The sequence below is a fragment of the Humitalea rosea genome (assembly GCF_003253705.1).
GTDB classification, from domain to species: domain Bacteria; phylum Pseudomonadota; class Alphaproteobacteria; order Acetobacterales; family Acetobacteraceae; genus Humitalea; species Humitalea rosea.
In genome coordinates, this window is the sequence record NZ_QKYU01000001.1 from 55,087 (window position 1) to 167,928 (window position 112,842).

Here is a 112,842-nt window from a genome sequence, read left to right on the forward strand (position 1 = left end):
CCGAGATAGGTCGAGACCGCCGGCATCACCGCCGCATTCAGCACCGCGGCCATGCTGCGCTCATACTCGCGCACGACGGGCAGCACCTCGGTCGAGGCGGTGACGGCCAGGTCGGGCAGGGACGCGCGCAGCAGCGCCAGGGCGCGCTGTTCGTGGCCCGGGTTGGCGAAGGCGTGGAGGAAGCAGATCGCCACCGCCTCGGCGCCCATGGCGCGAATGCGGGCGGCGATGGCGGGGATCGCGGCCTCGTCGAGCGGGGTCAACTCGCTGCCATCGGCGGCGATGCGGCCGGCGACTTCGAAGACGTGCTCGGGCGGCACCGGGCGCTTCGGCTTGATCCAGGCCCAGAGGTTGTCGCGGCGGGGCAGATCGGCGCGGCCGATTTCCAGCACATGCCGGAAGCCCGTGGTGGTGACGAGGGCGGTGCGGGCGGTGCGGCCCTCGAGGATCAGATTGGTCGCCACGGTGGTGCCATGCAGCACCCGGCCAATGCCGCTGGCTCCGCGCCCCGCGCCTTCCAGGGCCAGGAGCACGCCGGCCAAAAAAGCCTCGGACGGGTCATGCGGGGTGGAGGGCGTCTTGGCCATCCAGGCCTGGCCGGTCGCGGTATCCTGCAAGGTCACATCGGTAAAGGTGCCGCCGATATCGACCGCGACCAGCAACGGCCGTGGTTCAGTCGAGGACATCGGCATAGGCTCTCCGGTGGAAGGCGCCGGCGGCGGGCCGCGTCGCGCGCAAGGCAGTGGTGGCGGCGGCATCCAGCGTGTTGTTGGTGATGGCGACGCCATAATCGCGCGCCGCCGCCTTGGCGCTGACGAAGCCGCCCTGCACATCGGCGAGCACCGTCGCGGCCGGGCGGTCATGCGGATGGCCCCAGCCGCCGCCGCCGCCGGTCGCAAGCCGCAGCACATCGCCACGGTTCAGCACCGTGCCATCGGACAGCGAGGCGAGGCGGCGTTCGCCCGCCGTGCCGGGATTGACGATGGCGCTGCCGGTGCCGCCGCCCATGCCATCGGCGACGCCCCAGGGCGGGTTCACCACCGTATCCAGCCGCACCGCGAGCATCGCGCCATCGACCAGCACCTCATAATCGCGGACCACGCCGCAGCCACCGCGATAGCGCCCGGCGCCGCCGGAATCCTCGTGCAGCGCATAGCGCAGCAAGCGCACCGGATAGGAGAGTTCCATGAACTCGACGGGATAGTTCTCCTGCGCGACGAAATAGACGGCATCGGTGCCATCGGCGAAGGGCCGCGCGCCATAGCCGACGCCGACGCCATCGCTCATCAGGAAGGATTTTTGGGCCACCATCCCGCGCAAGGCGACGACGACATAGGCCGAATGCGCGGCGGGTGCCTCGCCGGGGCGGGCGGTCGCGACCAGCCCATGCAGGGCCGCCAGCAGCCGCATCATGGTGATGCCGCGCAGGCCGAGCGGCGCGGGGGCGCGGGGGGCGAGCAGCGAGCCCTGCCGCAGGATCACCTCATCCAGCGCGCGCGGCCCGCCGGCATTGAGCACCTGGCCGTCCTCGCCCTGGAGGAAATACAGGCCGAGCGCCATGCCCGGCACATCCGGATGCATCAGCAGGTTGACCGGGCCGATCGCCTGGTCGTCGGTCTCGGAGGTATCGAGGATGAAGCGGTCATCCTCCGTCCGCGTCAGCGCCAGGCGCAGGCGGAAGGGGCCATTGCCATGCCCGTCGGAATCGATCGCATCGGTGAAACGCGTGGTGCCGACCGGGAAAGTCGCGCGCAGTTTCTGGCGCACAATGGTCTCGGTGCGGGAGAGAAGCTGGGCGAAGGCATCGGCCAGCACGTCCGGGGCAAAACGGCGGGCGATCTCCTCCAACCGCTTCTCGCCGAGGCGGACCGCGGCCATCAGCGCGCGGGTATCGCCCTGGGATTGCGTCGGGAAGCGGCTGTTGCGCCAGAAGACCTCCAGCAGCGCCTCATTCGTCTCGCCTGCGCGCATCAGCCGCACGGGGGGGATGATGATGCCTTCCTGGAAATGATCGGTGGCATCGGGGCTGATCGAGCCTGGCCGCAGCCCGCCGATATCGGAGAAATGCGCCCAGCCCATGACGAAGCCGACCCGCGCGCCATCGACGAAGGCGGGTGCGAGGAAGACCTGGTCGTTGGAATGCGAGACCGCGCCACGGCTGCCGTAGCAGTCATTGTACCAGTAGAGGTCCCCCGGCCGCATCGTCTCCAGCGGGAATTTTGCCGCGACCGGGCCGACGATGTCGCCGAAGATCGGCAGATCGCTGCCGACCACCATCGCGCCCTCGGCGTCGAACAGCGCGGTGTAGAAATCCTTCTTCTCGCGGATGAAGGCGGACATGGCGGTGCGTTCCAGCAACGCCTCCATCTCCGCCTGCGCGGCGCGCGCGGCGCCGCGAATGATTTCCAGGCTGACGGGATCGCAGATCATGCTCAGGCGGCCTCGCGCCAATGGTGGCAGGCGACGGCATGCGCGGGGCCGACAGCCTCGACCGCCGGCTCGCGCGCCGCGCATACGGCGGTGGCGAGGCCGCAGCGCGGATGGAAGCGGCAGCCGGTGGGGATGCGGCTCAGCGAGGGCGGCTCGCCGGGCAAGGACGGGCCGGCGGCGCGCCCGTCCAGATGCGGCGCGGCGGCGAGCAGCGCGCGGGTATAGGGATGGCGCGGGGCGGCGAAAAGCTGCGCGGCCGGCGCCTCCTCGACGATGCGGCCGAGGTACATCACCGCCACGCGGTCGCAGACGCGGCGGACCACGGTGAGGTCATGCGAGATGAACAAATAGGTGAGCCCGAAGCGCTCGCGCAGATCGCGCAGCAGTCGCAGCACCGAGGCCTGCACGGACAGATCCAGCCCCGCCGTCGGCTCGTCCAGGATCACGAGGCGCGGCCGCAGCAGCAGGATGCGCGCGAGCCCGATGCGCCGCTGCTGCCCGCCGGAAAGCTCATGCGGGTAGCGTTCGGCCATCGCGGGGTCGAGCCCGACCGCGGCGAGGATTTCGGCGATGCGCGTGGTCCTTTCGGCGGCATCGCCGACACCGTGGATGATGAGCCCCTCGGCCAAGGTCGCGCCCACGCGCCACCACGGGTCGAGTGCCGCGCCCGGGTCCTGGTGGACGTATTGGATGGCGCTGCGCCGTTTCCGTGCGCGGGCGGGGGGCAGGGCGGAGACATCCTGTCCCTCCAGCCGGATCTGCCCGGCCGCCTCGCGTTGCAGCCCGAGCAAGGTGCGGGCGAGGGTGGTCTTGCCGCAGCCGCTTTCGCCGACGACGCCATAGGCCTCGCCGGCCGCGATCGAAAGGGTGACGCCATCGACCGCGTGCAGCGGTGCCGCGCGGCGAAACAGCCCCGCCTTCTGCCCCAGATCGGTGACGAGGCCGGTGGCGCCCAGCAGTTCAGACCCCAGCAGTTCAGACAAGGGCCAACTCCGGCAGCGCTTCGGCATGGAAGGGGCAGGCGACGGCGCGCCCGCCAGGGATCGGTTGCAGCACGGGCACCTCACGCGCGCAGCTTTCGCGCGCCAGCGGGCAGCGCGGATGGAAGCGGCAGCCGGAGGGCTGCGCGGTCGCCGGCGGCACCGCGCCCGGAATGCCGGCAAGGTCCGCCGCGCGATCCGGGTGGCAGGCCAGCAGCATCCGCGTATAGGGATGCGCCGGCGCATCCAGCACCGCCCGCGTCGGCCCCGTCTCCGCGACGCGCCCGGCGTAAAGCACCGCGACATCGTCGCACAGGCTGGCCAGCACGCCGAAGTCATGCGTGACGAAGAGCATGGACAGGCCGCGCGCGCGGGTGAGTTCGCGCAGCAGGCCCAGGATCTCGCGCTGCGTCGTCACATCCAGGGCCGTGGTCGGCTCATCGGCGACGACGAGGCGTGGCTCGCAGCTCAAGGCCGCGGCGATCAACAGGCGCTGGCGCTGGCCGCCCGAAAATTCATGCGGGTATTTCCGCAAGGCCGCTTCGGGATCGGGCAGTTGGACAGCGCGGAACAGCTCGACCAGCCGTGCCTTGTGTTCGGCGCGGCTGCCCTTGGCGTGGCGGCGCATGATTTCCAGGATCTGGTCGCCGGCGCGGAACAGCGGGTTCAGCGAGAGGTAGGGGTCCTGCGGCACGAAGCCGATGCGGCCGCGCACGCCGGCGGCACGATCGGGCAGGATGTCGTGCCCTTCGAAGAAGATGCCGCCGCGCGGCGTCTGCGCATGGCGCGGCAGGATGCCGAGGATGGCGCGCAGCAAGGTGGATTTGCCGCAGCCGCTTTCGCCGACGACGCCGGTGATGCAGCCGGCCGGCACCTTCAAGGTCACATCATCCAGGATCTCGGCCAGCGCGCCGCCACCGGGCAGCGTCACGGCGAGTTGGGAGATCTCCAGCAGCGGCGGCATCATCGGCGCGAGCGGCGCAGGCGCGGATCGGCGGCATCCCGCAGCCCGTCGCCGAGAAGGTTGAAGCCCAGCACAAGCAACATGATGGCAAGGCCCGGGAAGGTCGCGAACCACCAGGCCTCGGGCAGATGCTGCCGCGCCTCGGCCACGGCCAGGCCCCAGTCGGGCTCCGGCGGCGCCGCGCCGACGCCGAGGAAGCCCAGGATCGCCGCGGTCAGGATGGTGAAGCCCATGCCGATGGTCGCCCGCACCAGCACCGCCGGGGCGGCATTGGGCAGCACATGCAACAGCAGGATGCGGACCGGATGCGCGCCGATCCCGGCCAGCGCATCGACGAAGAGCGAGGTTCGCAGCCGCCGCGTCTCCGCGAAGACGGTGCGTGCGAAGAAGGGCCAGTAGGTGAGGGTCAGCGCCACCATCGCCGCCCCGATGCCGGGCGCGAGCAACTGCCCGAGTGCCAGCGCCAGGATCAGCTGCGGCACAGCGAGGAAGATGTCGGTGACCCGCATCAGCGTCTCCGACAGCCAGCCGTCGCGCCAGCCCGCGGCGAGCCCGACCGGCACGCCGATGACGATGGCGGCGAAGACCACCGAGACCGCGACGAAGAGCGCGCTGCGCGTGCCGAGGATCACGCGGGAGAACATGTCGCGGCCGAGGTTGTCGGTGCCGAACAGGAACTCGGCCGAGGGCGGCCGCAGCCGCTGCATGATGTGGCTCTCGAAGGCATCGTCGGGGTAGGGTGCCAAGAACGGCGCGAAGATCGCGACCAGCACGGCGAAAAGCACGATGGCGAGCCCGAGTGCCGCCACCGGGTCGCGCAGCAGTTGCCGCAGCGCGCTCATCGGGCGCGCTGCGCGACGCGCGGGTCGATCAGCGCCTGCGCCACATCGACCAGCACATTCACCACCGCATAGACCACGCCGACGACGAGGGTGACGGCCAGCAGCGCCTTGTAATCCGCCGACAGGATCGCCTGCACCGCATAGGTGCCGAGGCCCGGCCAATCGAACACCGCCTCGATCGCGACCGCGCCCGAGATCAGCGCGCCGAACAGCAGCCCGATCTGCGTCACCGTCACCGTGATCGCATTGCGCAGCACATAGATCGCGGCGAGGCGGAAGCGGCCATAGCCGGCGGCGCGGGCATAGAGCACGTAATCCTTCTGCAAGGCCTCCAGCACGCCGCTGCGGGTGAAGCGGGCGATGGTGGCAAGCCCGGGCAAGGCGAGGGTGATCGCCGGCAGCACCATATGCCGCAGCGCATCGAGGAACATGTCGGGCCGCCCGGCCAGCAGCGTGTCGATCAGCAGGAAGCCCGTCACCCGATGCGGCATCCCGTAGATGACGTCGATGCGCCCGCGCAGCGGCAGGATGTTCCACTCCATCGAGAATTGCAGTTGCAGCATGATGGCGAGCCAGAAGGAGGCGATGGCCAGCCCGCCGACCGAGACGATCCGCACCAGATGGTCGATCGGCCCGTTGTGGTCGAGGGCCGCGACCAGCCCGAGTGCGACGCCGAGGATCGTCGCGAAGACCAATGCGACGAAGGTCAATTCCAAGGTTGCAGGCAGGCGCTGCATGATCTCCAGCGACACCGGCCGGCCGGAGAACAGCGAATTGCCGAGATCGCCCGAGACGACCTGCCGCACATGCACCAGCGCCTGTTCCAGCAAGGGACGATCCAGCCCGTAGCGCGCGCGGATATCGGCGATCTGCGCCGGGGTGGCGGCATCCCCCGCAAGGGTTGCCGCCGGATCGCCCGGCACCACGCGCGACAGGATGAAGGTCAGCACCACCAGCCCGAACAGCGCCGGCAGCGCCAGCGCGATCCGGCGCAGGATGTAGAGGAGCATCAGGGCGCCCTCAGTTCTCCAGCGACATCAGCCGCATCTCACCACCCGACCCCACGGGCGAGAAGCTGTAGCCCTGCACCCGGCGCGACAGCCCGCGCAGGTTGACGGTGTTGTAGACCCAGATGTCGGGGCTGTCGGCGACCACGATGCGCGTCGCCTCGCTGTAGAGCCGGGCGCGCTCGGCCTGGTCCAGGCTGGTGCGCGCGGCGCGGAGCAGGCGGTCGACCTCGGGGTTGGTGTACCAGGAAGAGGCCTTCCAGGTGCCCTGGAACTGGCTGTCGTACATCTGCCCGATCCAGTTCTCCGGATCGACGAAGTAGGTGGAGACCCAGTGGATCCACATGTCGGGCGTGGTCGCGGCACTGCCGGTGGCGCCGGTGATGCCGGGCCAGGTGTTCGGCACGATCCGCAGGGTGATGCCGACACGGCGCAGATCGGCCTGGTACATCTGGGCGGCCTGCACCGTCTGCTCCAGCTCGTTCTGGACATGGATTTCCAGCGGCCGGGACAGGTCCACACCCGCCGCCCGCGCGAGATCGCAATGCTCCTTCGCCTTGGCCAGATCGAAGCTATAGGGCGCGAGGTCCGGCGGATTGCCCCAGAGGTTGTTGGGGTTGGGCCCCGCGTTGCGCAGCACGAAGCCGCGCAGGATGACGTTGTTGAAGCCCTCGTAGTTGAAGGCATGCGCGAGGCAGAGCCGGGCATCCTTGTTGTCGAAGGGCGCGCGGGAGTTGTTCATGCGGATGACGAAGACGCGCATGCTTTCATCGCGCGCGACGCGGGTGCGCGGGTTGCGCTCCACGCGCTCCACCTGGTCCGGCGGCAGATAGGAATCCGTCGCGTCGATATCGCCGCGCAGCAGCGCGAGGACCCGCGTCGAGGTCTCCATCACCGGGCGCGAGCGCACGGAAGCGATCGGATGGGCATTGCCCGCCCAGCCCATGAAATGCTCGGGGAAGCGCTCAAGGTCCATGGCGACGCGCGCCTGGTAGGTCTCGGGGTTGAGGCGATAGGCGCCCGAACCCGCGTCATGCGCGGCGAGCCAGGCATTGCCCCAATCATCATTCTCCACATGCTGCGACAGCACGCGCGGATTGACGATGGCCACGAGCGGCATGGCGGAGAGGAAGGGCGCGTAGGGCGTGCTCAGCACGAAGCGGACCGTATGCGCGGCCGGCGCGGTCACGTTCTCGGCCGTCAGCACCGGCGTGAAGGCGGCGGCCGGCGCGCGGCGCAGCGTCAGCAGGCGGCGGAAGGAATAGGCCACATCCTCGGCGGTGATCTCGCTGCCATCATGGAACCTGGCGCCGCTCCGCAGCGTGAAATCCCAGGTCAGCCCATCGGCCGACACCGTATGCGACGTCGCGAGCCAGGGTTCGAGCTGCGGCGGATTGCTCTGATAGCGGTAGAGCCCGTCATAGACGTTCAGCAGGATGAACTGGCTCGGCACGTCGAAGATCGCATGCGGGTCCAGCGTCGCCGGGAGGGTGTCGCCCCAGACCAGCGGTCTCTGCTGTGCCGATGCGGCCAAAGGTGCCGCAACGACGAGAGAGAGGGCGATGGCGGATGCGCGCAACAGGCGATTGATCATGACGCTGACCCCGTGACATTCCCGCCATCAGAAGGTGCCAGGGTAGGACGCGCAACCACCTGCCACGCCTCAATTCACCGGATGCCGCCGCGCCTGCCGCGTGCTTGGGCGGTACTGCCGAAGAAGGGGGCAGACCCTCAGCTGGCGTAGTCGGGCTCCTCACGATCCAGCACCCGCCGCCAGGCATCCAGATGCAGCCGCGCATCCAGCTTCTCGCCCCAGGCGCCGGCGTGGTGGCGGCGCAGGCTGTCAGGCAAGCTATGCAGTTTTTGCCCGGTCTGCATCGCCGTCATCTGGTACATGCATGTCCGCTCGGCGATATAGCATTCGTCGAAGGCGTCATGGATCGTCGGTCCCACCACGGTGACGCCATGGCCCCGCATCACCATGATGGTCTTGTCGCCCATCAGCCGCGCGATGCGATCGCCCTCGGCATTGTTGTGGACCGGCTCATCGCCTTGGGGATCATAGACCGTGCGGTCGTTCAGCAGCAGGTTGTTGTGGTGCGACAGGGAAAATTCGGCGCCCTCGATCATCGACAGCGCGGTCAGGTATTGCGGATGCACATGAACGACGCAGGCCGCCCCCGGATTGAGCATGTGGATGCGCGCATGGATATGGAAGGCGACCTTGCGCAATTCGCCGGTGCCGCGCAGCACCTTTCCCTCCAGGTCGCAGACGATGAGGTCGCTGGCCTTCAACTCCCGGAACAGATAGCCGCGCGGGTTGATGAGGAAGCGCGGCTCCGCCTCATCCGGCAGCATCAGGCTGTTGTGGTTGCCGATGTGCTCGTTCCAGCCGAGCCGCGAGGCGATGCGGAAGACCGCGGCCATATCGCAGCGCAGCATCCATTCATGCTCCTCCGCCTTGCCGCTGGTGAGGGTGCGGACGACGTTGGCCATGGAAGTCTCCGGCGAGGAATTTCGGTGCAGCGCCGAGCTTCGCATGACATTTTCCTGTTGGCCACTCCGTTGACGCGGCCGCGTCCTGCGGCAAGCATTCGCGCTTCTACCCGTCAAGGACGTGCGCCATGCCTCCCGAGCCGTCTGCCGCGGAACTGCCGATCACCGGCTACCTCGATCGTTTCTCCCGCCGGCCGGGGGAACGGGTCGCCGCGCATGTGAGCGTGCCGGGCGGGGAGAGCTTCCGCGCCCGCCTGGTCCGGGTGATCTCCGGCGATCCGAACCCCGCCGGGCCGGGATTGCGGTTCGAGGATCTGTCCGCCCGCTTCGACGCGAATTTTCCCGGCCGCCACCAGCCGATCCACCTCGGTTCCCATGCGCTGGTGCCGCGGCCGCCGGGGCGCGGGCAGGGGGCCTGCTGCTGGACCGCGCTGGTCTGGCTCGCCGCCCCGCCCCCGGCCGAGGCGGCCGTGATGAGCGAGGAGCAGGGGCCCTGCATCGTGACCCTGGCGATCGGCCCCGGCGGTGCGATGGCCCGCATCGCCGCACCGGGGCTGGAGGCGCGCCTGGCCATCGCCGAGCCGCTGCGGCTCGGCTGCTGGTACCGGCTCTGGCTCAGCGCCGATCCCGCCACCGGGGCGCTGCTGCTGGGGCAGCAGGCGCTTGAGGCGTACCCCGCGCATATCGCTGAGACGAGCGTGGCCGGGCTGGTGCTGCCGGATGGCGGCGGCGGGCTGCTGATCGGCGCACGGGGGCTTGCGGCCCCGCAGGCGCATATCACCGCGAAGATCGAGGCGCCGGCGCTGCTCGCCGGCTTCCGCACCGGCTGGCCGCAGCCCGACACCGGCCTCGCCGCCGCGGACCCGGCGATCCTGGCCGCCTGGGACTTTTCCCTCGGCATGTCCAGCCAGGACATCACCGACCTCGGCCCCCAGGCCTGCCACGGCACGCTCGTGAACCTGCCGACGCGGGCGATGGTGGGGGCGCGCTGGAGCGGCACCGAGATGTGCTGGCGCCATGCGCCGGCCGATTACGCCGCCATCCATTTCCATGCCGATGACCTCGGCGATTGCGGCTGGGCCGCGGATTTCCACTTCGAGGTGCCGGCCGACCTGCCGAGCGGGGCCTATGCCCTGCGCCTCACCTGCGCCGCCGGCGAGGATATGCTGCCCTTCTACGTGCTGCCGCCGCGGGGCGTGGCGCGGGCGCCGGTCGCCTTCCTCGCCTCGACCTTCACCTACCAGGCCTATGCGAACCATTCGCGCGGCAATGCCGATGCCGAGTACAAGGCCCGCGCCGCCGCCTGGGGCGCCTCGGCGTACAATCCGGACGATTACCCGGGCTATGGCCGCTCCACCTACAACCGCCATCCGGACAACAGCGGGATCGCCTTCTCCTCCCGCCTGCGGCCGATCCTGACGATGCGGCCAGGGTTCCTGACCTTCAACGACGCGCGCGGCTCGGGGCTGCGGCACTACCCGGCCGACACGCATATCCTCGCCTGGCTGGAGGCCAAGGGCATCGCCTTCGACGTGCTGACCGACGAGGATCTGCACGAGGAGGGCCAGGCGCTGCTCGCGCCCTATCGCGTGGTGATGACCGGATCGCATCCCGAATACCACACGCTGCATACGCTGGATGCGCTGCAGGGCTACACCCGCGACGGCGGGCGGCTGATGTATATGGGCGGCAACGGCTTCTACTGGCGTGTCGCCTGCGTGGCCGAGCTGCCCGGGGTGATCGAGCTGCGCCGCGCCGAGGGCGGCATCCGCGCCTGGGCCGCCGAGCCCGGCGAATACTACCACGCGCTCGATGGCCAGTATGGCGGGCTGTGGCGGCGCAACCGCCGCCCGCCGCAGATGCTCGCCGGCGTCGGCTTCTCCGGCCAGGGCGCGTTCGAGAGCACCTATTACCGCCGCACCGAAGCCTCGCATGATCCGCGCCACGCCTGGATTTTCGCCGGCGTCGAGGGCGAGATCCTCGGCGACTACGGTCTTTCGGGCGGCGGGGCCGCGGGGTTCGAACTCGATCGCGCCGACCCGGCGCTGGGCACGCCGGACCAGACCGTGATCCTCGCCTGTTCCGAGGACCCGCCGTCTTCCTTCGTCACCGTGCCCGAGGAAATCCTCTCCCGCTTCACCACCATCAGCGGCGAGGAGCAGGATGCGTTGAAGCGTGGTGAGATCGTGTATTTCGAGACGCCGGGCGGTGGCGCGGTCTTCTCGGTGGGCTCCATCACCTATTGCGGCAGCCTGTGGCAGGATGGCTTTGCCGGCCCCATCAGCCGGCTGACCGAAAACGTGCTGCGGCGGTTTTCCGCGTGATACTAACGTGAGTCTGGGCGGCAAAAATGCATTGACGCATCCTGCGTCGCATCGGAATGTTTGGGGCCGTCATGCGGCCGTGCATCTGCGGGGTATCCATCCATGAAGCGCTCTTTTCTCGCCTCCTCGTTGATCGCCGCGGCTTTTGCCTTGCCCGCGGCACCGGCGATGGCGACGCCCTTCCAATGCCCGACGCGGGGCGGGGATCTGGTGTTCGGCCAGGAAGCCAACGTCAATTCGCTGGATCAGATGACCTCCAGCACGATCTCCACGCGCAACATCGCGATGAACATCTTCGAAACGCTGATGACGCGCGACGAGAACAACAACCCGATCCTGGAGCTGGCCGAGGCGATGGAGGAGGGGGCCGACGGGCTCTCCTACACCTTCAAGCTGCGGCACGGGATCGTGTTCCACAATGGCAAGCCGATGACCTCGGCCGATGTCGCCGCCTCCTTCGACCGCTACAAGCGGATCGGGTTGCAGCGCAGCACGCTCGACAATGTCGCGGGCTGGGACACGCCCGACCCCTTCACCTTCATCATCCGCATGTCGCGGGTGCAGCCGACCTTCATCGAGGCGCTGAGCTCCTTCTCCGTGCCCATCGTGATCGTGCCGGCCGAGATGAAGGATGATGAGCGGCAGCAGCTGCGCACCATCGGCACCGGCCCGTTCAAGCTGCTGGAATTCGTGCCCGGCAGCCATGCCAAGCTCGGGCGCTATGACGGCTACCAGCCCAACACCGCCTTCGAGCAGCGCACGGGCTTCGGCGGCTATCGCGTCGCCTGCCTCGACACCGTGACCTTCCGCATCGTGACCGAGGCCAGCGCCCGCGTCGCCGGGCTCGAGACCGGCGAGTTGCAGGGGGTGGAGGATGTGCCGACCCGCTCGCTCGCCTCGCTGCGCAGCAACAGCAACATCACCATCCTGCCGCTGCAGAACTGGTGGATCCAGATCGCGCTGCCGAACACCGCCACCCCGCCGACCAGCAACCTCGCCTTCCGCCGCGCGGTCCAGGCCGCCCTGGGGATGGAGGACATCATGGATGCGGCGACGGACGGCAATTACCGCCTGAACGTCGGCTTCCAGTATCCGAACCAGCCGACCTACACGGATGCGGGCAAGGAGACCTACAACATCAACAACGCGGCGCGGGCGCGGACCCTGCTGCGGGAATCCGGCTACCGTGGCGAGCCCATCGTCATCCTGACCAACCGCGACTATCCGGCGATGTACAATGCGGCGCTGGTGATGCAGCAGCAGATGCAGGCGGTGGGGATCAACGCCTCGCTGCGGGTGGTGGACTGGCCGACCTCGGTGCAGATGTCGCAGCAGGTCAATTCCACCGAATGGCATTTCTTCCATTCCGGCTGGGGCACGCAGCCCGCCCTCGGCGCGCTGGCGACGATGCAGTTCCTGGTATCCCCGGGTGCCAACTATCGCCCGCGCGATGACAAGGACGACCCGGATGTGCTGGCCGCCTGGAACGACATGAACAATTTGCGGAGCGAGGCCGAACGCAACGCCGCCTATGCCCGGATGCAGACTCTGGTGCTGGAACGGGCCTATGCCTATCCCTTCGGCGCGCTGACCAAGGTGCAGGCGACGCGCGCGACGGTGCAGAACTTCGTCCCCTTCCGCATCCCGCGCTTCTCCAACGTCTCGATGACCCGATGACGGCGGCGGCGTGGTGACAACAGGCGCGTTGCAGCAGACGGCGCAGTGATCCGGGTTGCCATCGGGCGTCTGCTCAGCGCGCTGCCCGTCTTGCTCATCGTCAGCCTCATCAGCTTCGGGCTGATGCGGCTGATCCCCGGGGATCCGGCGGCGGCCATCGCGGGGATCTCCGCGACACCCGCCCAGCTCGCGCAGCTTCGCGTGGATCTCGGGCTGGACCAGCCCTTGCTGGTGCAGCTGTTGCGATATTACGAGGGGCTGGTGCAGGGCGACCTCGGGCGGTCCCTGCTGCTCGGCAAGGGCGTCTTCGCCGCCACCATGGAACGGCTGCCCGTCACCATCGGGCTTTCGCTCTATGCGCTGGTGATCACGCTGCTGATCGGGCTGGCCGCCGGCATCATCGCGGCGCTGCGGCAGAACAGCATCGTGGACCAGGCAGCGATGATGTTCGCGATGATCGGCATCTCGGTGCCGAGCTTCTTCCTCGGCCTGGTCATGATCATCGTCTTCGGGGTGCATCTGGGCTGGCTGCCGACCGGCGGCTACATCCCCTTCTCGCAAGACCCGCTCGGCTGGCTCAGCAGCAGCACCATGCCGGCGATTTCCCTGGCCTTGCTGCAAGCGGGGCTGCTCGCCCGCATCACCCGCTCAAGCATGCTCGAAGTGCTGCGCCAGGACTACATCCGCACCGCGCGGGCCAAGGGGCTGCCGATGCGGCAGGTGATCCTGAAGCACGCCCTGGCCAATGCGCTGATCCCCATCGTCACCGTGGTCGGCATCATCGTGACCCTGCTCGTCTCGGGGGCTGTGGTGACGGAGGCGCTGTTCTCGCTGCCCGGCATGGGCCAGTTGCTGACCCAGGCGGTGCTGAACCGGGATTACCCGATGGTGCAGGGCGGGTTGCTGCTGGTGACGACCTTTCTCGTGATGGTGAACATATTGGTCGATGTGCTCTACGCCGCGCTCGATCCGCGGGTGCGCTATGAGTGAGCTCGCGGCGGAGGATTTCGCGCCCCAACGCGTCCATCCGGCGCGGGCGACGCTGAAACGGCTGTTCCACCATCGGCTGTTCGTGACCGGCCTCGCGCTGTTCGGCGTCATCGCGATCATCGCGGCCCTCGCGCCCTGGATCACCGATGTGGACCCGAACCGCCTGTCCATGCGCAACAAGTTCCTTTCCCCCAACGGGGATTGGGTCTTCGGCACCGACAACTTCGGCCGCAGCCTCTGGTCGCGCACGGTCTGGGGGGCGCAGCTTTCGATGATCATCGGCGCCTCGGTCGTCGCGCTGAATGCGGTGTTCGGCACGCTGATCGGTGCCGCGGCGGGCTACTTCCGCCGGCTGGACAACATGCTGATGCGGGTGAATGACGCGCTGATGGCCTTCCCCGCGATCCTGCTCGCGATCGCCGTCACCTCGGTGCTCGGCCCGTCCACGCTGAACGTCATCCTCGCCTTGGGCATCGTCTATATCCCGCGCACCGCGCGCATCGTGCGCTCCTCGGTGATCGTGCTGCGGGAGATGGAATATGTGCAGGCCGCGGTCGCGGCCGGCGCCGGGCATTGGCGCATCCTGCGCCACCACATCCTGCCGAACGCCATGGCGCCGATGATCGTGCAGCTTTCCTTCCTCTTCGCCTATGCGGTGCTGTCGGAGGCCACACTCTCCTTCCTCGGCGTCGGTGCCGTGCCGCCCACACCCACCTGGGGCAACATCATGGCCGAGGGCCGCGACTACATGCGTGATGCGCCATGGATCATCACCATTCCAGGTATCGCGCTGATGATCACCGTCATGGGGCTGAACCTGCTCGGCGACGGGTTGCGCGACGTGCTCGACCCACGGCTCAGGATCCAGCAGTGAGCCTGCTGGAGGTTCGCGGCCTCACCACCGGTTTCATGACCGGCAGCGGCGAGATCACCGCCATCGAGGATGTCAGCTTCTCGCTGAACGCGGGCGAGATCCTCGGCATCGTGGGTGAATCCGGCAGCGGCAAGAGCGTGACCGCGCTCAGCATCATGGGGCTGCTGCCCTCGCCGCCGGCGCGGCTGATCTCCGGCGAGGTGATCTTCGAGGGCCAGACGCTCACAAACATGTCCGACCGCCAGATGCAGACCATCCGCGGCCCCGGCATCTCGATGATCTTCCAGGAGCCGATGACCTCGCTGAACCCGGTCTTCTCGATCGGCGAGCAGATCATGGAGACCATCCGCGCGCATGAACGCCTCTCCCCCGCCAAACTGCGGGAGCGGGCGATCGAGATGCTCGACAAGGTCGGCATCCCCTCCGCCGCGCGGCGCATGGACGACTACCCGCACCAGATGTCGGGCGGGCAGCGGCAGCGGGTGATGATCGCGATGGCGCTCGCCTGCCGCCCGCGCCTGCTGATCGCGGACGAACCCACCACCGCGCTGGATGTCACCATCCAGGCGCAGATCCTCGACCTGCTGATGGATCTGCGCGACGAGTTCGGCATGGCGATCATCATCATCACCCACAACATGGGGGTGATCGCCGAGACCGCCGACCGCGTGCTGGTGATGTATGCCGGCCGCGTCATCGAGGAAGCCCCGGTCGCCACCGTCTTCGACCGCCCGCTGCATCCCTATACGCGGGGCCTGCTGGAATGCGTGCCCTCGCTGACCGAGGATCGCGCGCGGCTCGTCGCCATCCCCGGCACCCTGCCGGAGCCGACCCGCCGCCCGCCCGGCTGCCGCTTCAGCGTGCGCTGCAGCCACGCCATCCCGGCCTGCAGCGCCGCATTGCCGCCGCTGGAACTGCTGGAACCCGACCACAGCGCCGCCTGCATCCGCGCGTTGGACCTCGCGCCCATCCGCACCGCGGACCTCGCGCCATGACCGAGCCGCTGGTGGAAGTCGCAGCGCTGTCCAAGCACTTCCCGCTTGGCGGCAAGAATTTCTTCGGCCGCCGCCATGGCGCGGTGCTGCGCGCGGTGGATGAGGTCTCGCTGCGGATCATGCCCGGCGAAACCCTTGGCCTGGTCGGGGAATCCGGCTGCGGCAAATCGACGCTGGGGCGGCTGCTGCTGCGGCTGATCGAGCCGACCGACGGCAACCTCATCTTCAACGGGGCGGAGATCACCCGCCTCAAGGGGGCCGCGCTGCGCGAGGTGCGGCGGTCGATGCAGATCGTGTTCCAGGACCCCTATGGCGCGCTGAACCCGCGCATGGCGGTCGAGGACATCATCGCCGAGCCGCTCATCATCCACGGCGCCAGGCAAGGCCCCGGGACCCGCAAGCAGGTCGCGTCGATGCTCGACCGGGTCGGCCTGCCGGCGCGCGCGCTGGACCGCTTCCCGCATGAGTTCTCCGGCGGCCAGCGCCAGCGCATCGGCATCGCCCGCGCGCTGATCCTGAGCCCGCGCTTCGTGGTGTGTGATGAGGCGGTCTCGGCGCTGGATGTCTCGGTGCAGGCGCAGATCGTGAACCTGTTGCAGGATCTGCAACGGGAGATGGGGCTGACCTACCTCTTCATCGCGCATGACCTGTCGGTGGTGCGCCACATCTCGGACCGCGTGGCGGTGATGTATCTCGGCAAGGTCGTCGAGGTCGCCCAGAAGCATGCGATCTACGCCGCCCCGCTGCATCCCTATACCCAGGCGCTGATCGCGGCCGTGCCCGCCTCCCACCCCGCCGACCGTTCGCGCGGCAAGCGCGTGCGTATCGCGGGCGATATCCCGAGCGCCTTCAACCCGCCCTCCGGCTGCCGCTTCCACACCCGCTGCCCCTATGTGATGCCGGTATGCCGCGAGGTGGTGCCGCCACTCGTCGAGCCGGTGCCGGGGCATCACGTCGCCTGCCATCTGATCGACGCGTCTCCGGCTGGAGCCCCCACATGACATCACGCCTGATCCCCGAAGTGGATTTTGCCCGCGACGGCAAGCAGACCGGCTTCATCCGGCTGTTCCACTCCACCCATGCCTCGGCCTATGGCTACATCCCGATCCCGATCGTGGTGGTGAAGAACGGCGAGGGGCCGACGGCCTTCTTCTCGGCCGGCAACCACGGCGACGAATACGAGGGTCAGATCGCGCTGACCAACCTCGTCAAATGGCTGACGCCGGAGAAGATCAAGGGCCGCGTCATCATCCTGCCGATGGCGAATTTCCCGGCGGCGATGGCCGGGCGCCGCGTCTCGCCGATCGACGACGTGAACATGAACCGCATCTTCCCCGGCGATCCCGATGGCACGGTGACGCGGCAGATCGCGCATTACATCGACAGCGAATTGCTGCCGCTGGCCGATCTGGTGATCGACCTGCATTCGGGCGGCTCATCGCTGATGTATGTGCCCTGCGCCTTGGCGCGGCAGTCCGACGACCCGGCGCTGTACCAGAAGCAGCTTGCGGCGCTGCGGGCCTTCGGCGCGCCCTTCACCTATATCCAGGGCGGCGCGCAGGGGCAGGGCGGCGACCAGACCCTCGGCAGCGGTGCCGCGCGGCGCGGCAAGATCGCGCTCGGCACCGAATTGGGCGGCTCCGGCACGCTGACCCCGGCCGGGCTCGCCATCGCCGAGCGTGGCTTGCGAAACCTGTTGGTGCATCTCGGCATTCTCGGCCAGGAAGAATGGGTCGAGCCGCCGGTGCCGACCCGTTTCCTCGATGTCCGCGGCCAGGACTACTACATCTACGCGCCCGAGAACGGGCTGTTCGAGCCGCTGGTGGAGCTGGGTGAGGAGGTCCAGCCGGGCCAGCCCGCAGCCCGCATCCATTTCCCCGAAACACCCTGGCTGCCGCCGGTGGAGATCGCCTTCAAGGCCGGCGGCCTCGTGATGTGCAAACGCATCCCGGCGCGCACGATGCGGGGCGATTGCCTGTTCCATCTGGCGAGCGACCTCGCCGGGGTCTGATCAGCGGCGGCGCCGGGCCGGGTCAGCGGCGGCGCCGGGCCGGGTCAGCGGCGGCGCCGGGCCGGGTCAGCGACGGCGCCGGGCCAGGAAGGTCGCGCGTTCGGCGGCATCGTCGATGTGTTTGGCAAGCCGCTCCCAGACGGCATCGATCCCGGCGCCATCCGCGGCGGCGCGCTTCACCAGCACCCCGGCGATCGGGCCGATATGCGGCAGCAGCGCCTGGCGCACCGCGTCCAGCTCCGCGGCACCGGCCTGTGCCGTGGCGGGTGCCACGGCCGGCTCCTCCGCCGCGCCGCCGCCCAGGCTGCGGGAGGCATCGCTGAGGAAGCGGCTGCGATCTTCCGGCCGCTCGATCGATCCCGCCAGCGCCGCGAGCAGCGCCTCGCGCGTCGTCGCCTGGCGCAGCGCGCTGCGCAGCATCACCCCCGCGATCGGGCCGACATAGGCGGCGAGGTTGCGCTCGATGGTGCCGACCATCCCGGCCTCCAGCAGCACCGGCGCGCGGGCGGGGGCCTGCACGAAGGTCGCATCGGCCGCGCGGTTCCCCACCAGCGCATCGCGCAGCGCCCGCGCCATCGCGGCGGCGGAGGCGAAGCGCGCCTCGGGCTGCTTGGCCAGTGCCCGCGCCAGCACCGCCGGCAGCGCGGGGAAGGCCGCGCCCACCGCCTCGGGCAGCGGCGGCGGGCTGCCATCGACCACGCGGCGCACCACCTCGATCATGCTGCCGCCGGCAAAGGCGCGCGCGCCCGAGAGCAGCTCATGCAGCACGGTGCCGGTGGAGAAGAGGTCGGTGCGCGCGTCGATCGTGGTGCCCAGGCATTGCTCGGGCGACATGTAGCTCGGCGTGCCGATCATATCCCCGACCCGGGTGAGGTCGGAGTTGCCGACCCGGGCGATGCCGAAATCGGCGAGCTTGGCGCGCAGATCGGACAGCAGCAGCAGGTTCGCGGGCTTGATGTCGCGATGCACGATCCCGGCGGCATGCGCGCAGTCCAGCGCATCCAGCATCTGTGCGACGACATGGACGGCCTCCGGTACCGTGAAGCGGCGCCCGGCCTCCAGCGCCGCCTGCAGGCTGACGCCGTCCACGAACTCCATGGCGAGGTAGGGCTGGCCCTCATGCAGGCCGAAGTCATGCACGGCGACGATATTGGGATGGGCGCAGCGGCTGGAGGCGCGGGCCTCGCGCTGGAAGCGGGCGATGTATTCGGCGCCATCCGCCCCCTCCAGCAGATCGCGCGCGATCAGCTTGATGGCCAGGATGCGGTCCAGCTCCGGGTCATGCGCGCGCAGGATCACGCCCATCGCGCCGCGGCCGATGACGCCTTCCACCACGTAGCGGCCGATCAGCCGCGGGGCCTCCTCCGCCATACGCGCCGCCGTCAGCTGTCCAGCAGCCGCATCGCATTGGCGAGGCTGCGGCGCATCAGGTTGAAGGAGCGGCCGAGGGAGGCGATCTCATCCTTGCCGCGGACCACGAACTCCGCCTCCTCCATGCCCCCCGCCGCGACGCGCTCGGCCGAGGCGGTCATGCGCTGGATCGGCCGGATGACGACCAGATCCAGCAGGATGTTCAGCAGCACCAGCATCACCAGGAACACCGTACCCAGGCTCAGCAGCAGCGACAGCAACTGCGTGTTCGCCCGGTCGAGCGGCACCTGCATCGGCACCGAGACGATCTGCGCCCCGATCACCTCGCCCATCTGCCAGCCGAAGCCATTGCCGGGGCCGTAAAGCTCGATCATCGGCGCGGGGGCGGCGGAGGGCGTGGAATGGCAGGTCAGGCAGCCGCGATCGGTGATGCGGAAGGGGCGGGCGAAGGTCAGCACCGGCCCCGCCGGCGTCATCCGCTCGCCGACATGCTCCACCAGCGCCGGGTCGCGGCGGAAGATGCCGATGATGTCGGTCTCCCAATCCGTCGCGCGGTCGGAGGGGTTGGTCGGGTTGAGGGCGGCTTCCTTGTAGGCATAGGCGGGGAAGCTGCGCTCGATCGTCCGCGCCACGGTCTGCGCCGCCCAGGAGGGGACGGTATGGGGCAGGAAGCGGGTGGCACTCTGCTCGGCGAGGAGGGGGGCGACCTCGCTTGCGGTATAGGCGCGGACGGCGGTCGCCTGCTGCATCAGCAGCGAGGCTTCCTGCAGCACCTGGCTGCGCGCGGTGCCCTCGGCGATGTCGCGCGCGAACAGCGCCGCGATGGTGAGCCCCACCAGGAACGCTCCGACCATGACCAGGTTGAACTTGAGCCGGAGGCGCATGAGGGAAGCTCCATCGCCACGCCCTGCCGGAGGCAAGGCCATGCGTCAATTTTTGTGACTCTACCCCGGATTTGGGCCGGGCGCCATGCGGGGTCAGCGCCGTCCGAGCAGGCGGGTGGCCTCGGGCACGGTCAGGGTGCCGGTCATCTCGGTGCCCATCTCGAACTGGAAGCGGCGGATGGCGGCGCGGCTATTGGGCCCAAACCGGCCATCCGGCTGCCCGAGGTAATAGCCCATGCGCGCAAGCGCTGCCTGGACCCGGCGCCGGTCGGCGTCCTCCATGGCGTCCTCGGCCAAGGCGGGCGGGGCCGCCGGGGCCGCGGCGGGGGCCGCCACAGCGGCGCGCGGCGGCGGGGGCGGCGGCGATGCGCCGGCCAGCAGCACGGCCGTCGTGGGCTCGCCCAAGGCCACCACCATGCCGGGCGGCAACCGCGCCCGCAGCCCGGCGAGCACCGCCGCGAGCCGCACCTGTGGCCCGGCCAGTTCGGTGCCGAGCGTCGCCGGCAGCGGCGTCGGCGCGGGGCCCGGTGCCGCCAGGGTCGCGACCAGACCGATGCCGCCCGCCGCGGCCGTGGCGGCCAGGGTGGCGAGGCCGGCGGTCACCGGGGCCGGTGCCATATTGGGCGGCAGGAAGCCGTCCAGCACGACCAGCCCGCCCGCGGCCTGGGCGCGCAGCATGGCATCCACCACGAGACGCGCCAGCACACCCTGGGTCAGCAGATCAGAGTCGCGCTGCAGCGTCGCCGTGACGGGGAGCAGGAAGGGGCGGGCGTTGAAGGCGGCGAGATGCCCGCAGATATAGGCGACACCGATCGCCCCCGGCGCCTCACGCAGCAGGCGCGCGAAGCGCGCGACGGCCGCATCGGCCTCACCCCGCCCCAGATTCGAGCCTTCGGCCACCTCGAAGCCGATGCCCCGCAGCGCCACCGCGACATCCCGCGCGGCGCCGATGCAGCCGGGCAGGGCCGGGACCTCGGCCGAGCCCGCATAGGCGCCATTGCCGACCACCAGCGCCAGATGCCGGGTCTCGGCCATGGCGGGCGCCGTCGCGGCGAGCAGCAGCGGCAGCAGCAGCGCGGCATACCGGCTCCCGCGGCCCTGCGATCCCTGGGCGCTGCGGCCCGGCCCCGTCACACGCATGCCATTCTCCCGCGGGGCGCGGCGCCCCCAGCGAAATGGCTTAGCCGCCGAACAGCGCATCCGCCAGCAGCTTGAGGTTGAGCCCGACCATGATCGCCGCGATCGACCAGCCGCACACAAGCTGCCAGCGCGGCGCGCGGAAGGTGCCGAGTTGCAGCCGGTCGCCCGCGAACATCATCAGCGGGATGACGGCGAAGGGCAGCTGCAAGGACAGCACGACCTGGGACAGGATCAGCAGCTCCGCCGTGCCCGAACTGCCGTAGATCCAGGTGACCGCCACGGCCGGGACGATGGCGATCAGGCGGGTGACCAGCCGCCGCAGTACCGGGGAGAGCTTGAAGCGCAGGAAGCCCTCCATCACCACCTGCCCGGCCAAGGTGGTGGTGACGGTCGCATTCAGCCCGCAGAACAGCAGCGCGATGGCGAAGAGGCTCGCCGCCAGCCCGCTGCCCAGCAAGGGCGACATCAGCTGGTAGGCATCGCCGATCTCGGCGACCTCGGTATTGCCGCTGGCGTGGAAGGTCGCGGCGGCCAGGATCAGGATCGAGGAGTTGATGAACAGCGCCAGCACCAGCGCGATGCTGCTGTCGATGGTCGCGAAGCGGATGGCCTCGCGCTTGCCTGGCTCATCCCTGGTCCAGGCGCGGGACTGCACGATGGCGGTGTGCAGGTACAGGTTGTGCGGCATCACCGTGGCACCCAGGATACCCATGGCGATGTAGAGCTGCGTCTGGTTCGTCACGATCGAGACGGCGGGGATATAGCCGTTCAGCACCGCCGCCCAATCCGGCTGCGACAGCACGATCTGCACGCCGAAGCAGCCGACGATCAGCACGATCAGCCCGAAGACCAGGGCCTCCAGCCAGCGCACGCCCTTGCTCTGCAACCACAGGATCAGGATCGCGTCGAAGGCGGTGAGCATGACGCCATAGAGCAGCGGGATGCCGAACAGCAGTTCCAGCGCGATGGCGGTGCCGATCAGCTCGGCGAGGTCGGTGGCGCAGATCGCGATCTCGGCCAGGAACCAGAGCGGGTAGGAGACGAATTTCGGAAAGCGTTCCCGGCAGAGCTGCGCGAGATCCCGCCCGGTGGCGACGCCGATCCGCACGCAAAGCGCCTGCAACAGGATCGCCATCACCGAGGAGGTGAGGGCGACGGAGAGCAGCGTGTAGCCAAAGGCCGAACCGCCCGCGAGCGAGGTCGCCCAGTTGCCGGGGTCCATGTAGCCGACCGCGACGAGGTAGCCGGGCCCCATGAAGGCAAAGAGCTTGCGCAGGAAACCGCCCGCATTGGGGACGGCCACGCTGCGGTGCACCTCGGGCAGACTCGCTGTGCCAACCGGCGGAATGACGGCGTCGGATGGTGACATCAAGCGAACCCTCCAAAACTTAGTCTAGGCTATGACATGGTGGGCAAGCTATCGATCCTGTCAAGATCTGGCTACACCCTTCGCCATGCGAGTCCCCGCCCACCGAGCCCTGCCCCCCGCCGAGGAACACGCCGCCCGCTTCGCGCAACAGCGCGAGGCGGATCGCACGGCCGTGGCGGAGGATTACGTCGAATTGATCGCGGCCCTGCTGGCGCAGGAGGGCGAGGCGCGGGCGGTCGAGATCGCGCGCCGCATGGGGGTCACCCAGGCGACCGTGGCCGCCACGGTCGCCCGGCTGCAACGCGACGGGCTGGTGGAGACCAAGCCCTATCGCGGGCTGTTCCTGACCGAGGGCGGCCAGGCGATGGCGGCCGCGGCACGGGAGCGGCACGATCTGGTGGTGCGCTTCCTGCTGGCCCTGGGCCTGGACCACGCCTCGGCGGAGGCCGATGCGGAGGGGGTGGAGCATCACGTCAGCCCCGCGACCCTGGCGGCCTTCGCCCGCCACCTTGCCCAGCGCGAGGGCCAGTAGCCGGCGGCAGGGTCTAGCCCCGGCGGAACCACACCCCCCTGGCGATGGCGACCGCGACCGTGGTGCCATAGGCGACCAGGGCGAGGCCGAGGGCGGCGAAGACCCAGGTCAGCGACCCCGTCAGCGACAGCGCGATCCACCCGCCGCCCACCGCCAGCAGGAAGCGCAGCAGCCCCGCCAGCAGCGGCCAGAGCAGCCGCCCCGCCCCCTGCGAGGCGAAATACAGGCACAGGCCGAGACCGAAGAAGCCATAGGTCGGGCCGACGAGGCGCAGATAGGCGGCCCCGGTCTCCAGCATATGCGGGTCGTGGTCGAAAAGGGTCAGCCAGGCCATCGGCCAGATCGCCGCGGCGATCCCCACCGCCTCGGCCATGGCGAAGGCGAGCGCGCCCCCGATCAGCGTGACCCGCAGCGCCCGTTCCGGCTGATGCGCCCCGATGTTGGTGGCGACCAGCGCGACCAGCGGCGCCCCAAGCCCGAAGACCAGCGGGATCAGCAGATATTCGAGCCGCGCGGCCGTGCCATAGCCCGCGACCGCATCCGGCCCGGCCGCGACGCCGACCAGCGCCGTGGTCAGCGCCACGGTCAAGGTGGTCTGCAAGGTGCTGACCGAGCCGACCGCCCCGATTCGCAGGATATCGACGAAGAACCGCCCCTGGAGCCGCGCCAGCGTCGGGCGCAGCAGGCTGCGGCGGGAAAAGATGTAGAGGGCCAGCATCGTCGCGGTCATCGCCGTGGTCAGCACCACCGCCAAGCCACCGCCGGCGATGCCCATGGCCGGGATCGGCCCCAGGCCGAAGATCAGCAGCGGCGACAGCGGCACCAGCAGCACCACCCCGCCGCAGACCGCGAGCGAGGGCACCAGCATGTTGCCCGAACCCCGGATGCAGCTTGCCAGCGCATTCAGCAGCCAGACCAGGATGTTCCCGGCGAAGACCACGTTGGAATAGCGCAGCGCCGCCTCCAGCGAGCCACCGCTGCCGCCCATGGCGCGGTAGAGGCTCGGCCCGAAGACCAGGAACAGCGCCGAGAAGCAGATCCCGAGCCCGAGGTTGATCAGGATCGCATGCAGCACCAGCGCATTGGCATCCGCCTGGCGGTTGCCGCCGAGGGCGCGGGCGACGGCCGAGGAAATCCCGCCGCCGATCGCCCCGGCCGAAAGCATCTGCATCATCATGAAGCCGGGGAAGACCAGCGCCATCCCCGCCAGCGCATCGGTCCCGAGGTGGGAGACCCACCAGGTCTCGATCAGCCCGGTCGAGGCCTGGGCCAGCATCACCAGAATGTTCGGCCAGGCCATGCGCAGCAGGGTCGGCAGGATCGGGGCCTGGAGCAGCCGCAGCGTGCGCGGGTCCATCGCCGGGCGGGAGATGGCGGCGGGGGCGGGGGCGACAGGAGTAAGGATGGTCATCGCACGCCTCCCGTAAAGTCGAGGCTGCGGTCCTCCGCCAGCCTTTGGCGCAGCCGTTCATTGGCGGCGGGCCCGGCGGTGACGACGTAATCCGGCCCGACCAGGGGGCGGAGGGTCTTGCGATCCACCAGCACCGGATCGGCGCGTTCCCGGGTCTTGCGATCGACGATCATGATGCTCTCGCCCTCGGGGGCGAAGTGGCGATTGCCCCAGGCCATCAGCGCCAGCAGCACCGGGCGGAAATCCTCCCCGCGCGCGGTCAGGCGGTATTCGTGGCGCGGGGGGCGCTCGCTATAGGCGTGGCGCTCCAGCAGCCCGGCCTCGACCAGCCCCTTCAGCCGCCGGGTCAGCATGGCGGGGGCGATGCCGAGGCTTTTCTGAAACTCGTCGAAGCGCGTCACGCCGGCGAAGGCATCGCGCAGGATCAGCATGCTCCACCACTCCCCGATCCGCTCCAGGCTGCGGGCGATGGGGCAGGACATGCCCTCGAAGCTGGTGTGCTGCATGGTCGGGGTCCGATGATAACTATCATAATGATAGTCACTACGGCGGCACCCGGCTGTCAATCGCGCCCGGCGCATGGCGAGACGATGCGGCCATGGCCCAGGCGCGGGGCTCCGCGCCTGGGCGTTTGGGTCAGCGCCCGGCGGCGTAGCCCTGCATGCCGCGCGGATTGGCGCCGGCGAACATCTGCCCGTCCGGCTCGCGCCGCGCGCCGGTCAGGCGCCCCTCGCTCCAGTCGCCGCCGACCGTCACGCGATGCCCGCGCGCCGCAAGCGCCGTGGCGACGTCGGGCGCATAGCGGCCCTCGATGACCACCTTCCCAGGCCGCGCCACGCGGGGCCAGAAGGAGGAGGGCCAGTGCTCGGAATGGAAGGAGGGCGCGTCGATCGCCTCCTGGATGCCCATGGCGTGGTCGATCATCCGTGTCAGCATCATGATCTGCCACTGGTCCTGCTGCTCGCCGCCGGGGGTGCCGAAGCTCATCCAGCCCTTGCCGTCGCGCAGCACCATCCCCGGCGACAGCGTCGTGCGCGGGCGCTTGCCCGGCTTCAGCCCGTTCGGCAGCGTCTCATCCAGCCAGAACATCTGCCCGCGAGTGCCGAGGCAGAAGCCCAATTCCGGGATCGCCGGCGAGGATTGCAACCAGCCGCCCGAGGGCGTCGCGCTGACCATGTTGCCCCAGCGGTCGATGACATCGATGTGGCAGGTGTCGCCGCCCGAGGCGCCGAGCCGCGCCACCGTCGGCTCCCCGGCGCCGGGGATGGCGGTCAGGATCGCCGCACGGGCCTCGGCGCCGTGATCCACCCAAGGCGTGACGCGGCCCGGCAGCGTGCCGGGGCGGAGGGTGAGGGAGGCCTCCTCCGTCACCAGCTTGCGCCGCTCGGCGGCATAGGTCTCCGACAGCAGCGCCTCCAGCGGCACATCGCAGAAATCGGGGTCGCCATAGAAGGCCTCGCGGTCGGCATAGGCGAGCTTCATGCATTCCACGATGGTGTGGATATAGCGCTCGCCGAGCGGGTCCATGCCCGCGAGGTCGAAGCCCGAAAGCAGCGACAGCGTCTGCAGATAGGCCGGCGCCTGGCCCCAGGGGCCGACCTTCAGCACGGTATGGCCGCGATAGGTGTAGGAGGCTGGGGCCTCGACCGGCGCGCGCCAGTTCGCGAGGTCATCGGCGGTGATCACGCCGCGATGGCGCTTGCCGGAGGCATCGAGGCTCACGGTGCTGGTGGAGAAGCGGCCGATCGCCTCGGCGACGAAGCCGCGATACCAGACGTTGCGGGCGGCCTCGATCTCTTCCTCACGGTCGGCGCGCCTGGCCTCGGCCAGCACCCGGTTCCAGGTCGCGGCCAGGGTCGGGTTGCGCCACAGCCCCCCCGCCTTCGGCCCGCCATCGCGCAGCCAGAGTGCCGCGGAGGTCGGCCATTCCGCCTCGAACAGCGGCCGCACGGTCTCCAGGGTCGCCACCACGCGCGGGACCATATGGGCGCCATTGGTGGCATAGCCGATGGCGTAGTCCATCACCTCGCCGAGCCGCATGGTGCCATGGTCGCGCAGCAGGGTCGCCCAGGCGTCGAAGGCGCCCGGCACCATCGCCGGCAGCAGCCCGGTGCCGGGGATCAGATCCAGGCCCAGCTCACCCTTCACATGCGCGACCGTCAGCCCGGCCGGCGCCACGCCCTGGCCGCAGATGACCGATTGCGTGTTCTTGCCCGCGTCATGGACGATGATCGGGCAGTCCCCGCCGGGGCCGTTCAGATGCGGCTCCACGATCTGCAAGGTGAAGCCGGCGGCGACGGCGGCATCGGCGGCATTGCCGCCGCGCTCCAGCACCGCCATCGCGACGGCGGTCGCGATCCAATGGGTTGAGGCGGCGACGCCGAAGGTTCCGGCGATCTCGGGGCGGGTAAGGAACATGCGGCGCGGCTTCCATGTCATCTGACGCGGCTTCCGCTCGGACGCCGTCAGGGGCAGAAGGTGCCCGTGTCACGGGTGGCGTCAAGGCAGGGGGGGCGGCAGTGCTGATCGCGGTGGTGGGCGCCTCGGGCGCGGGCAAGGATACGCTGCTGGATAAGGCCCGCGTGGCGCTGGCGGATGAGCCGCGCGTGGTCTGGGTCCGGCGCGTGATCACCCGGCCGATAGAGGCCGGCGGCGAGGCGCATTTCCCCGCGACGGAGGAGGAATTTACGGCACTGGCCGCGGCCGGTGCCTTCTGCCTGCACTGGCCCGCGCATGGCCTGCGCTACGGCATCCCGGCCGAGGCGGGGGCGGCGGCGCTGGCGGGGGACTGCGTCATCGCCAATCTGTCGCGCGCGATTCTGTCCGAGGCTGCCGCACGATTCCCGCTGCGGGTGCTGCACGTCACCGTGCCGGATGCGATCCGCGCCGCACGGCTCGCGGCGCGCGGGCGGGAGGATGCGGCGAGCGTGATGGCGCGGCTGTCGCGCGTGGCGCCGCTGCCGCCGGGGCTGGATGTGGTCGAGATCGTCAACGACGGCACCCCGGAAGAGGGTGCCGCGCGGATGCTGGCCGCGATCCGCCGCAGCCTTTAGCCGCCGAGCGTCGCCAACTGCTCCGGCGTCAGCACCAGCTCCGTCGCCTTGGCCGCATCGTCGATCTGCTCCAGCTTCGTCACCCCGACCACGGGTGCGGCCAGCCCGTTCTGGTGCAGCAGCCAGGACAGCGCGACCTGGCTGGGTTTTAACTACGATAGCTCTTTGAGCAAAAGCTGGGCGCGGTGCTCGTCACTCTTTGCGCCTTCCCACATCGAAATCAGAACAGCATGGGCGCTGACTGATATTGGAATTGGCACAGCAAGGTCATGCTCAGCATTAATAGGGGTAATTTGGTGGTCGCTTTTTTGTGCAAGGCTCAGAACCGCCGCGCTAAAATTCTCTCGTGTTAGCTCTCCAAGTTGCTGCTTTAATGCCTGTGCCGTTGAGGCTGCCACCCAAATTTGAATTGTATCTGGGCTAATAGGCTCACTCTGGACGCGGAAATAATATAAATTTGGATCAGAGGGGGCTGGAACATCAAAATACGGCTGGATTTTAATACCAGCGCTTGTGGTCACAGAATATCTCTTTTGATTCGTGGATTTATCAAATATCCAAAGGCTTTTGCTCGATTTTCTGGCGCCTCTCGCGCCAGTCTCGTTCCATTCAGCATAATAAAGGCTTGGATCTGGCGGAGTCATCGCTTCTTCAAAATACAAAAACTCTGTGAGATTGTCCTCCCACAAAAGCCAGCCTACGCGCATATCTGGCGCGTTCCCCTGAGACTTCGAGAGAACGGCGGCTGTTCGCGTTCTAATTAGGGCGGAGTATTGCTGAAAAACATCTTGCATGACTAAGTTTGCGGGCGCGCTTGTATTGTCAATACGGATGGAGCGTGTGGCCGCCGGGTGCATAAGCGTCGTGCCGCACACCGACTTAATGGGGCGACCGTTAAGCTGGCTGCATCTAAGCAATTTATGCTCAACGCCAAGACCCAGGTAATTCACATCAATATGGAGATTGCTCCATCCCGAATCTGGAATTCCCTTCGCCGCGCAATATACGTTGCCCCAATCACCCTCTTCAAGCTTCCGGCCCATCATCATTGCTACTTTTGTGGCAAGAAGGATTTTTGCTCTTTTCGATTCGTCAAAACTTAGGGCGGGCAGTGTTGTCATTCGTGATCTCATTGTGATTTATTATCCAGATATCTAGATACCAAAATTCGGAAGGCAGAGAAATTGCAGACACGCCCATTGCCGAGCAGGCCGGTAGCGAGCCATTCGCTGTACAGCGTCCGAAAATCCAGTTCTTCTTGTCGGGTGACATGCAGATAAGGAAGCGTCGGAAGGTGGCCTACGCGCTGCCGTAAAAACTGAGCAACGGCCTCTTCGTCCGATCCAGATGCGCAGTCTGCGGCTTGAGAGACAGGACCATCCTCTTTTCGGCAATGTAGGATGAGATCAGCGCCAGCCGTGTTCTCACTTACGAACTGTTTGAAAGTGCCGTGCTGCTTGTCGAAAATATCCATTTTCTCAAGAGTGAACCTGGCTCCCGCGATAGCGCGGCGGAGTTGTTCCCAAATTTCCTGAGACGAATTCATGAATACGAGCAACATCCAATGCCCAGGGCGCAAAACTCTGTGGCATTCTTCTAAGCTTTGCTGCATCAAGTCGCCGTATGCTTGGGCATTCTTTCCTTGGTGCTTGTTTACGATAGCTTCGGACTGGTTGTCTGTAAAAGATCCCAGCCACGATTCCCATAGTATGTTCATTTCGCTATAGTTTATGTTCGCCCCGAACGGGGGGTCGGTAAAAACTAGATCAATGGATGAGTCTGGGATGAATTTTAGATCTGTTGCGCTTCCCGTGTGAACAACACATCTGCCATCATATCGAGCGGCTGTAGTTTCCAAATGATCTTGAATGGTTTTCGCTTTTCTTTCGAATGTCGCAAAAACATTAGCTTCATTCGATATATACGGAACATTAAAGTTGGCGGTGTTTCCGCTCCCGCCCCAAAACCTAAATTCGGACAATCGAGTCACCCTCTGATAGAGGGAGGTAAAGATGAACCCAAGATAGCCCGCAAGTTCAGGGTCGGCCACATGATGGATGGCTTGCCAGATGTGACTCATGGCTGACAAATTGCGCGGAGTATAAAACAGATCTACGGAGGTTAGTCCGTGTCGCTTTGGCTGGCCTAGATTCATACCATCAGGAAGCGGAAGGGTAGGATAGAAGCCATCCGCCAGTGGAGGGCTTAGCTCAATACGCTTTATGTTTTCTAGATCCTGCGGACTGGGTGGATGTTCAACTTGAACCTTCCGGCAGCATTTATAGCCGACTAGAACCGGAACGGGTACCGTCCTTGCCAACCGAGACTTTTTGACCACGGTTTTGCAGCAAGGACACGGAAACTCCGAAAGGATTTTGTGCTCCCTAACCGTGCGTCCGTAGCTGCGGCAATGATCCCAAAGCACAAACTCTTCAGCGCAAGAGGGGCATTTTACCCGGTATGACCATACAGTGTATTGTAGCTCGGCGGCCTTGCCGCACTCCCTGCAATGCGTACCATATAAATCGCGTCGTACCGATTCGGTAGCTTCGCAGACTGCTCGGACGCCCGCCGCAAATAGCTTTGGATCGATGCGACGCGTGAATCGGTCGGCGATGAAGCTGGCTGCCGGGGACAGCTCGTTCAGTATTACATCGTAACCGAGTGCCCGAGCGGCAACGCCTGTCATGCCGCTTCCCGCGAAGGGATCGAGAACAATGCCGCCTTCTGGTAAGTACTGTTTGACGACCTCAGCAATACCCTGAGGTGGCACCTTGGTATGATATGTGTGAGCATCGTAGGTATAAGTATTTTTCCCCGCAGAGATACTCCCATGCGAAGGGGTTTCTAATGTAGCGGATGCTGACGTGTGGTCGGCAAAGATATTCGCTAGAGCCGTAGCACCATTCCCCCAGAGGGATGATGATTTCAGTCGCTCGATGAGCGGAAGCTGCCGTTCTGTAGTCAGCACCGTCTTTGTCATCGCGGCATCATCGAACAGCGGCAGCGCCCTGGCGCGGCTCCTCGCTCCTCGTGATGCAAATGTATGGGAAGCAACCGCCTGGCTGAGCTCAGGGCGTCTACCCGCAATGGCTTCCGCGTACAGGCGCTCTATTTTTGCAACTGTTTCGGTGCTGGGTTCGCTATCGCCGCGCTCCCATCGAGCGACAGATATGAGGGACGCTCCCAAAAGCTGAGATAGCTCCGTCTGCGATATGCCAAGCATACTACGCACGCGCCGTAAATTTTCCCCCTGGCCAGTTTCCAGGTTCATTCCATCAGCCATCTCAGCCGTTCTTTCCATCATCAATCATCACTTTACGCGCGTCCGTGATTTTCGAAGTATCGGGCGCACCACTTCGCAAAAGCAGCATCAGGCAAACGACATCCGCCGTATCGAAGAAGTTGATCCCGTGATCGAGCGCGCGCTTGAAGAACGGCGCGCTGCCCTCGGCATCGAAGGCCGACCAGGCGCGGCGCCCGGCCGAGCCCCAGGAATTCCCGCCGAGGCAGACACGGCTGACGGTGAGGCCGGAGGCCCCGAGATTCGTATACTTCATGCGTTGCAGTCTGCCGCCAGTGCCTCTCAGGCGGAAGGGCCGAAGGGCAGCCGCTCGGCGATCAGGAAAGGCGCGCCCGGCCCGGCCTGGGTGAACAGGCAGACCGAGGCGATCCGGCGCGGGCGTTGGGCCGCGGGGTTCACCGCCGCCTCGGCCTCGGGCCTGACCACCACCATCTCCTCCTCCGTCAGCCGCCGCGTGAGGGTGACGTGGAAGCGCCAGTCCTCGAAGACATGCGGATAGCCCCAGGCGTCGAGGTAGCCGCGCTGGCGTGGGGACAGCCGGTCGGGGCGGCGGCGGGCGATCTCCTCCGGCGTCGCGGGCGCGCGCAGCGATTCCAGCACCGAGACGGCATCATCGGCCAGGGCATGCAGCGCGGGGCAGGGCGCCTGCTCGCGCAAGGCCAGAAACCCGTCCAGATTCGCCACCGCCAGTGGTGGCAGGTCGAAGGGCGCGCGTGCCGCGGCGAAGGCGGTCGCCGCCGCCAGCGCCTCGGCATAGGGCACGGCCAAATGGAACGGCGGCTTCAGGGTCGCATGCAGCCCATAGCCGCGCGGGTCCTTGGTCAGCGCCGCGCGCTCGGGCGAAATCGGCAGGCTGGCGCCGGTCTCGGCATCGCGGCCGAGCCAGGCGCTGCCGGCGGTATGCAGCGGATCGTCCGGCTCCGGCGCCCAGTAGAGCGCGACCCTCACGCGACGCGCACCCCTTCGGTCCAGACCCGGCGGATGACGGGCTGGCCGAGCACCGGGCGAAGCTGCACCAGATCGGCGCGCAGGCCCGGGGCGATGCGGCCGCGATCGGCCATCCGCAACATCCGCGCCGGGCGGTCGGTGATCATGGCGATGGCGGCGGGCAGGCCCAGGGTCTCGGCGACGATCCAGGCCGCCTCCAGCATCGAGGGCGGCACGTAGTCGCTGGCCAGCGCATCGACCAGGCCGGCGGCGACCAGCGCCTTCACCGCGACATTGCCCGAATGGCTGCCGCCGCGGACGATGTTCGGCGCACCTGCGATGATCTCCTGCCCGGCGGCGCGGGCGGCCTTCGCGGCCTTCATGTTCACCGGGAATTCGCTGATGGTGATGCCATCGGCGGCGTTGCGCGCGACCTCGGCCTCGTCCCAGTCGTCGTGGCTGGCGAGTGCGATGTCGCGGCCCTTGATACGGTCGAGCAGCCCGTAGCGATTGGGATCGGCGACGCGGGCGCGCTGGTCGAGCAGGAAGGCGATGCGCGCCTCGATCTGCTCCTTGGGCATGCCGCTGCGGCCACGCATGGCGCGATAGCGGTCGAGGTCCACATACTGGCCGAAGCCCGGGGAGTGATCCATCAGGCTGATCATGCGGATCATGTCGCTGTCGGCGACGGATTCGAACAGCATGGGCATGTCCGGCGCCGGCAGTTCGCAGCGCAGATGCAGGAAATGGTCGGATTTCAGCGCCCCGGTCGGGCGCAGGGCCGCCATATCGGCGACGCCGTTGCGGAAGGTCTCGATGCGCTCGGTGTCGAAGCCGAGATCGCCGAGGCAGAGCGCATCCAGCACGGTGGTGACGCCGGCCGCCGCGACCTGCGCGTCATGGCTGAGGAAGGCGCTGCGCGAGGGCCAGCGGGCGCCGGCGCGCGGCTGCACCTGGCGCTCCAGATTGTCGGTATGCACATCGACGATGCCGGGGATCAGATATTCGCCACCGAGGTCCTCGGCCCCCGGAGCACTGCTGAGCCCCGGCTGAATTTCGGCGATCCGCCCGTCGCGGATCACGATGGTGCCGGGCAGGATGTCTTCGGGCAGCACCAGCATGGCGCCGGTGAGGATGGTCTCGAGGGTCATGCGGCATCCTGGATGGGGGCAACGTCGAACAGCCGGTCGGCCACGCGGTCGCGGACGTCAAGATCGTGGAAGATGCCGATCAGGGCGGAACCGGCCGCCTTGGCCTCGGCGATGAGCGCGATGACGACCTCGCGGTTGGCGGCATCGAGGCTGGCGGTGGGCTCGTCCAGCAGCAGCACCGGATAGCCCGGCGCGAAGCCGCGCGCGAGATTGACCCGCTGCTGCTCGCCGCCCGAGAAGGTCGCGGGCGGCAGGCTGTGCAGCCGCGCCGGCAAATTGAGGCGGTGCAGCAGCCCCGAGGCGCGCGCCAGCGCCGCCTCGCGGTCCATGCCGCGATCGGTCAGCGGCTGCGCCACCACCTCCAGCGCCGAGACGCGGGGGATGACGCGCAGGAATTGGCTGACATAGCCCAGCGTATCGCGCCGGATCTCGCGCACCAGACGCGCATCGGCGGTGGCCAGATCGACGATGCCGCCGGCATGGCGCAGCAGCAGCCGGCCGTGCTCCGCGCCGTAATTGCCGTAGAGGCAGCGCATCAGCGTGGATTTGCCGGCACCCGAGGGCCCCGCCAGCACCACGCATTCGCCCGGCGCCACCGAAAGCGAGACATCGTCGAGCACCGGCAAATGCAAGCCGCCTTGCAGATGCAAGGTGAATCCCTTGCCGAGCGCCTCGGTCTTCAGCGCCCAGCTCATGCCGCCAGCACCGAGGTGACGAGCAACTGCGTATAGGGGTGTTGCGGATCGTCGAGCACGCGATCGGTCAGCCCTTCCTCCACGACGCGGCCGTGCCGCATCACCACGATGCGATGCGCGAGCAGGCGGGCCGCGGCGATGTCATGCGTCACGATCAGCACGGCCAAGCCAAGCTCGGCGACCAGCGCCCGGATCAGATCCAGCAGCCGCGCCTGCACCGAGACATCGAGCCCACCCGTCGGCTCATCCATGAAGATGAGGCGCGGCTCGGTGACGAGGGTTCTCGCGATCTGCAAGCGCTGCTGCATGCCGCCCGAGAAGGTGCGGGGCAGGTCGTCGAGACGGTCCACCTCGATCTCGACTTTTTGGAGCCAGGAGGCGGCGGATTTGCGGATATTGCCGTAGTGGCAATTGCCCTGGGCCATCAGCCGCTCGCCGATATTGCCCCCGGCCGAGACCGCCATGCGCAAGCCATCGCGCGGGTTCTGATGCACGAACCCCCATTCGGCGCGGAGCAGGCGGCGGCGCCCGGCCTCGGTCATCGCGCCAACGTCCTGGCCATCATAGAGGACCTGCCCGGCATCGGCCTGCGCCTGGCCCGAGAGCACGCGCAGCAAGGTCGATTTGCCGCTGCCGCTTTCGCCGACGATGGCCACGACCTCGCCCGGCCAGATCGAAATGCCGACGTCATCCAGTGCGCGGATGCGGCCGAAATTCAAGGTGAGGCCGGTTGCCTGCATCAAGGGCGCGCTCATGGCGCCCGCTCCTCGCAATGATCGGTGTCGGAACAGACGAACATCCGCCCGCCGACATCATCGGTCACGATCTCATCCAGATAGGAATCCGTCGCGCCGCAGATCGCGCAGGGATGCGGCGCGCGGATCGGATCGAAGGGATGATCCTCGAAATCCAGGCTCTTGACGCTGGTATAGGGCGGCACCGCATAGATGCGCTTCTCCCGCCCCGCGCCAAAGAGTTGCAGCGCCGGCATGCGGTCCATCTTCGGATTGTCGAAGGCGGGGATCGGCGAGGGCGACATCAGATAGCGCCCGTTCACCATCACCGGATGGTTGTAGGCCGAGGCGCTGCGGCCATGCCGCGCGATATCCTCATAGAGCCGCACCTGCATCAGCCCGTAATCGGCCAGCGCATGCAGCTTGGTGCTTTCCACCACGCGCGGTTCCAGGCGCGACAGCGGCTCCGGCATCGGCACCTGATAGACGATGATCTGGCCCGGTTGCAGCACCCGCTCGGGGATGCGGTGGCGGGTCTGGATGATGCTCGCCTCGGCCGTATGGGTCGTGGTCGCGACCCCGGCGGTGCGGGCGAAGAAGCGCCGGATCGAGACGGCGTTGGTGGTGTCATCCGCGCCCTGGTCGATGACCTTCAGCACATCGGAGCGGCCGATGATGCTGGCCGTCACCTGGATGCCGCCGGTGCCCCAGCCATAGGGCAGCGGCATTTCCCGCGCGCCGAAGGGCACTTGGTGCCCGGGGATCGCCACCGCCTTGAGGATGGCGCGGCGGATCATCCGCTTGGTTGCCTCGTCGAGGAAGGCGTAGGAATAGGTCATTGCTGGGCCGCCCGCATGGCACGCACATTCTCGAGTTCCGACTGGAAATCGACGTGATGCGGCAGCTTGAGGTGTTCGACGAAGCCGGTCGCCTCGACATTGTCGCAATGGTACAGCACGAATTCCTCGTCCTGCGCCGGCGCGCCGCCATCCTCGCCAAGCTCGGCGCCGCGCAGCGCGCGATCGACCAGCGCCATGGCCATGGCCTTCCGCTCATTGTGGCCAAACACCAGCCCATAGCCGCGGGTGAATTGCGGCGGCTCGGTCAGCGATCCCTTGAACTGGTTCACCATCTGGCATTCGGTCAGCGTGATGTCGCCGATGTCGATGGCGAAGCCGAGTTCCGGCGGCACCACCTCGACCGAGGCCTCGCCCATGCGGACCTCGCCGACGAAGGGGTGGTTGTTGCCGTAGCCGCGCTGGGTCGAATAGCCGAGGCCCAGCAGAAACCCCTCATCGCCACGCGCCAGCACCTGCAGGCGCAGCGCGCGGGAGGCCGGGCAGGAGAGCGGGTCGCGGGTCAGATCCGGGGGCGGGGTGTCGTCGTCGCCCTCGGGCTCGGCAGCCATCAGCCCTTCCTGGGCCAGCAGCGCGGTCACGCGCGGCGGCGGGCCGGGCTCTTCCGGTTCCATTTCTGGCGCGGGCGGCGGCGCCTCGCCGGCGGCGGCGAGGGAGAATTCCAGCAGTCGGTGGGTATAGTCGAAGGTCGGCCCCAGCAACTGCCCGCCGGGCAGGTCCTTGTAGGTCGCCGAGATCCGCCGTTGCAGCCGCATCGCCCCGGTATCCAGCGGCAGCGAGCCGCCAAAACGGGGCAGGGTGGTGCGATAGGCGCGCAGCAGGAACGCCGCCTCGATCAGGTCGCCGCGCGACTGCTTCACCGCCAGCGCCGCGAGGCCGCGATCGGCGCAGGCGCCCTCGGCCATCACCCGGTCCACGGCCAAAGTCAGCTGCTGCTCGACCTGTTCGACCGAGAGCTCGGGCAGCGCGGCATCACCGCGCCGTGCCTCGGCCAGCCAGGCATGGGCATTGGAGATCGCCTGCTCGCCACCCTTCACGGAGACGTACATCTCAGGCCTCCAAGGTCACGGCCAGAGTCACAGAACGGGGCAGGCCGGCGAGGCGATCCCCGGCGCAGAGGATCACATCCACCCCGCGTGGGAAACGCGCATGGTTCGCCGCCCATTGCGCCGGGAAATCATCGGGCAGGCCGGTGACCTTCAGGCGGCGCAGGCCGTCGATGCCGGGGCCGGAGAGGGTCCAGCCCTCACCCTCCTCGATGCTCTCGACCTGGACGACCAGCGTGGCACCCGCCGAGGGGATCTCATCCGTCCCCGGCGTCAGCGCCGCGAGCGGCGGCATGGCGCCGGTGGCGAGGACGAAGCTCGCGGTGGCAAGCTCGGCCTCGGGCGCGCCGGTGTGGAAGCGCAGGAAGGCATCGGCGACCGGCCCCGCGTCATGCACCAGGCTCGCATCCGGGTCGGCCAGGGTCAGCACCACCGCCGCCGCGGCCGGGCAGAGCGGCGCGGGCGGGGCCAGGTCGCCCCCCAGCGCATGGACGGTGCCGGGTTCGGACAGCGCGGCCAGGATGGCGCGGAAGCAGCCCTGGGCGCCGAAGACGGCGTCGGAAAAGCCGGGAAGCAGACCGTCGCTCATCGCATTGCCGCCATGGTGAAGAATTTGACTCGGGTCGCCGCGGCCCGCCGCGCCTGTTGCGCCACCGCCTCGGCCTGCGCCGCCGCCAGGGGCGCGATCACCGCCCGCATCAGCGCCGGGCGCCGGGCGGGGTCCTGCAAGGCCGCATCCAGCACCGCCGAAAGCTCGGCGGCCCGTGCATCGCGGCCGAGGCGCCAGGCATGGCCGACGCCGCCTTCCGCGAGGCGGACGCTGCATCGCGTCACCGTCGTCTCGCCGAGGTTGAAGGCCGCGCCATCACCCCCCTGGCGGCCGCGGATCATCACGAGTCCGGTCTCTGGTCCGCGCAGCCGCGCGAATTCGGGCAGCGGGCCGTCAAGCCGCGCTGCGATGGTGGCCGCATCGGCGCGGGCCAGGATAGCAAGCCAGGACTGACGGTCGGCCGTCAGGTCCGGGGTGCTGAGGGAGGCTGGGGAGGGGGCTTCTGGCATGGCTTTATAGGTCTAGACGTTTGGATGTCTGACCGGCTAAAGTCAAGCCACCCAATGCCACCGGATCGCGACTGCATGCATGAAACCTCGATGACGACCGGCCCCCAGGTGGCAGGCGCCCGGGTGCTGACCCGTGGCGGCGGGGTCGCGCTGTGGCGCCAGATCGCCGGCACGCTGGAGGAGGAGATCCGCAGCGGCGCCCGCAGCCCCGGCGAGCGCCTGCCGACCGAGGCCGAGCTGTCCCAGCGCTTCGCCGTCAACCGCCACACCCTGCGCCGCGCCATGGAGGAGATGGAGAGCAAGGGGCTGGTGCGGATCGAACAGGGCCGCGGTTCGTTCGTCGCCGAGGATGTGGTCGATTACCCGCTCGGGCCGCGCACCCGCTTCTCCGAATCCATCCGCCGGCTGAACCGCGAGCCGGGGGGCAAGATCCTCGACATCGCCGAGGTCCCGGCCGAGCCCCAGGTCGCCGAGGCGCTGCGCATCCGCCCCGGCCGGATGGTGCTGCGGGTGGAGCGGCTGTCCTCGGCCGATGGCCGTGCGGTGGTGCTCGGGACACATTATTTCCCGCTACCGCGTTTTGCCGCCATGGCGCGGCGCCTGATGGAGGATTCCTCGATTACCTTTGCTCTCGCCGCCTGCGGGGTCGCGGATTACCGCCGCCTCTCCACCCGTATCAGCGCCCGGCTGCCGACGCCGGAAGAAGCCGAGACCCTCGGCATGGCCCGCGCCCGCCCGGTGATCCTGACCGAGGCCATCAATGTCGATGGCGAGGGCGTGCCGATCGACGCCTCCTGGGGCCGGTATCCGGCGCATCGCGTGCAGCTTGTGGTGGAGTCTTGAGCCCCGCCTGGAGTCTCACCGGCGGGCAAATGCTGGGGGATGCGGGGCTGGCGCCGGGGGCGCTGGCCATGGCGGGGGGGCAGGTGGTCGCCGAGGCGCCGGAGGGCGCGCGGTGCTTCGATGCGACCGGGCTGCTGGTGCTGCCTGGCGTCGTGGATATCCATGGCGATGCGCATGAACGCGCCTTTCAGCCGCGCCCCGGTGTGGATTTTTCGCCCGGATTCGCCCTGGCCGATTCGGCGCGGCAGTTGCTGGCCGCCGGGATCACCACCGCCTGCCTCGGCGTGACCCTGTCCTGGGAGCCGGGGCTGCGCTCGCTCGCGGCCTTCCGGGCGCTGGATGACGCGCTGGATGCGGCTCGCGCGGCGACGCCGGGCGATCTGCTGATCCATCTGCGCTTCGAGGCGGATAATTTCGCGGCGATCCCGACCGCGCTGGCCGCGCTGGCGGGCGGGCGAATCGCCGTGCTCGGCTTCAACGACCACACGCCGGGAATCGTCCGCAAGCTCGGCGATCCGGTGCAGCTTTCGAAATACGCGGGGCGGGCAGGGGTCTCGGCCAAGGTGTTCGCCGATCTCGCCGCCGAAGCCATGGCCCGGCGGGACGAGGTGCCGGCCGCCCGCGCCCTGCTGGCCGAGGCCGCCCGCGCCGCCGGCGTGGCGATGCTGAGCCATGACGACGCGAGCCTGGAGGACCGGGCCGAATTCCGTGCCCTTGGCGCCCATATCTGCGAATTCCCGATGGCCGAGGCGGTCGCGGCCGAGGCGCGGACCAAGGGCGAATCGGTGGTGATGGGGGCGCCGAATGTGGTGCGGGGGGGCAGCCATCTCGGCTGGGCCTCGGCCGCGCCCCTGGCGGAACGCGGGCTCGTGACGGTGCTGGCGAGCGATTACGTCTGGCCGGCGCTGAGCCTCGCGCCCTTCGTGCTGGCCGATCGCGGGGTGATGGACCTCGCGGCCGCCTGGGCGCTGGTCTCCGCGAATCCGGCGGCGGCGCTGGGGCTGGCCGATCGCGGCGGGCTCGCGCCCGACATGCGCGGCGATGCGGTGGTGATGGACCGGGGCACACGCAGCGTGGTCGCGACCTTCGCGCGCGGGCAATTGGGCTGGCTGGCGGCCGGGGCGGCGGGGCGCCTGGGCTGAAACCCTGCCTGCCTGAAAAGCGAAGGGGGTGCTGCTTGCGCAACACCCCCCGCCTCACGAAAAATGGCTCCCCGAGTTGGACTCGAACCAACGACCTAGCGATTAACAGTCGCGCGCTCTACCAGCTGAGCTATCAGGGACCAGTCGTGGGCGCCGCCTTTAGCACCCAGTTTCCGCTGAGGAAACCCCCTCCGATATGGTTGATCGGAAGAGGTTCTGAAAGGTCCGGGGCGGAATTGAACCGCCGTGGCGGGTTTTGCAGACCCGTGCCTGACCACTCGGCCACCGGACCAGACAGAAGCTGGCTGGGCGCTGTATCCAGTCCCTGGGCCCGCCGGTCAAGCGCCACCAGTCCCGATGCGCTTTCCCGCGGGCTGCGGAGCCCCTATAACCTGGGGCCAGTGCACTCTCGGCCGGAACCCCAATCTTGCCCCATCAGATCGCCCGCAAAGCCATGGTGGATGGCCAGCTTCGCCCCAATCGCATCACCGAGCCCCGCCTGCTCACCGTGATGGGCGCCCTGCCGCGCGAGGATTTCCTGCCCCCCGGCCTGCTCGCCCGCGCCTATGTCGATGAGGATGTGCGCCTGCCCGGCGGCCGCGCGCTGATGGAGCCGATGATCATCGCCCGGCTGATCCAGCTGCTGGCGCTGCGGCCCGGGGACCGGGTGCTCGTGGCCGGTGCCGGCACCGGCTATGCCGCGGCAATCCTGGCCGGGCTCGGCGGCCGCGTCACCGCGGTCGAGGCCGATGCCGGCCTGCTCGCCATCGCCCGCCCGGCACTGGCCGCCCATACCGCCCCCGGGGCCGTGACCTTGGTCGAGGCACCGCCGGCCGGCGGCCACCCCGCCGCCGCCCCCTTCGATGCCATACTGATCGAGGGCGCCATCCCCGCGCTGCCCGATGCGCTGGTCGCCCAGCTTGCCGAGGGCGGACGGCTTGCCGCCATCCTCGCCGGCGGCGCCCCGCGCACCCGCGCGGTGCTCGGCCGGCGGGTCGGCGCGGGTTTCGGCACCGTGGATGCCTTCGACTGCGCAACCTTGCCCTTGCCGGGTTTCGCGACGCGGCCCAGCTTCGTATTCTGACGTCCCTTCACCGGGCCGCCCGGGCCTGCGGGCTCACCTACCAGCAGTGAGGCCATGATGCCGGTTTCCGTTTCCAATGCCCCGAGCCTGGCGCGAATGCCGCGGGCCCTCGGCATCCTCGCCTTGCTGCTCGTCGCCACCCCCGCCGGGGCCCAGACCCTGCAGGAGGCGCTGGCCGCGACCTATGCCAACAACCCGACCTTGCGCAGCGCCCGCGCCCAGCTTCGGGTGGTGGACGAGAACGTGCCCCAGGCGCTGGCCGGCTGGCGCCCGACGGTCTCCCTCTCGACCTCCTATGGCACGGTCGTCGATTCCAACGTCCGCAGCCGGGTGACCGGCGCCAATGGCAACCAGTTCGGCTCCTATTCGAACATCGACCGCGATCCCTTTTCCGCCCAGGCGACGGTGTCGCAGCCGCTGTATCGCGGCGGCCGCACCCGCGCGCAGACCCGCCGCGCCGAGAACCAGGTGCTGGCGCAGCGCGCCCGCGTGCTGGGCGCCGAGCAGCAGGCGCTTGGCGATGCGATTTCCGCCTATGTGCAGGTGATCCGCTTCCAGGAGGAGGTGCGCCTCAACGTGAACAACGTGCAGGTGCTGACCCGGCAGTTGGAGGCGACCAATGAGCGCTTCCGCGTCGGCGAGATCACCCGCACCGACGTCGCCCAGGCCGAATCCCGCCTGGCCGGCGCCCGCGCGACCCGTGCCGACAGCGAGGGCAGCCTGCAATCGGCCCGCGCCACCTTCCAGCGGGTGATCGGGATCGCGCCGACCCGCCTCTCCGCACCGCAGCCGCTGGCCGCCGCCGCCCGCACCGCACAGGAGGCCGCCACCTCGGCCGCCGGCAACAACCCCGCCGTCGTCGCCGCCTTGTTCGACGAGGCCGCGGCGCGGGACCAGATCGACGTGCAGGTCTCGGCCCTGCTGCCGCAGGCCTCGCTGAACGCGACCAGCTTCCGCAACGACAACAGCAGCACGCCCGGCAACCGCATCACCGGCGAACAGCTCACCGCCACGCTGACGGTGCCGCTGTACCAGGGCGGCGCGGAATATTCCGCCGTGCGCCAGGCGCGCCAGGATGCGGTGCGGCTGCGCTCGGTGGTGGATGACCAGCGCCGCACGGCGATCTCGCAGGCGACCTCCGCCTGGGAGACCCTGGCCAGCAACCGCGCCCAGGTCGAAAGCGTCCGCGCCCAGATCCGCGCCGCCGAGATCGCGCTGGATGGCGTGCAGCGGGAGGCCATCGTCGGCAGCCGCACCACGCTCGATGTGCTGAACGCCGAGCAGGAACTGCTGACCGCGCGCGTCTCGCTGGTCCGCGCCCTGGCCAATGTCGTCACGGCGAGCCATTCGCTCGCGGCCTCGATCGGGCGCCTGACCGCGCAGGATCTGGCGCTGCCGGTGCAGGCCTATGACATGACCGAGTATTACGGTGCCGTCCGCAATCGCTGGGTTGGCTTCTCCGACCCGACCGCGGGGCGCTGACCATGTCCGGCGCCTCGGAGGATCCCGCCCGGAACACGCCGCCCCAAACGCCGCCAGGGGCCGGGGCCGATCCGACGATGGAGGACATCCTGGCCTCCATCCGGCGCATCCTGAACGAGGATGAGACGGCGACGACGCCCGCCCCCGGCGAGCCGGGCCAGCCGCCGCTGGTGCCGCCCGCGCTGGGGCCGCCCGTACTGGGGCCGCTGGCCCTGACCGAGGATATGCTGGTCGCCAAGGAGCAGCCCGCGCCCCGGCCGCAGCCTGAGCCCCAGCCGGCCCCCCAGCCGGCAACCGTCACCACCACCGCCGATCTGGTGGCCCCCGCGGTCGCCGCCGCCGCCGCCGCCGCGGTCGGCAGCCTCGTGCGCGCCGTGGTGGCCGAGCGTCATGCCTCGGTCAGCCGTGGCGGCCCCTCGATCGAGGATGTGGTGCGCGAGGAAATCCGCCCCCTGCTGAAGGCCTGGCTGGACGAGCATCTGCCGCCCATGGTCGAGCGCCTGGTGCGGGCCGAGATCGAGCGCGTGGTCGGCCGCTCGCTGCCCTGAGCCTTGCCGGTGCGCGCGGGACTTGACGCGCGCGCGGAGGAGCCACAGGGATGCGGCCATGACCTCCCCGATCTCTGACACGCCGCTCGACAAATCCTTCACGCCCGCCGCTTTCGAGACGCGGCTCTACGAGGCCTGGGAGGGGTCCGGCGCCTTCTCCGCCGATCCGGCGAGCAACGCCAAGCCCTTCACCATCATGATCCCGCCGCCCAACGTCACGGGCAGCCTTCATATCGGCCATGCGCTGGACAATACGATCCAGGACATTCTGGTGCGCTGGCGCCGGATGCAGGGGCGGGACGCGCTGTGGCAGCCGGGCACCGACCATGCCGGGATCGCGACCCAGATGGTCGTCGAGCGCCTGCTGGCCTCCGAAGGGCTGGATCGCCGTGCGATCGGGCGCGAGGCCTTCCTCGGCCATGTCTGGGAATGGAAGCAGAAGTCGGGCGGCACCATCACGCGGCAATTGCGCCGCCTCGGCGCCTCGCTCGATTGGCCGCGCGAACGCTTCACCATGGATGCCGGCCTGTCCGAGGCGGTGCGCGAGGTCTTCGTCACCCTCTACCGCCAGGGGCTGCTCTATCGCGACCGCCGGCTGGTGAACTGGGACCCGCGCTTCCAGACCGCGGTCAGCGACCTTGAGGTCGAGAGCCGGGAGACCAAGGGCCACCTGTGGTATCTGCGCTACCCGGTCGAGGGGATGGAGGGCCGCTTCATCACCGTCGCCACCACCCGTCCGGAAACCATGCTCGGCGATACCGCCGTCGCGGTGCATCCAGAGGACCCGCGCTATGCCGACCTCGCCGGCCGCCGCGCCATCCTGCCGCTGACCGGGCGCCGCATCCCCATCGTCGCCGATGCCTATTCCGACCCGGAGAAGGGCACGGGTGCTGTGAAGATCACCCCCGCGCATGACTTCAATGATTTCGAGGTCGGCCGCCGCCATGGGCTGCCGATGCCGACGGTGCTGGATCCCGAGGGCCATATCTACCTCGCCGAGATCTCCGCCGAGCTTGCGACCATCCCCGGCATCGCCGACCCCGCCTTCGTCGAAGGGCTGGAGGGCCAGGACCGTTTCGCCGCCCGCACCGCGATCGTGGAGGAGCTGGAGCGCCTCGGCTTCCTGGAGAAGATCGAGCCGCATGTGAACCAGGTGCCGCATGGCGACCGCTCCGGCGTGCCGATCGAGCCGCGGCTGACCCTGCAATGGTATTGTGACGCCGCGACGCTCGCCAAGCCCGCGGTCGAGGCGGTCGAGAGCGGCCGCACCAGATTCGTGCCCCAGCAATGGGAGAACACCTTCTTCGCCTGGATGCGCGACATCCAGCCCTGGTGCGTCTCGCGCCAGCTCTGGTGGGGGCATCAGATCCCGGCCTGGTACGCGCCCGATGGCCGCGTCTTCGTCGAACGCACCGAGGCGGAGGCGCTCGCCGCCGCCCGCGCGCATTATGGGCGGGAGGTCGTGCTGATCCGCGACCCGGATGTGCTCGACACCTGGTTCAGCAGCGCGCTCTGGCCCTTCAGCACCCTCGGCTGGCCCCAAAAGACCCCCGAAGTCGCGCGCTACTACCCGACCGATGTGCTGGTCACGGGTTTCGACATCATCTTCTTCTGGGTCGCCCGGATGATGATGATGGGCTGCCACTTCATGGGCGATGTGCCGTTCCGCACCGTCTACATCCATGGCCTCGTCCGCGACGAGAAGGGCCAGAAGATGAGCAAGTCCAAGGGGAACGTCATGGATCCCCTGGAGCTGGTCGATGCCTATGGCGCCGATGCGCTGCGCTTCACCATCGCGGCGCTGACCGGGCCGGGGCGGGATGTGAAGCTCGGGCGCAAGCGGGTCGAGGACCAGCGCGCCTTCTGCACCAAGATCTGGAACGCCGCGCGCTTCCTGGAGATGAACGGCGTCGCCCCCGACGCGGCCTTCGACCCGGCGGCGGCGACCACGCCGCTGGCGCGCTGGCTGCTCGATGCCGGCAACCGCGCGGTCGCCGAGGCCAATGCCGCGCTGGAGATCTTCCGCTTCGATGATTACGCCCGCGTCGCGGAAAAATTCGTCCGCGGTACCTATTGCGACTGGTTCCTGGAATTCGCCAAGCCGGTGTTCCTCGGCGAGGACGGGCCGGAGAAGGATGAGATCAAGGGTGTCGCCCAGCATGCCTTCGGCACCATCCTGAAGCTGCTGCACCCCGTCATGCCCTTCATGACCGAGGAGCTTTGGGACCGTTTCGGCTATGGCCCCGAAGGCTCGCTGATCCGCACCACCTGGCCCGAGGCCGTCACCGTGCGCAATGCCGCCGCCGCGCGGGATGAGCTGGACTGGGTCGTGCTGCTCATCAGCGAGGTCCGCGGCCTGCGCGCCGAGATGAACGTGCCCCCCAGCATCAAGGTGCCGCTGCTGCTGCAGGATGCGGCGCCGGCAACCCTGGCGCGCGGCAAAACCTGGATCGAGGCGATCTCGCGCATGGCACGCGCCACCGAGGTTGTGGCGCTGGAAGGCGATGCCCCTCACGGCGTCGCTCAGGTCACGGTGGCCGAGGCCACGGTGATGCTGCCGCTGGCCGATGTCATCGACCTTGGCGCCGAACGCGCCCGGCTGGTCCGCGAACAGGCCAAGGCCGAGGACGAAGCCGAGCGGGTGCGGAAGAAGCTCTCGAATTCGGAATTCGTCTCCCGCGCCAAGGAGGAGGTGGTGGAGGAGAACCGCGACCGCCTGGCGGCGCATGAGGCGGAGGCGGCGCGGCTGGCGGCGGCGATCGCGCGGATTGCGCGGTAGCACATCGAGGGGCTCGCCCCTCGAGCACCCCAGCAGAAACACGGTGTTTCTGCACTTCCCCCAGCGGCCGCCTATTCCACCAGGCGGGCCAGTTGCTCGATGACGGTGCCCCAGCCATCGAAGAAACCCATCTCACGATGCGCGTCGCGATCGGCGCTGCTGGCGTGCATCACCAGCGCCGCGTAATCCGTGCCCAGCGGATGCTCGGTCAGGGTGATGATCGCGGTCATGAAGGGCTTGGCGGCGGGCCGCCAGCCGCCCAGCAGCGCATCGGTGAAGACCAGGCGCTCCAGCGGGTCCACGGCCAGGAAACAGCCGGCCACATGCGGCATGAACGCCCCGCCCTCCTCGCTCATATGGGTGACGAAGGCGCCGCCGGGGCGCAGATCCATTTGGCGGACCTTGCAGCGCGCGGGGGCCGGCAGCCACCATTGCTCGAAGCGCTCGGGGATGGTCCAGGCCGCCCAGACGGCGGCACGCGGCGCCTTGATGAGGCGCGATATCGTCAGGTCGAGGTCCGGGTTTGGGCCAGGGATCATCTTGGCTGGTCCTTGGTCTGGATGACGAAATGCTCAAGCCGGTCGGTGCGCCCCTCCCAGAGCGCGCGCTGCTCGGAGAGCCAAGCCTGCACGGTGACGAAGGCGCGCGTCTCGATGGCGCAGGTCCGCACCCGGCCTTCCTTGTGAGTCCGAATCCAGCCGCTCTCCTCCAGCAGATGGATGTGTTTCATGAAGGAGGGCAGGGCCATGCCGAAGGGCCTGGCCAGTTCGCTGATGCTGGCGGGGCCCTGGCCGAGCCGGCCGAGCACCGCCCGGCGCGTGGGGTCGGCCAGAGCCTGAAAGACGCCGTCGAGCTGCGCGTGATACTGTTCCATAAGGCTAAGTATCAAGCCGGAACACTGAGCGCAACGGCTAAGTGATCCCAGCGCCGCGCTCTGCTAGCCTGCTGCCATCATGCGCTGGCTTCTCGTGCTCCTCCTCCTCTCCGGCGCCGTGGCGGTCGGGCTGCGGTATCTGCCCCCCGCATGGGACCCGCGCGCCCCGCTCGACCTCACCGCACCGCCCAACCTGCTGACGCCGCTGAAGCTCGCCTGGCTCCGGCAGAGCCCCGCCGCCTGCCGCGCCGCCTTCGCGCGCTCGGGGATCGCGTTCACGCCGCTGCCGGACCGGGCGTCGGATGCTGGCTGCGCGCTGGAGAACACGCTGCGCCTGCCGCAGACCCCGCGCGGCATCCCCGCCGATCCCACCGTCACCTGCCCCCTGGCCGCCGCCTGGGTGCTGTTCGAGCGCAACAGCCTGCAACCCGCCGCATCGGCGCATCTGGGCAGCGGAGTCGCCGCCATCCGCCATTTCGGCACCTATGCCTGCCGCAACGTGAACCACGCCACCGCCGGCCGCCGCAGCCAGCACGCGACGGCCAATGCCATCGATGTCGCGGCGTTCGTGCTGCGCGACGGGCGGGAGGTGTCGGTGCTGCGGGACTGGGGCGGGCAGGGGGATCGCGCCGCCTTCCTGCGCGCGGTGCGTGACGGCGCCTGCCGCTGGTTCGGGGCGGTGCTGGGGCCTGACCACAACGCCGCGCACCGCAACCATTTCCACCTCGACATGGGCCGATGGCAGGCATGCCGGTGAGCCCGGCTTGCGGGCGCACCGGGGGAGGGGCAAAACCGGATGCATGAGGGGGAGCCGTCCATGGCGACGGGCTCCCGTCAGTTGAGCAGGGAACGCCAGACAATGACCGCTTGGGACAAGTCCCGCATGCCGTCGCGCCACGTCACCGTGGGGCCCGAGCGCGCGCCGCATCGCTCCTACTACTACGCCATGGGCATGACGGAGGAGGAGATCGCGCAGCCGCTGGTGGGTGTGGCCACCTGCTGGAACGAGGCAGCGCCGTGCAACATCGCGCTCTCCCGCCAGGCGCAGAGCGTGAAGAAGGGCGTGATCGAGGGTCTCGGCTCGCCCCGCGAATTCACCACCATCACGGTCACCGATGGCATCGCCATGGGCCACCAGGGGATGAAGTCCTCGCTGGCCAGCCGGGATGCGATCGCCGACACCGTGGAACTCACGATGCGCGGGCATTGCTATGATGCGCTGGTCGGGCTCGCGGGCTGCGACAAGTCGCTGCCCGGTATGATGATGGCGATGCTGCGGCTGAACGTGCCGAGCGTGTTCATGTATGGCGGCTCGATCCTGCCCGGCACCTTCAAGGGCCATGACGTCACCGTCGTCGATGTGTTCGAGGCCGTGGGCCAGCACGCCGCCGGCAAGATGTCGGACGAGGACCTGCACGAGCTGGAATGCGTCGCCTGCCCCTCGGCCGGTGCCTGCGGCGGCCAGTTCACCGCCAACACCATGGCGACGGTCTCCGAGGCGATCGGCTTGGCACTGCCGAATTCCGCCGGCGCCCCCGCGCCGTATGAGGACCGCGACCGCTGGGCCGTGGCCTCCGGCAAGGCGGTGATGGAGCTGCTGAAGAAGAACATCCGCCCGCGCGACATCGTCACGCTGAAGTCGCTGGAGAATGCCGCGATCATCGTCGGCGCCACCGGCGGTTCGACCAATGCAGCACTGCATCTGCCGGCGATGGCGCATGAGGCGGGGATCAAGTTCACCTTGCAGGATGTCGCCGACATCATGCGCCGCAGCCCCTATATCGCCGACCTGAAGCCGGGCGGAAAATACGTCGCCTTCGACGTGTTCAAGGTCGGCGGCATTCCGGTGATCGTGAGGGCGCTTCTGGATGCCGGGTTGCTGCATGGCGATTGCCTGACCGTCACCGGCAAGTCCCTCGCCGAGAACCATCGCGACGTGATCTTCCCGAAGGACCAGGACGTGATCCGCCCGGTCTCGGATGCGATCACCGCGACCGGCGGCGTGGTCGGGCTGAAGGGCAACCTCGCCCCCGACGGCGCCATCGTGAAGGTCGCCGGCATGGTCGAGCAGCGCTTCGAGGGCACCGCGCTCTGCTTCGACTGCGAGGAGGATGCCTTCGCCGCCGTCGATGCCCGCGCCTACAAGGCCGGTGACGTCATCATCATCCGCTACGAGGGGCCCAAGGGCGGTCCCGGCATGCGGGAAATGCTCTCCACCACCGCGGCCATCTATGGCCAGGGCATGGGTGGTGAGGTCGCGCTGATCACCGATGGCCGCTTCTCCGGTGCCACGCGCGGCTTCTGCGTCGGGCATGTCGGGCCGGAGGCCGCGGTCGGCGGCCCGATCGCGCTGCTGAAGGATGGCGACAAGATCGTCATCGACGCGGTCGCCGGCACCATCGACATGCTGGTGTCGGATGAGGAGATGGCCGCGCGCCGCGCCGCCTGGACCCCGCGCAAGACCGACTACAACTCCGGCGCCTTGTGGAAATACGCCCAGCTCGTCGGCCCCGCCTTCCAGGGCGCGGTGACGCATCCGGGTGCCGAGGCGGAGACCCATGTCTACGCCGATATCTGAGACATCCGGCCGCTTATCCCAGGCAACAACGAAGGTGGAGAATTCCCCATGCCAGACGGCACCTACGGCAATCTGATCAACGGCGAATGGGTCGGCGCGTCGACCATGGTCGACAACATCAACCCCTCGGACACCTCCGATGTAGTGGGCAGCTTCCCGAGCGGCAGCGCGGATGACGCGAAGGCGGCGATCGCCGCCGCGCGTGCCGCCTTCCCGGCCTGGGCCGCGGCCAGCCCGCAGCTGCGCTTCGACATCCTGGACAAGGCCGGCACCGAGGTGCTGGCCCGCAAGGAGGAACTCGGCCGCCTGCTGTCGCGCGAGGAAGGCAAGACCCTGCCCGAGGGCATCGGCGAGGCCGCCCGCGCCGGGCAGATCCTGAAGTTCTTCGCGGGCGAGACCCTGCGGCTGAACGGCGAGGTCGTCACCTCCGTCCGCCCCGGCGTGCATATCGAGCTGACGCGGGAGCCGGTTGGCGTGATCGGCATGATCACCCCCTGGAACTTCCCGATCGCCATTCCGGCCTGGAAGATCGCCCCCGCGCTCGCCTACGGCAATTGCGTCGTCATCAAGCCGGCCGAGCTGGTCCCGGGTTCGGCCTGGGCGCTGGTCGATATCCTGCATCGCGCCGGCCTGCCCAAGGGCGTGCTGAACCTGGTCTGCGGCAAGGGCAGCATCGTCGGCGATGCCATCGTGAACAGCCCGGATGTGGATGCCGTGACCTTCACGGGCTCGGTCGGCACCGGCCGCGCCATCGCCCAGAAGTGCGTGGCGCGCGGCGCCAAGGTGCAGCTGGAGATGGGCGGCAAGAATCCGCTGGTCGTGCTGGATGACGCGGATCTCGCGATCGCGGTGGGCTGCGCCATCAACGGCGCCTTCTTCTCGACCGGGCAGCGTTGCACCGCCTCCTCCCGCTTCATCGTGACCGAGGGCATCCACGACCGTTTCGTGGCCGCCATGGTCGAGAAGATGCAGAGCCTGAAGGTGGATAATGCGCTGACGCCGGGCACCGATATCGGCCCGGTGGTCGATGCCTCGCAGTTCAAGCAGGACCTGGACTACATCGGGATCGGGCGCGGCGAGGGTGCCACCCTCGCCTTCGGCGGCGAGGTGCTGAACCGCAGCACCCAGGGCTTCTACATGCAGCCCGCGCTGTTCACCGAGACCAAGGCGACGATGCGGATCGCGCGCGAGGAAATCTTCGGCCCCGTCGCGAGCGTGCAGAAGGTGAAGGACTACGACGCGGCCCTGGCCGCGGCGAATGACACCGAATTCGGCCTCTCGGCCGGCATCTGCACCACCAGCCTCAAGCACGCCCGCCACTTCCAGCGCGCGGCGCAGGCGGGGATGGTGATGGTGAACCTGCCGACGGCGGGGGTGGACTACCACGTGCCCTTCGGCGGGCGGAAAGGTTCGTCCTACGGCCCGCGCGAGCAGGGGGCCTATGCGCGGGAGTTCTACACCATCGTGAAGACGGCTTACGTTCTGCCTTAAGCGACCACCACCCAGGTGCTGGTGCAATGGCCGCAGGGGGCTTCGGCCCCCTCGGCCCGCAGCCAGACATCGGCATAGACCACCCGCGCGCCGCGCCGGACGATGCGTGCCTCGGCCAGCAGCGGGCCGGGGCCGGCGGGCTTGAGGAAGGTGACCGCCAGATGCTGCGTGCGGGCATTGTCATCCCCGCCCGTGGCGGTCAGGAAGGCCGCCCAGATCGCGACATCGCACAGCCCCATGATCGCGGGGCCGGAGAGCGTGTTGCCCGGCCGCAGCAGCAAGGGCGCCGGCGGCAGGCGCAGCACCGCCACACCCTCGCCGGCCGAGACCACCTCGATCCCGAACAGGGCCGCCAGCGGCACGCCCTCATGCACCCGCGCCTGGATTTCGGCCGGCGTCACGCGGGGCGGCCGGCGACGACGCGCCCCGCATTGGGATTGCCGCCGATCCAGTAGCACAGCTCGGCCGGCCGGTTGATCCGGAACAGCGCCAGGTCGCAGCGCAGGCCCGCCTCCAGCCGCCCGCGATCGGCCAGGCCCAGGGCGGCGGCGGCCTCGCAGGTGACGCCGCGCAGCGCCTCGGCCACCGTCAGCCGGTAGAGCGTGCAGCCGAGATTCAGCATCAGCAGCAGCGACCGCGCCGGGCAGGAGCCGGGGTTGATGTCCGAGGCCAGCGCCATCCGCACCCCGGTCGCGCGCATCGCGGCGATGTCGGGGTGGTGCGTCTCGCGGATGAAGTAGCCGGCACCGGGCAGCAGCACGGCGATGGTGCCGGCCGCCGCCATGGCGGCAAAGCCGCCTGGGTTGCTGTGCTCCAGATGATCGGCCGAGAGCGCCCCATGGGCCGCCGCCAGCGCGGCACCGCCGAGGTCGCATAACTGGTCCGCATGCAGCTTCACCCGCAGCCCCAGCGCGTCCGCGGCCTGGAACAACGCATCGGTCTCGGCCGCCGTGAAGCCGATGCGGTCGCAGAAGCCATCGACGGCATCGGCAAGATCGGCGGTGGCGGGCAGGATGTGCTCGATGACATGGCGCATGTAGTCGCCTTGCCGCCCGGCGAATTCCGGTGGCACCGCATGGGCGGCGAGCAGGCTGGTGCGCACCGTCACCTCCCGTGCCGCGCCCAGGGCGCGGGCCACGCGCAGCATCCGTGCTTCGGTCGCCACCTCCAGCCCATAGCCGGATTTGATCTCGATGGTGGTCACGCCCTCGGCCAGCAGCGCGTCCAGGCGCGGCAAAGCGGCGTCGAACAAGGCCGCCTCATCGGCGGCGCGGGTGTCGCTGACGGTGGAGAGGATGCCGCCGCCCTCGCGGGAAATCTGCTCGTAGGAGACGCCGCCAAGCCGCCGCTCGAATTCCGCGGCGCGGTCGCCGCCGAAGACCAGATGGGTGTGGCAGTCGATCAGACCCGGCAGGATCCAGGCGCCGCCGCAGTCATGCGTCTCGGCGGCGGGGCCGGGCAGGGCGGCGCGGGGACCGACCCAGGCGATGGCCTCGCCCCGCGTCGCGATCGCGCCATCCTCGACGATCCCGAGCCCGTCGCCGGTCATCGTCGCCAGCGAGGCGTTGAGCCAGACCCGGTCAAACATCGGGGCAGATCGCCGCCAGCGCGCCCTGTTCGACCAGCAGCGTCACGGCGGCGATGTCCGGCGCCATGATGCGATCCTCCTCCCAGGGGCCGGCGACGGAGCGGACCAGCGCATGGGCGGCCTCGATCGGCACCGAGGAGCACAGCGGCCGGTGGAAGCCGATGCCCTGCGCCGCGGCCAGCGCCTCGATGGCGAGGACGCCGGCGACCTGCTCGGCCATGTCGGAGAGGCGCAGCGCCGCGCCGGTGGCCATGCTGACATGGTCCTCCTGGTTGGCGCTGGTCGGCAGGCTGTCGATGCTGCGCGGATGCGCCATGGCCTTGACCTCCGAGGCCAGCGCCGCCGCCGTGACCTGGGCGATCATGAAGCCCGAGTTCAGCCCCCCTTCGCGGACCAGAAACGCCGGCAGGCCCGAGAGCGCCGGATCGGTCAGCAGCGCGATGCGGCGTTCGGCGATGGCGGCGGTCTCGGCCAGGGCCAGCGCGATGATATCGGCGGCGAAGGCCACCGGCTCGGCATGGAAGTTCCCGCCCGAGAGCAGGTCGAAGCCACCCGCCCCATCCGGCACCACCAGCGGGTTGTCGGTGACGGCATTGGCCTCGCGTTCCAGGGTGGCGCCGGCCTGGTCCAGCAGGTCACGGCAGGCGCCGGCGACCTGGGGCTGGCAACGCAGCGAATAGGGGTCCTGCACGCGCGGGTCGCCCAGGCGGTGGCTCTCGCGGATTGCGCTGCCCGCCAGCAGGCTCCGCAAGGCCGTCGCGGCGCGGATCTGGCCGGGCTGGCCGCGCAGGTCATGGATGCGGGCGTCGAAGGGGGTGTCGGTGCCGCGCGCCGCCTCGACCGACATCGCGCCGGTGACCAGCGCGCTGCGCCACAGATCCTCGGCCGCGAACAGCCCGCCGAGGGCCAGCGCGGTGCTGACCTGGGTGCCGTTCAGCAGCGCCAGCCCCTCCTTCGGCTCCAGTTCCAGCGGCGCCAGCCCGGCGCGGGCCATGGCCTCGGCGCCATCCAGCACCACGCCATCCTCGGTCCGCGCCTGGCCCTCGCCGATCAGCACCAGGGCCATATGCGCGAGTGGGGCGAGATCGCCCGAGGCGCCGACCGAACCCCGCGCCGGGATGCAGGGCAGCACCCCATGGCGCAGCAGCGCCAGCAGCGCCTCCACCACCTCCGGCCTGACGCCGGAAGCGCCGCGGGCGAGCGAAAACGCCTTCAGCGCCAGGATCAGCCGCACCACGGGCGCGCGCAGCAGCGGGCCGGTGCCGGCGGCATGGCTGCGCAGCAGGTTCACCTGCAACCGTGCCAGATCCTCCGCCCCGATGCGGGTGGAGGCGAGCTTGCCGAAGCCGGTGTTGACGCCATACAGCGCCTCGCCCGAGGCCAGCCGCAGCGCGAGCCCGGCGGCCGAGGCGGCGCAGGCCTCGCGCCAGCCGGGCGCCAGCGCCACGGCCCCGCCGGCCATGATGGCCCGCAGCGCCGGGAGCGCGGCCTGGCCGGGGGTGAGGTTGGAAGGATCGCTCATGCGAGGCAGGATAGGCGGGACGCCGAGATAGGGAAGCACCGCGCGATGACCGTCTTCTTCGCCGAGGCCGCCTTGCTCCCCACGGGCTGGGCCGATGCCGTCCGAATCGAGGCGGATGCCTCTGGCACCCTGACCGCCGTCACCCCCGGCGCCGATCCCTTCGCTGTGCTGCGGGAGGGTGGCTCGCGGCTGCGCGGCACCGTGGTGCCCGGGGTGCCGAACCTGCATTCCCACGCCTTCCAGCGCGCCATGGCCGGCGGCGGCGAACGGCGGTCCCCGCCTGAGGCGGGGCGCGATTCCTTCTGGACCTGGCGCGAGACGATGTACCGCCACGCGCTGGCGATCAGCCCGGAGCAGGCCGAGGCGGTGGCGGCGCAGCTCTACGCCGAATGCCTCGAATGGGGATTCACGAGCATCGCCGAGTTCCACTATCTGCACCACCAGCCCGATGGCGCGCCCTATGCCGATCGGGCGGAGATGGCGCTGCGGCTGATGGCGGCCGCCACGCGGGCGGGCATCGGGATGACGATGCTGCCGAGCCTCTATGCCCATGGCGGGATTTTTGGGAAGCCGCCGCATCCGGGGCAGCGGCGCTTCCTCAACGACCTGGACGGCTTCTTCCGGATCCTCGACCGGCTGGTCGCGGAAACCCGTGGCAAGCCGCAATTCGCCGTGGGCGTGGCACCGCATTCGCTGCGGGCGGTGACGCCCGAGATGCTGGCGGCGATGGCGCCGCTGCGCACTCCCATCCACATCCACGCCGCCGAACAGGCGCGCGAGGTCGCCGAATGCCTGGAGGCGACCGGGGCGCGGCCGGTGGACTGGCTGCTCGACAATGCCGACATCGACGCCCGCTGGTGCCTGATCCACGCCACCCATATGAGCGCGGCCGAGACCGCGCGGCTGGCGGCCTCCGGCGCCGTGGCGGGGCTGTGCCCCTCGACCGAGGCGAGTCTTGGGGACGGTATCTTCAACCTGCCGGGGTATCGCGCCGCGGCGGGGCGCTACGGCATCGGCACCGACAGCCATGTCGGCACCTCGCCCCGCGACGAGCTGCGGCAGTTGGAGACGAGCCAGCGGCTGGCCTTGCAGGAGCGCTCGGTCGCGACCGACCCCGGGCATCCACATCCCGCCCGGGTGCTGCTGGAGGCCGCCTGGGCCGGCGGCGCCCAGGCCAGCGGCCGGCCCTTGGGGCGGATCGCGCCGGGGGCGCGCTGCGACCTGGTGGAGCTGGACCCCGAGCATCCGGCGCTGATCGGGCGGAGTGGCGATGGGCTGCTGGATGCCTGGGTCTTCTCCGGCCAGGGCAATCCGGTGCGGACGGTGGTGGTGGGCGGCCGCCGCGTGGTGGAGGCCGGGTGGCACATTCGCGGCATGGAGATCGCCGAGGGGTTTCGCGGCGCGATGCGGGTGCTGGCCTAGGTTCTGGTTGAGAGCTCGGTCCCTGTCCTTAACTCTGATCCCACCGTCTCCTGAGCCGCCGAATGGGCGCGCCTCCCGCACCCAAACCCACGCCTGGACACAGCACCCGCAGTCGCCACCACCCATCATCCGGCTTGCCCATCACCGCAGCGCCCCCCGCCTGCCCCCCCCGATTTCCAGGCCCGCCCAGGCTTGACCTCTCCCCCCCCAAAGCGGAAGGCGAAGGCAGCCACTGCCGTGAGACCCCGCATGCCCGAGCCCTGCGTTCCGACCGCCGTCGCGCCACGGCCCAGGATCGGGATCACGCGCCGCTCCCCGGCCCTCTCCCTCCGCAACCGCAGCTCGATCGGACTCCTCCATGCCTGAACCTGTGATCGTGCTCGGTGCCGGCATGGTCGGCGTCTCGGTCGCGCTGCATCTACGCCGCCGCGGCTGCGACGTCGTCCTGCTGGACCGCCAGGGGCCGGGGGAGGGCGCCTCCTTCGGCAATGGCGGTCTGATCCAGCGCGAGGCGGTGCAGCCCCATGCCTTTCCCCGCACGGTCAGCGAGCTGTGGCGCATCGCCGGCAATCGCGGCACCGATGTGCATTACCATCCGCTCGCGCTGCCCGGCTTCGCCTCGCCGCTGCTGCGCTACTGGTGGCATTCGGAGCCAACGCGCTACCTCCATGCGGTGCAGGCCTATTCCCAGCTCATCCAGACCTGCATCGATGAGCATTTCGCCGTCGCCCGTGGCACCGAGGCGATGCCGCTGCTGCGGCCGATCGGCTGGCTGCGGCTTTACGCCGATGGCGGCGCGCTGGAGGCGGCGCTGGCCGAGGCCGCCCTGCTGCACCGCGACCATGGCGTGAACTTCGCAGCACTGGACGGCGCCCAGCTCGCCGCCGCGGAGCCGCATCTGTTGCAGAGCCGTGCCGGCGCGATCCATTGGACCGACCCGCTTTCGGTCAGCGATCCGCATGCGCTGACCCTGTCCTATGCGCGCCAGTTCACCGAAGCCGGCGGCACGCTCGCGATCGGGGACGCCACCACCCTGCGGCCGGCCGGATCGGGCTGGCGCGTCCAGGGCGCCGATGGCCCGGTCGAGGCCGCGCGCATCGTCGTGGCGCTGGGCGCCGGATCGGAGCGGGTGACCAGGCCGCTCGGCTATGCGCCGCCGGTCTTCGGCAAGCGCGGCTACCATGTGCATTACGGCCTGCGCGGCAATGCGGTGCTGAACCGCCCGGTCATCGATGCCGGTGCCGGCTTCGCGCTGATGCCGATGCGGGCCGGTGTCCGCCTGACCACCGGGGCGGAGTTCGCGCGCGACGAGGCGCCGGCGACACCCGTGCAGCTCGACCGCGCCGAGCCGGAGGCGCGCAAGATGCTGCCGCTGGCCGAGCGGGTGGAGGACAAGCCCTGGCTGGGCGTGCGGCCTTGCACCGCCGACATGCTGCCCATCATCGGCCGGATGCCGGGGCACCCAGGCATCTGGTGCGCCTTCGGCCATGGCCACCAGGGGCTGACGCTTGGGCCGACCACGGGGCGGCTGCTCGCCGAGATGATGACGGATGAGCCGACCTTCCTCGATCCCACGCCCTACCGGCCGGATCGCTTCTGATCTCCGGCTGCCCGCTTTCTCCCGACAGGATCTTCGCACCCATGCCCCTTCCCACCGAAACCGTCAGCGTCGCCGGCCTCGCGGCCGAGGCCGAGATCCTGATCGATCGCTGGGGCATCCCGCACATCTATGCGGCGAGCCAGCCGGACGCCTTCTTCGTGCAGGGCTTCAACGCGGCGCGGGACCGGCTGTGGCAGATCGACCTCTGGCGCAAGCGTGGCCTCGGGCTGATGGCGGGCGACCTCGGCGCCGCCTATGTGGAACGCGATCGCGCCGCGCGGCTGCTGCTCTATCGCGGCGACATGGCCGCCGAATGGGCGAGCTACGGCGCGGAGGCGCAGGCCCGCACCACCGCCTTCACCGCCGGCATCAACGCCTATGTCGCCCTGGTGGAGCGGGAGCCGGCGCGGCTGCCGGTGGAGTTCCGCGCCCTCGGCGCCGCCCCCGCGCGCTGGAGCCCCGAGGATGTCGTGCGCTGCCGCACCCATGCCCGCGTGCGCAACCTCGATGACGAGGTGATCCGCATGAACATCGCCACGGAGTTCGGGCTGGAGGCGGACCGGCTGCACAAGGGGCTGCAACCCGAATGGGCTGTGCAACTGCCCGAGGGGTTGGAACCGCACATCATCCCGCCCGAGGTGATGCGCACCTATCTGCTCGGCTGCGAGCCCAATGCGATCGGCAGCGCCACGCCGGCCGAGGCGCTGGAGAATACCGGCAGCAACAACTGGGCGCTGGCGCCATCACGCACCACGACGGGCCGCGCCATCCTGGCCAGCGACCCGCATCGTGTCCACGACCAGCCCTCGCTGCGCTACATCACGCATCTGGTCGCACCCGGGCTGGACGTGATCGGGGCGGGGGAGGCGGCCATTCCCGGCGTCAGCCTCGGGCACAATGACCGGCTGGCCTTCTCGCTGACGATCCATCCGTCGGACCAGGAAGACCTCTACATCTACGAGCTGGATGCGGCGGACCCCGACCTCTACCGCTATGGCGAGGGCTGGGAGCGCATGCGCGTGGTGACGGAATCGGTGCCCGTGCGCGGCGCCGACGCGGTGCCGGTGGAGATGCGCTTCACCCGCCACGGCCCGGTGCTGCATGTCGATCCCGGCACCCACCGCGCCTATGCGCTGCGCAGCGTCTGGTGGGAGCCTGGCACCGCCGCCTATATGGCGAGCCTCGGCTACCTCACCGCCGGCACGATCGGCGCCTATCGCAAGGCGTTGGAGGGCTGGGGCGCGCCCTCCACCAACCATGTGGTGGCCGATGTGGACGGGCATATCGCCTGGTCCGCCGCGGCCCGCGTGCCGGTGCGGCCGGGCTGGGACGGGCTGATGCCGGTCCCGGGCGATGGCCGCTACGAATGGGCCGGCACCATCCAGGCCCCGACCCTGCCGCAGGACGAGGACCCCGCCTGCGGCTGGCTCGGCTCGGCCAATCAGATGAACCTGCCGCCGGAGTTCGACTACCGCCATCACAAGACCGGCTTCGAATGGACCGATGCCTCGCGCTACACGCGGCTGTCGGAGGCTCTTGCGGGCGAAAAGCGCTGGTCGGTGGCGGAGACCCTGGCGCTGCAGACCGATGTGCTGAGCGTGACGGCCCGCCGCCTCTGCGCCGTGCTGGCCCGCGCGCGCGGGACGGGGGCGGCCGAGGCGCGCGCTTTGCTCGCCGGCTGGGACCACCGGCTGGAGGCCGGGAGCGGCCCTGCGGCGCTGTTCGAGATCTGGTTCTCCAAGCACCTGGTGCCCGCCGTCCCCAAGGCGCTCGGGCCGGAGGGGCTCGCGGCCAGGCTCGGCGTGATCGACACCGCCTTGGTCGTCGCCTTGCTGGAGGCCGCGAGCGACCCGGGTTTTGGGCCGCAGCCCGAAGCGGCGCGCGACGCGCTGCTGCTTGAGACGCTCGCCGCCGCCTGGGCCGAAGCGCGGCAGCATTTGGGGGATGACAGTGCGGGCTGGAGCTGGGGGCGGCTGCATCACGGCTACTTCCGCCATCCGCTGTCGCATCTGGTGCCGCCGGGGCTGGCGGCGAAGCTGGATGTCGGGCCGGCGCCCAAGGGTGGCTCCAACCTCACCATCAACAACAATGGCTATCGCGGCAGCGACTTCCGCGTGGTCTCCGGCGTGTCCTGGCGGATGGTGCTGGATGTCGGCAACTGGGATGCGAGCTGGACCATCAACGCGCCCGGGCAGTCCGGCGATCCGGACAGCCCGCATTACCGCGACCTGTTCCCGATCTGGGCGAAGGATGAGTACGTGCCGATGCTCTATAGCCGCGCCGCGGTGGAAGCCGCCGCGGAGGCGCGTATCCGGCTGCTGCCGGGGTAAGGGCCGCGCCCGGCAGGTCGTTCGCCAGGCCCTTGACGTCTCGGCCAGATACTCCGGCATCTGGAAGCGCAGGCCGACGGCGACCTCATTGCCCACATCGGGACGGGATCGGGAACGCCAGCCCCTTGGTGCGAACCGACGTGCGGCGCAGGCGTGGGGCTATGCTGCGTTGCAATACACTGCTTGACGGTCACTTAGAAACGGCAGAGTTTCCGTCCAACTGGAAACCGCAGGGTTTCCCAATTGGATGGACCCCCCCATGCCCCGCTCTTCGCAGACGCGCCTCCGACGCCGGCTCCAGCTCGTCCCCTTCCTCGCCCTGGCGGTGCTTTCGGCCTGCAAGGACCCCACGGCGCAGGCCAATGCCCCCGCCCAGGCCCGGCCCCCGTCCAGCGTTTCCGTCGTGATGGTCACGCCCCAGCCGGCGCCGATCACCATCGACCTGCCGGGCCGCACCAACGCCTATCGCACCGCCGAGGTCCGCCCGCAGGTGAATGGCGTGATCCGCGAACGCTCCTTCAACGAGGGCGAGGCGGTGCAGGCGGGGCAGCAGCTCTACCAGATCGACCCCTCCGCCTATGAGGCCGCCCTGGCCAGCGCCCAGGCCGCGCAGTCCCGCGCCGAGGCCGCCGTGACCTCGGCCCAGGCCATCGTCGCGCGCTACCGTCCGCTGGTCCGCGCCCGCGCCGTCAGCCAGCAGGATCTGGACACCGCCGTCGCCACGCTGCGCCAGGCCGAGGCCGATGTCGCCTCGGCCCGCGCCTCGGTGCAGACCGCGGAGATCAACCTGCAATACACCAAGGTGACCGCGCCGATTGCCGGCCGCACCAGCCGCTCCAGCGTGACCGTGGGCGCCCTGGTCACCGCCAACCAGACGAATTCGCTGGTCAGCATCACCCAACTCGACCCGATCTATGTGGACATGCCGCAGCCCGCGACCTCGCTGATGCGGCTGCGGCGGGACATGGCCGATGGCACGTTGCAGCAGCCCTCGGCCGGGGAGGCCGAGGTGAAACTCACCCTCGATGGCGGCATCGCCTATCCGCAGACGGGGCGGCTGCAATTCTCCGAGGTGATCGTGGCGCCCGGCACCAGCTCGGTCACGCTGCGTGCCTTGTTCCCCAATCCCGATGGCGCGCTGATGCCCGGCCTGTTCGTGCATGGCGCGATCCAGGCGGGGGTGAACCGCAACGCCATTCTGGTGCCGCAGCAGGGCATCACCCGCAACCAGCGCGCCCAGGCCGTGGCCATGGTGGTCAAGCCCGATGGCACCGTCGAGCCGCGCATCGTCACCACCGGCCAATCCATCGGCGACCAGTGGCTCGTGACCGACGGGTTGCAGGCCGGTGACCGCGTGGTGGTGGAGGGCAACCAGCGCCAGCTCACCGGCACCAAGGTCACCGTCGAGGTGACCACCGCCGAGCAACTGCGCCAGCGCAACATCGGCCCCACCGCCGACCGCCGCGGGAACTGAGCCATGTCGCGCTTCTTCATCGATCGCCCGGTCTTCGCCTGGGTGATCGCCATCGTCGTGATGCTGGGCGGCGTGCTCGCGCTGCGCTCGCTGCCGGTCGCGCAGTATCCGGCGATCGCCCCGCCGGCGATCTCGATCTCGGCGAACTACCCGGGCGCCTCGGCCGAGACGGTGCAGAACACCGTCGTGCAGGTCATCGAACAGCAGATGAGCGGCATCGACGGGCTGATCTACTTCTCCTCCGAGAGCACCAAGACCGGCGCGCTGACCATCACCCTGAGCTTCGCCCAGGGGATCGACCCGGACATTGCCCAGGTGCAGGTGCAGAACAAGCTGCAGCTCGCCATGCCGCGCCTGCCGCAGACGGTGCAGCAGCAGGGCGTGCGCGTCGCCAAGGCGACCACCAACTTCCTCATGGTGGTCGGCTTCGTCTCGACCGATGGCCGGCTGGACATCAACGACATCGCCGATTTCATCGCCTCCAGCGTGCAGGATCCGCTGAGCCGGGCGCCCGGTGTCGGCGACTACCAGCTGTTCGGCGCGCAATACGCGATGCGGATATGGCTCGATCCCGCCAAGCTCAACAGCTTCGGCATGACGACGACCGACGTCAGCACCGCCATCCAGGCACAGAACGTCCAGATCGCCTCGGGTGAGCTTGGCGCGCAGCCGCAGGTGCCGGGCCAGCAGCTCAACGCCACCATCATCGGCCCGTCCTTCCTGCAACGGCCCGAGCAGTTCGGCGCCATCCTGCTGCGGGTGAATGCGGATGGCTCCCAGGTGCGGCTGCGCGATGTGGCGCAGATCGAGATCGGTGCCGAGAACTACGCGTTCGGCACCACCTACAATGGCAGGCCCGCCGCCGGCATCGCGGTGAAGCTGGCCAGCGGCGCCAATGCGCTGGACACGGCCGCGGCCGTCCGCTCGACCCTGGATGGGCTGCGCGGCAGCTTCCCGGCGGGGCTGGAGGCGGTCTATCCGCTCGACACCACGCCCTTCATCAGCCTCTCGATCGAGAATGTGCTGCGGGCGCTGGGCGAGGCGATCGTGCTGGTCTTCGTGGTGATGCTGCTGTTCCTGCAGAACCTGCGTGCGACGCTGATCGCGACGCTGACGGTGCCGGTGGTCCTGCTCGGCACCTTCGCGGTCCTCGCGGCCTTCGGCTATTCCATCAACACGCTGACCATGTTCGCCATGGTGCTCGCCATCGGCCTGCTGGTCGATGACGCCATCGTCGTGGTCGAGAATGTCGAGCGCGTGATGGAGGAAGACGGGCTCTCGCCACTTGAGGCGACGCGCGTGTCGATGCGGCAGATCAGCGGCGCGCTGGTCGGCATCGCGCTGGTGCTCTCGGCGGTCTTCGTGCCGATGGCCTTCTTCGGCGGTTCGGCGGGGGTGATCTATCGCCAGTTCTCGCTGACCATCGTCTCGGCGATGACGCTGTCGGTGCTGGTCGCGCTGATCTTCACCCCCGCACTGTGCGCCACCATCCTGCGGCGGCCGAAGCATGGCGAGAAGCGCGGCTTCTTCGGCTGGTTCAACCGCAACTTCGACCGCACCAACCGCGGCTATACCCGCGGCGTGCAATCCATGACGCGCCGGCCGCTGCGCTACCTGGTCATCTATGGCGCGATCGTCGTGGCGATGGGGGTGTTCTACCTGCGGCTGCCGACCTCCTTCATCCCCGATGAAGACCAGGGCACGATGTTCATCCAGGTCGCGACCGCGCCCGGTGCGACGCAGGAGCGGACGCAGCGGGCATTGGACGATGTCCGCACCTACCTGCTGGAGACCGAGGGCGAGGCCGTCAGCTCGGTCTTCACCATCGCCGGCTTCTCCTTCTCCGGCCGTGGCCAGAATTCGGGTCTCGCCTTCGTCTCGCTCAAGCCCTGGGGGGAGCGCCAGGCGGCGCGCCTCGGCGTCGGCGCCATAGCCGGCCGTGTCATGGGGGCCTTCTCCACCTATCGCGATGCCAGTGTCTTCGCCTTCGCCCCGCCGGCCATCGCCGAGCTCGGCAATGCCACCGGCTTCAACTTCCAGCTTCAGGGCCGGGGCGCGACCACGCATGAACAGCTGCTGGCCGCGCGCAACCAACTGCTCGGCCTCGCCGCGCAAAGCCCGGTGCTCGCCGGCGTGCGCCCCAACAACATGAACGATGAGCCGCAATACACGCTGAACGTGGATTGGGAACGGGCAAGCGCGCTCGGCCTCTCGGTCTCCAGCATCACCGGCACCATCTCCTCGGCCTTCGGCGCCTCCTATGTGAACGACTTCGTCGATCGCGGCCGGGTCAAGCGCGTCTATATGCAGGGCATCCCATCCTCCCGCATGCAGCCGAGCGACCTGGACAAATGGTACGTCCGCAATACCGCCGGGGAGATGGTGCCGTTCTCGGCCTTCACCACGACGGAATGGAGCTTCGGCGCGCCGAAGCTCGACCGCTACAACGGCATCCCCTCGATGAACATCCTGGGCAGCCCCGCGCCGGGGCGCAGCACCGGTGAGGCGATGAGCGAGATGGAACGCCTGGCGGCCCAATTGCCCGAGGGTCTCGGCTACGAATGGTCGGGCCTGTCCTACCAGGAGCAGCAGAGCGGCTCGCAGGCGCTGGGCCTCTATGCGCTGTCGCTGCTGGTGGTCTTCCTCTGCCTCGCGGCCCTGTACGAAAGCTGGGCGATCCCGGCCGCGGTCATGCTGGTGGTGCCGCTCGGCATCCTCGGCGCGGTGCTGGCAGTGTATTTCCGCGGCTTCGCCAATGACGTGTATTTCCAGGTCGGGCTGCTGACGACCGTTGGCCTGTCCGCGAAGAACGCCATCCTGATCGTGGAGTTCGCCAAGGAGAACTTCGAGAAGGGGCAATCCCTGGTCGAGGCCGCGGTCAGCGCCGCGCGCCAGCGGCTGCGGCCGATCATCATGACCTCGCTCGCCTTCACCTTCGGCGTGGTGCCGCTGGCGATCTCGACCGGTGCGGGTTCCGGCGCGCAGAACGCGATCGGCACCGGCGTGATCGGCGGCATGGTGGCGGGCACGGTGCTGGCCATCTTCTTCGTGCCGATCTTCTTCGTCGTGGTGCTGCGGCTGTTCCGGGTGAAGCCGGCGCAGGCCCCAGAGCCCAAACCCGAGACCAAGGCCCTGCCGCAGCCGGCGGCCGGAGAGTGAGCATGCGTCCGACCCTTCCTCTCCTGGCCGGCCTGCTGCTGGCCGGTTGCAGCCTCGCCCCCGACTACCTGCGCCCGGCGGCCCCCATCCCGGCCGCCTGGCCGGGTGGTCCCGCCTATCGCGAGGCCGGGCTCACCCCCGTCGCCGCGGGCGATGCCGCGCAGCTTTCCGCCGATGCCATCGGCTGGCGCGACTTCATGCATGACCCACGGCTGCAAAGCCTCGTGGAGATCGCGCTGGCCAACAACCGCGACCTGCGGGTGGCCGCGCTGAACGTGCAGGGGGCCGAGGCGCAGTTCCGCGCGACCCGTGCGGAGCTGTTTCCCTGGGTCGATGGCCAAGGCTCGCTCACCACGCAGCGCACGCCATCGGACCTGTCCTCGGCGGGGGCGAACCGCGGCAATGCGGGCATCAACAGCCGCAGCTACGGCGCCAATGTCGGCTTCACCTCCTTCGAGATCGACCTGTTCGGCCGGCTGCGGAACCTCAGCGAGGCGGCGTTCCAATCCTACCTCGGCTATGCCGAAACCCGGCGCAGCGCGCAGATCAGCCTCGTCGCACAGGTCGCCACGGCCTATCTGGCGGTGCTGGCCGATGCCGAATTGCTCGACCTGACCCGGCAGACGCTGGCGAGCCAGGAAAGCTCGCTCTCCGTCACCCGCGCCAGTGTCGAGGGCGGGGCGACGGATGCGCTGGCGCTGCGGCAGGCGGAAACCTCGGTGCAGACGGCGCGGGCCAACCTTGCCGCCTATACCCGCCAGGCGGCGCAGGATGAGAATGCGCTGGCGCTGCTGCTCGGCCAGCCGGTGCCGCCCGATCTGCTGGCCGGCGGCCGGCTCGCCATGGCGGCGCTGCTCGCCGATCTGCCGGTCGGGCTGCCCTCCGAGGTGCTGCTGCGCCGGCCGGATGTGCAGGCGGCCGAACACAGCCTGATCGCCGCCAATGCCAATATCGGCGCGGCGCGCGCGGCCTTCTTCCCGTCGCTGAGCCTGACGGGGAGCATAGGGACGGCCAGTTCCAGCCTGTCCGGCCTCTTCGCGGCGGGCTCGGCGGCCTGGGCCTTTGCCCCGGCGCTGTCGGTCCCGATCTTCAATGCCGGGTCCAACCAGGCGAACCTCGATCTCGCCAAGGTGCAGAGCAACATCTACGTCGCGCGCTACGAGGCCGCGATCCAGACCGCCTTCCGCGAGGTCGCCGACGCGCTGGCGGCGCGCGGCACCTATGACGACCAGATCGTGGCGCAGCAGGCGCTGACCGATGCCTATGCCGATTCCTATCGGCTGTCGGAGCTGCGCTTCCGCGGCGGCGTGGACAACTATCTGACCACGCTGGACGCGCAGCGTTCGCTGTATGCGGCGCAGCAGCAGCTCATCACCCTGCACCAGGCCCGGCTGGTCAATCTGGTCACGCTCTACAAGGTGCTGGGCGGCGGCTGGACCGATCATGCGCCGGAGATCGCCACCGCGGCACGCTGATCGGGAGGGACGGGGAAATCCGTGCCGGATCGCACGGAGCCCCTTCTCAACCGGCGAGCAAGCCGCACCAATGCAACCCGCACCCGTCGCAGACCCGGGGCCGGCACAGGGCAGGGAGGACGCAGGAGATGGAGACCACCCGTAGCGGCGCATGCGACATGACGGCGCACCCGTCCGGTCCGCGCCGCGGCATGCCGGAGGCGGAGCGACGGGACTATCTGCTCGCCGTCGCGCATGATGTCTTCGTCCAGGAGGGCTACGCCGCGGCCAATATGGACGAGGTGGCCCGGGCGGCGGGGATGTCGAAGAAGACGCTCTACCAGCTCTTCGCCTCCAAGGCCGCGCTGTTCGAGGCGGTGGTGACGCATCACCTCGCCAAGCTGCACGCCGAGGTGGATGACGCCGGGCTCTCGCTGGAGGAGGCGCTGGTGCGGCGGCTGCTGGCGCCGGCGATGCTGCTGCTTTCCACGCCGCAGATGGGCCTGTTCCGCCTCGTCTCCGCCGAGGGCGGGCGCTACCCCGAGGTCGCCGAGGCCTTCCACCGTGCCGGCCCCGGCAATTGCGAAAGCGGGCTGGAGCGCTTTCTCTCCGAGCAGGCCGCCGCCGGCCGGCTGCGGCTGGACAGCGCCAAGGAAGCGACGGATATGCTCTTCGGCATGGCGATCGGCGTGATTCACATAAAGCTCTTGCTGCGACTGAGGGAAACGCCGCCCGCCGAGCAGATCGAGGCGCAGATCCGCCGCGCGGTGGCGATCTTTCTCAATGGCTGCGCGACGGGTGCCTGAGCCGCGCGTCCTGCGGGGGCCGGTCTGGATCTGGGCGCTCTGCGGCACGCTGCTGATGCAGGCGGTCGCCTCCTTCGTCACGCAGAGCCTGCCCGTGATCGCCCCGCTGATCACCGCGAGCGCCGGGATGTCGCCCGAAAGCATCGGCAATTTCTCCGCACTGGTCGCGGGCGGGACGCTGCTGTTCCTGTTGCTCGGCGGACCGTTCCTGCTGCGCTGGGGCCCGGTGCGGACCTTGCAACTGGGGGCGGCGCTTTCGGCCCTGGGCTTGCTGGCGGCGGCGGCGGGCACGCCGGCGGCACTGGTGGTCGCCTCGCTGCTGCTGGGCATCGGCTATGGGCCATCGCCGCCCGCGGGCAGCCAGATCCTGGCGGCGACGGCGCCGCCCCGGCACCGCAGCCTCATCTTCTCGGTCAAGCAGGCGGGGGCGCCGCTGGGCGGGGCCTGCGCGGGGCTGGTGACCGCACCGATCGCCGCCGCCTTCGGCTGGTCCCTCGCGCTGCTGGTCGCGGTCGGCACCGCCTGCATCGCCATCGTCGCGATCCAGCCGTTGCAGCAGGCGCTGGACAGCGAGCGCGACCGCGGCCGGCCGTTGAACCTGCGCGGGCTGCTGCGGCCTTCGGTCCTGTTCGCCCCGATCGGCGCCTTGCGGCTGCATCCGGTGCTGCCGCTGCTGACGGTGCTCGGGGTGTCCTTCGCGGCGCTGCAGGGCTGCCTCTTCGCCTTCACCGTGACCTGGCTGACGCAGATCCATGGGCTGTCGCTGGTCCAGGCAGGGGCGGCCTTCGCGAGCATGCAGGCGGCGGGGGTGGTCGCGCGGGTGCTGCTCGGCTGGCTCGCCGACCGCACCGGCACGCCGATCCGCAACCTGTTGGTGCAGGCCGTCGTCGCCTCCGCCTGCGCGCTCGCCTTCGGGGCGATGCCGCGGGGCTTTCCGCTGCCCGGCATCCATCTGCTCGCCGCTGTCTGCGGCTTCCTCGCCGCGAGCTGGAACGGCATCTATCTGGCCGAGGTCGCGCGGCTGGTGCCAGCGCGGGATGTATCCAACGCGACCGTGGGGTCCACGCTGTTCATCTTCTTCGGCTACCTCGCGGCCCCAGCCGGCTTCGCGCTGATCGTGTCGGCGAGCGGCAGCTGGTCGCTGCCGCTCGCCCTGTTCGCGGGCCAGCTTGCCGTGGTGGCGGGGGTGGTCTTCCTCGCCCTGCGCCGCATCGAGGGGCGCGCGGTGGGGTAGCGGGCCGGGCCGCCGTTCAGCGCCGGCGCATGCTCGCGACGATGTCCTGGTACTGTTTGGTCTCCTCATCGATCTGCCGGGCGAAGCTGGCGGAGTCCCGGAAGATCGGTGGTTCGCCCTCGGTGCGGGTGGAGAGGGCCGCGAATTCCGGCTCGGCGACGATGCGGCGGCAGAGGTCGGTCAGGAAGGCGCGGATGGGCGCGGGCGTGTTCTTGGGCGCGAAGATGCCGCGCCAGTTCAGCACGAGCAGATCCACGCCGGCCTCGCGCACCGTCGGGACGTCGGGCGCCTCCGCCGAGCGGGTGTCGGAGGTGATGGCAAGGGCGCGGATATAGCCCGAGGTAATCGTCGGCATCGCCGAGCCGGTGGTCGGCAGCGTCATGTCCACATGCTGGCCGAGCACGGCGTTGAGCGCTTCCGCGCTGCCATTGTAGGGCACATGCAGGAATTCGAGGCCGGTCTTGCGGGAAAACAGCTCCATGGCGACATGGCCAAGGCTGCCCGCGCCAGCCGATGAGTAGCTGAGGTTCTTCTCCCGCGCCTGCCGTCGCAGGTCGGCGAGGGTATGGATCGTGGACTGCGCGCCCACGCAGAAGATGTGGCTGGCCGCGGCGACGATCGCGATGGTGTCGAAGCTGTCGGGATGGAAGCCGATGTCGTTCATCATCGGCGTGATCACATTGGAGCCCATGGTGCCGAACAGCAGCGTGTAGCCATCGGGCGCCGCTTGCAGGACCTGGCGCCCGCCGCGGGCGCCGCCACCGCCGGGCATCGGGTTCACCTGCATGGCGACGCCGGCCCGTCCCGCCGCGGCCGCGAAGTAGCGCGCGACGATATCGGTTCCGCCGCCGGCGGCGAAGGGGACGATCAGCTGGACCAGCCGGTTCGGGAAGTCCTGGGCCAGGGCAGGGTGGGCGAGTGCCCCGACCGCTGCCGCCGAGAGCACTCCTCGGCGTGAGACATATGTCATGATGGTCTTCCTCCCTGTTCGCCCGTCTTGCGACGCGGGCATCTTCGCCGCGGACATTGCGCGCCCGCGCCTTGGCCGAAGGCTTTGACCGACGGCACCGGATGCTGACGCTATCGGTCACGAATGCGGGCGGTCCAGAAGCGTAACGGCCTCCGCCGTGAAAACTCCTTTCGCGGCCGTGGACGTTCCGGCCATTCGCCGGCGCGCGCGCAGGGGCTAGCCTGCCCGGAATGCGAGGCGCAGGCCGCCGCGCGAAACACCAACTGCGAGCCACGCAGGCCAGAGCGGAACGGAACCCAGGACATGCATGACGCCCGCATCCTCGCCGAGGGATTGCGCTTCCCCGAAGGACCCCTCGCCCTTGCCGATGGCTCAGTTCTCGTTGCGGAAATCGCGGGAGGCACGATACGGCGCATCGCCGCGGATGGTGCCGTCGCCCTCGCCGCGACGACGGGCGGTGGCCCGAACGGCCTCGCCATCGGCCCCGATTCCGCGCTCTACATCTGCAACAATGGCGGCAACCGCTACGATCCTGGCCATTTCATCGGCCGTGGTCCGGCCGAGGATTACGCGGGCGGCAGCATCCAGCGCCTGGACCTGCAGACCGGAGATCTGCGAAGCCTCTACACACATTGCGGCACAGAGCGGCTGTCATCGCCGAATGACCTCGTCTTCGATGCCGAGGGCGGATTCTACTTCACCGACATGGGCAAGCGCTTCGCCCGCCACCGCGACCATGGCGGTGTCTACTACGCCCGGGCCGATGGGTCGCAGATCGACGAGCTCATCTTCCCGATCCAGGCGCCGAATGGCATTGGACTTTCGCCGGATGGCGCGAGCCTCTATGTGGCGGAGACGGAGACCTCGCGGCTCTGGGCCTTCGATATCGCGGCGCCGGGGGTGTTGCGCAAGGCGGATTTCCCGTCACCGAATGGCGGCAGGCTGGTCTGCGGCCTGCCTGGCTTTCAGCGCTTCGACAGCCTGGCCGTGACGGCCGCGGGCAATGTCTGTGTCGGGACCTTGATGACCGGCCATATCACCGTGATCGCGCCGGATGGGGAGGTGCTGCGGCAGGTCCGCACCCCGGACATCTACCCGACCAATATCTGCTTCGGCGGGCCGGAGATGCGGACGGCCTACATCACCTTGTCCGAGACCGGGCGGCTGATGGCGCTCGATTGGCCGGAGCCTGGCCTCGCGCTGCATTTCTCCGCCTGACCCTGTCGGCGCGGGGATGCGCGCGCCGCATCCCCGCGCCGCTTCCGTCAGTCGTCCGCCTTCACGCCCGTCACCCGGGCGACCTCGCTCCAGCGGGCAAGTTCGCTGTTGATGAACGCCTGGGCGGCGGCGGTGGAGGGCAGGGTCTTCGGCTCCAGCCCGACCATGGCGAAGCGTTCGCGAGTCTCGGCGCTGCCCGCGACCTGTGTGATGACGTCGTGCAGCCGGTCCAGCAGCGGTTGCGGCGTGCGCTTCGGCGCCAGCACCGCAACCCAGTTCACCGCAACGACACCCGGCACGCCGGATTCGGTGAAGGTCGGCACATCCGGCATCAAGGCGCTGCGTTCATCCGACATCACCGCCAGGGGGCGGAGCTTGCCGTCGCGGATCAGGCCCTGGATGCCGGCGAGATCGACGATCACGCCATGGACATTGCCGCTGATGGTATCGGTCGCGGCGGGGCCGCCGCCGCGATAGGGCACATGGGTGATGTTCTGGCTGACCTCGCGGCGCAGGATCTCGATCGCCAGATGCGCGAGGCCGCCGGCGCCGGAGGAGGCGATGTTGACCGGCTGCCGCCGCGCCAGCGCCAGGAATTCCGGCAAGTTCCGCGCCTGGGTCGCAGGGCCGACCGCCAGCACCGAAGGCGTCTGCGCCACCGTCGCGATGGCGGCGAAATCGCGGCCGGTGTCGTAGGGCACATGCGCGCTGGTGAAGGGGGCGATCACCAGCGGGCTGGAGCTGGCGAGGAACAGCGTGTAGCCGTCGGGATCGGAGCGCACGACGTAATCCGCGCCGAGCGTCGCATTCGCGCCGGGGCGGTTCTCGATGATGACGGGCTGGCCCAGAAGCTCCTGCAGCTTCGGCTGGATGATGCGGGCGGTGACGTCGTTGGACCCGCCGGGCGGGTAGCCGATGATGATGCGGACCGGCCGGCTCGGATAGGCTTGCGCGCTGGCCCGGGTGGCCGGCGCCGCGAGTGCCGCCAGAGCGCCAAGCAGCGGCCTGCGGGAAACGCCTCGTTGGGACGTCATGATCCTTCTCCCTGGTTTGATTTGTTTGAGGCCAGATCGCGCGTCATCGCGCCCGTAGCCTTTCGATGAGCTCCGGCACCACCTCCTGCCAGGGTGCCACCAGGCCGAGATCCGCCACGCGGAAGATCTCGGCTTCGGGATCGGAATTCACCGCGACGATGCGCGCGTTGAGCCCGATCCCGGCCAGGTGCTGCGCCGTGCCCGAGAGGGCAAAGGCGAGGTAAAGATCGGGCGTCACGAAGGCGCCGGATTGGCCCACCTGCTGCCCGACGCTGGCCCAGCCGGCATCGACCGCCGGCAGGCTGGCGCCGGTCGCGGCATCGAGCAGGGCGGCGAGGTCGCGCAGCAGCGCGAAGCCCTCCGCACCGGCCATGCCGCGACCACCGGTGACGACGATTCGCGCGCCCTCCAGCCGCCGGGCCTGTTCGCCGGCCGTGTGCCGGATCTCGGGCGGCGGGACGTCGTTGGGCAGGGGGCAGTCCAGCATGATCTCGCGCCGCGCCGCGCCCGGCGCGGCCGGGGCCGCGGCGGGGCGGCGCAGGCTGGCGAAGCAGCGCGGCGCCTGCGTCGTCAGCCTCGCTTCGGCCCGGCCGCCATGGCTTGCGCGACGGGCGGTGACTTGCCCGCCGTCGCGGTCGAGGCTGGTGCAGCGCCCGAGCGGCACGCCGCGCAGCCGGATCGCCAGCCGCGCCGCCAACTCCTCCCCGACCGCGCCGGCCGGCAGCAGGAACAGCGTATCCGCCGTCTCGGCCGCCAGCAGATGCTCGAAGGCTGCGAGCAGATGCTCGGCCTGCGGCGGCTCCGACAGGCCGGCATGGGCCGCCGAGAGGATGTCGGTCGCGCCATCGCGCTCGGCCGCCGCGATCGCGTCGGCATCGGGCACGCGTCCGAGCAGGATGGCGCGGACGCGACCGCCCGAGCGGGCGGCGATGGCCGCCGCCGCGGCCACGGCGGCGAAGGGATCGGCCACGGACGGGTCGCCCAGCGGGATGAGCGCGCAGAGATCGTGCATCACGCCGCTCCCGTGGTGCTGGCGCGCAGATAGGCCGCGAGTTCCTCGACCTGCGCCGCCACCGGCCCGGTCAGCACGCGGCCGGCGCCGCCACGCTGGGCAGGCGGCACCGCGGCGATGGCGCGCAGCGCGAGCGCCGGCGGCGGGGCGGTGGGCGGCGCGACGACCTCCACGGGCGCGCGCCTGGCCAGCATCACATTCTTCATCAGCGGGTGCCGCAGCCGGTTGCCGCGCTCATTGGTGATGCTCACCACGGCCGGTGGGCGGCGGTGCAGGATTTCGTCGCGCGCGCCGCGCGTGCGATGCAGCAGGATGTCGCCGTCGCGCAGCGCCACGCGATGCGCGAGGCCGCAGAAGGCCCAGCCCTCCGCCTCGGCGAGGGCTGGGGCCAAAACCCCGTCGTCGCTGTCACCGAACTCGCGCCCCATCAGCACCAGCGCGGGTGCCTCGGTGGCGGCACGGACCGCGGCGCCGAGCAGGCGCGCGGCCGTCGCGGGGTCCCACAACGACATCGCCGCATCGCCGAAGCGGAAGGCACGATGCGGGCGAAAGGCCGCGACGGCACGCAGCAGGCCATCGCTCTCGGCGCCGCCGGTCAGGATCGCGGTGACGGTGACCGCGGCATCGGCGTCGCGCAATTGCAGCGCGGTTTCCAATGCCGCCTCGTCGAAGGGGCTGAGCTTGCGCGGCAAAGCGGTGTCCTCGACCTGTGCCGTGCCCGGGCGCAGGCCGAGGGTGCCAAGGCGCCATTTCGGATCGACCACGCCGGCGAGGAGGACGACGACCTGCATCACCCGCCTGCGTTGCCAAGCGCGGTGCGCGCCGCGATGCGGCCGAAGATCAGCGCCTTGCCCAACGCGGAGCCGGTCATATAGGCCGAGCCATGCAGCCCGCCGACGACCTCGCCGGCCGCGAGCAGCCCCGCGATCGGGGCGCCGAACACGTCGATCACCTGCATCCGCGCATCGACCCGCAGCCCGCAATAGGTGCCATAGACCGCGGCCGTCGATGGGTAGGCGTAGAAGGGCGCCGTCGCGATGCGGACCAGCGCGCCATGGTTGTGCACGAGGTGGCGGCGGCCGAACGCCAGATCCTCGCCGGCCGTCACGGCGGCGTTGTAGGTGGCGACGGTCTGCGTGAGCGCCTCGGGCGGGACCTCGATCTGCCGCGCCAGTTCCTCCAGCGTATCGGCCTGGAGGAAGAGACCTTCCTCAAGCCGGCGCTCGAAATCGAGGATGCGGACCTGGTTGTCGCCGCTGCGCAGGATGGGGTCGTCGAGGATCTGGAAGGCGGCCCCATAGGGCTGCTTCAGGCAGGCCGCGCCGAGCAGCTTGTAGGACAGCGATTCATCGACGAAGCGATGCCCGTCCTGGTTGATGGCAATGGCGCCCTTGTAGACCGCGAGGCAGCTGTGGTCGTTCACCTCATCGGTCGGGTGCTTGCCGAAAGTGCCTTTGATGTAGGGCATGTCACGGAAATCAGCGCCGAGGTGCCAGGCCATGCGCAGCCCGTCGCCGACATTGCCGGCGCCACCGATGAAGACCGCGCCCGCGCAATCCGGCGCGAAGCGGTGCACCAGCTCGGGGTTGCGGCTGAAGCCGCCGCTGGCGAGCAGCACGCCCCGCGGCGCATGCAGCTCGGACAGCACGCCATCCCGCAGCACGGCAACGCCGGTGACGCGTCCATCCTCACGCAGCAGATGTTTCGCCGACGCGCCGGTGCGCAGCTCCACGCGTCCGGTGGCGCGGCAGCGGGCGGCCAGCAGCCGCACCATGTCGGCGGGATCGACGGTGTGCACCCGCGGCACGGATTGGCCGGAGGAGGCCTCCAGCACCGGGCTGAACACCTGGCCATGCGCCTTCAGCCATTCATAGGTGGCAAGCTGGTTGCTGACATAGGCGCCGATCAGCGCGTCATCCGCCTCGCCGCCGCCGAGCTCGCGCAGGTCGCTGGCCAGGAGGTCGTCGCTGTCCTCGATGCCCTGGGCCTGCTGCATGTCGGTGCCGGCGAAGGCGAGGCAGCCGCCGCTCATGGCGGAGGAGCCGCCGGTGTCGGGCTGTTTCTCCAGCAGCAGCACCGAGGCGCCCGCCTCGGCCGCCTCCAGCGCCGCCGCGAAGCCGGCCGCGCCGCCACCGACGATGATGAGATCAGCAGACATCGCTCAGCCACCCGCCGCGAAGCGCGCGGCGCCGGCACCGGCCAGGCGCCCGAACACCGAGCCCGACATCAGCCCCGCACCTCCCGGATAGCCGGTGTAGTAGAGCCCGCCGACCAGCTCGCCGGTGGCGAAGAGGCCGGGGATGGTCGGCCCGTCTTCGCTGACCACATGCGCGGTTTCGTCGATCCGGATGCCGCCGTAGGTGCAGGTCACGCCGGTGGTGATGCCGAAGGCGATGTAGGGCGGCGTGTCCAGCGGATTGGCCCAGTTCGATTTCGGCACCGCCAGCCCGACCGTGCCGCGGCCATCCTTGATGTTGGGGTTGAAGGCGACATCCTGCCGCACCGCCGCATTGAACGCCCGCACGGTTGCGAGGAAGGCATCGCGGTCCACATCGCCCATCTTCTCCACCAGATCCTCCAGCGTATCCGCCTCGATCTTGGTGATCTGCCGGATGCGGTATTCGTCGGAGAGCAGATGCGCGACGCGCTGATCAAACACCTGCCAGGCAAGGCCGGTCGGCTGCTGCAACACCGCCTTGCCCAGCGTCGCGTAGATGTAGTTGCGGAAGTCGGCGCCTTCGTTGAAGAAGCGTTCGCCGCGCAGGTTCACCATGATGCCCATGGGGAAGCCGTTCTTCTGCTGCCCGGCCAGCGCGAGGTCACCGAATTCCGGCGCGCAGCGGTCGTAGGCGACGGCGTGGCAGCCGGACCAATGGCCGTAGGACATCGCGCCCGCATCGATCGCCATGCGGATGCCGTCGCCGGTGTTGAAACGCGTGCCGCGCGGCTTGGCGAGGTCCCAGTCCGGCCCGAGATAGCGCGCGCGCCATTCGGCATTGGCGTGGAAGCCGCCGCTGCCGAGCACCACCGCCTTGGTGGGCAGCACACTCCGCTTCTGCCCCTGCATGATCTCGACGCCCTGCACGCCGCTCTCGTTGCTGACGAGGCCGACCGCGCGCGCGCCGTAGATCACCTCGATGTCGCGCTTGGCCGCGGAGGCGAAGAGCATGTCCATCAGCCCGCGCCCGCCGCCGACCGCTTCGACCGTGAGCCCGCCCCAGAACTTGAATTTTCCATCGAGCTTGAACGCCTGCCGCCCGTAGATCGGCACGAAGCGCACGCCCTTCTCGCGCATCCAGACCATGGTCGCGAGGCTCTGGTCCACCAGCACCTGCAACAGATCCATGTTGGCGCGGAAGTTGGACAGGCGCGCGCAATCGTCGAAGTAGACGTCACGCGAATAGGTGCCGAAATCGCTCATCGCGATTTCGCTGTCGGTGAGGTCGGGCACGATCCGCCGCAGATCCTCGACGCCATCATAGACGGTGCGGAAGGCACCGCCGCTATGCGCGCTGTTGCCGCCGCGATCGCCCTCCGGCGCGCGTTCCAGCACCACGACCCGCGCACCGGCCTCCTGGGCGGACAAAGCGGCACAGAGCGCGGCATTGCCTGCGCCGACCACCACGACGTCAATTGCGTCCAAAACTTCCTCCCGAGGCATTTGTCATTGTCATGGCGGCGCCTGCCAGGGCCACGACTTCGCCGGACGCTAACCGTCGCGGCGACGGCGGGTCCAGCCGCGCGACCATGCGCTGGAGCGAAAACTCCTTTCGCTGCGGCAGGAACCTTGATGGTTCAGGACGGTCGCCGGCGATGCTAGGCTGCGTCAGCAAAAACGTGGGAGGACGACCGAATGGTCGAGGCAACGACCCTTGCGCGCCCCGCGGCCGCGACGTTCCCGCTCAGCCGCGCCCTCGTCCGCATGCTGCTCGATCGCCATCGTCGCGGCCTGCCGCCGGAGGTGATGCATCGCGCCCGGCTGCATACGATGGATTCCATCTGCATTGCCCTGGCCGCCCGCCCCGCGCTGCCGATCGGCCGGCAGGTGATCGCGGCGCTGGCCTTCGGCGCGGGCGGCGGCGACAGCCCGGTGATCGGCAGTGACGAGCGCCTGCCGCCGGCGCTCGCGGGTTTCGCCAATTCGGCGCTGGCGCATGCGCTGGACTATGACGACATCCACGACATCGCCCGGCTGCATCCGACCACCGTGACCTTGCCCGCCGCCCTGGCGGTCGCGGGGCCGGTGGGGGCGGGGATCGAGCGGGTGCTGGCCGGCATGGCGCTGGGCAATGAGCTGATGTGCCGGCTCGGCACAGCCTGCGCGCCGACCGGGGATGGCCCGGGATCGGACTGGTTCCTGACCCAGTTGTTCGGCTACCTCGGCGGCTGCCTCTCGGCCTGCATCGTGCTGGACCTTCCGGAGGACGACATCGTCTCGGCCTTCGGCCTCGCCTACATGCAGCTTGCAGGCGGCAAGCAGACGGCCTTTGGCACCGGCTCGACCGCGCGCTCCATCTACCCCGCCTTCGCGGCCATGGGGGGCGTGCAGGCGGCGCTCCTGGCGCGCGCCGGCGTCACCGGGCCGGAGGGGGCGCTGGACGGGCCGGCGGGCATGTTCAACCTCTACCTCGGCGGCACCGCGCCGGACCTTGGGCTGCTGCTGGCCGAGGACGGCTGGTCCTGGCTTGCGACCGAGGTGAAGCCCTGGCCGAGCTGCCGCCTGTCCCACCCCTATGTCGCGGCGGCGCTGGCGCTGCGGGAGCGGCTCGGCGGGCCGCCGACCGGGCGCGTGACCGTGGCGGTGAACCCCTCCGCCGCCAAGCTCTGCCGGCCGCTGGAGCAGCGGCGCCGGCCGGAGACCTTGCAGGACGCCAAATACAGCATCCCCTTCATGACCGCCTTCACCTTGGCGCATGGCAAGGTCGATCTCGCGAGCCTGGGGGCCGAGGCGATGCACGACCCGGCCGCGCGCGAGATGGCCGCGCGCATCGACATCGTCGAGACGCTGCCGGACCGCCCCGGCCACCCGCCCGCCGAGCTGACCGTGCAGACCCCGGAGGGGCCGCTGACCCTGAGGCGGGATGCGGCGCCGGTGCTGGATGACGAGGGGCTGCGTGCCAAGGGCATCGATTGCCTGCGCCAGGCGGGGATCGGGGCCGAGGCCGGCGCGATCTGGGACCAGTTGCTGGCGCTGCTGCGCGAAGGTCCGGCCGCTGATTTCCTGGCGGCGATCCCCCGCGTCGCAGCCTCAGCGGGCGCGGATCGGCACCGGTAGATGATCCGGCGCCGTTGGAAACAGCGTGGCCAGGAAATCGACGAAGGCGCGCACCTTGGGGGGCGTGAAGCTGGTCTTCACATAGACGGCGAAGAAGCTCTGGTCGTCCGTCTCCCACTCCGGGAGCAGATGCACGAGGTCGCCACGGCGAAGATATTGCTCGACCAGCACGTCGAGCACATAGACCAGCCCCGCCCCATGCATCGCCGCCTGCATCAGCGCATCGGTGCTGTTGAAGAACAGCGTGCCATCGGGCGAGATGACGTGCTGCGTGCCGTCCTTGCGGAAGCGCCAGAGCCGCAGCTCGCCGCTCGGGTAATCGGCAAAGCCGAGACACTGCTTGGGATCGATGCCATCGGGGCCCGCGGGCGCGCCACGCGCGGCGAGGAAGCCGGGCGAGGCGCAGAGCATGTGCCGCGCGCGATAGATCAGCTTGGCGACGAGATCGCCGGATTCCACGGCATCGATGCGGATCGCCACATCCATGCCGCGCTTGATGAGGTTCTCGACCTCGTTGTTCAGGCTGGTGATGACGCGCAGGTTGGGGTGGCGCCGGCTGAATTCTGCGAGGGCCGGGCCGATGATCAGATGCCCGACGGCGATCGGCGTTTCCAGCCGCAGCACGCCGCGCGGGCCGAGTTCGCGGTCCACGACCCCGGCCTCGGCCTGGTCGATCTGCTGCAGGATCGAGCGGCAGCGCTCGTAATAGCAGGTCCCCTCATCCGAGAGGCGGACGTAGCGCGTCGAGCGATGCAGCAGGGTGATGCCGAGATGCGCCTCGAGGTTGCGGATGAGCGTGGTCACCGAGGCATTGGCGATGCCCATCTGCGTCGCCGCCCCCGACATGCTGCCGGCGTCGACGGTCTTCACGAAGGCCTCCATGGCCAGGAGGCGGTCCATTCTTGCGTCCTTCCCCCATGGGTCCGCCCCTTGCTGCCGGGCGGCCGTTTCCTCAGACCTATGCCATCGATCCTGTTCGGACAAGCCCAGGCAGGCTCTGCCACGGCTGCCGCGGCGGCGCCAATCGCCGCGCGGCGAAAACAGTCTTCGCCGCGCGGGGGCCAGACAGCGCCGTGGGGCGCCGCGATACTCCGCCGGACTTGCCACGGCGCCGAACAGCTCCAGCACGAAGAACAGGGTAGAAATTCCGATGCGATGTGAAACCTTCGATGTGGTCGTCGTCGGCTCAGGTGTGGCCGGCCTTTCGGCGGCGGTCGCGGCGGCCGAGCAGGGTGCGCGCGTCGCCGTGCTGGAACGCTCCCCCGCCGAGGATCGCGGTGGCCAGAGCCGCTATACCGAAGCCTATCTGCGGATGAAGAGCGAGACCGAGGTCACCGACGACTTCGAGACGCATATGGCCGAGAATGGCAGCGGCGCCGTCGATCCCGACCTGATCGCCGAACTTGCCCGCCCGCCGGCCGAGCGCGCCGCCCCGGCCCGGGCGCTCGGCGTCGCGGACCCCGAGGTGATCGGCGCGCTGTCCGAGAACGCCGGGCCGACCATCGCCTGGCTCAAGGGCTTCGGCCTGCGCTTCGACTTCCTGCCGACGCAGTTCCTGACCAAGTCCCAGCCGCGGCTGCTGCCGGTCGGCGGCGGGCTGGCGCTGGTCGAGGGGCTGGCGGCGGCGGCGGAGCGGCTTGGCGTCGTGTTCTTCTACAACACCACGGCGCAGCGGCTGGAGCAGGACCAGGACGGCGTGGTCACCGCGCTGCTGGCGCGCAACGGCAGCGGCCGCCTGCGCTTCGAGGGCAAGGTCGTGCTGGGCTGCGGCGGCTTCGAGGGCAATGCCGAGATGCTGACCCGCTACATCGGCCCGCGCGCGGTCTATCTGCGGCCGATCTGCAAGGGCGGCCATTTCAACCGGGGCGAGGGCATCCAGATGGCGCTCGACATCGGCGCCGCCGGCAGCGGCGAATTCGGCAGCTTCCATGCCGAGCCGATCGATCCGCGCTCCGGCGTGTCGGAGCCGTCGATCTTCATCTTTCCTTACGGCATCCTCGTGAACAAGGATGGCCAGCGCTTCACCGATGAGGCGCCGGGCACGGTGGATGCGCATTACGAGAGCGTGACGCGGCGCATCTTCGAACAGCGCGACGGCATCGCCTGGGTGGTGCTCGATGCCAAGCACATGAGCATCCCAAACTACCGCCTCGGCATCCGCACCGACAAGGCGCCGGTGGTGGCGGGGTCGCTGGCGGAGCTGGCGCGGGAGCTCGGCCTGCCGGCCGAGGCGTTGCAGGCCACGGTCGCGGCCTACAACGCCGCCTGCGTGCCGGGCGACTACAGCCCGCTGACCCTGGACGGGTTGGCGACGCAGGGGCTGGTGCCGCCGAAGTCGAACTGGGCGCTGCCGATCGATGCGGCGCCCTATCACGCCTATCCGATCATGTCGGCGAATGTCTTCACCTTCGGCGGGCTCTCGGTCGATGCGCATGGGCGGGTGCTGGATACCGATGGCGCCTCGATCCCCGGCCTCTATGCCGCGGGCGAAATCATCGGCACCTATTTCCGCACCTATACGGGCGCGACCTCGGTGCTGAAGGGGTTGGTGTTCGGGCGGCTGGCGGGGCTCGACGCCGCGCGGCCCTCCAACGCGTGAGCCGGCTGGCCGGGCGGGTCGCCCTCATCACCGGGGCGGCGGGCGGCATCGGGGCGGCCGTCGCGCGGCGTTTCGCCGCGGAAGGCGCGCGGCTCTGCCTTGCCGATCGCGCCGATACCGCGGTGACGGCCGCAGCGGTGCGGGAGGCGGGCGGCGAGGCGATCCAGGCCGTGCTCGACGTGACGCGGCGCGCGGAGATCGACGGCGTGGTGGCGCAGACCATCGCCGCCTTCGGCCGGCTGGATATCCTGGTGAATGTCGCGGGCGTGGTCTCGCTCGGCCCGGCCGCGACGCTGCCGGAGGAGGAATGGGACCGCGTCATGGCGATCAACCTCAAGGGCAGCTTCCTGTGCTGCCAGGCGGTGATTCCGGTGATGCGGGCGCAGGGATACGGGCGGATCGTCAACCTCGGCTCGATCATCGGCAAGAATGGCGGCAACCCGCGCCCCTGGATCGACCCCGGCGAGCAGACACGGGCGAGCAATGCCGCCTATGGCGCCTCCAAGGCCGGGGTGCATGCCATCACCGCCTTTCTGGCGCGGGAACTCGCCGCGGATGGGATCACGGTGAATGCGGTCGCCCCGGGCCCGATCGCCTCGGCGATGACGACGGATTTCCCCGCGGTGCTGAAGGCGCTGATCCCGGTCGGCCGCATGGGCCGGGCCGAGGATGTGGCGGAGGCGGTGACCTTCCTGGCCGGCGAGGCCGCGGGGTTTGTCACCGGCGAAGTGCTGGATGTGAATGGCGGCATGTGGGCCGATTGAGGAGCAATGCGATGACCAACATGCGGATCTACCACCAGTCCTTCACCGTGCTGGCAAACCTGCCGCCCTATGCCGAGGCGATGGCGGCGCATTTCACCAAGGTTGCCGCCCCCGGCACCGAAGTCGTGATGCATGGCATGCATCGCGACACCTACCAGACCAACTACCCGGGCAACGACATCCAGTTCGCCTATTTCCAGACCCTGCACAGCCAGCAGTTCGTGCTGGGCGCGCTGGCGGCGGAGGAGCAGGGCTTCGACGCCTTCGCGCTGATGACCCTGCCCGAGCCGTCGCTGCAGGACATCCGCGCCCTCGTGGACATTCCCGTGGTCGGCTATGGTGAAAGCGCGATGCTGGCGGCGAGCATGCTTGGCCAGAACATCGGCGTGCTGCTCTTCATCACCGGCATGGCGCCCACGGTCCAACGCAACGCCGCCCGCATGGGCATGGCCGAGCGCTTCATTGGCGCGCATCCGGTCGGTTTCGGCTTCAACGACGTGCTCGCCGCCTATGCCGATCCGGCGCCGCTGCTGGAGCGGTTTCGCGCCTCGGCTCGCGCGCTGATCGCCAAGGGCGCGGATGTGATCATCCCCGGCGAGGCGCCGCTCTGCATGCTGCTCGCGCGCGGCGGCGTGTCGGAGGTCGATGGCGTGCCCATCGTCGATGCCATCGCCGCGACGGTGAAGATGGCGGAGATGATGGTCGGCCTGCGCCGCGTCACCGGCGTGCGGCCCTGCCGCACCGGCTACTTCCAGGCCCAGCCCCCGCGCGAACGGGTGCGGGAACTGCTCGAATTCTACGGCATCTCGCGCATCGCCGGCGGCTGAGAACCGGCGCCCAAGAAAAAAAACCAACCGGAGGAACCAAGATGATGCAACGACGCCTATTGCTGGCCACGGCCGCGACGCTCGCCGCAACGCGCGGGGCCTGGGCGCAGGACCGCTTCCCGAACCGGCCGATGCGGATCGTGGTGCCGTTCTCGGCCGGGGGCAGCACGGATATCCTCTCGCGCATCTGCGCGCAGCTGATGACCGAGGGGCTCGGCCAGCCGACCGTGGTGGACAATATCACCGGCGCCGGTGGCACCCTCGGCGCCGGCCGCGTGCTGGAGGCGGCGGCCGATGGCTACACGCTGATGGCGGGAACCCCGGGGCCGGTCACCATCAACCCGCAGCTGCTGCCGCACATCACCTATGATCCCCGGCGGGATTTCGCCCCGGTCATCTTCGTCGGTGAAAGCCCGGCCGTGGTCGTCGTGCGGAACGACTCCCCGCTGCGCTCGATCCAGGATCTGGTGGCGCGGGCCAAGGCAGCACCTGGCACGCTCACCTATGCCTCCGCCGGCATCGGTTCCTTCGCCCATCTGAGCGGGGCGCTGTTCGAGTGGCGGGCCGGGGTGCAGATGATCCATGTGTCCTATCGCGGCACCGCCCCGGCCGCGACCGACATCATCGGCGGCCGGGTGGATGTGATGTTCGAGAACTACCCCTCGGTGCAGGGCTACATCACCTCCGGCGCCTTCCGGACCCTGGCGATCGGGGCGGAACGCCCCTCGGCGTTGCTGCCTGGCGTGCCGACGGTCGCGAGCCAGGGCGTGCCCGGCTACGTCTCCAGCTCCTGGTTCGGGCTCTTCGCCCGCGCCGGCGCCCCGCCCGCCGCGTTGCAGGCGCTGAATGCCGCGATCAACGCCGGGCTGCGGAAACCCGAGACGGCGCAGCGCCTCGCGGCGATGGGCGTGGAGCCGGTGGGCGGCACGCCGGAGTCCTTCGGCAGCTACATCGCGCAGCGCTACGCCGAGACCGGCGAGCTGATCCGGACCGCGCATATCACCGTCGACTAGCCAACAGCGCGCAGCAAGACGCGCGAAAATCAGGAGGATCACCATGACCGGATTCATATCGGCCAGGCTTGGGCGCCGTGGCGTGCTCTCGGCCGCACTCGCCGTCGCGGCGGGGGAGGCCACGGCACAGGCCGCGCCCTGGTCGCCCAGCCGCCCGGTGCGGCTGGTCGTCGCCTATCCGCCCGGCGGGCAGACGGATGTGCTGGCCCGCTGGGTCGCGCGCCAGTTGTCGGACCGCCTCGGCCAGACGGTGCTGGTGGAGAACCGCCCCGGCGCCAATGGCATCATCGGCTCGCGCTTCGTGGCCTCGGCCCCGCCCGATGGGCTGACCCTGATGCTGACCACGGCGGATACGCATTCGGTGAACCCCTATGTGTACCGCAACCTCTCCTACAAGCCGGAGACCTTCGTGCCGGTCGCGGCGGTGGCGCGGCTGATCTTCTCCCTGGTCACGCGGCCTGGCCTTGCGGCCACCAGCGCGCAGGGCTTCGTGGCGCTGGCCAAGGCGGCGCCGCAGCCGCTCACCTTCGCCTCCTGGGGGGTCGCCAGCACCTCGCAGGTGATGATGGAGAGCTTCAAGGCGGAGACGGGGCTGGAGATGGTGCATGTGCCCTTCCAGGGTGCGGCCCCCGCGGTCTCGGCCATGCTGGCCGACCAGGTGGATTGCATGATGCTGCCGGTCGGCGTGGCCCTGAGCCAGGGCGGGCGGCTGAAGATCCTCGGCATCGCCTCGACCGCGCGCTTCTCCGCGGCCCCCAATGTGCCGACCCTGCGGGAGCAGGGGATCAACCTCGCCGGCGACCTCTGGCTCGGCATTCTGGCGCCGCCGGGCACGCCGGACGCGATCGCCGATCGGATCGCGCAGGAGGTCGGGCAGGTCGTCGCGGCCCCCGAGGCCGCCGGCTTCTTCACCCCCAACGGGCTGGTCGCCGATACCGCCGACCGGCGCCGCTTCATCGCCTATCTGGTCGAGGAGGATGCCGCCTGGAAGCAGAGGGCAGGGCGCCTCGGCATCCGGCTGGATGAGTAGGCGTTTCGTTTCACAATAGCTTGCAAGGAGACCAGCACCCATGCGTTCCATCTACCTCGTGCTCGACATGGAAAACGACCTGGTCGCGGAGGATGGGCCCAGCGGCAAGGGCCCGCTCGGCCAGCAGGTGCGGGAGCGCGGCATCATTGCCCGCACCGCGACCGCCATCGCCAAGGCGCGCGCGGCCGGAGTGCCCATCGGCTTCGTGCGGGTGGGTTTCTCGCCCGACTACCGCGAATGCCCGACCACCTCGGCGATCTTCGGGGGCGCGAAACAGCATGGGCTGTTCAAGCTCGGGACGCGCGGGACGGAGGTGCATGCCGATCTCGCGCCGCAGCCCGGGGACTTCGACATCGTGAAGCATCGGGTCAGCCCCTTCTACGGCACCAGCCTGGAGCCGGTCCTGCGGGCGCATGGCATCGAGCGCATCTTCCTCTCCGGCGTCTCAACGGTCGCCGTGGTGCAGGGCACGGTGCGGGACGCGCATGACCGGGACTATGTCTGCGTCGTGCTGGAGGATTGCTGCGCCGCGGCGAGTGCCGTGGATCATGCGGCGGCGATCGCGGTGCTGCAGCGCTTCACCACCTTCACCACCTCGGAGGCTGTGGATTTCGCCGCCTGACGGCCGGGCCGCTGTTATCGCGCGGTTTGCTATTGTGAAGGGCCCGGTTGGCAGCATAGGCTTCCAACCGGTGCCTGCTCAGCGAACAGGCACCCACGGGGGAATATGACAGTCACTCCTTTTGTACTCAGCCGGCTTCCGCTGGCGAGAAGGAGTAGACATGACGAAACGATTTGCCTCCCTGTTCGGCGCCATTGCCGTACTGGCAGCACTTGCCCCGGCCCCAGTGGCGGCACAGCCCGAATCCGTCCTACGGGTCGCGATGACGGCGGGCGATATCCCGCTGACCGCCGGCATTCCCGACCAGGGCTTCGAGGGGTGGCGTTTCGTCGGCTACAGCCTCTATGACGCGCTGGTGTCCTGGGACCTGTCGCGTAGCGATGTCGCCGCCGACATCAAGCCGGGGCTGGCGACCGGCTGGCACGTCGACCCGGCCAACAGCCGCCGCTGGATCTTCGAGCTGCGCCATGGCGTGAAGTTCCACGACGGCTCGCCCTTCACCGCCGCTGATGTCGTCTGGAACTTCGACCGCTTCACCAAGGAAAGCGCGCCGCAGTTCAATGCGCGGCAATTCGCCTTCGCCCGCGGTTACCTCGGCAGCTTCGAATCGATCGAGGCGGTGGATGAGTTCACCATCGCCATCACGACCAAGCAGCCGGACAGCCTGCTGCCCTACAACATGAGCTTCCTGATGCTCGTCAGCCCGCGGCGTTCGGCCGAGGTCGGCAATGATGCCGATGCCTTCGCCCGCAACCCCTCGGGCACCGGGCCCTATCGCTTCTCGCGCATGGTGCCCGGCGAGCGGCTGGAGCTGGTGAAGAACACGGAATATTGGGACACGGCGCGCATCCCGCATCATGACCGGCTGGTGCTGCTGCCGATGCCGGAAGCCTCGACCCGCACGGCGGCGCTGCTCTCCGGCCAAGTGGATTGGATCGAGGCGCCGGCGCCCGACGCGATCCCCCGTCTGCGCTCCTCGCGCATGCAGATCGTGACCAACGCCTATCCGCACAACTGGGCCTACCAGCTCAACTTCGTCGATGGGCCCTTCCGTGACGTTCGGGTGCGGCGTGCGGCGAATTACGCGCTGAACCGCCCCGACTTCAAGGAACTGCTCGGCGGCGTGGCGCTGGAGGCCTATGCCAACCTGCCGCCCTCGACCCCGTATTATGGCCATCCGGTGCGCTATGAGTTCGATCCCGCCCGGGCCCGCGCGTTGCTGACAGAGGCGGGCTGCCTGCCGTGCAAGATCACGCTGGCGATCTCCACCTCCGGCTCCGGCCAGATGCAGCCGCTGCCGATGAACGAGCTGGTGAAGTCCCAGCTTGAGGCCGCCGGCTTCGAGGTCACGCTGGACGTCATGGACTGGAACGCGCTGCTCCAGGTCGGCCGCGACGGGCGGGAGAAGCACCAGAACGTGGACGGGCTGAACATCAGCCGTTCGCTGCAGGATCCGTTCAACGGCATGATGCGCTTCGTCTGGACGCAGCAATTCGCGCCGCGCGGATCCAACTGGGGTCATTACCGCAGCGAGGAGATGGATGCGCTGATCAACCGGGCGCTGGCCACCTTCGAGCCCGCGCCGCGCCTCGCGCTGCTGACGCAGATCCACGAGAAGATGAGCGAGGAGGCCGTCATGCTCTGGGTCGTGCACGACCTGAACCCGCGCGCCATGTCCCCCCGCGTGCGCGGCTTCGTGCAGGCACAGAGCTGGTTCCAGGACCTGACGCCGATCACCATGGCGCCGCGCTGAGCCCATATGTTCAGCTATATTCTGCGTCGGCTGCTCGCCGCGATCCCGATCGCGCTGGGCGTCTCCATGGTCTGTTTCGCCCTGGTCTATCTCGCCCCGGGCGATCCCATTCAGACCTTGCTGCCACCGGATGCCGATGCGGAAACGGTTGACCGCCTGAAACGCCTCTACGGGTTGGACCGGCCCTTGCCGATCCAATATTTGTCCTGGCTGGCGCGGGTGGCGGTGGGCGATTTCGGTCGCTCCATCGCCACCGGCCGGCCGGTGGCGGAGGAGATCAGGCGCTCGCTCGGCAATACGGTGTTGCTGGCGAGCGTGTCGGTGCTGATCGCCTTCAGCATCGCCTTCGTCATGGGCACCATCGCCGGGCGGCGGGCGGGAAGCTGGATCGACCGCATCGTCACCGGCATCGCCGTGCTTGGCGTGTCGCTGCCGAATTATTGGCTCGGCATCGTGCTGGTCATCATCTTCGCCGTGGAGTTGATGGCGCTGCCGGCTTCGGGCATGGCCGGCGAACGCTTCGATCCCACCAGTTGGGAGCATCTGCAATTCCTGGTGCTGCCGGTCTTCACCCTCTCCATGATCCCGGTCGGCATCATCGCCCGCACCACCCGCTCGGCGGTGTCGGAGGTGATGAACCAGGAGTTCATCGTCACCCTGCGCGCCAATGGCCTGCCGGAATGGCGGGTGCTGCGGCATGCGCTGAAGAATGCGCTGCCGCCGGTGCTGGCGGTGATGGGGCTGCAATTCGGCACGCTCATGGGCGGCTCGATCCTGGTCGAGACGGTCTTCGCCTGGCCGGGCAGCGGCTATTTGCTGAGCAAGGCGATCCTGACCCGCGACATTCCGGTGCTGCAGGGCACGATCCTCGTGCTCGCGCTGATCTTCGTCGCCACCAACCTCATCGTGGATCTGTTCCAATCCACGCTCGACCCGCGCATCCGACGCGGCTGAAAGGGGAGGCCACTGCATGTCCACCGCGATCAGCGACACCACCCCTCCCGCCCTCGCCGAACTCGCCGGCCCCGCGCAGCGCGGCTACTGGGGCACGGTCGGCTACCGCCTGCGCTACGATCCCGTCACGCTGTTCTTCATCACGATCCTGGTGCTGGTCATCCTGGCGGCGATCTTCTCACCCTGGCTGGCCCCGAACGATCCTTACCAGGAAAGCATCATCCGGCGGCTGAAGCCGCCCGGCTACCGCGGCCATATCCTTGGCACGGATGAGCTGGGGCGGGACATGCTGTCGCGGCTGCTCTATGGCGGGCGCATCACCTTGACCATGGGCATCCTGCCGGTGCTGGTCGCGACGCTGATCGGCGGCGGGCTCGGCGTCATCGCGGGCTTCGCCGGCGGCTTCGTGAATGCGCTGATCATGCGCATCATGGACGTGTTCTACGCCTTCCCCTCGGTGCTGCTGGCGGTCGCCATCTCGGGCGCGATGGGGGGTGGCGCGGTCAATGGCATGATCGCGCTGACCCTCGTCTTCATCCCACCGCTCTGCCGTGTCGCGGAGACGGCGACGACGCAGGTGCGCAACCTCGACTTCGTCGATGCCGCAAGGGCAACCGGCGCGCCGGTGCGGCTCGTGCTCTGGCACCATGTGCTGGGCAATGTGCTGGGGCCGGTGCTGATCTATGCCTCCAGCCTGATCTCGGTCGGCATCATCCTGGCCTCCGGCCTGTCCTTCCTCGGCCTCGGCGTGAAGCCGCCGGAGCCGGATTGGGGGCTGATGCTGAACGCGCTGCGGCAGGCGATCTATGTCAGCCCCCTGGCGGCGGCGATGCCGGGGATCGCGATCCTCATCACCTCGGTCAGCATGAACATGGCCAGCGACGGCCTGCGCGCCGCCATGGATGTACGGAGCTGAGATGGCCATGACCTCCTTTGCCGCCGATGCGGCCGATGAGCGCGACCGCGGCGGCCCGCAGCAGCCGCTGCTGACCGTCACCGATCTGCGCAAGTACTTCCCCATCCGTGGTGGCGTCCTCGGCCGCACCGTGGCGCATGTCCGCGCGGTGGATGGCGTGTCCTTCACCGTCCGCAAAGGCGAGACGCTCGGCATCGTCGGCGAATCCGGCTGCGGCAAATCGACCGTGGCGCGGCTGCTGATGCGGCTGGTCGATCCCGATGCCGGGGAGCAGGTCTTCGATGGCGAGGCCGTTGGTGAGCAGGGCGGCATCAGCGTCGCGCAGATGCGCCGCCAGGTGCAGATGGTGTTCCAGGATTCCGCCTCCTCGTTGAATCCGCGCATGCCGGTGCAGAACTCGATCGCCTTCGGCCCCGTTGCCTTCGGCGCCAGGCGCGCCGATGCCGTGGCGATGGCGCGGGAGCTGCTGACCAAGGTCGGCCTCAACCCGGTGCTGTTCGGCGGGCGCTATCCGCATGAGCTGTCGGGCGGCCAGAAGCAGCGCATCAACATCGCCCGCGCGCTCGCGCTGAAACCGCGCATGATCATCCTGGATGAGGCCGTCTCCGCGCTCGACAAAAGCGTTGAGGCGCAGGTGCTGAATCTGCTCCAGGCGCTGAAGCGGGAGCTGAACCTCACTTACGTCTTCATCAGCCATGACCTCGGCGTGGTGCGCTGGATCAGCGACCGGGTGATGGTGATGTACCTCGGCGAGGTGGTGGAGATCGGCCCGGCCGATGCCATCTACACCGGGCCGAAGCACCCCTATACCCGTGCGCTGCTGGCCTCCCGCCCGGCGCTCGACCCGGACCAGCGGCGGGAGGAGGCGCCGGTCAGCGGCGATCCGCCCAATCCGGTGAACCCACCCTCCGGCTGCCGCTTCCACACCCGCTGCCCGCATGCCGAGCCGGTGTGCAGCGCCCGGGCGCCGAGCCTGGGCGATGCGACGGGCTTCGGCCATCTCGCGGCCTGCCATATGCAGGATGCGGGATCGGGGCACACCGCCGCCTCGGTGCTGCAATGATGGAGCGCGCGATGACCGCCCCCCTCGTCGAGGTCGAGAACCTCTCCGTCAACTTCGTCACCCGCGAAAGCAATGTCACCGCCGTGAACGGCGTCAGCTTCACCATGATGCCGGGTGAGGTGATGTGCATGCTGGGCGAAAGCGGCTCCGGCAAGAGCGTCACCATGCGCGCGCTGATGCGGCTGCTGCCGGAGAAGCGCAGCGTCATCACCGGCGGCATCCGCATCGCCGGGCAGGATGTGCAGGCGATGAACGACCGTGCGCTGCGGCAGATGCGCGGCGCCACGGTGTCGATGATCTTCCAGGAACCGATGACCGCCTTCGATCCGGTGGTCCGCGTCGGCGACCAGATCGCCGAGGTCGTCGCCCTGCATCGCGGCGTCAGCCACAAGGCGGGGCGCCGGCGCGCGCTCGACTTGTTCGATCTCGTGCGCATCCCCTCGGCCGAGCGGCGGCTGGATGCCTATCCGCATGAGCTCTCGGGCGGGTTGCGGCAGCGCGCGATGATCGCGCTCGCCTTGTCCTGCGAGCCCAAGCTGCTGCTGGCCGACGAGCCCACCACGGCACTGGATGCGACGGTGCAGATCCAGGTGCTGATCCTGCTGCGGAAACTGCAGCAGGAGATGGGGATGTCGGTGATTTTCGTGACGCATGACCTCGGCGTCGCCGCTGAGATCGCAGACCGGGTCGCGGTGATGTATGCCGGCCGCATCGTCGAGACCGGCCCGGTGCGGGATCTGCTGCGCACGCCGCTGCATCCCTATACCGCCGGGCTGCTCGCCTCCACCGTGCATGACCAGCCGCGCGACCGTGACCTCGAAACCATCCCCGGCGCGCCACCGGACATGCGCCGGCTGCCGCCGGGTTGCAGCTTCGCGCCGCGGTGTCCCAAAGTGGGCGGCGACTGCCTGCTGACCGTCCCGCCGCCGGTCAGCCCCGCGCCCGGGCGCGTTGCCCGTTGCCTGCGGGTGCCGGCGGCCCAACCGGAGTTCGCCTGATGCAGCACCAGCTCAGCATTCCCGACAGCGTGATCCAGCGGGTCGTGGCCCGCTGCGGCACACCGCATCCCTTCGCCATGCTGGACCCGGTCCGCACCGCGTTGCTCGTGATCGACATGCAGAACGGCTACATGCGCGCCGATGTCAGCCATTCCTGCGTGCCGACGGCGCCGGGCATCGTGCCGGCGATCAACCGCCTGGCCGCGAGCCTGCGCGGGGCCGGGGGCGCGGTGTTCTGGGTGCAGAATGCCACCGACGAGCGGTCGCGTGAGGAATGGTCGGTGCTGGAGGAGCAGGCGAGCCCCGCCCGCCGCGCCGCGCGCATCCGCTCGGTCTCGCCCGGCACCAAGGGGCATGAGTTCTGGCCCGATCTCGACATCCGCGAGGAAGACACGATCGTCGCGAAGTTCCGTTACAGCGCCTTCATCGCCGGTGCTTCCGACATCGAGGCGCGGCTGCGGGCGAGGGGGCTGGACACCGTGCTGATCGCGGGCACGCTGACCAATGTCTGCTGCGAATCCTCGGCGCGCGACGCGATGATGCTGAATTTTCGGACCATCATGGTCTCCGATGCCAATGCGGCGATGACGGATGCGGAGCACAATGCGTCGCTGATCAACTTCTATTTGTCCTTCGGCGATGTGCTGACCGTGGCGGAGGTCGAGGCCGGCCTTACCTCCATCGCGCAGCGGGATGTCGCCTGAACCACCGCTTTGCCTGCAACGGGAAACGACCATGACTGAAGAGCGTGACGCTGAACTCGACATGGTGCTGAAACGCGCCGGCCTGACCCTGCCGCCCAACCGCTATGCCGGCATCCTCGCGACCTATCGCGACCTGCAGGCGATGCTGCCGGTGCTGCGCGGTCCCCGCACCGCGGCGGCCGAACCGGCCGGGACCTATGTGCTGGAGACGATCACGCGGGAGATCGCGCCGTGAGCGGCTTGGAAGACCTTCCGATCGCCGAGGCGGGCAAGCGCCTGCGCGACGGCAGCCTCACCGCGACGGCGCTGGCGCGGAGCAGCCTGGACCGTATCGCCGAGCTCGATGGGGCGCTGCACAGCTTCGTGCTGCTCACCGCCGATCGTGCGCTGGCCGATGCGGCGCGGGCCGATGCGGAGCTTGCGGCCGGCACCGATCGCGGGCCGATGCATGGCATCCCCTATGCGCTCAAGGACATCTACGACACCGGCGGCATCCGCACGACCTGCCATTCTAAGGTGCTGATCGACAACATCCCCGCCGAGGATTGCGTCGTCGGGCGCAAGCTCGCGGCCGGTGGCGGCGTGCTGCTGGGCAAGCTCGCGACGCATGAATTCGCCCTCGGCGGGCCGAGCTTCGACCTGCCCTTCCCGCCGGCGCGCAACCCGTGGAACCTCGACCACGTGACCGGCGGCTCCTCCTCCGGTTCCGGCGCCTCGGTCGCGGCGCGGCTGGTGCGGACGGCGATGGGCTCGGACACCGGCGGCTCCATCCGCGGGCCCGCGGCCTATTGCGGCATCGTGGGGCTGAAGCCGACTTACGGGCTGGTCAGCCGGCGCGGGGTGTTCCCGCTGTCCTATACCCTTGACCATTGCGGCCCGCTCTCGGCCAGCGTCGAGGATGCGGCGATCACCACCCAGGTCATCGCCGGCTATGATTCCGCCGATCCCGCCAGCGCCAACCGTCCGGTGCCCGACCTGCTGACCGGCTTGCAGGGGGGCGTGAAGGGCCTGCGCATCGGCCTGCCGCGCAAGCTCTGGCAGGGGGCGGAGGGGCTGACGCCCGAGACCGAAGCCGCGCTGGAGCGTCTGGCGAAGGACCTCGCCGCGGCCGGCGCCATCGTCGAGGAGGTGCTGCTCCCCGACTACCAGCTGTTCAACGCCTGTGGCCGCGTCATCCTCCTCTCGGAGGCCTTCGCGATCCATGAGAAGACCATGCGCGAGCGGCCGCAGGACTACGGCGAGCTGTTCTTCATGCGTGTCGCCGTCGCGGCCTCGATCTCCGCCGCCGATTACATGCAGGCGCAGCGGCTGCGGCGGGAGCTGTCGGTCGCGGTCAACCGGGTCGCGCTACAGAAATACGACCTGCTGCTGACCGCCTGCGCCCTCGGCCCGGCACCCGCCTTCGCGGACTTCCCCTCGGACCGTCCAGGGCCGATGGCGATCCAGAGCATGCCCTTCAACGTCACCGGCAACCCCGCGCTGTCGATGCCGGCGGGGCTGAGCCCCGAGGGCCTGCCGCTCTCGGTGCAGCTGGTCGCGCGCCCCTTCGAGGAAGCGCTGCTGCTGCGTGCCGGCCGGGCGGTGGAGCTTATCACCGCCGGCTGGGGCTACGCGCAGCGCCCCGCCGATCCGACCCCGGCGCTCGTCTCAGCCTGAGGCCGCGGGCGGGAACAGCCGGTTCGCCGGCCGTTCCAGCCCGAGGTGCTCGCGCAGGGTCGTGCCGGTGTAGTCGCGCCGGAACAGCCCGCGCTCCTGCAGGATCGGCACCACCTGATCGACGAAATCATCGAAGCCACCAGGGAAGTAGGGCGGCAGGATGTTGAAGCCATCCGCCGCCTCGGCACGGAACCACTCCTCCAGCGTGTCGGCGATGGCGACCGGCGTGCCGCAGATCACCCAATGCCCGCGCGCGGCACCGGTCAGGTTGAGCAGGTCGCGCCAGGTCATGTTCTCGCGCTTGGCCTTGGCCAGCATGGCGCGGGCGAAGCCATGCGAGGTATCGGGCAAGGGCAGATCCGGCACGAGATCATCCGGCGGAAAGCCCGAGACATCGATGCCGAGCCGGTTGGCCAGCATCGAATGCGCATTGCCGCCCGTCACGAAGCTCTGCAAGGTATTGAGCTTCTCCCGCGCCTCGGCATCCGTGGCACCGATCACCGGCATCACCCCGGGCAGCACCGCGATGTCGCTGTCCTTGCGGCCATAGCCCGGCAGCCGGTCCTTCAGCGCGCGATAGGCGAGCTTGGCTTCCTCAAGATCCTGCACCACGGAGAAGACGACATCCGCCGTCCGCGCCGCCAGCGCGAGGCCGACATCGGAACTGCCGGCCTGGAGGATGATCGGCTGCCCCTGCGGCGTGCGGCCGATGTTCAGCGGCCCCTTCACCTTGAAGAAGCGGCCCTCGTGGTCGAGGCTGCGCACCTTGCTGCCGTCGATATACTGGCCGGTCTCGCGGTCGGCGAGGATCGCGCCATCGTCCCAGCAATCCCATAGCCCGCGGACCACATCGACGAACTCCTCCGCGACCTCGTAGCGCGCATCATGCCGGGGATGTTCGCGGCCGAAATTCGCCGCGGCCTTGGCGCCCGAACTGGTGACGGCATTCCACGCCGCCCGCCCGCCGCTCAGATGGTCGAGCGAGGCGAAGGCGCGGGCGACCAGGAAGGGCTCGCCATAGGTGGTCGAGGAGGTGGCGCCGAGCCCGACATGCGTCGTGGTCGCGGCCAGGGCCGCGAGCATGGTCAGTGGCTCGAACCGCACGGTGAAGGAGGGGTGGTCGTTCACCCCCGCGACCAGGCTGTCGCCGAGGAACAGCAGGTCGAATTTTCCGCGCTCGGCGGTGCGGGCTATTTCCTGGATGACGGGCAGGCTCTGGAAACTGTCGGCGGCGCCAGGGTAGCGCCAGCCGGCGATATGATTCCCGGTGCCAAGGACGAAGACGCCAAGGTGCATCTGTCGGTCCTGCATAGGCATGAACTGCTCTCCCAGAGAACTGCTGCCCAAACTCTGGGCATGGATGGTGGGCCGCGGCAAGAAACCCCGCCGCGATCCCGTTGTGAGCCAAACCCCATGCTGGTTCCATGCCACGCGAAGAGGAGAGCAGCGATGACCCCGCATCCGCGCCAGATCCGGCTCGGCGTTTCGATGATCGGCATGGGCTATCATCTCGCCGCCTGGCGCCATCCGGAGGCCTCGGCCGGCGGCAATATGGAGCTCGCGCATTTCGTGCGCGTCGCCCAGGCGGCGGAACGCGGGCTGTTCGACATGGCCTTCCTGGCCGATGGCGTCGGCATCCGCTTCCATGACGAACCGCCGGGCGCGCTTTGCCGCACCTCCAAGAATGTGCAGTTCGAGCCGCTGACCCTGCTTTCGGCCCTGGCGATGGTGACCGAGCGGGTCGGGCTCGTGGCGACGGCCTCGACGACCTACAACGAGCCCTACCATGTCGCCCGCAAATTCGCCTCGCTGGATCATCTGAGCGGCGGGCGGGCGGGCTGGAACGTCGTGACCTCGGTGACGAACATGGAGGCCGCGAATTTCAACCTCGACGCCGCGCCGAGCTATGCCAGCCGCTACGAGCGCGCCGCCGAATTCGTCGAGGTGGTGCGTGGCCTCTGGGACAGTTGGGAGGATGATGCCTTCATCCGCGACAAGGCGAGCGGCATCAACTTCGACCAGGCCAAGCTCCATGTGCTGAACCACAAGGGCAAGCATTTCTCGGTGCGCGGGCCGCTGAACGTGGCGCGCACGCCGCAGGGGGCGCCGGTGATCGTGCAGGCCGGGGCCTCGGACGAGGGCCGCGAACTGGCCGCGGCCACCGCCGATGTCGTCTATGCCGCCGCCCAGACGCTGGAGGAGGCGCGGGCCTATTACGCCTCGGTCAAGGGCCGCATGGCGCGTTATGGCCGCGAGCCCGATGCGCTGAAGATCATGCCCGGCATCATGGCCATCCCGGGGGCGACACGGCAGGTGGCGCAGGACCGCTACGACATCCTGCAGGAGCTGGTGGAGCCCATCGTCGGCCTTGGCGCGCTCGCGGGCTCGCTCGGGGACCTCTCGGGCTTCGACCTCGACGGGCCGGTGCCGCCCCCGGTCAGCCAGCGCATGCTGAGCCGGGCGAAGATCTTCCTCGGCATGGCGGAGCGGGGCGGGTTGTCGATCCGTCAGCTCTACCTCGCCATCGCCGGCGGCAATGGGCACCGCATGGTCATCGGCACGCCCGCCGACATCGCCGATGCGATGGAGGAATGGTTTCTGGGCGAGGCCGCCGATGGCTTCAACATCCTCCCCCCCTGGCTGCCGGGCGGGCTGGAGGATGTCGTGGATCAGGTGGTCCCGGAATTGCAACGCCGGGGGCTCTACCGCACCGCTTATGCGGGCCGGACCCTGCGCGACCATCTCGGCATCGCGCCGCCCGACAACCGCCGGGCCGTGCTTGCGACCCTCCAGGCTGCCAAATAGGCGGTCACGACAGACAAGGATTACCCTCATGCGCGCTCTGCTGCTCGCCACCGCCGCCTGCCTTCTCGCGATGCCGATGGCGCGGGCGGAAAACCTGCGGATCGCGATGAAGGCGGCCGTGGACAGCTCCGATCCGCATCTGACCTTCACGCCCAACCGCAATGTGCAGTTGCATGTCTATGAGACGCTGTTGACCCAGGACGACCGGCTGATCGCGCGCCCGCAGCTGGCGGACTCCTGGCGCAGCCTCGATCCGCTGACCTGGGAGTTCAAGCTGCGGCCCGGGGTGAGGTTCCACGATGGCTCGCCGCTGACCGCCGCCGATGTCGCCTTCTCCATCCGCCGCGCCCAGAACGCCCCGGGCGCGCGCACCTATGCCGCGGCGGTGCGCAATGTCACCGAGATGACGGTGGTCGATGACCTCACCTTGATCGTGAAGACGCAGGTGCCGACGCCGTTGCAGCCGCACTTCCTGGTCGGCATCGCGATCCTGTCCGAACGTGCCGCGACCGATGCGACCGAGGCCGATTTCAACGGCGGCCGCGCCGCCATCGGCACCGGCCCCTATCGCTGGATCAAATGGACGCCGCAGCAGAATGTGGTGATCGAGCGCAGCGACACCTGGCGCGGCGCGCGCGAGCCCTGGGACCGGGTGACCTTCAGCTTCATCTCCAACGACAGCGCGCGGGTCGCGGCCCTGCTGTCCGACGATGTGGATGTGATCGACAGCGTGCCCTCCGGCCTGCATGCCCGCATCCGCGCCAGTGACGCGACGCAGCTGATCTCGGGCGATTCCATCTTCACCTACTACTTCTACCTCGACAGCATGAGCGCGCAGATCCCCAATGCGACCGATGCGGAGGGCCAGATCCTGCCGCAGAACCCGCTGCGGGACCTGCGCGTGCGGCAGGCGATGACCCATGCGATCAACCGCGTGGCGCTGGCCGAACGCGCGATGGAGGGCGGCGCCAGCCCGGCCGGGCAGATCGCGGCCGCGGGCTTCAGCGGCCATGACCCGAGCATCCCGGTGCCGAGCTACGACCCCGCGCTGTCCCGCCGCCTGCTGGCCGAGGCTGGCTATCCGCAGGGCTTCAACCTCACCATCCATTGCACGCTGGACCGCTTCGCCGGCGATGCGCGCTCCTGCCAGGCGATCGCGCAGATGCTGACGGTGGCCGGGATCAAGACCACGATCGAGGCGCTGCCGATGCCGGTCTATCTGCGCCGCAGCGCCAACCGGCTGCCCGATGGCGTGCCGGAACTCAGCGCGCATCTGGCGATGTTCGGCTCCTCCAGCGGGCTGGCCAGCGAGGCGATGACCGCGCTGGTCCGCACGCCGAATGCCGGCTCGGCCCAGGGCGGCTGGAACCGCACGCGCTACTCGAACCCGGAGTTGGACCGGCTGCTCTCGGTGGCCGACGCGACCTTCGACGACGCGGCGCGCGAGGTCGCGACGCAGCGTGCCGTGCGCTTCGTGGTGGAGAATGACGCGCTGTTGCCGGTCTTCTTCATGCGTGCCAGCTGGGGTGTGCGCAAGCCGCTGCGGCTGACCCCGCGCGGCGACCAGTACACGATGGCCACGGATATTCGCGCGGCCCCTTGAGGCGTGACCGCTTCGCGGTGACGCTCCAGGCTTCTATGTTTCGGGCAGTTTCCCTTCGATCTGAAGCGACACTGCTCCAAGGCGACGGACCATGATGCATCTTGCGGCTTTTCTGTTCACCCCCGGCAGCCATTCCGCCGGGTGGCGCCACCCCGATGCGATCGCCGAAAGCGACATGGACTTCGCCCAATATGTGCGGATCGCCCAGGCGGCGGAGCGGGGGAAGATGGACACCATCTTCTTCCAGGACACCGTGGCGGTGAATGGCAGTGCCGCGCTGGATGGCGTCAGCCAGTTCCGGCCCGGGCAGGGGCGCCAGGCCTATCTGGAGCCGACGACCCTGCTCGCGGCGTTGGCGGTGGTGACGCAGCGGATCGGGCTGATCGCGACGGCCACCACCACCTACAACGAGCCTTACAACATCGCCCGCCGCTTCGCCTCGATCGACCATATCAGCGGGGGGCGGGCGGGGTGGAACCTCGTCACCTCGCAGATCGAGGACGAGGCCGGCAATTTCGGCGCCGACCACCACATGCTGCACGCCGAGCGCTATGAGCGGGCGGAGGAATTCTACGACGTCGTCGCCTCGCTCTGGGACAGTTTCGGCGAGGGCGCGCTGATCCGCGACAAGGCCAGCGGCGTCTTCATCGACCCCTCGAAAATTCACTTCCAGAACCATCGCGGCAAGCATTTCTCGGTGCGGGGGCCGCTGAATGTCGGGCGCAGCCCGCAGGGGCGGCCGATCGTCACCCAGGCGGGATCCTCGGGGCCGGGGATGGAGCTGGCGGCGCGCACCGCCGATCTGGTCTTCACCGCGCAGAGCGACATCGCCGAAGCCAAGGCCTTCTATGCCGACCTCAAGGCGCGCGCCGCGCGGCACGGGCGCGACCCCGCGCATGTGAAGGTAATGCCGGGGCTGATGACCATCATCGGCCGCACGGAGGAGGAAGCGCAGCAGAAGTACCGCGACATGCAGGCGCTGCTCTCGGATGAGAATTCGATGCGGCTGCTGGCGCGGCTCTGCGGCGACCTCGATATCTTCGCCTATCCGCCCGATGCGCCGCTGCCACCGCTGCCGCTGAGCAATGCCGCCCAGGCCCGGCAGCGGCATCTGGTGGAGAAGGCGAAGCGGGACAATCTCTCGATCATCCAGACCGCGCGCTACCTCGGCACCTCGCTCGGCCACCACCTTCTGGTCGGCACGCCGCAGAGCATCGCCGATACCATGGAGGCCTGGATCAGTGAGGGGGCCTGCGACGGCTTCACCTTGCTCTCCGCGCATTACCCGGTGCCGCTGGAGGATTTCGTGGCGCTGGTGGTGCCGGAATTGCAGCGGCGCGGGTTGTTCCGCACCGAATACACCGGCACCACGCTGCGCGAGCATCTGGGGATACCGGTGCCGCCGAACCGCTATGAAGCGTAGGGACAGCCAAGTTGGCTGCGGTGAGTACCAATTTTTGGCCTCAAGTCGCGGGACGAATATCTGATAACGACAACATTACGAGAGGCTCTGGTAAAAGTCTCAGTTTTGTCAGCAATTCCACTGCTTTTTCTAGCCTACCGCCTTGAACCTTGACGCCTTTTCGCTTGGTGACTTCGCTTTTCCAATCGGAATATTTCTCGACACGCCACAGCCAGTCGATCGTCGCGGCCAGTTCGAGGACGGTCAGGTTAGTGTTTGCGAACAAGCGAGCCCATTCGCTGGCTTTCTCCTCACCTAGCTTGCCATAAGCCTCAGCCTTGGGCTTCGCCTTGTCCGTGAGCTTGTAAATGCTGTACGGCGCGCCGTCGCTCTGACGCCGACCAAAGTCCTCATTGATGAGGTCAAACGCCTTCGCATCGGCCGTCGCATTGTCCAGATCACGTGAGAATGGCCCATAATGGTGGTATTCATAGCGGAAGCCACTCTCGAACCCCAGTTGATCCAGCAAGTAGACCGCTTTCTGCAACCTCACCCGACCGGTCAGGCTGTTTCCAGCCGCTGCCACGACAGCAGCTACGATGTCTTCGCGCTCGCTCATGCTGTTTTTCCTTTCTGTTGACGCGCCAACTCACGGTCAGATTCGTTTTCAAAATAATATCGAGTGAATTTCTTTGGATGGCGCAGTTCGTTAATAATTTTGGAGATTTTTGTAATCTCGACCGGTCCTTCCTTAGCGTCGAGTATGTGCAATTTCTTATGGGCTCGTTCATCGTCGCCGCCGATCTGCGTGTAGATACTGACGGAAGCCCCTTCATCTTTGATGATCTGTTCGGCATCGAGTTTCGTTTTGAACGAATTGTCGATTCTCCGGGCTTCCCTATGTTGAAGGCCGTCATCGTAACCGAACGAGCCGATGTCGATCGACTTGTATAGTCGGCGGTCCAGCAGACGCCCTGCCAGATCGGCCACGGCTTGGTCCGGCGCTTGGCGCATATGCTGGATCGCCTCAGTGACAGCCACGTCGTCGAGCATCAGATAGTTTTCGAGCGTTGCGCCATCCTTGGCGAAGAATCGGATCAGCGGGTTCGTCTTATCCAGGCCCGTCTGCCTTACGGTCGCTGGCTTGATGGCGAAGCCCGCCACGCGTCGAAGCAACTTCGCGATCATCTGTTCGATGCAGCGCGTGGTCTTGTGGAAATAGACCTGCTCATGAAGCGTGTAACGCGCCAGCAGGAACTGTTCGGCGGCAGGAAGCGCCTTGGGGTCGAAACAGAAGGTTGGGATGCGCGCCTGATCGCCGCTGCCGCCAGGGTCGGCGGCCTCGATCTCGATGTCGCGGACGCGCACCTGTTCCATCAGCCAGTCGAAGTCGATGGCGCCGGCACCGGTTCCTGTCATCAACCGATCGCGACGGAGGTAGTCGAGGCGATCCGCGTCGAACGAGCTGGAGACGACCGCATGGTAGATATCGACGGGGTCTTCAGCCTCCAGCAGGTCGGCAACCGCGTCGCAGAAGCCGCCTGAGGGCCAATGCGCGTCGAGAAGGGGCCGGATTTTACCTGCTGGGTTGCGGATAACCTCCGCAGTCCATGTCTCATGGCGCTTGGCGACGTCGCGCGACTTCTGCACACCTTCGAATGTGTGGCTGAATGGGCCATGACCAAGATCGTGTAGCAAGGCGGCGATGACAGCCACCTCGGCTCGATCCGCGTCAATTTCCTGCCCTGCGGCCTTGAGTTCCCGCTCGATGATGCGAACCAGCGTTCGGGCGGTGTGGAACACACCGATGCAGTGGGCAAAGCGTGTATGGGTTGCGCTCGGGAAGACGAATTCCGACACGCCGAGCTGCCTGATCCGGCGCAGGCGCTGGAATTCCGGCGTATCGAGCAGCGCCCAGGCGAGCTGGTCCACCCGGTCATCTGCCCGGAAGACGATCAGGCCATGGACGGGGTCTCGGACGCGTTGGGTACGAGGCTCGCTCATGGGGGGAACATAACAGGAACTTTCCAGCTGGGACACACATCTGGCTCACGAATCGCGGTAGGGCGATCGTACCTCCTACAGCCACAACTGCATGCACTGGATGTTCGATCCCGTATTGCGATGGGCACCCTTCTCGCCAGCATGGAGGGATGCGCTATCGATTAATATCTTCACGGCAGCGCCACCACTCTCCGCGACTAAACATCTAATCCAGCTTGACCGTCCGCAGCCGCAGCGCATTGCCGACCACGCTGACCGAGGACAGCGCCATCGCCGCCGCCCCGATCACCGGCGAGAGCAGGATGCCGAAGATCGGATACAGCACCCCCGCCGCGACCGGCACGCCGATCGCGTCATAGGCGAAGGCGAAGAACAGGTTCTGGCGGATATTGCCCCATCACCGCGCGGGACAGGCGCCGCGCCCGCACGATGCCCATCAGTTCGCCGCCGAGCAGCGTGATGCCCGCGCTCTCGATCGCCACATCGGTGCCGCCGCCCATGGCGATGCCGCATTCGGCGCTCGATCACGCGCAGCTTGCCCTCGGGCAGCACCTCGGCTTCCTCAAATCCAGCGGCGGGGGTGATGGCATTCGGCCGGCATCTCGGGTTCCAGCGCCATGCCGCAGACCGGGTCCTTCACCATGGCGGGGGTATGACGGTGGGCGTGGCCCTGATGCGTCGCGCCGCGCGCCTCAGGCGGCGAGGCGCTCCGCCTCCCAGCCTGCCTCGCGCAGAGCCTGTTCAATCCGGGCCGCATCGGCCGTCGCCGGTGTGATCGAGGCTTCCTGGCGGTCCAGCGCGATATCGATCTGCGCGGCGGGGTCCACCTCGCGCAGGGTCGCGGTGACGCCCTTCACGCAGCCGCCGCAGGTCATGTTGGTAATCCGGTAACGCAGCATCGAAGTCTCCATTGTGGTCGTTCGGCGATCTTCATGGACCTTCCTATGATGGGAGGGTCAAGCGCCCTCTTCTCCACCCCTCGCGCTGCCGCCCCGCGCGGGCTATGCCGCGCGCCATGCGGCCCCCCTTGCCGGCAGAGCTTGCCGTCGTCATCCCCTGCTACAACGAGGCCGCGAACGTGGCCCCGCTGGTGGCCGCCCTGGATTCGGCACTGGTGGGGATCGCCTGGGAGGCGGTCTTCGTCGATGACGACAGCCCCGATGGCACCGCCGCCGAGGCCCGCCGCTTGGCCGCCGCCGACCCGCGCATCCGCGCCATCCGCCGCGTCGGGCGCCGGGGCCTGGCCTCGGCCTGCATCGAGGGCATGCTGGCGACCTCGGCCCCCTTCATCGCCGTGATCGACGGCGATCTGCAACATGATGAGGCGGCCCTGCCGGCCATGCTGGCGGCGGTGCGGGCGGGGGCGGATATCGCCATCGGCTCGCGCCATGTCGAAGGTGGCGCGGTGGGCGAGGGGCTGTCCGCGATCCGCGCCCGTGTGTCCGGCCTTGGCGGCTGGGCGGCGCGGCTGTTGCTGCCGGTGCCGGTCTCCGACCCCATGAGCGGCTTCTTCCTGCTGCGGCGGGAGGTGATCGAGGCCGCCGCCCCGCGCCTGACCGGGCGCGGCTTCAAGATCCTGCTGGATATCCTGCTCTCCTCCCGCAGGGTGCCGAAGGTCGCGGAAATTCCCTATGTCTTCCGTGCCCGCACCGCCGGGGAGAGCAAGCTGGATGCGCTGGTCCTGCTCGATTTCGCGGGGCTGCTGCTCGACAAATGGTTCGGCGGGCTGCTGCCGCTGCGCTTCATCGGCTTTGCCCTGGTCGGCGCCGTGGGCGTGCTGGTGCATCTGGCGGTGCTGAGCATGGCCGTCCGCACGCTGGATTTCGCGGCGGCGCAATGGGTGGCGACCTTGGTGGCGATGACGGCGAATTTCTGGCTGAACAACAGCCTGACCTATCGCAGCGTGCGGCTGCGCGGGCGGGCGCTGTGGCGCGGGCTTGTGCTGTTCTATCTGGTCTGCGGGCTGGGGGCGGTCGCCAATGTCGGCATTTCCTCGATGCTGTTGCAGGAGGGAAGGGCCGGCTGGCCACTCGCGGGCGCGGCGGGGGCGCTGCTGACCGGCGTGTGGAATTACGCGGTCTCCTCAACCCTGGTCTGGCGCGCGCGATGAACCCCTGGGGATGGGCGCTGCTGGCGCTGACCGCGGCACGGCTGGCCGCGACCGCGGTGCTGCCGCTGGCGCCGGACGAGGCCTATTACCGCATCTGGTCCCGCGCCCTGGCCTGGGGCTACCTTGACCACCCGCCGATGGTCGCGGCCTGGATCCGGGCGGGGACGCTGGTTTTCGGCGATACCGCCTTTGGCCTGCGCGTCATGGGGCCGGTCGGGCTGGGGCTGGCCTCGCTGGCGCTGTGGGATGCCGGGCGGCGGCTGTTCCCCGAACGGCCCGAGGCCGGGGTCTGGGCCGCGGCGCTGTTCAACACGACCTTGTTCGTCAATGCCGGGGCGGTGCTGGTCACGCCCGACACGCCGCAGATGGTGTTCTGGTGCCTCTCGCTCTGGGCGCTGGCGCGGCTCCACGCGTCGCAGGACGGGCGCTGGTGGCTGGCAGTCGGCGGTATGGCGGGGCTCACCTTGCTCTCGAAATACACCGCCGTGCTGCTGGGGGCGGGGATCGTCCTTTGGGTCGTGCTGGCGGCACGGCACTGGCTGCGGGACTGGCGGCTCTGGGTCGGGGGCCTGCTGGCGGTGGCGGTCTTCGCGCCGGTGATCGCCTGGAACGCGGCGCATGGCTGGGCCTCCTTCGCCAAGCAGGGCGGGCGGGCGGGCACCGAGGCCACGCATCCCGGCCTGCGCTTCGTCTGGGAATTGCTCGGCGGGCAGATCGGGCTGGCGACGCCGCTGGTCTTTCTGCTCTGCGTCGCCGGGGTGGCGGCGTTCCGGCGCCGGCCGGCGGGGGGGCTGCTGGCGGCGCTGGTGCTGCCGGGGGCGGCGCTGTTCCTGTGGCAGTCCTTCGGCAGCCGGGTGCAGGGCAACTGGCCGGCGATCCTCTACCCCGCCGCCTGCCTCGCGGCGGCGGGCTGCCTTGGGCCGGGCTGGGATCGCTGGCGGCGGCCGGCGGTGGGTCTCGGGCTCACCCTGGTCGTGCTCGGCTTCGTCCAGGCCGCCTGGGGGCCGCTGCCGCTGCCGCGCCGGCAGGACCCCTCGCTGGCCCGGCTCGGCGGCTGGCCGGGGTTCGTGGCCGAGGTCGAGGCGGCGCGCCGCGCCGGCGGCTACGGCTTCATTGCCGCGGAGGAATACGGCCTGGCCGGCGAACTCGCCTTTCTGCTGCCCGGCGTCCCCGTGGTCGCCATCTCCGACCGCTGGAAATTTTTCGACCTGGCCCCGCCACCTGCCGTAACCGGACTGCTGGTCCGCAGCGAAAGACGTGGAGAAGGTCCGCCGCTTTGGCCAGGGGCGGTCCCGGAGGGTGGTGTCACGCGTGCGCGCAACGGGATCGAGGCGGAGGCCTATCGCCTCTACCGGGTCACCCCGCGCGAGGGGATGCCGCCCGCCGCCTTGCTGCCTTGACCGGGCCGCGGGCGGCAGCACATGCCATCCAGGTCTGAGGCCAGGCCGGAACAAGGAGCACGCCCATGAACATCCGCATCCCCCGCGGTTGGGAAATCCCCGAGCGGCTCGCCACCTCCGAAAGCGTGGTGATGAACCGCCGCGCTCTGCTCGGCGCCTCGGCCATGCTGCTGCCCGGCGTTGCCGCCGCCCAAACCGCGAATGCCCAAACCGCGCCCAGCGACGGCCTCCCTGGCGCCCAGGCCGCGGCGCGCAACCCGCGCTACCGCGTCGATCGCGCCATCAACACCGAGCGCGAGGCGACGACCTACAACAACTACTACGAATTCGGCACCGACAAGGGGATCTGGCGCCCCGCCCAGCGCCTGGCGCAACGCCCCTGGCGGCTGAAGCTGGACGGGCTGGTGGCGCATGAGAAGACGCTGGATATCGACGATCTGCTGAAGCAGGTCAGCCTGGAGGAGCGGGTGCTGCGCTTCCGCTGCGTCGAGGCCTGGGCGATGACCGCGGTCTATACCGGCTTCCCTCTGTCCGAACTGCTGCGCATCGCCGAACCGGCCGCGGGCGCGAAATATGTGGTGTTCGAGACGGCGGCCGATCGCGCGGCCATGCCGGGCTTGCGGCAGTCCTGGTATCCCTGGCCCTACAAGGAAGGCTGCACCATCGAGGAAGCGGCCAATGAGATGGCCTTCGTCGTGACCGGCATGTACGGCAAGCCCTGCCCGCCGCAGAACGGCGGCCCGATCCGGGTGCTGTTCCCGTGGAAATACGGCTTCAAGGGCGGCAAGAGCCTGGTCCGCATCTCCTTCTCCGCCACCCGCCCGGTCTCCTACTGGGAGCAGATCCAGGGCTCGGAATACGGCTTCTGGGCGAACATCAACCCCGAGGTGCCGCATCCGCGCTGGAGCCAGGCGAGCGAGCGCCTGCTTGGCAGCGGGGACCGCGTGCCGACCAAGCTGTTCAACGGCTATGGCGAGTTTGTCGCCGACCTCTACACCGGATTGCAGCAGGAGCGGCTCTGGATCTGAGCCGCCCCCGCGCAGGCCGTCAGAGGATCTGGCAGGCCTCGTCGAAGTCGAGGCGCGGCAGCCGCTCCTTGACCCCGGCCGGGTCGCCATAGCCGAGGTTGCAGAGGAAGTTCGCCTTCCAGGTGGTGCCGGCCATGAAGGTCTCGTTCACCATCTCCACGTTGAAGCCGGACATGGCACCGACATCGATGCCGAGCGCGCGCGCCGCCAGCATCAGATAGGCGCCTTGCAGCGAGCCGTTGCGCATCGCCGTGGTCGCGGCGAAGGCGGCGTTGGAGGTGAACCAGGGCCGCGCATCGACATGCGGGAACAGCTTCGGCAGCTTCTCGTAGAAGGCCTCGTCCAGCGCCACGATCACCGTGACCGGGGCCGACATGGTCTTGGCGAGGTTGCCGGCCGAGAGCGCCGGCCGCAGCTTCTCCTTGGCCTCCGGCGTGGTCAGGAAGATCAGCCGCGCCGGCGAGCAATTCGCCGAGGTCGGACCCATCTTCATCAGGTCGTAGAGGTCGTGGAGCAGCGCCTCGGGCACCGGCTTGTCCTGCCACGCATTCTGGGTCCGCGCGGTGCGGAAGAGAGTGTCGAGGGCCGCGTCATCGAGCATGTGGGGTCATTCCTTGGAAGAGGTCGCCGCATTGGCCTTGCACCAGGCCGCCACCTCGGCATGGGTCGCGAACCAGCAGCCGCCTATCGCCTTCGCATGGGCGATGACCTTTTCCAACACCGGCATGCGGCTGCGATGGCCGATGTGATGCGGATGCATGGTCAGCAGGAACAGCCCGCCCTCGTCCCAGGCGCCATCCAGCTCGCCGATGAAGATCTCGGCGACCGCGGAAGGAGGGGTATAGGGGCGCAGGCCGCCGAAGCGATTCATGTTGAAATAGACCGCATCATCGCGGATCCATTCCGGCGGCAGCTCCACGATGCCGGTTGGCACGCCATCGGCGAGCAATTCATAGGCATCGTCATCGGCCATCAGGCTGCTGTCGTAGAGCAGCCCCATCTCGCGGATGATATCGAGCGTGCGCAGCGAGAAATCCCAGCTTGCCGTCCGCATCCCCACGGGGCGCTGGCCGGTCACCTTCTCCAGCGTGTCGGCGGCGCGGAAGGCGAGGTCGCGCTCGACCTCGTAGGGCAGGTTGGTGTTGCGCTCGTGGATCCAGGAGTGGATGCCGATCTCATGCCCTTCCTCGGCGACGCCGCGCGCCTCGCCCGGGTAGAGCAGCGCGGAGACGGCCGGGTAGAAGAAGGAGGCCTTCACCCCCTCGCGTTCCAGCAGCGCGCGGATGCGCGGCACGCCCTGGCGCGCGCCGTATTGGCCCTGGCTGATCCGCATCGGGCTTTCGTCGGAATCGCGCAGCGGGATGGTGTCGTGGTCGGCGTCGAAGGAGAGCGCCACGGCGCAGCGCGCCCCCCCCGGCCAATGCGTCGGCTTGAGGCTGCGCCCCGCGCGGGCGCGGCCGGTGATGCGGCGCCAGGTGGCTTCCGGCCACTCCCAGGGATTGCCGTCGGGGTGGGGGGCATCGGTCATGGCAGGACTCCGCAAAGGTCGTCGGCGAGGTCGGGGCCGATCGCGCGGCGCCCCGTTTCAATGTCATCCACCAACGCCACCAGCCGGTCGGCCAGCGGTGTGGTCAGGCCGAGCCTGCGCGCCGCCGCCCGCACCGGGGCAAGCTGTGCCGCGACATCGGTGCCGCGCTTGCGCACCGCGAGGTCGCGCCAGATGCCGCTGCGCGGCTTGGCCGAGGCGCGGTTCATCCGCTCCAGCGCCGCGAGGCAAGCGGTCATCGCCGCCGCATCGTCGCGCAGGAAGGCATCGGGATCGAAGCCGTCGAAGCCGATCGGCACCACCCCATCCGCCCGCGCCACCGCCAGGATCTCCTGCACCAAGGCGATGATCATCGCCCGCCGCGCCGGATCGGCGATGAACTCGGCGATGGTGTCATTGGTCAGCGCCGAGGCTTTCAGGATCGCGCCATAGCCGGCCTTGCCCCAGAGGTAGCCGAAGATGTTGTCGCTCAGCACCGCATCGGGCTCGAAGACACGCATCATCTCGTGCAGGGCCGTGATGCGCGGGGTCCGCACGCCATCCAGCTCGCCCACCACCACGGCGCCGCGCTTGGCGTAGTGCAGCCGCCCGGGCTCCAGGTAGTCGGCGTAGAAATTCACGAAGGCGCCGATGGTGCGGCCGCGTCCGACGATATCGGCGATGACCAGCTCGTTCAGCCCGTTCTGGCAGGAGACGACGGCGCCCTCCTCGGCCAGATGCGGCAGCAGCGCGCGGGTCGCGGCCTCGGTATGATGCGCCTTCACCGCCAGGATGATGAGCGGATGCCGGCCCGTGACCTCCTGCGGCAGCAACGCGGGGCCGCCGATGGTGAAGCTCGCGACCGGGCCTTCGATCCGCAGCCTGCCTTCGCGAATCGCGGCGACATGCTCGGGCACCACATCGACGAAGGTCACCTCCCTGCCGGCGCGGCGCAGGAAGGCGCCGATGATGCCGCCGATGGCGCCCGCGCCCCAGATCACGACCGGTGTCGACATCAATGCCTCGTTGTTTCGCACATCCGTCATCCGATGCGGCATTGCTGCCGTCAACCGCATTGACCGTCGGAATCGGCGTGGGATGATCCGCGGGACATGACCGATCCTCTCGACTTCTCCGGCCGCATCGTCGCCGTCACCGGCGCCGCCATGGGCTTCGGCCGCGCCATCGCGCGCAGCTTCGCCGCGCGCGGCGCGCGCGTCTGGGCCTGCGACATCGATGCAACGGGCCTGGCCGAAACCGCCGCGGGCAGCAGCATCGCGACACTGGCCTTCGACCTCACCGACCGCGCCGCCGCGGCCGCCTGGGTCCGCGGCATCGAGGCGCAGGTGGGCGGGCCGATCGGCGTGCTGGTCAACAATGCGGGCGGCATGCGCGGCCAGCACGGCCGCCCGATCGAGGAGGTCACCGATGAGGATTGGGACGCGATCTTCGCGCTCAATGTCGATGCGAGCTTCGCCGTCACCCGCGCCGCGGCGCCGGGGATGAAGCGCGCGGGCGCGGGGCGCATCATCAACATCAGCTCGGGCGCGGCCTTCCGCCCCTCGCGCACGCGCATCCAGGCCTATGCCAGTTCCAAGCACGCCGTGCTGGGGCTGACGCGGCAACTGGCGATGGAATTCGGCCCCTTCGGCATCACGGTGAATTCCGTGGCCCCCGGCCTGGTGCTGACCGATGCCGACAAGACCGGGGGGTGGGAGGCGCTGAGCGACGAGCGCCGCGCCGCGACCCTTTCAGGCATCGCGCTCGGCCGGCTGGGCGCGGCCCAGGATATCGCCGATGCGACCCTGTTCTTCGCCTCCGACCTTGCCGCCTTCGTCTCGGGGCAGATGCTGCCGGTGAATGGCGGATCCTTTTGAATGCCCCCCTGGAGCCACTACCGATGATCCGCACCACCCGCCGCGCCACCTTGGCGCTGACCGCATCGCTGATGACGCCCGCGATCGTCCGCGCGCAATCGGTGGGGCGCTGGCCCGATCGCACCATCCGCATGATCGTGCCCTTCGGCACCGGTGGCGGCACCGACATCACCATGCGGCTGCTGGCGCCGAAGCTGTCGCAGATCCTCGGCCAGAATGTGGTGGTGGAGAACCGGCCGGGCGCGGGCAGCACGCTCGGCACCGACTACGTCGCCAAATCCGCGCCGGACGGCAGCACCTTCGTGCTGGCGACGCTGTCCTCCACCGGCGTCGCGGCGGGGCTCTACCGCAACCTGCCCTATGATCCGGTGCGCGACCTGACGGCGGTGGCCCCCACCAACTTCATCCCGATCTGCCATAGCGTGACGACGAAGAACCTCGCCGTCCGCGACACCGCGGAATGGATCGCGGCACTGCGCGCCAACCCGGACAAGTACTCTTATGGCAGCAGCGGCGTCGGCTCGACCGGGCATATCGCCAGCGCGAATTTCCTGACCAAGACTGGCACCACGGCCACGCACATCCCCTATCGCGGCGCGGGGCAGGTCTTCTCCGCGATGATCGCCGGCGAGGTGCAGTTCAACAGCGATATCCCGAGCCTGATGAAGCCGCTCGATGCCGATGGGAAGGTGAAGATCCTCTTCGTCGCGACCGATGAGCGCTCCTCGCTGATCCCCGATGTGCCGACCGCGGCCGAGGTCGGGCTGGACGACTACCGCGCCTATTCCTGGTACGGCATCTTCGGCCCGGCGCATCTGCCGCAGTACATCACCGACCGCCTGGCCGCCGCGATCGACGAGGCGCTGGGCGATCCCACCATCAATCGCCGGCTGGAGGAATTCGGCACGCCGGCGATGCGCGGCTACACCCCCGACCGCTTCGCCAAATACGTGCAGGATGAGATCGCGCTCTGGGTGCCGATCGTCCGCGCCTCGGGCGCCACCGCGGATTAGGTCGTGGCCACCCGCGGCGCGCGGGCCACGCCCCGGCGCAGCAGGCGCGTCGCGGGGCGTTCCAGCAGCCAGTAGCAGACGATGCCGGCGATGGCCGAAACCACGGCCGCCGCCAGGAAATACACGGCCACCGGCGCCCCCGGCATCAGCCGCATCACGGGCCCGACCAGCGGCCCATGCAGCAGATAGATGGAGTAGGAGGCATCCCCCAGCAGCCGCAGCCAGCCGAGGCGCGGCACCTGGCCCGCGGCCTCGACCGCCAGCGCACCTGTGATCAGCAGCAGCGCGGGCACGCCCCACAGCAGCACCCGCCAGGCATCGCTATGCCAGCCACCCAGATGCTGCGCCGCCGCCATCGCCAACCCGGCCAGCATCAGCCCATAGCCCATCCCGGCCCCCGGCAGCCGGCCGCGCAGCCAGGCCTCGCCCAGCAGCAGCCCGGCCAGGAATTCCAGCATGATCGGGTCGGTCACCGACACGCCGATCGCACCCTCGGGCCGCGCCACCAAGCCCACGGCCACCAGCCCGAGCAGCGCCGCGGCCAAGGCCGGCAGCCGCCGCGCCCGCTCCAGCGCGAAGCTCGCGGCGAAGAGGAGGTAGAAGAAGATCTCGTAATTCAGCGTCCAGCCCACCGCCAGCACCGGGTAGATATGCCCGCTGGGGTCGAAATGCGGGATGAAGCCGAGCGACATGGCCAGATTCGCCGGCGTCGTGTCGAAATTCGGCATCCAGGCGTGGTTGATGCTGGCCACCGCCACCAGCCCCAGGGTCACCGCCCAGTAGAGCGGCACGATCCGGATCAGCCGCAGCCGCAGGAAGGCGCCGCCGCCCGTCACCGCCGGACGCACCACCACCCACATGATGAAGCCGCTGATGACGAAGAACAGGTCCACGCCGGCCGCGCCGATCTGGAAATCAACGCCCGCGCGCTCCCCCGCATGGGAGAACACCACGAGCATGGCGGCCACCGCGCGCAGGTACTGAATGGATAAAATGGGGGCCAAGCGGGGCTCCAAATGGGCGGGCAGGCCCCTTGGGGGATCATACCCACCTCCCTTGTGGGGTCCATAACCTTGGTGGGGGTTTACGCGGGGCCGCCCCAGCGCAATTTTAGCTGCAACGCAGCACGGATGATCGCCATGCCTGACAGCCTGACCCCCAGCACCCTCCGTTTCGGCATTGGCCAGTCCGTCCCGCGGGAGGAAGACCCCAAGCTGTTGCGAGGGGAGGGGCGCTATACCGACGACCTGGCTCTGCCCGGCCAGGCCTATGCCTTCATGGTCCGCAGCCCCTATGCCCATGGCGTGATCCGCGGCATCGACACCGAGGCCGCCCGCGCGATGCCCGGCGTGCTCGCGGTGCTCACCGCCGCCGACCTCACGGGCTATGGCGCCATGCGTTGCGCCATGCCGCTCAAGAACATCGACGGCTCGCCGCTGCGCAGCCCCGCCCGCCAGCCGCTGGCGGCGGACAAGGTACGCTTTGTCGGCGATCCGGTCGCCGTGGTGGTCGCTGAGACCCGGATGCAGGCCAAGGACGCGGCCGAGGCGGTGATGCTGGACATCGACGCCCTGCCCGCCGTGACCGACCCCGCCGCCGCCGCCGAACCCGGCGCGCCGCTGCTCTATGACGACATCCCGAACAACATGGTGCTCGACTGGCAGTTCGGCGATCCGGTGAAGATCGAGGCGGCCTTCGCCGCCGCCGCGCATGTCACCAAGCTCTCGATCGACAACAACCGCATCGTGGTCTGCGCCATGGAGCCCCGCGCCGCGATCGGCGTCTGGGCGGAGGACCGCTACACCCTCCACCTCGGCTGCCAGGGCGTGTTCGGGCTGCGGGCGCAGTTGGCCGGCATCCTGAACGTCCCGGTCGAGGGGCTGCGGGTGCTGACCGGCCAGGTCGGCGGCAGCTTCGGCATGAAGGCCAGCGTCTATCCGGAATACGTGCCGCTGCTGCATGCCGCCAAGCTGCTCGGCCGCCCGGTGAAATGGACGGATGAGCGCACCTCGGCCTTCCTCTCCGACTGCCACGGCCGCTCGCATCAGGTCGATGCCGCGCTGGCGCTGGATGCCGAGGGCCGCTTCCTCGCCGTGCGCCTGAACGCCACCGCCGACATGGGCGCCTTCCTCTCCCCGGTCACGCCGCTGATGGGGACGATGAACTTCGCCAAGAACGTGCAGAGCAACTACGCGACGCCGCTGATCGGCGTGCATACGAAGTCGATGCTGACCAACACGACGCCCATCACCGCCTATCGCGGCGCCGGGCGGCCGGAGGGCAACTACTTCATGGAGCGGCTGATCGAGCAGGCCGCGCTGGAAACCGGCAAGGACGCCGTCGCGCTGCGCCGGCTCAACCACATCCCCGCCGCGGCGATGCCCTATCCCGCGGCCTCGGGCAGCACCTATGACGGTGGCGAGTTCTCCGCGATCCTGGACCAGGCGCTGACCGCCGCCGATTGGGACGGCTTCGGCACCCGCCTCGCCGACAGCCAGGCGCGCGGCAAGCTGCGCGGGCGGGGGATCGGCAACTTCCTCGAATGCACCGCGCCCCCGGCCGCCGAGATGGGCGGCATCCGCTTCGAGGCGGATGACACGGTCACCATCATCACCGGCACGCTGGATTACGGGCAGGGGCATTGGACCCCCTTCGCCCAGGTGCTGCACCAGTATCTCGGCGTGCCCTTCCACGCGATCCGCCTGCTCCAGGGCGATTCCGACGAGCTGATCGCCGGCGGCGGCACCGGCGGGTCGAAGTCGCTGATGGCCTCCGGGGCCGCGATCGTCGAGGCCTCGGCCCTGGTCATCGAGCGCGGCCGCCAGGCGGCAAGCTGGGCGCTGGAAGCCGCCCCCGAGGACATCCTCTTCGAGGCCGGCAAATTCACCATCGCCGGCACCGACCGCAGCATCGACATCATGGAGCTGGCGGCCAAGCTGCGCGAGGCGGAAGACCTGCCGGATGACGTGCCCGGCAAGCTCGACGTGCGCCACATCTTCAAGGAGGCGCCGCAGGCCTATCCGAACGGCTGCCACATCGCCGAGGTCGAGATCGACCCCGAGACCGGCATCGTCGAGGTGGTGAAGTATTCCACCGTCAACGACTTCGGCGTGATCGTGAACCCGCTGCTGGTGACCGGCCAGGCGCATGGCGGCATCGCCCAGGGCATCGGCCAGGCGCTGCTGGAACGGGTGGTCTTCTCCGAGGACGGGCAGCCGATGTCGGGCTCGCTCACCGATTACGCGCTGCCGCGGGCCACGGACGTGCCCTCGATCAGCTTCGAGAGCCATCCGGTGCCGGCGACCACCAACCCGCTCGGCGCCAAGGGCTGCGGCGAGGCCGGTTGCGCCGGCTCGTTGCCGGCGGTGATGAATGCGGTGGTGGATGCGCTGCGCCCGCTCGGCGTCGGGCATTTCAACATGCCGGCGACGCCGGAGCGGGTCTGGCAGGCGATCGCCTCAGCCAAGGCCGCGTAGCCAGCCGATGGAGGGGGCTCGCCCCCTCCATCCTCCAAAAGGCCGGCCTCAGGCGAAGGTCACCCCATCCGCGACCAGCGGGGTGATCTTCGCCGTCATCTCCTCGGAAAAGGCGAAGCTCGCCGCGACATCGGCGCGGGTCAGGGTGCCGGTGTCGAGCAGCCAGCTCCAATAGGCGATGCCGCCCGCATCGCCGTCCCGGTCCAGCGCGTTCTGATAGATGCGGGCGACGAAGCCCGCCGTGTCCAGCACGCCGAAGACCGCCGCGAATTCGGCGCTGCCGGTGAAGTCGGCGCCGATCTCGCGCTGGGCGCGGGTCTCGATCCAATAGGACAGCCCGGCGGCATCCGGCAGCCGGTTCAGCACCGTCTCGTACCAGCGCAGCACCTCCACCGCGGCGGGATCGGGGGCGAACAGCCCGCCCGCATCCGGCACGCCGGCCCCCACGATGAACTCCGGACTTTCGGAGAAGCCGGCCACCGCCTGCGACCGCGCCAGCCCGCCATCCAGCAGCCCGCTCCAATAGGCGAGCCCGTCGGCATCCGGCGCGCGCCCCAGCACGGTGCCATAGAGCAGGGTGACGAAGCCTTCCGTGTTCGGGGCGCCGAAGCGCGCCTGGAACTCGGCGCTTTGCAGCAGCGAAGCGGCGATGCCGTCCAGGCTGACGCGCCCGCTGGCGACGGCCTCGGTATAGAAGCCGAGCCCGGTCGCATCCGGCCCCCGCCCAAGGGCTGCCAGATAAAGCCGCGCGATCGAGGCGGCCGGCGCCGTGCCGCCGATCGCGAGCCAGCCGTCCTGGAAATGCAGCGTCTCGATGGCATTGAGCGTGTCGCTGCCATCGGGCCCCACGACCGTGGTCGCGGTCACCACCGACTGGCGCCGCAGGCTGGCGATCAGCGCGGTGTCCACCCCGCTGCCGCCATCCAGCGCGTCATTGCCGGCCCCGCCCAGCAGCAGGTCGCGGCCCCCCCCGCCCCAGAGCGAGTCATTGCCCGCATGGCCCAACAGCAGGTCATTGCCGCCATAGCCGGAGAGCACATCCGTGCCCTCGGTCCCGGTTCGCACGTCATCGCCATCCGTTGCCGCGGCATCGGGGCGCAGGCTGGTCAGCAGCGCCGCGACGGTGGCGATCTTGACCGGATCGACCGTGCGCCAATCGTCCAGCAGGATGCCGCCGGTGTCGCCGCTGGTGGGGTTCCAGGCCCACCAGGCCCAGGAGACGCCGGCGGCCCCAGGGGCGAGGTCATGGCTGCCATTGGCATCCAGATCGCCCCCGAGCACCGCCGTCAGCGTGGCGATCCAGGCCCGGTCGGCCGCGGTGACGAGCCTGCCGCCGAATTCGCCGAGGAACACCGGCGCGATGCCCTGCCGCGCCAGGTAGCCCCAGTAATGGTCGAACAGCGCCGGCAGATTGGCGGGGTAGCCCGCATCCTTGAACCAGGGCTGGTCATAGATGCTCGGCGGGTAGTCATGCGCGGAATAGACGAGGTGGTTCGCCACCGGCAGCACCACCGGCAGCGCGCCCGCCGCCGAGAGGTTGCCGCCATCCCAGTAGTAGGAGGCGGGGTCATTCGCCGGCCCGACCTGACGCACGCCCTCGACGAAGATCAGCCAGTTCGGGTTGACCGCCTGGATGGCCGCCCCCGCGCGCCCGGCCG

General features: G+C 69.1%; 98 protein-coding genes, 2 tRNA genes and 2 pseudogenes (2 of these 102 cut by a window edge). 51 read left to right on the plus strand and 51 right to left on the minus strand.

Features of this window, described 5'->3' with window-relative positions; all coding sequences use genetic code 11:
* The 8 genes from C8P66_RS00265 to C8P66_RS00300 form a co-directional block, all read right to left on the minus strand.
* A protein-coding gene (locus C8P66_RS00265) for a hydantoinase/oxoprolinase family protein (RefSeq protein WP_111396139.1) crosses the window boundary here: on the minus strand, nt 1–686 show its start. 1,354 nt of this gene lie to the left of the window's left edge; the window shows 686 of its 2,040 coding nt (coding positions 1–686); the start codon lies at nt 684–686; its stop codon lies beyond the left edge, outside the window.
* Nucleotides 673–2,430 (minus strand): hydantoinase B/oxoprolinase family protein, encoded by a 1,758-nt coding sequence (locus C8P66_RS00270; protein WP_111396454.1) that lies wholly within the window; start codon nt 2,428–2,430, stop codon nt 673–675. Before C8P66_RS00270 ends, C8P66_RS00265 begins: the two co-directional genes overlap by 14 nt.
* 2 nt (nt 2,431–2,432) lie before the next feature.
* On the minus strand, nt 2,433–3,413 hold the full coding sequence (locus C8P66_RS00275; protein ID WP_245903133.1) for an oligopeptide/dipeptide ABC transporter ATP-binding protein: 981 nt from the start codon (nt 3,411–3,413) through the stop codon (nt 2,433–2,435).
* The gene (locus C8P66_RS00280; protein ID WP_111396141.1) at nt 3,406–4,377 is read right to left on the minus strand and encodes an ABC transporter ATP-binding protein; all 972 of its coding nucleotides are present in this window, start codon (nt 4,375–4,377) and stop codon (nt 3,406–3,408) included. The genes C8P66_RS00275 and C8P66_RS00280 overlap by 8 nt, the downstream gene beginning before the upstream one ends.
* Complete coding sequence (locus C8P66_RS00285; RefSeq protein WP_111396142.1) at nt 4,374–5,216, minus strand: ABC transporter permease; 843 nt, start codon at nt 5,214–5,216, stop codon at nt 4,374–4,376. Before C8P66_RS00285 ends, C8P66_RS00280 begins: the two co-directional genes overlap by 4 nt.
* Nucleotides 5,213–6,226, minus strand: a complete 1,014-nt coding sequence (locus C8P66_RS00290) for an ABC transporter permease (protein ID WP_111396143.1) — start codon at nt 6,224–6,226, stop codon at nt 5,213–5,215. Before C8P66_RS00290 ends, C8P66_RS00285 begins: the two co-directional genes overlap by 4 nt.
* 10 nt (nt 6,227–6,236) lie before the next feature.
* Entirely contained in the window at nt 6,237–7,817 is a 1,581-nt protein-coding gene (locus C8P66_RS00295; protein ID WP_111396144.1) for an ABC transporter substrate-binding protein, read from the minus strand.
* Nucleotides 7,818–7,954: 137 nt separating this feature from the next.
* A complete protein-coding gene (locus C8P66_RS00300; protein WP_111396145.1) occupies nt 7,955–8,719 on the minus strand; it encodes a class II aldolase/adducin family protein in 765 nt (254 codons plus the stop codon).
* A gap of 128 nt (nt 8,720–8,847) precedes the next feature.
* On the opposite strand from C8P66_RS00300, the gene C8P66_RS00305 reads away from it, so the two are divergent.
* The 7 genes from C8P66_RS00305 (at nt 8,848) to C8P66_RS00335 (ending at nt 17,590) form a co-directional block, all read left to right on the plus strand.
* Nucleotides 8,848–11,043: a N,N-dimethylformamidase beta subunit family domain-containing protein gene (locus C8P66_RS00305; protein ID WP_111396146.1), complete on the plus strand. Its 2,196-nt coding sequence runs from the start codon at nt 8,848–8,850 to the stop codon at nt 11,041–11,043.
* 102 nt (nt 11,044–11,145) lie between these two features.
* Nucleotides 11,146–12,720: an ABC transporter substrate-binding protein gene (locus C8P66_RS00310; protein ID WP_111396147.1), complete on the plus strand. Its 1,575-nt coding sequence runs from the start codon at nt 11,146–11,148 to the stop codon at nt 12,718–12,720.
* 45 nt (nt 12,721–12,765) lie between these two features.
* Nucleotides 12,766–13,710: an ABC transporter permease gene (locus C8P66_RS00315; protein ID WP_111396148.1), complete on the plus strand. Its 945-nt coding sequence runs from the start codon at nt 12,766–12,768 to the stop codon at nt 13,708–13,710.
* A complete protein-coding gene (locus C8P66_RS00320) occupies nt 13,703–14,584 on the plus strand; it encodes an ABC transporter permease (protein ID WP_111396149.1) in 882 nt (293 codons plus the stop codon). Before C8P66_RS00315 ends, C8P66_RS00320 begins: the two co-directional genes overlap by 8 nt.
* Nucleotides 14,581–15,579: an ABC transporter ATP-binding protein gene (locus C8P66_RS00325; RefSeq protein ID WP_281271328.1), complete on the plus strand. Its 999-nt coding sequence runs from the start codon at nt 14,581–14,583 to the stop codon at nt 15,577–15,579. The genes C8P66_RS00320 and C8P66_RS00325 overlap by 4 nt, the downstream gene beginning before the upstream one ends.
* The gene (locus C8P66_RS00330; RefSeq protein WP_111396150.1) at nt 15,576–16,580 is read left to right on the plus strand and encodes an ABC transporter ATP-binding protein; all 1,005 of its coding nucleotides are present in this window, start codon (nt 15,576–15,578) and stop codon (nt 16,578–16,580) included. Before C8P66_RS00325 ends, C8P66_RS00330 begins: the two co-directional genes overlap by 4 nt.
* Nucleotides 16,577–17,590, plus strand: coding sequence for a succinylglutamate desuccinylase/aspartoacylase family protein (locus tag C8P66_RS00335; protein ID WP_111396151.1), 1,014 nt, complete (start codon nt 16,577–16,579; stop codon nt 17,588–17,590). Before C8P66_RS00330 ends, C8P66_RS00335 begins: the two co-directional genes overlap by 4 nt.
* 66 nt (nt 17,591–17,656) lie before the next feature.
* On the opposite strand, the gene C8P66_RS00340 is transcribed toward C8P66_RS00335, so the two are convergent.
* The 4 genes from C8P66_RS00340 to C8P66_RS00355 form a co-directional block, all read right to left on the minus strand.
* Entirely contained in the window at nt 17,657–18,961 is a 1,305-nt protein-coding gene (locus C8P66_RS00340) for a serine/threonine-protein kinase (RefSeq protein WP_111396152.1), read from the minus strand.
* A gap of 11 nt (nt 18,962–18,972) precedes the next feature.
* A complete protein-coding gene (locus tag C8P66_RS00345; protein ID WP_111396153.1) occupies nt 18,973–19,845 on the minus strand; it encodes a c-type heme family protein in 873 nt (290 codons plus the stop codon).
* Between the two features lie 93 nt (nt 19,846–19,938).
* Entirely contained in the window at nt 19,939–20,985 is a 1,047-nt protein-coding gene (locus C8P66_RS00350; protein WP_158537040.1) for a peptidoglycan-binding protein, read from the minus strand.
* Between the two features lie 40 nt (nt 20,986–21,025).
* Nucleotides 21,026–22,354: an Nramp family divalent metal transporter gene (locus C8P66_RS00355; protein ID WP_111396155.1), complete on the minus strand. Its 1,329-nt coding sequence runs from the start codon at nt 22,352–22,354 to the stop codon at nt 21,026–21,028.
* Nucleotides 22,355–22,439: 85 nt separating this feature from the next.
* On the opposite strand from C8P66_RS00355, the gene mntR reads away from it, so the two are divergent.
* Nucleotides 22,440–22,886, plus strand: a complete 447-nt coding sequence (gene mntR / locus C8P66_RS00360; RefSeq protein ID WP_111396156.1) for a manganese-binding transcriptional regulator MntR — start codon at nt 22,440–22,442, stop codon at nt 22,884–22,886.
* A gap of 13 nt (nt 22,887–22,899) precedes the next feature.
* On the opposite strand, the gene C8P66_RS00365 is transcribed toward mntR, so the two are convergent.
* The 3 genes from C8P66_RS00365 to C8P66_RS00375 all read right to left on the minus strand — a co-directional run bounded on the left by C8P66_RS00365 (nt 22,900) and on the right by C8P66_RS00375 (nt 26,715).
* On the minus strand, nt 22,900–24,297 hold the full coding sequence (locus C8P66_RS00365) for an MATE family efflux transporter (RefSeq protein WP_211313985.1): 1,398 nt from the start codon (nt 24,295–24,297) through the stop codon (nt 22,900–22,902).
* Nucleotides 24,294–24,803, minus strand: a complete 510-nt coding sequence (locus C8P66_RS00370; RefSeq protein ID WP_111396158.1) for a winged helix-turn-helix transcriptional regulator — start codon at nt 24,801–24,803, stop codon at nt 24,294–24,296. Before C8P66_RS00370 ends, C8P66_RS00365 begins: the two co-directional genes overlap by 4 nt.
* 130 nt (nt 24,804–24,933) lie before the next feature.
* Nucleotides 24,934–26,715 carry a gamma-glutamyltransferase family protein gene (locus C8P66_RS00375; protein ID WP_111396159.1) on the minus strand — a complete coding sequence of 594 codons (1,782 nt, stop codon included), beginning with the start codon at nt 26,713–26,715 and terminating at the stop codon, nt 24,934–24,936.
* Nucleotides 26,716–26,816: 101 nt separating this feature from the next.
* On the opposite strand from C8P66_RS00375, the gene phnN reads away from it, so the two are divergent.
* Nucleotides 26,817–27,350, plus strand: a complete 534-nt coding sequence (phnN, locus tag C8P66_RS00380; RefSeq protein WP_245903134.1) for a phosphonate metabolism protein/1,5-bisphosphokinase (PRPP-forming) PhnN — start codon at nt 26,817–26,819, stop codon at nt 27,348–27,350.
* Here the strand turns inward: phnN and C8P66_RS00385 are convergent.
* The 12 genes and pseudogenes from C8P66_RS00385 to phnG all read right to left on the minus strand — a co-directional run.
* Nucleotides 27,347–27,487 (minus strand): annotated as a pseudogene (locus tag C8P66_RS00385) (aldo/keto reductase); the annotation flags it as partial. The gene phnN and the pseudogene C8P66_RS00385 sit on opposite strands and share 4 nt — an antisense overlap.
* Before the next feature lie 15 nt (nt 27,488–27,502).
* Nucleotides 27,503–28,471 (minus strand): hypothetical protein, encoded by a 969-nt coding sequence (locus C8P66_RS00390; protein WP_111396162.1) that lies wholly within the window; start codon nt 28,469–28,471, stop codon nt 27,503–27,505.
* 8 nt (nt 28,472–28,479) lie between these two features.
* On the minus strand, nt 28,480–30,657 hold the full coding sequence (locus C8P66_RS00395; RefSeq protein ID WP_211313986.1) for a DNA methyltransferase: 2,178 nt from the start codon (nt 30,655–30,657) through the stop codon (nt 28,480–28,482).
* Nucleotides 30,638–30,910: an aldo/keto reductase gene (locus C8P66_RS24040; protein ID WP_211313987.1), complete on the minus strand. Its 273-nt coding sequence runs from the start codon at nt 30,908–30,910 to the stop codon at nt 30,638–30,640. The genes C8P66_RS00395 and C8P66_RS24040 overlap by 20 nt, the downstream gene beginning before the upstream one ends.
* A gap of 26 nt (nt 30,911–30,936) precedes the next feature.
* Nucleotides 30,937–31,602 (minus strand): DUF1045 domain-containing protein, encoded by a 666-nt coding sequence (locus C8P66_RS00405; RefSeq protein WP_245903136.1) that lies wholly within the window; start codon nt 31,600–31,602, stop codon nt 30,937–30,939.
* On the minus strand, nt 31,599–32,732 hold the full coding sequence (locus C8P66_RS00410) for an alpha-D-ribose 1-methylphosphonate 5-triphosphate diphosphatase (protein ID WP_111396164.1): 1,134 nt from the start codon (nt 32,730–32,732) through the stop codon (nt 31,599–31,601). The genes C8P66_RS00405 and C8P66_RS00410 overlap by 4 nt, the downstream gene beginning before the upstream one ends.
* Complete coding sequence (gene phnL, locus C8P66_RS00415) at nt 32,729–33,427, minus strand: phosphonate C-P lyase system protein PhnL (protein ID WP_111396165.1); 699 nt, start codon at nt 33,425–33,427, stop codon at nt 32,729–32,731. The genes C8P66_RS00410 and phnL overlap by 4 nt, the downstream gene beginning before the upstream one ends.
* Nucleotides 33,424–34,182 (minus strand): phosphonate C-P lyase system protein PhnK, encoded by a 759-nt coding sequence (gene phnK / locus C8P66_RS00420; RefSeq protein ID WP_111396166.1) that lies wholly within the window; start codon nt 34,180–34,182, stop codon nt 33,424–33,426. Before phnK ends, phnL begins: the two co-directional genes overlap by 4 nt.
* Entirely contained in the window at nt 34,179–35,000 is an 822-nt protein-coding gene (locus tag C8P66_RS00425) for an alpha-D-ribose 1-methylphosphonate 5-phosphate C-P-lyase PhnJ (protein WP_111396167.1), read from the minus strand. The genes phnK and C8P66_RS00425 overlap by 4 nt, the downstream gene beginning before the upstream one ends.
* Nucleotides 34,997–36,067 carry a carbon-phosphorus lyase complex subunit PhnI gene (locus C8P66_RS00430; protein WP_111396168.1) on the minus strand — a complete coding sequence of 357 codons (1,071 nt, stop codon included), beginning with the start codon at nt 36,065–36,067 and terminating at the stop codon, nt 34,997–34,999. The genes C8P66_RS00425 and C8P66_RS00430 overlap by 4 nt, the downstream gene beginning before the upstream one ends.
* A 1-nt stretch (nt 36,068) precedes the next feature.
* Nucleotides 36,069–36,653: a phosphonate C-P lyase system protein PhnH gene (gene phnH / locus C8P66_RS00435; protein ID WP_111396169.1), complete on the minus strand. Its 585-nt coding sequence runs from the start codon at nt 36,651–36,653 to the stop codon at nt 36,069–36,071.
* Entirely contained in the window at nt 36,650–37,123 is a 474-nt protein-coding gene (gene phnG, locus C8P66_RS00440) for a phosphonate C-P lyase system protein PhnG (RefSeq protein WP_111396170.1), read from the minus strand. The genes phnH and phnG overlap by 4 nt, the downstream gene beginning before the upstream one ends.
* Before the next feature lie 90 nt (nt 37,124–37,213).
* On the opposite strand from phnG, the gene phnF reads away from it, so the two are divergent.
* The gene (gene phnF / locus C8P66_RS00445) at nt 37,214–37,966 is read left to right on the plus strand and encodes a phosphonate metabolism transcriptional regulator PhnF (RefSeq protein ID WP_111396457.1); all 753 of its coding nucleotides are present in this window, start codon (nt 37,214–37,216) and stop codon (nt 37,964–37,966) included.
* On the plus strand, nt 37,963–39,108 hold the full coding sequence (locus tag C8P66_RS00450) for an alpha-D-ribose 1-methylphosphonate 5-triphosphate diphosphatase (RefSeq protein ID WP_146422634.1): 1,146 nt from the start codon (nt 37,963–37,965) through the stop codon (nt 39,106–39,108). Before phnF ends, C8P66_RS00450 begins: the two co-directional genes overlap by 4 nt.
* A gap of 64 nt (nt 39,109–39,172) precedes the next feature.
* On the opposite strand, the gene C8P66_RS00455 is transcribed toward C8P66_RS00450, so the two are convergent.
* Both C8P66_RS00455 and C8P66_RS00460 read right to left on the minus strand, forming a co-directional pair.
* Nucleotides 39,173–39,248, minus strand: a tRNA-Asn gene (locus C8P66_RS00455).
* 81 nt (nt 39,249–39,329) lie between these two features.
* Nucleotides 39,330–39,400, minus strand: a tRNA-Cys gene (locus C8P66_RS00460).
* A 135-nt stretch (nt 39,401–39,535) separates the two neighbouring features.
* Here C8P66_RS00460 and C8P66_RS00465 point away from each other — a divergent pair.
* The 4 genes from C8P66_RS00465 to C8P66_RS00480 all read left to right on the plus strand — a co-directional run bounded on the left by C8P66_RS00465 (nt 39,536) and on the right by C8P66_RS00480 (nt 45,001).
* Nucleotides 39,536–40,192, plus strand: coding sequence for a protein-L-isoaspartate O-methyltransferase family protein (locus C8P66_RS00465; RefSeq protein WP_111396172.1), 657 nt, complete (start codon nt 39,536–39,538; stop codon nt 40,190–40,192).
* Nucleotides 40,193–40,288: 96 nt separating this feature from the next.
* Nucleotides 40,289–41,674, plus strand: coding sequence for a TolC family outer membrane protein (locus C8P66_RS00470; RefSeq protein ID WP_111396173.1), 1,386 nt, complete (start codon nt 40,289–40,291; stop codon nt 41,672–41,674).
* A 2-nt stretch (nt 41,675–41,676) separates the two neighbouring features.
* Nucleotides 41,677–42,222 carry a DUF2497 domain-containing protein gene (locus C8P66_RS00475; RefSeq protein WP_111396174.1) on the plus strand — a complete coding sequence of 182 codons (546 nt, stop codon included), beginning with the start codon at nt 41,677–41,679 and terminating at the stop codon, nt 42,220–42,222.
* A 58-nt stretch (nt 42,223–42,280) separates the two neighbouring features.
* Nucleotides 42,281–45,001, plus strand: coding sequence for a valine--tRNA ligase (locus tag C8P66_RS00480; RefSeq protein WP_111396175.1), 2,721 nt, complete (start codon nt 42,281–42,283; stop codon nt 44,999–45,001).
* Between the two features lie 71 nt (nt 45,002–45,072).
* Here the strand turns inward: C8P66_RS00480 and C8P66_RS00485 are convergent, their stop codons facing one another.
* Together C8P66_RS00485 and C8P66_RS00490 are read right to left on the minus strand one after the other, a co-directional pair.
* Nucleotides 45,073–45,540: an SRPBCC family protein gene (locus tag C8P66_RS00485; protein WP_111396176.1), complete on the minus strand. Its 468-nt coding sequence runs from the start codon at nt 45,538–45,540 to the stop codon at nt 45,073–45,075.
* Entirely contained in the window at nt 45,537–45,875 is a 339-nt protein-coding gene (locus C8P66_RS00490) for an ArsR/SmtB family transcription factor (RefSeq protein WP_111396177.1), read from the minus strand. Before C8P66_RS00490 ends, C8P66_RS00485 begins: the two co-directional genes overlap by 4 nt.
* Nucleotides 45,876–45,954: 79 nt before the next feature.
* Between C8P66_RS00490 and C8P66_RS00495 the strand changes: the two genes are divergently transcribed.
* The 3 genes from C8P66_RS00495 (at nt 45,955) to C8P66_RS00505 (ending at nt 49,944) form a co-directional block, all read left to right on the plus strand.
* Nucleotides 45,955–46,632: an extensin-like domain-containing protein gene (locus tag C8P66_RS00495; protein WP_111396178.1), complete on the plus strand. Its 678-nt coding sequence runs from the start codon at nt 45,955–45,957 to the stop codon at nt 46,630–46,632.
* Between the two features lie 102 nt (nt 46,633–46,734).
* On the plus strand, nt 46,735–48,453 hold the full coding sequence (gene ilvD, locus C8P66_RS00500) for a dihydroxy-acid dehydratase (protein ID WP_111396179.1): 1,719 nt from the start codon (nt 46,735–46,737) through the stop codon (nt 48,451–48,453).
* Between the two features lie 48 nt (nt 48,454–48,501).
* On the plus strand, nt 48,502–49,944 hold the full coding sequence (locus C8P66_RS00505) for an aldehyde dehydrogenase family protein (protein ID WP_111396180.1): 1,443 nt from the start codon (nt 48,502–48,504) through the stop codon (nt 49,942–49,944).
* On the opposite strand, the gene C8P66_RS00510 is transcribed toward C8P66_RS00505, so the two are convergent.
* Genes C8P66_RS00510 through hutH form a run of 3 tightly spaced genes read right to left on the minus strand, consistent with a single transcriptional unit; the run spans nt 49,941 to nt 53,054 of the window.
* Nucleotides 49,941–50,345, minus strand: a complete 405-nt coding sequence (locus C8P66_RS00510; protein WP_111396181.1) for a PaaI family thioesterase — start codon at nt 50,343–50,345, stop codon at nt 49,941–49,943. The two genes, C8P66_RS00505 and C8P66_RS00510, sit on opposite strands and share 4 nt — an antisense overlap.
* Nucleotides 50,342–51,532: an imidazolonepropionase gene (hutI, locus tag C8P66_RS00515; RefSeq protein ID WP_111396182.1), complete on the minus strand. Its 1,191-nt coding sequence runs from the start codon at nt 51,530–51,532 to the stop codon at nt 50,342–50,344. The genes C8P66_RS00510 and hutI overlap by 4 nt, the downstream gene beginning before the upstream one ends.
* Nucleotides 51,525–53,054 carry a histidine ammonia-lyase gene (hutH, locus tag C8P66_RS00520; RefSeq protein ID WP_111396183.1) on the minus strand — a complete coding sequence of 510 codons (1,530 nt, stop codon included), beginning with the start codon at nt 53,052–53,054 and terminating at the stop codon, nt 51,525–51,527. Before hutH ends, hutI begins: the two co-directional genes overlap by 8 nt.
* A gap of 45 nt (nt 53,055–53,099) precedes the next feature.
* Here hutH and C8P66_RS00525 point away from each other — a divergent pair, with 45 nt between their 5' ends.
* From C8P66_RS00525 to C8P66_RS00560, 8 genes are all read left to right on the plus strand, one after another.
* The gene (locus tag C8P66_RS00525; RefSeq protein ID WP_111396184.1) at nt 53,100–54,476 is read left to right on the plus strand and encodes a formimidoylglutamate deiminase; all 1,377 of its coding nucleotides are present in this window, start codon (nt 53,100–53,102) and stop codon (nt 54,474–54,476) included.
* 358 nt (nt 54,477–54,834) lie between these two features.
* The gene (locus C8P66_RS00530; protein WP_111396185.1) at nt 54,835–56,076 is read left to right on the plus strand and encodes an NAD(P)/FAD-dependent oxidoreductase; all 1,242 of its coding nucleotides are present in this window, start codon (nt 54,835–54,837) and stop codon (nt 56,074–56,076) included.
* 41 nt (nt 56,077–56,117) lie between these two features.
* Nucleotides 56,118–58,406, plus strand: coding sequence for a penicillin acylase family protein (locus C8P66_RS00535; RefSeq protein ID WP_111396186.1), 2,289 nt, complete (start codon nt 56,118–56,120; stop codon nt 58,404–58,406).
* 259 nt (nt 58,407–58,665) lie between these two features.
* Nucleotides 58,666–59,880 (plus strand): efflux RND transporter periplasmic adaptor subunit, encoded by a 1,215-nt coding sequence (locus C8P66_RS00540; RefSeq protein WP_158537041.1) that lies wholly within the window; start codon nt 58,666–58,668, stop codon nt 59,878–59,880.
* Nucleotides 59,881–59,883: 3 nt separating this feature from the next.
* Nucleotides 59,884–63,039: an efflux RND transporter permease subunit gene (locus C8P66_RS00545; RefSeq protein WP_111396188.1), complete on the plus strand. Its 3,156-nt coding sequence runs from the start codon at nt 59,884–59,886 to the stop codon at nt 63,037–63,039.
* A gap of 2 nt (nt 63,040–63,041) precedes the next feature.
* Nucleotides 63,042–64,514: an efflux transporter outer membrane subunit gene (locus C8P66_RS00550; RefSeq protein ID WP_111396189.1), complete on the plus strand. Its 1,473-nt coding sequence runs from the start codon at nt 63,042–63,044 to the stop codon at nt 64,512–64,514.
* Nucleotides 64,515–64,672: 158 nt separating this feature from the next.
* On the plus strand, nt 64,673–65,299 hold the full coding sequence (locus C8P66_RS00555; protein WP_158537042.1) for a TetR/AcrR family transcriptional regulator: 627 nt from the start codon (nt 64,673–64,675) through the stop codon (nt 65,297–65,299).
* Entirely contained in the window at nt 65,292–66,533 is a 1,242-nt protein-coding gene (locus tag C8P66_RS00560) for an MFS transporter (protein WP_158537043.1), read from the plus strand. Before C8P66_RS00555 ends, C8P66_RS00560 begins: the two co-directional genes overlap by 8 nt.
* Before the next feature lie 16 nt (nt 66,534–66,549).
* On the opposite strand, the gene C8P66_RS00565 is transcribed toward C8P66_RS00560, so the two are convergent.
* Nucleotides 66,550–67,503 (minus strand): Bug family tripartite tricarboxylate transporter substrate binding protein, encoded by a 954-nt coding sequence (locus C8P66_RS00565; RefSeq protein ID WP_158537044.1) that lies wholly within the window; start codon nt 67,501–67,503, stop codon nt 66,550–66,552.
* A gap of 303 nt (nt 67,504–67,806) precedes the next feature.
* Here C8P66_RS00565 and C8P66_RS00570 point away from each other — a divergent pair, with 303 nt between their 5' ends.
* On the plus strand, nt 67,807–68,721 hold the full coding sequence (locus tag C8P66_RS00570; RefSeq protein ID WP_111396193.1) for an SMP-30/gluconolactonase/LRE family protein: 915 nt from the start codon (nt 67,807–67,809) through the stop codon (nt 68,719–68,721).
* Between the two features lie 47 nt (nt 68,722–68,768).
* On the opposite strand, the gene C8P66_RS00575 is transcribed toward C8P66_RS00570, so the two are convergent.
* From C8P66_RS00575 to tcuA, 5 genes are read right to left on the minus strand one after another with little or no spacing between them, the layout of a single operon-like run.
* Nucleotides 68,769–69,755, minus strand: a complete 987-nt coding sequence (locus C8P66_RS00575) for a Bug family tripartite tricarboxylate transporter substrate binding protein (protein ID WP_111396194.1) — start codon at nt 69,753–69,755, stop codon at nt 68,769–68,771.
* Between the two features lie 43 nt (nt 69,756–69,798).
* Nucleotides 69,799–70,767, minus strand: a complete 969-nt coding sequence (locus tag C8P66_RS00580) for an electron transfer flavoprotein subunit alpha/FixB family protein (protein ID WP_111396195.1) — start codon at nt 70,765–70,767, stop codon at nt 69,799–69,801.
* Nucleotides 70,767–71,558 (minus strand): electron transfer flavoprotein subunit beta/FixA family protein, encoded by a 792-nt coding sequence (locus tag C8P66_RS00585; RefSeq protein ID WP_111396196.1) that lies wholly within the window; start codon nt 71,556–71,558, stop codon nt 70,767–70,769. The genes C8P66_RS00580 and C8P66_RS00585 overlap by 1 nt, the downstream gene beginning before the upstream one ends.
* Complete coding sequence (locus C8P66_RS00590) at nt 71,558–72,925, minus strand: FAD-dependent oxidoreductase (protein WP_111396197.1); 1,368 nt, start codon at nt 72,923–72,925, stop codon at nt 71,558–71,560. The genes C8P66_RS00585 and C8P66_RS00590 overlap by 1 nt, the downstream gene beginning before the upstream one ends.
* A 3-nt stretch (nt 72,926–72,928) precedes the next feature.
* Nucleotides 72,929–74,410: an FAD-dependent tricarballylate dehydrogenase TcuA gene (tcuA, locus tag C8P66_RS00595; protein ID WP_245903137.1), complete on the minus strand. Its 1,482-nt coding sequence runs from the start codon at nt 74,408–74,410 to the stop codon at nt 72,929–72,931.
* A 210-nt stretch (nt 74,411–74,620) separates the two neighbouring features.
* On the opposite strand from tcuA, the gene C8P66_RS00600 reads away from it, so the two are divergent.
* Nucleotides 74,621–76,042, plus strand: a complete 1,422-nt coding sequence (locus C8P66_RS00600; protein WP_111396199.1) for an MmgE/PrpD family protein — start codon at nt 74,621–74,623, stop codon at nt 76,040–76,042.
* Here the strand turns inward: C8P66_RS00600 and C8P66_RS00605 are convergent.
* Nucleotides 76,016–76,942 carry a LysR family transcriptional regulator gene (locus C8P66_RS00605; RefSeq protein WP_111396200.1) on the minus strand — a complete coding sequence of 309 codons (927 nt, stop codon included), beginning with the start codon at nt 76,940–76,942 and terminating at the stop codon, nt 76,016–76,018. The genes C8P66_RS00600 and C8P66_RS00605 overlap by 27 nt on opposite strands.
* Nucleotides 76,943–77,192: 250 nt before the next feature.
* On the opposite strand from C8P66_RS00605, the gene C8P66_RS00610 reads away from it, so the two are divergent.
* The 14 genes from C8P66_RS00610 to C8P66_RS00670 all read left to right on the plus strand — a co-directional run bounded on the left by C8P66_RS00610 (nt 77,193) and on the right by C8P66_RS00670 (nt 90,941).
* Entirely contained in the window at nt 77,193–78,641 is a 1,449-nt protein-coding gene (locus tag C8P66_RS00610) for an FAD-dependent oxidoreductase (protein WP_111396201.1), read from the plus strand.
* Nucleotides 78,638–79,405, plus strand: coding sequence for an SDR family NAD(P)-dependent oxidoreductase (locus C8P66_RS00615; protein ID WP_111396202.1), 768 nt, complete (start codon nt 78,638–78,640; stop codon nt 79,403–79,405). The genes C8P66_RS00610 and C8P66_RS00615 overlap by 4 nt, the downstream gene beginning before the upstream one ends.
* 11 nt (nt 79,406–79,416) lie before the next feature.
* Nucleotides 79,417–80,232, plus strand: coding sequence for an aspartate/glutamate racemase family protein (locus tag C8P66_RS00620; protein ID WP_111396203.1), 816 nt, complete (start codon nt 79,417–79,419; stop codon nt 80,230–80,232).
* A 41-nt stretch (nt 80,233–80,273) separates the two neighbouring features.
* Nucleotides 80,274–81,245 (plus strand): Bug family tripartite tricarboxylate transporter substrate binding protein, encoded by a 972-nt coding sequence (locus tag C8P66_RS00625; RefSeq protein WP_111396204.1) that lies wholly within the window; start codon nt 80,274–80,276, stop codon nt 81,243–81,245.
* 43 nt (nt 81,246–81,288) lie between these two features.
* Nucleotides 81,289–82,275, plus strand: coding sequence for a tripartite tricarboxylate transporter substrate binding protein (locus tag C8P66_RS00630; protein ID WP_111396205.1), 987 nt, complete (start codon nt 81,289–81,291; stop codon nt 82,273–82,275).
* A gap of 40 nt (nt 82,276–82,315) precedes the next feature.
* On the plus strand, nt 82,316–82,897 hold the full coding sequence (locus C8P66_RS00635) for a cysteine hydrolase family protein (RefSeq protein ID WP_111396206.1): 582 nt from the start codon (nt 82,316–82,318) through the stop codon (nt 82,895–82,897).
* 160 nt (nt 82,898–83,057) lie between these two features.
* A complete protein-coding gene (locus tag C8P66_RS00640) occupies nt 83,058–84,650 on the plus strand; it encodes an ABC transporter substrate-binding protein (protein ID WP_111396207.1) in 1,593 nt (530 codons plus the stop codon).
* A gap of 6 nt (nt 84,651–84,656) precedes the next feature.
* Nucleotides 84,657–85,604 carry an ABC transporter permease gene (locus C8P66_RS00645; RefSeq protein WP_111396208.1) on the plus strand — a complete coding sequence of 316 codons (948 nt, stop codon included), beginning with the start codon at nt 84,657–84,659 and terminating at the stop codon, nt 85,602–85,604.
* A gap of 16 nt (nt 85,605–85,620) precedes the next feature.
* Complete coding sequence (locus C8P66_RS00650; RefSeq protein ID WP_111396209.1) at nt 85,621–86,520, plus strand: ABC transporter permease; 900 nt, start codon at nt 85,621–85,623, stop codon at nt 86,518–86,520.
* A gap of 7 nt (nt 86,521–86,527) precedes the next feature.
* A complete protein-coding gene (locus C8P66_RS00655) occupies nt 86,528–87,583 on the plus strand; it encodes an ABC transporter ATP-binding protein (protein WP_111396458.1) in 1,056 nt (351 codons plus the stop codon).
* Between the two features lie 11 nt (nt 87,584–87,594).
* Nucleotides 87,595–88,581: an ABC transporter ATP-binding protein gene (locus C8P66_RS00660; RefSeq protein ID WP_111396459.1), complete on the plus strand. Its 987-nt coding sequence runs from the start codon at nt 87,595–87,597 to the stop codon at nt 88,579–88,581.
* Nucleotides 88,581–89,285 carry an isochorismatase family protein gene (locus tag C8P66_RS00665; RefSeq protein ID WP_111396210.1) on the plus strand — a complete coding sequence of 235 codons (705 nt, stop codon included), beginning with the start codon at nt 88,581–88,583 and terminating at the stop codon, nt 89,283–89,285. Before C8P66_RS00660 ends, C8P66_RS00665 begins: the two co-directional genes overlap by 1 nt.
* 31 nt (nt 89,286–89,316) lie before the next feature.
* Nucleotides 89,317–89,520 carry a hypothetical protein gene (locus tag C8P66_RS23430; RefSeq protein WP_146422635.1) on the plus strand — a complete coding sequence of 68 codons (204 nt, stop codon included), beginning with the start codon at nt 89,317–89,319 and terminating at the stop codon, nt 89,518–89,520.
* Nucleotides 89,517–90,941 (plus strand): amidase, encoded by a 1,425-nt coding sequence (locus tag C8P66_RS00670; protein ID WP_111396211.1) that lies wholly within the window; start codon nt 89,517–89,519, stop codon nt 90,939–90,941. Before C8P66_RS23430 ends, C8P66_RS00670 begins: the two co-directional genes overlap by 4 nt.
* Here the strand turns inward: C8P66_RS00670 and C8P66_RS00675 are convergent.
* Nucleotides 90,933–92,258 (minus strand): LLM class flavin-dependent oxidoreductase, encoded by a 1,326-nt coding sequence (locus C8P66_RS00675; RefSeq protein ID WP_111396212.1) that lies wholly within the window; start codon nt 92,256–92,258, stop codon nt 90,933–90,935. The genes C8P66_RS00670 and C8P66_RS00675 overlap by 9 nt on opposite strands.
* Nucleotides 92,259–92,390: 132 nt before the next feature.
* On the opposite strand from C8P66_RS00675, the gene C8P66_RS00680 reads away from it, so the two are divergent.
* The 3 genes from C8P66_RS00680 (at nt 92,391) to C8P66_RS00690 (ending at nt 96,772) form a co-directional block, all read left to right on the plus strand.
* Nucleotides 92,391–93,746: an LLM class flavin-dependent oxidoreductase gene (locus tag C8P66_RS00680; RefSeq protein WP_111396213.1), complete on the plus strand. Its 1,356-nt coding sequence runs from the start codon at nt 92,391–92,393 to the stop codon at nt 93,744–93,746.
* Nucleotides 93,747–93,774: 28 nt separating this feature from the next.
* The gene (locus C8P66_RS00685; protein WP_158537045.1) at nt 93,775–95,349 is read left to right on the plus strand and encodes an ABC transporter substrate-binding protein; all 1,575 of its coding nucleotides are present in this window, start codon (nt 93,775–93,777) and stop codon (nt 95,347–95,349) included.
* 91 nt (nt 95,350–95,440) lie between these two features.
* Entirely contained in the window at nt 95,441–96,772 is a 1,332-nt protein-coding gene (locus C8P66_RS00690; protein ID WP_211313988.1) for an LLM class flavin-dependent oxidoreductase, read from the plus strand.
* A gap of 40 nt (nt 96,773–96,812) precedes the next feature.
* On the opposite strand, the gene C8P66_RS23435 is transcribed toward C8P66_RS00690, so the two are convergent.
* From C8P66_RS23435 to C8P66_RS00705, 4 genes and pseudogenes are all read right to left on the minus strand, one after another.
* Nucleotides 96,813–97,370 carry a hypothetical protein gene (locus tag C8P66_RS23435; protein WP_146422636.1) on the minus strand — a complete coding sequence of 186 codons (558 nt, stop codon included), beginning with the start codon at nt 97,368–97,370 and terminating at the stop codon, nt 96,813–96,815.
* Complete coding sequence (locus C8P66_RS00695; protein WP_111396215.1) at nt 97,367–98,755, minus strand: HD domain-containing protein; 1,389 nt, start codon at nt 98,753–98,755, stop codon at nt 97,367–97,369. Before C8P66_RS00695 ends, C8P66_RS23435 begins: the two co-directional genes overlap by 4 nt.
* 205 nt (nt 98,756–98,960) lie before the next feature.
* A pseudogene (locus C8P66_RS00700) lies at nt 98,961–99,279 on the minus strand (haloacid dehalogenase); the annotation flags it as partial.
* A gap of 168 nt (nt 99,280–99,447) precedes the next feature.
* A complete protein-coding gene (locus tag C8P66_RS00705) occupies nt 99,448–99,654 on the minus strand; it encodes a heavy-metal-associated domain-containing protein (protein WP_158537046.1) in 207 nt (68 codons plus the stop codon).
* Between the two features lie 116 nt (nt 99,655–99,770).
* On the opposite strand from C8P66_RS00705, the gene C8P66_RS00710 reads away from it, so the two are divergent.
* From C8P66_RS00710 to msrP, 3 genes are all read left to right on the plus strand, one after another.
* Nucleotides 99,771–100,865 (plus strand): glycosyltransferase, encoded by a 1,095-nt coding sequence (locus C8P66_RS00710; protein WP_111396461.1) that lies wholly within the window; start codon nt 99,771–99,773, stop codon nt 100,863–100,865.
* Nucleotides 100,862–102,265: a glycosyltransferase family 39 protein gene (locus tag C8P66_RS00715; protein ID WP_245903138.1), complete on the plus strand. Its 1,404-nt coding sequence runs from the start codon at nt 100,862–100,864 to the stop codon at nt 102,263–102,265. Before C8P66_RS00710 ends, C8P66_RS00715 begins: the two co-directional genes overlap by 4 nt.
* Before the next feature lie 65 nt (nt 102,266–102,330).
* A complete protein-coding gene (gene msrP, locus C8P66_RS00720) occupies nt 102,331–103,293 on the plus strand; it encodes a protein-methionine-sulfoxide reductase catalytic subunit MsrP (protein WP_111396217.1) in 963 nt (320 codons plus the stop codon).
* A gap of 19 nt (nt 103,294–103,312) precedes the next feature.
* On the opposite strand, the gene C8P66_RS00725 is transcribed toward msrP, so the two are convergent.
* From C8P66_RS00725 to C8P66_RS00735, 3 genes are read right to left on the minus strand one after another with little or no spacing between them, the layout of a single operon-like run.
* The gene (locus C8P66_RS00725; protein WP_111396218.1) at nt 103,313–103,894 is read right to left on the minus strand and encodes a malonic semialdehyde reductase; all 582 of its coding nucleotides are present in this window, start codon (nt 103,892–103,894) and stop codon (nt 103,313–103,315) included.
* Nucleotides 103,895–103,900: 6 nt separating this feature from the next.
* Nucleotides 103,901–104,821 carry a polysaccharide deacetylase family protein gene (locus C8P66_RS00730; protein WP_111396219.1) on the minus strand — a complete coding sequence of 307 codons (921 nt, stop codon included), beginning with the start codon at nt 104,819–104,821 and terminating at the stop codon, nt 103,901–103,903.
* Nucleotides 104,818–105,834: a ketopantoate reductase family protein gene (locus C8P66_RS00735; RefSeq protein ID WP_111396463.1), complete on the minus strand. Its 1,017-nt coding sequence runs from the start codon at nt 105,832–105,834 to the stop codon at nt 104,818–104,820. Before C8P66_RS00735 ends, C8P66_RS00730 begins: the two co-directional genes overlap by 4 nt.
* Before the next feature lie 96 nt (nt 105,835–105,930).
* Between C8P66_RS00735 and C8P66_RS00740 the strand changes: the two genes are divergently transcribed.
* On the plus strand, nt 105,931–106,695 hold the full coding sequence (locus tag C8P66_RS00740; protein ID WP_111396220.1) for an SDR family NAD(P)-dependent oxidoreductase: 765 nt from the start codon (nt 105,931–105,933) through the stop codon (nt 106,693–106,695).
* A gap of 23 nt (nt 106,696–106,718) precedes the next feature.
* Nucleotides 106,719–107,708 carry a Bug family tripartite tricarboxylate transporter substrate binding protein gene (locus C8P66_RS00745; RefSeq protein WP_111396221.1) on the plus strand — a complete coding sequence of 330 codons (990 nt, stop codon included), beginning with the start codon at nt 106,719–106,721 and terminating at the stop codon, nt 107,706–107,708.
* Here C8P66_RS00745 and C8P66_RS00750 read toward each other — a convergent pair.
* The gene (locus C8P66_RS00750) at nt 107,705–108,724 is read right to left on the minus strand and encodes an acyltransferase family protein (RefSeq protein WP_281271329.1); all 1,020 of its coding nucleotides are present in this window, start codon (nt 108,722–108,724) and stop codon (nt 107,705–107,707) included. The genes C8P66_RS00745 and C8P66_RS00750 overlap by 4 nt on opposite strands.
* 123 nt (nt 108,725–108,847) lie before the next feature.
* On the opposite strand from C8P66_RS00750, the gene C8P66_RS00755 reads away from it, so the two are divergent.
* Entirely contained in the window at nt 108,848–111,184 is a 2,337-nt protein-coding gene (locus C8P66_RS00755; protein WP_111396464.1) for a xanthine dehydrogenase family protein molybdopterin-binding subunit, read from the plus strand.
* Between the two features lie 48 nt (nt 111,185–111,232).
* On the opposite strand, the gene C8P66_RS00760 is transcribed toward C8P66_RS00755, so the two are convergent.
* Nucleotides 111,233–112,842, minus strand: the 3' portion of a protein-coding gene (locus C8P66_RS00760; protein ID WP_111396223.1) for a DUF4214 domain-containing protein. Its footprint extends 1,186 nt past the window's final position; 1,610 of the gene's 2,796 nt are visible here — the last part of the coding sequence; the start codon falls outside the window, past its right edge; its stop codon occupies nt 111,233–111,235.

Bases quoted from the DNA above. Each gene is read 5' to 3' on its own strand.
- C8P66_RS00535 (WP_111396186.1), top strand. From the start codon at position 56,118: ATGCCCCTTCCCACCGAAACCGTCAGCGTCGCCGGCCTCGCGGCCGAG.
- C8P66_RS00505 (WP_111396180.1), top strand. From the start codon at position 48,502: ATGCCAGACGGCACCTACGGCAATCTGATCAACGGCGAATGGGTCGGC.
- C8P66_RS00730 (WP_111396219.1), bottom strand. From the start codon at position 104,821: ATGACCGATGCCCCCCACCCCGACGGCAATCCCTGGGAGTGGCCGGAA.
- C8P66_RS00395 (WP_211313986.1), bottom strand. From the start codon at position 30,657: ATGATGGAAAGAACGGCTGAGATGGCTGATGGAATGAACCTGGAAACT.
- C8P66_RS00600 (WP_111396199.1), top strand. From the start codon at position 74,621: ATGGTCGAGGCAACGACCCTTGCGCGCCCCGCGGCCGCGACGTTCCCG.
- C8P66_RS00680 (WP_111396213.1), top strand. From the start codon at position 92,391: ATGACCCCGCATCCGCGCCAGATCCGGCTCGGCGTTTCGATGATCGGC.
- C8P66_RS00575 (WP_111396194.1), bottom strand. From the start codon at position 69,755: ATGACGTCCCAACGAGGCGTTTCCCGCAGGCCGCTGCTTGGCGCTCTG.
- C8P66_RS00650 (WP_111396209.1), top strand. From the start codon at position 85,621: ATGTCCACCGCGATCAGCGACACCACCCCTCCCGCCCTCGCCGAACTC.
- C8P66_RS00640 (WP_111396207.1), top strand. From the start codon at position 83,058: ATGACGAAACGATTTGCCTCCCTGTTCGGCGCCATTGCCGTACTGGCA.
- C8P66_RS23435 (WP_146422636.1), bottom strand. From the start codon at position 97,370: ATGAGCGAGCGCGAAGACATCGTAGCTGCTGTCGTGGCAGCGGCTGGA.
- C8P66_RS00270 (WP_111396454.1), bottom strand. From the start codon at position 2,430: ATGATCTGCGATCCCGTCAGCCTGGAAATCATTCGCGGCGCCGCGCGC.
- C8P66_RS00295 (WP_111396144.1), bottom strand. From the start codon at position 7,817: ATGATCAATCGCCTGTTGCGCGCATCCGCCATCGCCCTCTCTCTCGTC.
- C8P66_RS00725 (WP_111396218.1), bottom strand. From the start codon at position 103,894: ATGCTCGATGACGCGGCCCTCGACACTCTCTTCCGCACCGCGCGGACC.
- C8P66_RS00705 (WP_158537046.1), bottom strand. From the start codon at position 99,654: ATGCTGCGTTACCGGATTACCAACATGACCTGCGGCGGCTGCGTGAAG.
- C8P66_RS00340 (WP_111396152.1), bottom strand. From the start codon at position 18,961: ATGGCGGAGGAGGCCCCGCGGCTGATCGGCCGCTACGTGGTGGAAGGC.
- C8P66_RS00610 (WP_111396201.1), top strand. From the start codon at position 77,193: ATGCGATGTGAAACCTTCGATGTGGTCGTCGTCGGCTCAGGTGTGGCC.
- C8P66_RS00660 (WP_111396459.1), top strand. From the start codon at position 87,595: ATGACCGCCCCCCTCGTCGAGGTCGAGAACCTCTCCGTCAACTTCGTC.
- C8P66_RS00335 (WP_111396151.1), top strand. From the start codon at position 16,577: ATGACATCACGCCTGATCCCCGAAGTGGATTTTGCCCGCGACGGCAAG.
- C8P66_RS00430 (WP_111396168.1), bottom strand. From the start codon at position 36,067: ATGTACGTCTCCGTGAAGGGTGGCGAGCAGGCGATCTCCAATGCCCAT.
- C8P66_RS00710 (WP_111396461.1), top strand. From the start codon at position 99,771: ATGCGGCCCCCCTTGCCGGCAGAGCTTGCCGTCGTCATCCCCTGCTAC.
- C8P66_RS00470 (WP_111396173.1), top strand. From the start codon at position 40,289: ATGCCGCGGGCCCTCGGCATCCTCGCCTTGCTGCTCGTCGCCACCCCC.
- C8P66_RS00735 (WP_111396463.1), bottom strand. From the start codon at position 105,834: ATGTCGACACCGGTCGTGATCTGGGGCGCGGGCGCCATCGGCGGCATC.
- C8P66_RS00630 (WP_111396205.1), top strand. From the start codon at position 81,289: ATGACCGGATTCATATCGGCCAGGCTTGGGCGCCGTGGCGTGCTCTCG.
- mntR (WP_111396156.1), top strand. From the start codon at position 22,440: ATGCGAGTCCCCGCCCACCGAGCCCTGCCCCCCGCCGAGGAACACGCC.
- C8P66_RS00490 (WP_111396177.1), bottom strand. From the start codon at position 45,875: ATGGAACAGTATCACGCGCAGCTCGACGGCGTCTTTCAGGCTCTGGCC.
- C8P66_RS00620 (WP_111396203.1), top strand. From the start codon at position 79,417: ATGACCAACATGCGGATCTACCACCAGTCCTTCACCGTGCTGGCAAAC.
- C8P66_RS24040 (WP_211313987.1), bottom strand. From the start codon at position 30,910: ATGAAGTATACGAATCTCGGGGCCTCCGGCCTCACCGTCAGCCGTGTC.
- C8P66_RS00485 (WP_111396176.1), bottom strand. From the start codon at position 45,540: ATGATCCCTGGCCCAAACCCGGACCTCGACCTGACGATATCGCGCCTC.
- C8P66_RS00755 (WP_111396464.1), top strand. From the start codon at position 108,848: ATGCCTGACAGCCTGACCCCCAGCACCCTCCGTTTCGGCATTGGCCAG.
- phnH (WP_111396169.1), bottom strand. From the start codon at position 36,653: ATGAGCGACGGTCTGCTTCCCGGCTTTTCCGACGCCGTCTTCGGCGCC.
- C8P66_RS00585 (WP_111396196.1), bottom strand. From the start codon at position 71,558: ATGCAGGTCGTCGTCCTCCTCGCCGGCGTGGTCGATCCGAAATGGCGC.
- C8P66_RS00555 (WP_158537042.1), top strand. From the start codon at position 64,673: ATGACGGCGCACCCGTCCGGTCCGCGCCGCGGCATGCCGGAGGCGGAG.
- C8P66_RS00540 (WP_158537041.1), top strand. From the start codon at position 58,666: ATGCCCCGCTCTTCGCAGACGCGCCTCCGACGCCGGCTCCAGCTCGTC.
- C8P66_RS00545 (WP_111396188.1), top strand. From the start codon at position 59,884: ATGTCGCGCTTCTTCATCGATCGCCCGGTCTTCGCCTGGGTGATCGCC.
- C8P66_RS00355 (WP_111396155.1), bottom strand. From the start codon at position 22,354: ATGTCACCATCCGACGCCGTCATTCCGCCGGTTGGCACAGCGAGTCTG.
- C8P66_RS00605 (WP_111396200.1), bottom strand. From the start codon at position 76,942: ATGGACCGCCTCCTGGCCATGGAGGCCTTCGTGAAGACCGTCGACGCC.
- C8P66_RS00625 (WP_111396204.1), top strand. From the start codon at position 80,274: ATGATGCAACGACGCCTATTGCTGGCCACGGCCGCGACGCTCGCCGCA.
- msrP (WP_111396217.1), top strand. From the start codon at position 102,331: ATGAACATCCGCATCCCCCGCGGTTGGGAAATCCCCGAGCGGCTCGCC.
- C8P66_RS00310 (WP_111396147.1), top strand. From the start codon at position 11,146: ATGAAGCGCTCTTTTCTCGCCTCCTCGTTGATCGCCGCGGCTTTTGCC.
- C8P66_RS00570 (WP_111396193.1), top strand. From the start codon at position 67,807: ATGCATGACGCCCGCATCCTCGCCGAGGGATTGCGCTTCCCCGAAGGA.
- C8P66_RS00320 (WP_111396149.1), top strand. From the start codon at position 13,703: ATGAGTGAGCTCGCGGCGGAGGATTTCGCGCCCCAACGCGTCCATCCG.
- phnK (WP_111396166.1), bottom strand. From the start codon at position 34,182: ATGAGCGCGCCCTTGATGCAGGCAACCGGCCTCACCTTGAATTTCGGC.
- hutH (WP_111396183.1), bottom strand. From the start codon at position 53,054: ATGAGCGATCCTTCCAACCTCACCCCCGGCCAGGCCGCGCTCCCGGCG.
- C8P66_RS00305 (WP_111396146.1), top strand. From the start codon at position 8,848: ATGCCTCCCGAGCCGTCTGCCGCGGAACTGCCGATCACCGGCTACCTC.
- C8P66_RS00665 (WP_111396210.1), top strand. From the start codon at position 88,581: ATGCAGCACCAGCTCAGCATTCCCGACAGCGTGATCCAGCGGGTCGTG.
- C8P66_RS00375 (WP_111396159.1), bottom strand. From the start codon at position 26,715: ATGTTCCTTACCCGCCCCGAGATCGCCGGAACCTTCGGCGTCGCCGCC.
- C8P66_RS00525 (WP_111396184.1), top strand. From the start codon at position 53,100: ATGACCGTCTTCTTCGCCGAGGCCGCCTTGCTCCCCACGGGCTGGGCC.
- C8P66_RS00410 (WP_111396164.1), bottom strand. From the start codon at position 32,732: ATGACCCTCGAGACCATCCTCACCGGCGCCATGCTGGTGCTGCCCGAA.
- C8P66_RS00425 (WP_111396167.1), bottom strand. From the start codon at position 35,000: ATGACCTATTCCTACGCCTTCCTCGACGAGGCAACCAAGCGGATGATC.
- C8P66_RS00550 (WP_111396189.1), top strand. From the start codon at position 63,042: ATGCGTCCGACCCTTCCTCTCCTGGCCGGCCTGCTGCTGGCCGGTTGC.
- C8P66_RS00370 (WP_111396158.1), bottom strand. From the start codon at position 24,803: ATGCAGCACACCAGCTTCGAGGGCATGTCCTGCCCCATCGCCCGCAGC.
- C8P66_RS00330 (WP_111396150.1), top strand. From the start codon at position 15,576: ATGACCGAGCCGCTGGTGGAAGTCGCAGCGCTGTCCAAGCACTTCCCG.
- hutI (WP_111396182.1), bottom strand. From the start codon at position 51,532: ATGTTTGACCGGGTCTGGCTCAACGCCTCGCTGGCGACGATGACCGGC.
- C8P66_RS00645 (WP_111396208.1), top strand. From the start codon at position 84,657: ATGTTCAGCTATATTCTGCGTCGGCTGCTCGCCGCGATCCCGATCGCG.
- C8P66_RS00280 (WP_111396141.1), bottom strand. From the start codon at position 4,377: ATGATGCCGCCGCTGCTGGAGATCTCCCAACTCGCCGTGACGCTGCCC.
- C8P66_RS00580 (WP_111396195.1), bottom strand. From the start codon at position 70,767: ATGCACGATCTCTGCGCGCTCATCCCGCTGGGCGACCCGTCCGTGGCC.
- C8P66_RS00690 (WP_211313988.1), top strand. From the start codon at position 95,441: ATGATGCATCTTGCGGCTTTTCTGTTCACCCCCGGCAGCCATTCCGCC.
- C8P66_RS00480 (WP_111396175.1), top strand. From the start codon at position 42,281: ATGACCTCCCCGATCTCTGACACGCCGCTCGACAAATCCTTCACGCCC.
- C8P66_RS00675 (WP_111396212.1), bottom strand. From the start codon at position 92,258: ATGCCTATGCAGGACCGACAGATGCACCTTGGCGTCTTCGTCCTTGGC.
- C8P66_RS00365 (WP_211313985.1), bottom strand. From the start codon at position 24,297: ATGACCATCCTTACTCCTGTCGCCCCCGCCCCCGCCGCCATCTCCCGC.
- C8P66_RS00390 (WP_111396162.1), bottom strand. From the start codon at position 28,471: ATGACAACACTGCCCGCCCTAAGTTTTGACGAATCGAAAAGAGCAAAA.
- C8P66_RS00300 (WP_111396145.1), bottom strand. From the start codon at position 8,719: ATGGCCAACGTCGTCCGCACCCTCACCAGCGGCAAGGCGGAGGAGCAT.
- C8P66_RS00565 (WP_158537044.1), bottom strand. From the start codon at position 67,503: ATGACATATGTCTCACGCCGAGGAGTGCTCTCGGCGGCAGCGGTCGGG.
- phnL (WP_111396165.1), bottom strand. From the start codon at position 33,427: ATGAGCTGGGCGCTGAAGACCGAGGCGCTCGGCAAGGGATTCACCTTG.
- C8P66_RS00345 (WP_111396153.1), bottom strand. From the start codon at position 19,845: ATGCGCCTCCGGCTCAAGTTCAACCTGGTCATGGTCGGAGCGTTCCTG.
- C8P66_RS00530 (WP_111396185.1), top strand. From the start codon at position 54,835: ATGCCTGAACCTGTGATCGTGCTCGGTGCCGGCATGGTCGGCGTCTCG.
- C8P66_RS00290 (WP_111396143.1), bottom strand. From the start codon at position 6,226: ATGCTCCTCTACATCCTGCGCCGGATCGCGCTGGCGCTGCCGGCGCTG.
- C8P66_RS00745 (WP_111396221.1), top strand. From the start codon at position 106,719: ATGATCCGCACCACCCGCCGCGCCACCTTGGCGCTGACCGCATCGCTG.
- phnF (WP_111396457.1), top strand. From the start codon at position 37,214: ATGACGACCGGCCCCCAGGTGGCAGGCGCCCGGGTGCTGACCCGTGGC.
- C8P66_RS00740 (WP_111396220.1), top strand. From the start codon at position 105,931: ATGACCGATCCTCTCGACTTCTCCGGCCGCATCGTCGCCGTCACCGGC.
- C8P66_RS00285 (WP_111396142.1), bottom strand. From the start codon at position 5,216: ATGAGCGCGCTGCGGCAACTGCTGCGCGACCCGGTGGCGGCACTCGGG.
- C8P66_RS00495 (WP_111396178.1), top strand. From the start codon at position 45,955: ATGCGCTGGCTTCTCGTGCTCCTCCTCCTCTCCGGCGCCGTGGCGGTC.
- C8P66_RS00715 (WP_245903138.1), top strand. From the start codon at position 100,862: ATGAACCCCTGGGGATGGGCGCTGCTGGCGCTGACCGCGGCACGGCTG.
- C8P66_RS00350 (WP_158537040.1), bottom strand. From the start codon at position 20,985: ATGCGTGTGACGGGGCCGGGCCGCAGCGCCCAGGGATCGCAGGGCCGC.
- C8P66_RS00475 (WP_111396174.1), top strand. From the start codon at position 41,677: ATGTCCGGCGCCTCGGAGGATCCCGCCCGGAACACGCCGCCCCAAACG.
- ilvD (WP_111396179.1), top strand. From the start codon at position 46,735: ATGACCGCTTGGGACAAGTCCCGCATGCCGTCGCGCCACGTCACCGTG.
- C8P66_RS00635 (WP_111396206.1), top strand. From the start codon at position 82,316: ATGCGTTCCATCTACCTCGTGCTCGACATGGAAAACGACCTGGTCGCG.
- C8P66_RS00590 (WP_111396197.1), bottom strand. From the start codon at position 72,925: ATGTCTGCTGATCTCATCATCGTCGGTGGCGGCGCGGCCGGCTTCGCG.
- C8P66_RS00685 (WP_158537045.1), top strand. From the start codon at position 93,775: ATGCGCGCTCTGCTGCTCGCCACCGCCGCCTGCCTTCTCGCGATGCCG.
- phnG (WP_111396170.1), bottom strand. From the start codon at position 37,123: ATGCCAGAAGCCCCCTCCCCAGCCTCCCTCAGCACCCCGGACCTGACG.
- C8P66_RS00695 (WP_111396215.1), bottom strand. From the start codon at position 98,755: ATGAGCGAGCCTCGTACCCAACGCGTCCGAGACCCCGTCCATGGCCTG.
- C8P66_RS23430 (WP_146422635.1), top strand. From the start codon at position 89,317: ATGACTGAAGAGCGTGACGCTGAACTCGACATGGTGCTGAAACGCGCC.
- C8P66_RS00655 (WP_111396458.1), top strand. From the start codon at position 86,528: ATGACCTCCTTTGCCGCCGATGCGGCCGATGAGCGCGACCGCGGCGGC.